Genomic DNA, 112136 nt, shown 5'->3' with positions numbered 1-112136 from the left:
TCGGAGCTGGCCCGGCGTGCACTGCCGACATTGCCCCAGCGGGTGGTGCCGGCGCTTTTGAAGATGTCATACGCCAGGTAATTGCTGCCGGAATTCATCCGTCGTCGCCCGCCAACACTGACTGCCTGCAGACCATCGCCCAGCCCCACGGTGTAAGCGCTGCCCTTGGTGCAGGCGAGGTTGATGGTCTGGCCGGTAACCGGTGCAAAGGCACTGATCACCGGCGCGCTGCCGAAACTGATGTTCGGGGCGGTGATGGTGCAGTCATTGGCGACCGTCATGGTGACGGTCATGCTGGTGGTGCCGCTGCCGATGTCGCGCCCCAGACAAATACTGCCGGCGCCAATGCCGGAGCAATAATTCCAGCTCCAGGCAATGCTCAGGGTCTCGGTATAGATACCCGCCGCCACGTTACTGCCCGTGATTGTCCCCAGATAAATCGGTGCGGTTTTCGGCACCACGCTGCCCAGCAGCCCCAGTGCATCAATGATCCCGTTGCGCGCAAAGTCGAACGCCACGCCACGTTCGATCGGGTAACTGGTGGTGTTGTTGGCATACAACGTGTAACCGATGACGTCTCCGGTCGGCCCGAGCAGTCCGGTTTGAGTCGAGGAAATCGTGGCGTAGAAATGGTCATTGTTCGTCAGCAACGAGACCAATGAGCCGGTGCAACTCAAACCGGCGTTGAGGCTTGAACTGGACTGCACGGCGTTACGCACCGCAATCGAGCTCACCGAACCGAATGCCACCGCAGTGGCAGGGACCACCACCGAACACAACGCCCATGCCGAGCCTGGCAAACAGACCGCCAGCAGCACCAGCCATTTCACGGCATTCATTGGCACACCAACGGCCCGACCAGCGGAATCTGATCCTGATTCATGTCCACCGCGAACTGGACACGGCAGGCTTTCCCGTCGGCCAGCGTCACCTGCAATGTGTTCTGCGCCTGAAGATTTTCCAGGTACACCAGACCGTCCCATCCGACCACCGTTTGCGTGCCGCTCTGCTCATGCACGACACCGCTGCCCAGGGGCAACTCTTGCTGCTGCGCATCCACCAGGACGATGCTCGCGGCGATCACCCGGCTCAATGGAAACGTCAGCAAATAACCGCTGCCACGGCGCACGGCAATCCTCTGTTCGACATTCGGGCTGCGCACGTTGGCCGGCAGGTTCAGTGGATCGATCTCGTACTTGCCGCGGTAATAGGCGCTGCTCCACGGCACCAGCAGGTGGCCATTGCGATCAGTCTGGCCGACCTGCTGGTTTTCGTAGCGCACCGGAATGTCGGCGTAGCCATCGGTGCTGACCACCACAAAGGCATCGTCGATGCGGTTGGCGGCGAACACCTGGCGGTCCATCCACACCAGCGATCCGCTGGCATCGGCCCAACGGGTTTCGGCGTCGCTGTTGCCGTACACACCGGCCTGCAATTGCACCGACTGCAAGCGCCAGGTCAGGTCGGCCTGACGATAGGCCGGGCCGTCGCCGTGGGCATAACCGAGGTTGAACCCCACCCCGCCTTCAGTCGGCACGGCGCGACTGTAATTGACCCGCTGCTGGCTCTGCCCGGTCTTGCTGCGCTCACTGCTGAGCGCGAGGCTGCCGCGCAAGTCGAACGGGATCACCAGTTGCGCCTGCACCGCCCAGTTGCTGTCGCCGATTTCGCGGTTGGCCGACAGGTAGAAACTGCTGTTGTGCCATAGCGGTTTGCTCCAGGTCAGGTTGAGCAAACGGGTGCGTGAATCATCCGCCGCGCGCACGTCGAAATATCCGACGCCGAGGCTGCCCCAGGCATTGAGATTCAGGCTCAGGGTCGCCTGTTCGCTGCGTTTGCTGAGGGTGGTGAAAGGACTGTCGACCACCGTCAGATCGGCGTATTGGTCGCGACGTTGCAGGCGTTGATAAGAGAAGCTGTAGCGCTGGCTGCTGTATTGATAACCCAGGCTCAGTTGTTGACCGCTGTCGCCATCGAACCGGCTCTGGCTGAGTGCGGTATTGAGCACGCCGAAATTGCCCAGGCGCAGGTTGCCGCCGACACCGCCGAGGGTCAGTGAGTCCGACGCTTCGGCGTGGCTTTCCAGGGTGAAGTTGTCGCTCAGGCCGTAGCGCAGACTGCCCGATGAGACACCGGGACCGTAACCGAAATCGCGAATGCCGTAATCGCGGCGCAAGGTACCGGCCGCCACGGAAAAGTCGCTCAGGCCCTTTTGCAGCAAACTGCTGGTGACGTAAAACGGCACGGTGGTCGAGACCTGCCGACCGAGGGCATCGGTGGTGACCACCACGGCTTCGCCGGCGCCATTGATGAACGGGATATTGGTCAGCGTGTAGGGGCCGGGTTGCAGGTCGGCGCTGCTGGATTTGTAGCCGTTGATGAACAGGTCGACCGAGGATGGCACCGCCGCTTCCCCGGCAAACTGCGGCAACGGATAAGTCACCAGGTCCGGGCGCACGCCGAAATCCCGCGACAGCTGCACCCCGCCCAGGCGCACCGAACTGCTCCAGGGCAATGCGCCGCTGACCAGGTCACCGGCCTCGTAGGTCAGCAATCGCTCGTCATCGGAGTAACGCCAGGTGGTGTCGTAACGCAGGTAGCCATTGTTCAGCGTACTGACCGAATCGCCGGACAACGTGCGCCGGTATTGCCCGGTGCTGGACAGCATGCCCCAGCTGTCGAACAGTCGCACTTCGTTCCAGGCCGCGAGGTAAGTGCCGGCATCATCGGTGTCGTTGAGGTACAGGTCGTAGTTGAACAAGGCACCGAAACTGCTCAGGGCCTGAGTGCGCGGGTAGGCGTCGCGATTGCCGACGAATTGCTCCGGCAGCCAACTGGGCGGTACGTCGAGCAGCAGGCGCTGACCGGCGCTGTCGTACTCGCTGTGCAGGCCCGACAGGCTGTCGAGGTCGACTTCGGTGCCGAGGGTGTCCGGCAGTTTCATACCAGTGCCACGCAACGCGTTGGTCGACAGGAAAAGCCGCCCGTTGCGTTGCTCCACCGCCACGACGTGTCCGGTATTCATCTGATTGACCACCAATTCCAGAAACAACTGCGCATCAGCCACGGCCTCCATGCTGCCGGGTGGCGGCGGCAAATCACCGGCCTGGGACGGGTGAGCGAACGCCAGGCAACCCACACAGCTCATGGCGCAGATCAACGGACGCTGGAAACTGCGAGCCCGATGCAGGCTCATTACCGCTTTACGTCCGTCGATGGACCCTGCCTCCCTTTCCCGTCAGTTGCAGATCAGCGCGCGGGCGTAATGCTTTGTACCTGCGGCGAACCATTCACCCGCACCTGCAACGCCGGGTCTTGCGCCATCGGACCGGGCGCCGGCCAGCGCATGATCGCGCCCGGCAGCACATAACCGAGCAGGCCTTCCACCAGAGGTTTTGTCTGGCCTCCCTGCTTCAGCGCAACGTCCGTCAACCGCGCATGCACCGCCCCCTGATTGCGCACCTCCACATAAGGGCGACCGTCCACCGCCACCGTGCGCCAGCTCAAATCCGGCAGCCCCGCGCCTTTGGGATCACGCTTGCGACTGGTGTCTTCCTTGCTCCACAACCCCGCGCCGTAAGCAAACAACGGCACCGAATAACGCATCTGGAACCGAATGGCCGCCGCCGTCTTGCCACTTTCGGCGTTGGGCGGAGTGGCCGAGGGGATTTCATCGATGATGATGCGATAAGCCAGTTCCTGCCCCGGTGGAATCTCCCGGGTGCGGGTCAGGCGCACCAGTTGTTTCTGGCCCGGCTCGATTTTCGCCACCGGCGGGCTGCCGATCACATCGCGCTGGTTCTGATATTGGTCGTTGAAACCGCTTTGGCTCCAGGCGAATACCCGGATCTGCAAATTCGCAGTCTCGTTGCCACGGTTTTCCAGCCACAAGGCACTGGCCTGCTGATCGGCCTCCAGCACAGGATCGATCGGCCAGATCAGCACCGAACTGGCCGCCTGCACCTTGACCGCCCCCAACAGCAGCATCGCCAACACTGCCTGACGCACAACAGAATGCCGCCGCGCGGGTAAATCCATTTGCCTACTCCTTGTGCCTGTCAGGCCCGATCAAAAACGCCGCGTTACCACGACAGCTGCACTTGCAGCACATCGCTGTAGGTCCCCCCAGGCTGATTGCCCGGTAACTGCACCTGACCGTAAATCGGCAGGCGGATGTTGTTTGCGTCCGTGTACGCCACCGCGACGCTCTGACCGATCCCCAGGCTTTGGCTGTAAGCCGCGTCGCGAAACAGCTGGTACGAAACGCGATTGCTGCCGGTGGTCAGCTGCAAGTGTCGCCCGCTGCTGTTGTACTGGCCGCCATCGACGGTCATGTTCATGGTCACGCCCGGCGTGCATTGCAGCTGTACATCCCCCGTCAGGGCCACTTGCACCGTGCCGGTGGCCAGCGCCGATTGGCTGCCGTAATTCAGGCTGCCGTAGTTCGACACCCCGCCGACCACCAGACACCCCGCAGTGACCGTGGCGCTGACCAGGAAACTCTGGCTGGTCACCGCTGCCAGCGGCAACGGCAAACCGGCCGCGCACAACAGCGCCATCGCCGCCCCTCCATGGCGGTTCATCACCCTAGAACGTCAGTTCGACGGAAATCGTGTCGTTGTAAGTACCCGCCGGCAGCCCGGCCTTGCCCTTCGCCTGACCGTAGATGTTCACGGTCTGCGCCACGCCGGTACTGGCGGCAAGGTTGATCACCCCATCGATGGCTAAAAGCTGCAAGTGCCCGGAATCGGTGTACAAGTCGTACGGCACGTAGTTGGCGACACCGTCGTACAACGCCCGTGAACCGCCCACCGACATTCCGTCGTGGGCACCGGCACGCACCTTGACCGTTGGCGTGGTGCCACTGGAGCAGAGGATCGACAGCGCCACGCCACCGCCCATGACTTGTGCATCTTTCGTGATGAACAGACTGTTGTCGGTGCCGAAGTTCAAGGCACCAAAGTTCAGCCCGCTGGAGCCACCCGCACCATTTACCTGACAGCTGCTGATCAGAATCAGGCTGGCAGTGATCTGGCCGGTGACCGTGGTGGCCGCCTGCGTGCCGGACACCAGCGTCAGGCCAAGCAGTGACAAACCTATCCTTGATACGAGCATGCGCATGGTGTCCGTCCTCTACGGGTTTACCAATCGAGCGTCACGGTCAGGGTGTCGGTATAGACCCCGGCCGGTATCGCGCGGGTGTTCGCCACCACCGAGCCAAACACCGGAATCGGTATCTGGGCCCCGCTGGTGACGGCGAAGTTGTGTTGTTGGCCGATGCTGTAGCTCTGGCTTCCAGATGCATCGAGGAACAATTGATAAGGCAGGGTCTGGCTGCCGTTGCTCAGGCGCCGGGTGGTGCCGTCACCATGAGTGCCGCCATCGATGGTGACGGTGAAGCCGGTGACCGAAGGGTTGCAGGCGACGTTCAATCTGCCGCGCCCGTCAGCATCGAAGCGGGCTTTGATCGGCCTGGTCCAGGTCGGGCCTTGCTGGCCGAAATCCAGCGTGCCGAAATCACTGGCCGGGCTGCCGGCGCTGCCGCCATTGGTCACTTCACAACCGGCGATGATGGTCAGTCGCGCATGGATCTGCCCGCTGATCGCCGCTTGCGCGTCTTTGGTCAGCAGCACCCATGCACTCACAGCAATAAACATCCAGAGTTTGCTTGTCATAAGGCCAATCCCAATTCCCTCAGGACTCCAGAACCCAGGCGCTCAACGAGGAACGCCCCCTTCCCTGCGCCACCCGAATCCATCGGCGGCAGTTACACACTTGCGGCTACCAGCTGACGGTCACTTTCAGCAGGTCGGAATAGCGACTGACCCGGGGAATCTCCGCCAGCCTCTCGATACGTGCATACAACGGTAAATCGACTGAACCGGTATCCGGCACACGGCCGCTCACCGGGACGTCCACCGCCAGCGGGATCAACCGCGCGGGGTCCTGATAAAGCCGATAGGGAATGGGTTTGCTGCCGGCGGAACCGGCCATGTAACGCGTGTCACCGACGCCACCATGCAGGCCGCCATCGACGCGTAATTGATAAGGGGTGTCCGGGTTGCATTCGAGACGGGGCAGGCGCTCGTTCATCAGCGCCGCCGCCAAAGGCCCGGCGGGGTCGTCCAGGCGCGCGGTATTGCCGAATTCCAGCACACCCAGTTGCTCGACGCCCGCCGTGCGTTGTTGGCCGACCAACTGACAACCGCGCAGCACGTCGACACGCACTTGCACTTGAAGCTCTGCGGCCAACACTTGCGCACTGAGCATCACGCCCAAGACTGACCATGCAACGATTCCATTCACGGCCGGTTCCTTGTGAGGGGGCTTCTAAAAACTCAGGTTAGCAACGCCCCGAGGATTTTCCAGTGGCCCCAAAAAAATTGGATCCACCGAAGGAGTGAGCTTTTGTGTCGAATTGCTGGCAAAACCTCACTACCCCTATGCCCAACAAGCTGTACACACCGCACAATTCTGTGCAATTACGCCCCACGCCTGTCGACACAACTGGAAGCAAATTTCCTCATTTGGTTACACTAGGCCGCCGCAGCTCGGGGAGCCTGCCTGACGATTACGGGGTGACACAGTGGCCGTTCGACCGCCCAACCGTTCGCGATTCACACCACGCTGGCCCGCGCTGCGCCGCCTCTTCGGCAAGGCATCTACCGTCTCCGCCGCTCATTCAGCGACGGGGCGCGTGATCCACGACTACTTCCGGCACAAGGCCCACGCACAGGGTTACACCCTCAGCCACAGCCAGCAGCGCGTGATCGACTGCATGGCGCAGCACGCCACGACACTGCTCGGCACTTCGGCGAAAACGCTGCCGGGCCTTTATCTGTATGGCGCCGTGGGGCGTGGCAAGAGCTGGTTGCTCGACGGCTTTTTCCAGGCGCTGCCGATCGCGGAAAAACAGCGCCTGCACTTCCACGAGTTTTTCGCTCGACTGCACCAAGGCATGTTCAGTCATCGCGATCACCCGGATGCGCTGGCGGCGACGCTCGACGACTTGCTGAACGATTGCCGGGTGCTGTGTTTCGACGAGTTTCACGTTCACGACATTGGCGACGCGATGCTCATCGCGCGGCTGTTCAAGGCTCTGTTTCGCCGAGGCATTCTGCTGCTGGTGACCTCCAATTACCCGCCTGAGGGCTTGCTGCCAAACCCGCTCTACCACGCGCGCTTCAAACCGGTGATCGACCTGATCAATGCGCGTATGCAAGTCATGGAAGTCGGCGGCCCGCACGACTATCGCAGTCAGGCGAGAACCCACGCCCAGCAGTTGTTTACCCAGGGTCACTACGTCTGGCCGGCTACGCGGGCGCAACGTCAGGCACTGAACCTGCCCGAGCCCGACGCGCCGTCCATTCCGTTGCCCGTCGGCAATCGGCATCTCCCAGCCCGATATTGCGCAGGACGCACCATCGGTTTCACCTTCGGCGATCTGTGCGACCACCCCACGGCGGTCATGGATTACCTGGAGCTGTGCCGACGTTTCGACCACTGGATCATCGACAAACTGCCCAACCTCGCCGACTGCTCGATTGCCGCGCAGCAGCGTTTCATCAATCTGGTGGACGTTCTGTACGACCAGGACAAGCACCTGATCCTGCTCGGCCACCGCTCGTTGCGCGAAAGCCTGAGCGGCGATGCCATTGACCTGGCGCGCACCCGCAGTCGATTGGGACAGTTGATGGAAGTCAGGGAGCTGGCCTGAACCCAGTTCTTGCGGCGCAGCGAACTCCGTCTTCGCGAGCAAGCCCGCTCCCACAATAGACCGAGTTGTCTGGACGAACGCGGTCTATTGTGGGAGCGGGCTTGCTCGCGAAGACGACCTCACAGCCAGCACTTTTACCGCTATCATGTCGCCCTTTATCAGGCCTCGCGCCCTACCTTCGATCAATGGCGAATCTGATCATGGATACCCTTGCCCAACTGCGCGCCGGCCTGCTGGCTGGCGCCACTCGCCTGGACCTGGCTGCCGGCCTGACGGAGTTCCCACGGGAAATCCTCGACCTGGCGGATTCGCTGGAGGTCCTCAACCTCGGTGGCAATGCCTTGCGCAGCCTGCCGGACGACTTTCATCGACTGACCCGTTTGCGCGTGCTGTTCTGCGACCGTAACCAGTTCAGCGAGCTGCCCGCCTGCCTTGGCCAGTGTCCCGCACTGACCATGATCGGTTTCAAGGCCAACCGCATCGAAACAGTACCGGCCGCCGCGCTCCCGCCGTTGTTGCGCTGGTTGATCCTGACCGACAACCGCATCACCGAATTGCCGACCGAGCTGGGTGAACGCCCGCATCTGCAAAAACTGATGCTGGCCGGTAACCGTCTGCGGCGCTTGCCCGAGAGCCTGAGCAATTGCCATCGACTCGAACTGACCCGCATCGCCGCCAACCAGTTGACCGAGTTGCCCTCCTGGTTGCTGACCCTGCCGAGCCTGACCTGGCTGGCCTATGCCGGCAATCCGCTGGAAACCGAAGCCGATGCCGCCGCGCTCGATGCCACGCCGACGATTCCCTGGTCTCAGCTGAGCCTTGAGCAGAAGCTGGGCGAAGGCGCTTCCGGCGTCATTCATCAGGCGTTGTGGAAGCAGGCAACGCCGGTCGCGGTCAAACTCTACAAGGGCGAAATGACCAGCGATGGCTCGCCGCTGCATGAAATGAACGCCTGCATCACCGCCGGCCTTCACCCCAACCTGATCCGGGTCGAAGGACGGATTGTCGAGCATCCGCAAGCCCAGGCCGGGTTGGTCATGGAGTTGATCGACCCGAGCTATCGCAACCTCGCCGGGTTGCCGAGCCTGGAGTCCTGCAGCCGCGATGTCTACACCAGCGATACCCGGTTCAGCGCCGACGTGGCCTTGCGAATCGCCTCTGGCATCGCGTCGGTGGCCGAGCATTTGCACCGCCAGGGCATCACCCACGGCGACCTCTATGGCCACAATATTCTATGGAACGAGCACGGCGATTGCCTGTTGGGGGACTTTGGCGCAGCGTCTTTCCACGCGACCGAGGACAGCCTTGAAACCCGTGCATTGCAGCGGATCGAAGTGCGTGCGTTTGGCGTTCTGTTGGGAGAGTTGCTGGAGCGGATCGACTCGGGGTTGAGTGATGAGGGGCGTGTGAAGCTGGAGGATTTGCGGCAGCGTTGCTGTCAGCCGAATGTGCTGGCGCGGCCGGGGTTCAGCGAGATTGTGCGGGAGTTGAATGATCGGTGACCGCTGCGCGGTCAATCGCTAGCAGGCTAGCTCCCACAATTGACCGGTGTTCACAATCCAGTGTGGGAGCTAGCCTGCTAGCGAAGGCGGTATCACTGAAGCAACAAATTACCCAGCCAGTCCGACAAACATGTCCTGCACATCATCGTGGTTGTCGAGGCCTTCCAGGAACGCTTCGACTTCAGCCATCTGCTCGTCGCTCAGGCCGCTGACCGGGTTTTTCGGCTTGTAGCCCAGCTTCGCCGACAACACGGTGAAACCCTGCTCAGGCAAGGCTTTCTGCACCGAATCCAGATCGCTCGCTTCGGTGATGAACAGGGTAGCGCCGTCATCGGCAGGTTCGAAATCCTGTGCGCCGGCTTCGATAGCGGCCATTTCCGGATCGGCATCCGGGCTGTCCGGGGACGCCTCGATCATGCCCACATGGTCAAAGTCCCAGGCGACGGAACCGGAGGCGCCGAGCTGGCCCTTGCGGAACGCGACGCGGATTTCAGCGACGGTGCGGTTGATGTTGTCGGTCACGCACTCAACGATCAGCGGCACCTGGTGCGGCGCGAACCCTTCGTAGGTCACGCGATGGTATTGCACGGTTTCGCCGAGCTGGCCGGAGCCCTTCTTGATCGCACGTTCCAGGGTTTCGCGGGGCATCGACGCCTTTTTCGCCTGTTCAACCACCAGACGCAGGTGTGCGTTGGTGGCGGTATCGGCACCGTTACGCGCAGCAATGGTGATTTCTTTCACCAGTTTGCCGAAGATCTTGCCCTTGGCGTTAGCTGCCGCTTCTTTGTGTTTAACCTTCCACTGTGCGCCCATTACTCACTCTCTTATCTGTGGCGCCGAGACATCTATTGGCCGACGCTTTGCGCAAGTTTATACGGCCTAAAGTTGGCAATCGACCAAAAAATCCATCCTGTCGAATCGACTTCTTCACCGCTGGTTGTAGGGCGATTCTGAAACATCGATTTGCGGTGACCAGAAAGGGCCACGGTTTCGTACCCTCTGTGCCCGTACTCCCTGGCAGAAGCGCGATCGATGCAAAACGACAAGGAAAGTCCCTTCACCCTGACACTGCTGGACGCCGATTTGAGTTGGCAGGTGGTTCAGTTCAGTGGCCATGAAGCGCTCAACCAGCCCTATCGATTCGATATCGAAGTGATCGGCCTGTCACCGGCGATGAGCCCGGATCGCCTGTTGCAACAACCGGTGTTCCTCAGCCTGACGCAAGGCCTTGGTATTCATGGCGTCGTCCACAGCGCCAGCCACGAACATCGCGGCCCGCACTGGATCGGGTACCGACTGGTGGTGGTGCCCTGGCTGCAAAACCTCGACCGGCAGCGTTGCCGCCGGGTGTTTCATCAACTCAATGTGCCAGCGATCCTGCGCCAGTTACTCGCAGAAAACTCAGTGCCCGAAGACAGCTATCGTTTTGAGCTGCCGAACGGGCGCTATCCCGTCAGGCCGTTTTGCATTCAGTTTGACGAGAGCGACCTGACGTTCCTGCAACGTCTGTGCGAAGAAGAAGGCATCCACTATCACTTCGAGCATCAATGCGATGGCCATGTGCTGGTGCTCGCGGATGACTGCCTGAGTTTCCCCCAGGAACCGCTGCTGACGCCGTTTCATGGCGACACACCCGAGCACACGAACGGGCCGGTAATCAACGAACTGTTCCAGCGGCACACCTCGCCTCCACTCTCCGTGCGCCCCGCCCCGCCACCGCTCGATCGCGAACGGCTCAGCCGCCGAATACTCGAGCGCTTGCGCTGTCTGCATCGGCAGATACAGGGTCAAAGCAATCACAGCGAATTGCGCAGCGGACGCATCGTGCAAGTGGCGGAACATCCGTTGCCGAACTTCAACGATCAATGGCTGCTGACCGAGCTCCGTCATCAGGGACAGCAACCGTCGATACTCGCCCCGGCCACCACCGACATGAGCCGACGTTACAGCAATCAGTTCACCGCCATTCCATGGTCAACGGTGTTCCGCCCCGCACTGACACACGCCAGGCCCGGCATTCCGGGCTTCCAGACCGCGCGGGTGCTCGGCCCGGTCGGCCAGCCTGCGGTGCTGGATGAACAAGGTCGGATACAGGTCAGGTTGTGGCCCACCCCGGAGTCCGATGACGATGAATCCCCTGGCCTTTGGCTGCCCCTGGCTCTCGCAACAGCGGACGGTCGGATCGATCCGTCGAAGCTGCCGGTCGCCGGCACCGAGGCGCTCGTCAGTTTTCTCGACAGCGATCCGGACCGCCCGGTGTTGTGCGCGACGGCAAGCCATCCGCCAGCGCCTCGAACCACCCGACAACCACGCGGCGATGACCGGCTGCTGCTCGATTGGCTGATCAACCGTCAGGCCTGATCAGCCCTTGTCCGCCTTGCCCGCTGCCGCCGCGAATTTTGCCAGGCGCACGTCCAGATGCCGTGGCCGACGCCCGTGATCTTCGGCGCGCTCCTTGCGGCGGATGGCGTTGCGCACCATCAGCGAACCGAGGTAGCGAATCGGCTCCGGCGGAAAGAAGCCCAAGGGACCGTTGACCAGCGGTGAACGGGTCCAGGCATTGTCGAGCCCCTGAACCATCGAAGCGAGAATCTGCCCGCCCATGTGACAGGGCCCGACCCCGCTGCCGGAATAACCGAAACCGTAGAACACATTCCCGTGGGCACTCATCTGGCCGAAGAACGGTAAACCGGTGACCGAGCGATCCGACGGGCCGTTCCACGTCGCTTCGACCCTGACCTCGGCAAACGCCGGAAAAAACTCGCTGAGGCTGTGCTGCAACAGGCCTGCATAGGGCGACGGCTGATCGAACACCGGCAACATCCGCCCACCGTAGGCGAACGTGTTGCCGCCCTTGCCGAGCATGATCCGGCCGTCCGGGGTGTTGTGGTAGTAGTGCACGAAAATCCGTGAATCGAGCACCGTGACACCGCTGGTCAAACCGATCTGGTTAAGCAGGTCCGGCCGTGGTTCGGTGATCAGCATGTCGCTGGAGACAATCGCCACACTGCGCTCAAACTGCGGGAACGCGCGGGCCATCCACGCGTTCATCGCCAATACGACCCGGTCCGCGCGGACAGTGCCGTGCGGGGTCTGAATCCCTGCCGGTTTGCCCTCCTCCAGTCCGGTCATCGCGGTGTTCTCATGAATCCTCACGCCCAACTGCAACGCCACACGGCGCAAACCGCGCACCAGTTTGCCCGGTTGCACGCTGGCGGCGGCCGGTGAGAACCAGCCTTCCAGGTGTTTTCGGGAACCGGCCATGCGCTGCACATCCGCCACCGGCCGTTGCGTGAACGAGTTGATGCCTTGACGTTCGAGCGCTGCGATCACCGCGTCGGTCGAGCCGCATTGGGCACGATTGGTCGCGGTGTAGAGCGTGCCGTCGAGGCGGTAATCGGCGTCCACGCCGTACTGTTCGCAGAAGGTGCCGATCGCATGAATGCTGCGCTCGGACTCCTTGACCAGCCGCACCGCCTCTTCGACGCCGAACAACCTTTCCAGGGTGAAGTACTTGGCCGACCACGACAGCGCACAACCGCCGTTGCGGCCGCTGGCGCCGGCACCGCAGATGTCGGCTTCGATCAGCAATACATCCAGTTCCGGGTTCTGCTCCTTGAGCATGATCGCGGTCCACAAACCGGTGTAGCCACCGCCGACGATGCAGACATCGGCGCGGGTGTCGCCGGGCAAAGGTTCGCACGGCGCGCACGACTCAGCCGCCAGCGCCTGTTCCAGCCAGAAAGGTCTCATCGGTATTTCCTCAGGTACGCAGGGGTTTGACGCTCATCGGCCGGTTTGGCACGAATGCAGTTTCGCCGCGCAGGCCAGCCGGGCGACTGTTCCAGTAGGGGATCAGCACCAGCGCTGAAAACAAGGCGCAGCCGGCGAAGATAATGAACACGGTGACCGAGTCGAAGTAGCCCGGCAGCAAACCGCCGAGAATCGCCCCGACCGAGCCGCAACCGTTGACGAAGCCTGCCGACGTGGCGCCGGCTTTGGCGGTGCCGAAATCGATGGCCGCCGCGCCGCTGATCATCGAGTCCGGTCCGTACAGGGTCAGGCCCATCACGAACAGCAGCGCCACCACCAGCATCACACTGCCGGTGTGCAAGGCGCCCATGAACAACGCCAGCGAAATGGTCAACCCAAGCAAACTGATCACGCAGGCCGGCATGCGTCGGGCGCCGAACAGTTTGTCCGAGGCCAGCCCGAGCAGGATCGGCCCGAGTAACCCGGCCAGTTCGAACGCCGTCGGGATGATCGCCGCACCGACCTTGCCCACGGTCGGCATCTGCTCGAATACGATCACCGGGCCCCACAGCAGAATCGCGTAGCGCGCCGGTTTCAGCAGGAAGTACGCGAGCCCGAGAACCAGCACCGTGCGGTTGCGCAGGATTTCCTTCAGCGGTTCCAGCACGCTGATCTTGCTTTGCGCATGCGCCTCTTCGGCGGTCATCTCAGGTTCCGGTTCGATCGCTGGCAAGCCAACGTCTTGCGGTTTGTTGCGTTGCAAAATAAAAAACAGCACGGCGACCAGCCCAACCACCGCCGCACTGGAAAAGAACGCCGCATGCCAGCTACCGATGAGCGTGTACGCCCACCAACCGGCAAACGGCGACGCCACGAGCCCGCCAAAGGCATAGCAGGAACTCCATAAACCCAGCACTCGCCCGCGCTGTTCGGCGGGAAAGAAACTGCCGATGTTCTTGCACAGCCCCGACCATCCGGTGGACTGGGCCAGCCCTTGAATCAGCATGCAGGTGGCGAAAATCGGTAACGTTGCGAAGCTGCCCATCACCAGCGCAGCCGCAGCGGAAATCAGCAACCCGCCGAGCACCACGACCCGTGGGCCAAAGCGGTCGGCGAGGATACCCCAGGTGAATTGGCCGATGGCGTAGGCCGCGAGGTAGATGGCGTCGAGGTTGGCCATGGCCATTTTGTCGAGCATGAACGTGGGGTCTTCGGCGATCCCCAGTTTGGCCACGGAAAAGGCTTTGCGGGTGAAGTAGAAAGCGGCGTAGGCGAGCCAGGTGATCGCGAAGATCTGCACGCGCCAACGCTTGATGGTGCCGATGTGCTTGTTCATTGTGGTTCTGACCTCAGGGTGTGAGTGTGCCGGCAGAATTGGAAGAAAACGCCTGTGTTTTTATTGTTGAGCACTGCGATATCGCTGCGTCCCTTTGGCGATACCGGTCAGATGAGTCCTGCAATTGCACGCGCAGGCTCATGGTCACGGCGGCTGTTCGACTGACCAGTCACCGCGACTGAGGCCGATAAAAACAATTACTGATTAATAAGTGAAATCGATTTATCGTATTTCCAATATAAGCTCAGCTTGTTACTGGAGATTTCGATGTCGGTTTCCCACGCCCAGCTCAAAGCCTTCCATGCCGTGGCTGTTCACGGAAGCTTCACCAAAGCCGCCGAGCGGCTTTTTCTCACGCAACCGGCGATTTCCGACCAGGTGCGCAAACTCGAAGAGCGCTTCGGGGTGTTGCTGTTCCACCGCAACAAACGTTCGGTGCGCCTGACCGATCTGGGTGAACGCTTGTTGAGCATTACCCAGCGATTGTTCGTCATCGAAGCCGAGGCGCAGGAGTTGCTTCACGACTCCCAGGCGTTGCAGACCGGCAGCCTGATTCTGGCGGTGGACGCGCCGGTGCACGTGCTGCCGCAGATCGCGCGGTTCTGCGAGCGCTACCCCGGCATCAGCGTGAAGATCGAAACCGGTAATACCGATGAATCGCTGTTTCGGCTGTTCAACTATCAGGCTGACCTGGCGTTGCTCGGGCGCGATGTCAGCGATGAACGATTGATCTCGCTGCCGCTGCGCAATGACCCGATGGTGGCGTTTGTTTCGCGCAATCATCCGTGGGCCGACCGAGAGTCGATCTGCCTGGCGGACCTCGACGATACGCCGCTGGTGCTGCGGGAAATCGGCTCGGTGACGCGCCAGACACTGGAGGAGGAAATGGCCGGCGCCGGGTTTCGGATTCGCCCGGCGATTCAGGTCGAAGGCCGGGAAGCGGCGCGGGAGGCGGTGGTCGTGGGGATTGGGGTGGGCGTGGTCTCGGCGGCGGAGTTTGGTGCGGATTCGCGGGTGTGTGCGTTGCCGATCACCGACTGCAAGCGGCGGCTGACGGAAACGCTGGTGTGTTTGCGCGAGCAGAGTTCACGGCGGGTGGTGGCGACGTTTCTGGAGATGGTGCGCGAGAGTCTGGTGTAGGCAGGTCCGGCCCCTTCGCGGGCAAGCCTCGCTCCTACACGACCTTGTAGGAGCGAGGCTCGCCCGCGAAGGCCGCACCTCGGTCTATCGGCCAGGCGCCAACCCGAAAAACGCCTGAATCAAGCGCAAATCCCGCCGCCGCTCCATGCACCCGATCATGTGCCGGTTCACCAACCCCTCGCCAATAATCGGCACCGCCGCCACCCGTGGGTCATGGCTGACCTCCACCGACGACACCACGCCCACCCCCAACTGCGCCGCGACGGCCTCGGTCACCGCCTCGCGACTGTCCAGTTCCAGCAACACCCGAGGGCTCACCTTCGCCTGGGCGCAAGCGTCATCGAACGTGCGCCGGGTAATCGAACTCGGTTCGCGCAACACCATGATGACCTGATCCAGCTCCTTCAGCGGCACCCCTTTCGAACGCTGCGCCCAAGCATGCCCCTCAGGCACCAGCGCACAAATCCGCGACTCGCTCAGCGCCTGCAAATGCAAACCCTTGCGCGGCTCAACCTCGGTCAGCACCGCCACATCGGCATGTTCCGACAACAGCGCCCCCAGGGTTTCCTGCGCATTGCCCAGGCGCAGGTTCACGGTGATCCCCGGATACCGCGCGCGCAGGCTCGCGAGCATCGGCATGACCATGTGCGGCCCGTCCGCCGCCACTTCCAGACGCCCGGTGAGCAATTGCCGATTGGCCTCCAGCATCACTTGCGCTTCTTCGGCCAGACCAAACATCGCCCGGGTGATCGCGGCAAGTTTGGTGCCCTCCTCCGTTAGCTCGACCCGCCGCGCGGTGCGCCGCAGCAAGGTGATCTGGTAGTGCTCCTCCAACGCCTTGATGTGCCCGGTGACCGCCGGTTGACTGATGAACAGCCGTGCGGCGGCCCGGGTAAAGCTGCCCTCGCGGGCCACCGCATCGAAGGCGCGGAGCTGGAACAGGTTCATGAATAACCCTCACTGATGGCTGGCATAACAACAAACAATTTGATTGATAGCACGGCAAATTGCAATTTAAGCCCCGTAGCTTCATCCCATCGATTGCGAGGACACGAGAATGAGTACTGCCGAACCCATCCTGCTCACCCCCGGCCCGTTGACGACGTCGGCCCGCACCCGTCAGGCGATGATGGTCGACTGGGGTTCATGGGATGACCGCTTCAATCAACTGACCGCCAGCCTCTGCGAGCAACTGCTGGCGATCATCAACGGCGGCGACAGTCACCACTGCGTGCCCCTGCAAGGCAGCGGCACCTTCGCCGTCGAAGCGGCAATCGGCACGCTGGTGCCTCGCGACGGCAAAGTCCTGGTGCTGATCAACGGTGCCTACGGCAAACGCCTGGCGAAAATCTGCGAAGTGCTCGGCCGCTCCTTCAGCACCTTTGAAACCGCCGAAGACGAACCGACCACCGCCGCCGACGTTGACCGTCTGCTGCGGGCCGACGCCAGCATCACCCACGTCGCGCTGATCCACTGCGAAACCAGCACCGGCATCCTCAACCCGCTGCCGGAAATCGCCCAGGTCATTGCGCAACACGGCAAACGCCTGATCATCGACGCCATGAGCTCCTTCGGCGCGTTGCCGGTGGATGCGCAGCAGGTGCCGTTCGACGCGCTGATCGCCGCCTCGGGCAAATGCCTGGAAGGCGTGCCGGGGATGGGGTTTGTCTTCGCTCGCAAAGACGCGCTGGCAAATGCCGCCGGCAACTCGCATTCGCTGGCGATGGACCTGTTCGACCAGCACACCTACATGGCCAAGACCGGCCAATGGCGCTTCACCCCGCCAACCCACGTGGTCGCGGCGCTGCACGAAGCCCTGCTGCAATACAACGAAGAAGGCGGTTTGCCGGCGCGGCATGCGCGGTATGCCGCCAACTGCCAGGCACTGATGGAAGAAATGGCAAAGTTGGGATTGCGCAGCTTCCTGCCGGCCGCAATCCAGGCACCGATCATTGCCACCTTCCATGCCCCGAAAGATCCGCGCTACCAGTTCAAGGAGTTCTACGAACGGGTCAAGGCCAAGGGTTACATCCTCTACCCCGGCAAACTGACCCAGGTCGAAACGTTCCGCGTCGGCTGCATCGGCCACGTCACCCCGGCGCAAATGCGCGAAGCGGTGGCGGCGATTGCCAAAGTACTGCGCGAGATGGAAGTGCTCGACATCTGAACCACAGACACCGCCGTCCCTGTAGGAGCGAGGCTTGCCCGCGAACACAGGCGACGCGGTACCGCCGACAAACCTCGTCATCGTTTTTCGCGGGCAAGCCTCGCTCCTACAAGGGACACGTCAATGAACTACGCAAACCCAACCAAACTGCAAGCCGCCATCCTCGACTGGGCCGGCACCGTGGTCGACTTCGGCTCCTTCGCCCCAACGCAGATTTTTGTCGAGGCCTTCGCCGAATTCGACGTCCAGGTGTCCATCGAAGAAGCCCGTGGCCCGATGGGCATGGGCAAGTGGGATCACATCCGCACCTTGTGCGATCAGCCGGCCGTCGCCGAACGTTATCGCAAGGCCTTCGGCCGCACGCCGACCGACGATGACGTCACCGCCATCTACAAACGCTTCATGCCGCTGCAAATCGAAAAAATCGCCGAGCACTCGGCGCTGATCCCCGGTGCGCTGGAGACCATCGCCAACCTGCGTGCGCAAGGGATCAAGATCGGTTCCTGCTCCGGCTACCCGAAACAGGTCATGGACAAAGTGGTCGAACTCGCCGCCACCAACGGCTACGTCGCCGATCACGTGGTCGCCACCGACGAAGTGCCCAACGGCCGCCCATGGCCGGCTCAGGCACTGGCCAACGTGATCGCCCTGGGCATCGACGATGTCGCGGCGTGCGTGAAGATCGACGACACCGTGCCAGGCATTCTTGAAGGTCGTCGCGCCGGCATGTGGACCGTGGCGCTTATCTGCTCGGGCAACGCGCTGGGCCTGGACTACGAAGGTTATCGCGCCCTCGGCAGTGACGAGCTGGACAGCGAACGCAAGCGCATCCACGCACTGTTCGAAGGCTCGCGCCCGCACTACATGATCGACACCATCACCGATTTGCCGGCCGTGATCGCCGACATCAACCAGCGCCTGGCCAACGGCGAGATGCCGCAAACCAACTGATCCCCCGCATTCCCCCGTAGGAGCGAGGCTTGCCCGCGAAGGCGTCCTATCAGCCGACATCCATGTTGAATGTTCAGACGCCTTCGCGGGCAAGCCTCGCTCCTACAAGGGGAATTGTGTTTTTTTGCTCAATCACCTGATTTAGAGCATTGAACCGCCAATGGCTTGAGGCAAACCTTGCGAAACAGGCTTACAGTTAATGCACACCGTCGACCAAGAACGGTGGCCTGACCCGACCTGTGAGGAACGCCGTATGCCCTGGAAGAACTCCGACTCACGCTACAGCACCGTGTCGATCACGCTGCATTGGTTGATGCTGGTGTTGCTCGCGGTGGTTTACGCCAGCATCGAATTTCGCGGAATCTTTCCAAAAGGCAGTGGTGGCCGAACGCTGATCGTTGAAGCGCATTTCATGCTCGGTCTGACGGTGTTTGTGCTGGTGTGGTTGCGGCTGTTCGCACGCAGCCTCGGCCCGGCACCGCAGATCTTCCCCGCTTCGCCGCACTGGCAGACCGTGCTGGCCAGATTGATGCACTGGGCGCTGTACCTGTTCATGATCGCCATGCCGATTCTGGGTTGGCTGGTCACCAGCGCCAAGGGGAATCAGGTGATGTTCTATGGCATTGATCTGCCGCTGCTGGTGTCAGAGGACAAGGAGTTGGCCAAACGGATTCAGGAATGGCATGAACTGGGCGGCACCATCGGTTACTGGCTGATCGGGCTGCACGCCGTGGCGGGGATTTATCACCACTATGTGGTGGGCGACAACACCCTGCTGCGGATGATGCCCAAGCGCGTAAATCGTGATACCTGAAAACAACGCCCTCCCCTGTAGGAGCCGGCTTGCTGGCGATTCAGGCACCGCGGTCCGTCAGTTGGACCGCGCCATCGCTCATCGCCAGCAAGCCGGCTCCTACAGGGGTACGAGGCGCGACGAAAATCCGCGAAGCCCTTGCAAGCCGCCGGTATGGACGAAGATCAGGCGCGTACCTTTTTCGAATCGCCCGGCTTCGACTTGCTGCTTGAGCGCCAGCAACGCTTTGCCGGTGTACAGCGGTTCAAGGGGAATGCCGCTCGCCCGTTCGGTTTGCGCGATGAATTCGAGTAACAGCGGATCGACTTTGGCGAAGCCACCACGGCTGGCGTCGAACAGTTCGTAGACCGGATGAAGCAAGCCGGCCTCCTGCACGATCGATTCGACTTGCTGCGCCACACCATGATCGTCGGGCACAGCCAGCGCGCCATAAACCGGATGATCTCCCGCTTCAGCCAGCGCCAGGCCGGCCAGCGTGGTGCCCGTTCCGCAGGCCAGCCACCAGCCGTCGTAGTCGCTCCAGCCCAGACCGTTCAGCTGCGCGCCGACCATCGACTTCAGTTGCATGCAGCCCTGCGCCCCCGGCAAACCGCCGCCACCTTCCGGCACCGGAAACAGATCAGGGTATTGCGCCTGCCAGGGTTCCCAGAAACCCGCATCGTGCCGCGCGCGATAGCCGCCATAACCGAGCCAGTGCAACTGCATGCCGAAGGTTTGCAAGTCTTTCACTGTGGGCGTTTCCTGCGGATGGCCGCGCAATAAACCAACGGTCGTGAAACCGAAGCGCTTGCCGGCGGCAGCCAGTGCGTGAAGATGATTGGAGTGAGCACCGCCGAGGCTGATGATGCCTTTGGCAGCGGCAAGATCGGCGGCTTTCAGGTGTTCGATGAGCTTGAACCACTTGTTGCCGCTGATCAGCGGGTCGATCTGGTCCAGGCGCAGGATGGCGACTTCGATGCCTGATCGGGTTAGCCAATCAAGATGGAGGAGGTCGAGGGGGGCTCGGGGAAGCCAGTCATTGGGGGGGAGAAACATCGATGCCGGCTCTGGGTAAAGAGCCGGCATATTAGCAGCCGTGAAGACGCCTTCGCGGGCAAGCCTCGCTCCTACAGGTTTTGTGTCGTTTATCAATTTTGTGAACGACACAACACCTGTAGGAGCGAGCGGGCGGCGATCCGACTTGCCCGCGAAGGCCATTGGCACGCTGGACCTGATGTTAAAGCTCAGCAGCCAACCGCGAACCCTGATTGATAGCCCGCTTCGCATCCAGCTCCGCCGCCACATCCGCGCCGCCAATCAGATGCACGTTCTGCCCTGCCGCGACCAATCCGTCCTGCAATTCGCGCAACGGATCCTGCCCGGCGCAGATCACGATGTTGTCCACCGGCAGCACTTGCGGCTCGCCGGTTTCGCCGATGCGGATGTGCAAACCTTCGTCGTCGATCTTCAGGTATTCGACGCTGTTGAGCATCTGCACCTGCTTGTTCTTCAGACCGGTGCGGTGAATCCAGCCGGTGGTCTTGCCCAGGCCGTCGCCGACCTTGGATTTCTTGCGTTGCAGCAGGAACACTTCACGCGCCGGTGCATGCGGCTCAGCCTTGATGCCGGCGACACCGCCACGCGCCTGAAGATGTGTGTCGATGCCCCACTCTTTCCAGAACGCTTCACGGTCCAGGCTGGTGGCAACGCCCTGATGCACCAGGAACTCGGACACGTCGAAACCAATCCCGCCCGCGCCAATCACGGCGACCCGTTTACCCACCGGCTTACGCTCAAGAATCACGTCCAGGTAGCTCAACACCTTGGCGTTCTCGACGCCCGGAATCGCCGGCACACGCGGCGCGATGCCGGTGGCGAGGATGATCTCGTCGTAACCGCCTTCAACCAGTTTCGCCACATCGACCCGAGTGTTCAGGCAGACCTCGACGTTGGTGGTTTGCAACTTGCGGTTGAAGTAGCGCAGGGTTTCAAAGAACTCTTCTTTGCCCGGCACGCGTTTGGCGATGTTGAACTGACCGCCGATTTCGCTGGCCGAATCGAACAGCGTTACCTGATGGCCGCGCTCGGCAGCCACGGTTGCGGCCGACAGACCCGCAGGGCCGGCACCGACCACGGCGATTTTCTTGATCTGCTGCACGGGCAGGTAGTTGAGTTCGGTTTCATGGCAAGCCCGCGGGTTCACCAGGCAAGTGGTCAACTTGCCGCCAAACGTGTGATCGAGGCACGCCTGGTTGCATCCGATGCAGGTGTTGATTTCATCGGCACGGCCCGCGGCGGCCTTGTTGACGAAGTCGGCGTCGGCGAGGAACGGCCGCGCCATGGAGACCATGTCGGCATCGCCTTCGGCGAGAATCTGCTCGGCGATTTCCGGGGTGTTGATGCGGTTGGTGGTGATCAGCGGAATGCTCACCGAGCCGCGCAGCTTGGCGGTGACTTTGCTGAACGCCGCGCGCGGCACCTTGGTGGCGATGGTCGGAATCCGCGCTTCGTGCCAGCCGATGCCGGTGTTGATGATGGTTGCACCGGCCTGTTCGATGGCCTTGGCCAGGGTCACGATTTCTTCCCAGCTGCTGCCGCCTTCCACCAGGTCGAGCATCGACAGGCGGAAGATAATGATGAAGTTCGGGCCTACGGCTTCGCGTACACGGCGGACGATTTCCACCGGCAGGCGCATGCGGTTTTCGTAGCTGCCGCCCCAGCGGTCGGTGCGGTGGTTGGTGTGAGCCGCGAGGAACTGGTTAATGAAATAACCCTCGGAGCCCATGATCTCGACGCCGTCGTACTCGGCTGTTTGCGCCAGGGTCGAGCAGGTGACGAAATCGCTGATCTGCTTCTCGATGCCTTCCTCGTCCAGCTCTTTGGGCTTGAACGGGTTGATCGGCGCCTGAATGGCGCTCGGCGCAACCTGCTTCGGGCTGTAGGCATAACGGCCGGCATGCAGAATCTGCATGCAGATCTTGCCGCCCGCCTCGTGCACCGCACGGGTCACGATCTGATGCTTGAGCGCTTCATCGAGGGTGGTCAGTTTGGCCGCGCCGGAATACACACCGCCTTCGTCGTTCGGGCCGATACCGCCAGTGACCATCAAGCCGACACCGCCACGGGCGCGCTCGGCGAAAAAAGCAGCCATGCGTTCGAAGCCGCCGGGCTTTTCCTCAAGACCGGTGTGCATCGAACCCATCAGGGTGCGGTTGCGCAACGTGGTAAAACCCAGGTCCAACGGAGCCAACAGGTGCGGGTAATGAGCGGCGGTCATCGGTAACTCCACAACGAGCGTTCACGGAAAAAGTGTGGGCGCTCTTTGGCGCCCCTCTGTCATGTGTAACAGACTATGAGCACTCCCTCGGCCGCTCAATGACCGAAACTGACAACTTAATGATCCAAATGCGCAACGGCTCGGGCGTCGGACGTTTGCGCCATCTCCTCTGCAATTAACCCCAGGGGGTCAGGGTGCGGCTGTCGAAAGGCAGCGCAAGTGCACTGAACCCAATGAAAATTCGTATACCATATCTCCAACTCAATCCGAACGACTGCCGCCGTGACCCTACCCAAATTCAACGCTCCAGACTTGGGCAATGCGCCTTCGACATCTGAAATCATCACCCGCCATCTGCGTGACGCCATCGTCGCCGGGCATTTCGCCGAGGACGAGCCGATTCGCCAGGACGACATCGCCCGGCAGTTCAACGTCAGCAAGATCCCGGTGCGTGAGGCCCTCAAGCGCCTGGAAGCCGAAGGCCTGGTGATGTTCCAGCGCAATCGCGGGGCGATGGTCACACGGGTGTCCGATGCCGAGCTGGCGCAGATGTTCGAAGTGCGCATGTTGCTCGAAGACAAGGTGCTTCGCCTGGCCATTCCCAACATGACCGAAGACACCTTCGCCCGCGCAGAACGCATCTGCCAGGAGTTCGTCGGCGAAGATGATGTGGGACGTTGGGCCGAGCTCAATTGGGAACTGCACGCCTGCCTCTATGAACCGGCACAACGTCCGTTTCTGGTGAGCCTGATCCGTTCGGTGAACGACAAACTGGAACGTTACCTGCGCATGCAAATGAGCCTTTCCGCAGGCAAGGAACGCGCCGATCACGAACACCGCGAGATCCTCGAAGCCTGCCGCGCCGGTGACGTCGACCGGGCGGTGAAGCTGCTGGACGAACACATCGCCGGGGTCTGCAAAACCCTGTTCGAGCACCTGCCCCACCACCACTGACAGACCGCGACACTGTGCCGATTTCGTCATCGGCACCGGGTAAAACCATCAAGCCTGCAAGCCCCCGCACGGGCCACTCTTGCGTTCACTCATCTGAACGGACGTGGCCCACTCATGAAACGTATCACCGTGATTGACTCCCACACCGGCGGCGAACCCACCCGCCTGGTGACCTCCGGTTTTCCCGAGCTGGGCACCGGCAGCATGGCCGAACGTCTTCAACGGCTGGCTGAACACCATGACCAATGGCGCACCGCCTGCGTGCTCGAACCGCGAGGCAGTGATGTGCTGGTCGGCGCACTGCTGTGCGAACCGGTTGCCCCTGCGGCGTGTGCCGGGGTGATCTTCTTCAATAACTCGGGTTACCTCGGCATGTGCGGCCACGGCACCATCGGCCTGGTGGCGTCGCTTGCTCACCTTGGCAAGATCGGTCCGGGCGTGCACAGCATCGAAACGCCGGTCGGCACAGTGCAGGCAACCTTGCACGACGACCACTCCGTCAGCGTGCGCAACGTGCCGGCCTACCGTTATCGCAAAGCCGTGGCGTTGCAGGTGCCGGGAATTGGCGAAGTGGTCGGTGATATTGCCTGGGGTGGCAACTGGTTTTTCCTGATCGCCGAGCATGGTCTGCGCGTCGCCAGCGACAACCTTGATGCATTGACCGCCTACACCTTCGCCGTGCAGCAAGCACTGGACGTTCAGGGAATACGTGGCGAAGACGGCGGGTTGATCGACCACGTCGAACTGTTCGCCGAGGATGAGCAGGCCGACAGCCGCAACTTTGTGCTCTGCCCCGGCAAGGCCTACGACCGCTCGCCTTGCGGTACCGGCACCAGTGCAAAACTGGCGTGCCTGGCGGCCGATGACAAATTGCAGCCGGGCCAGATCTGGCGCCAGGCCAGCGTGATCGGCAGCGAGTTCGAAGGCTCCTACGAACAGCACGGCGAGCGCATCGTACCGACAATTCGTGGCCGCGCCTTCATCAGCGCCGAGGCCAACCTGATCATCGAACAGGACGATCCGTTCGCCTGGGGCATTCGCCCATGAACCAAGGCCTGGTGGCCGATGTCATCGTGATCGGTGCCGGCATTATCGGTGCCGCGTGCGCCCAGGCGCTGGCCCGGCGCGGCTTGCGCGTGCTGGTGCTGGACGCTGGCTTGCACAGCGCGACGGCCGCCGGTATGGGCCACTTGCTGGTGCTCGACGACAACCCGGCCGAGCTGGCCCTGAGCCAATACTCGCTGCAACGCTGGCGCGAACTGGCGCCGGACTTGCCGGAAGGCTGCGCTTACCGCAGCAACGGGACGTTGTGGCTGGCAGCCAATGCCGAAGAAATGGCCGTGGCCCACAGCAAATATCTAAACCTTCAGACCCAGGGCGTTGCCTGCGAGTTGATCGCTCGTAACGCCTTGCGCGCCCGTGAGCCTGAACTGCGCGAAGACCTCGAAGGCGGTTTGTTGATCAACGGCGACGGCATTCTCTACGCTCCGGCGACCGCCAACTGGATGCTCGACACCGCCGACATCGAGCAACGCAGGGCGCGGGTCAGCGAGGTCGATGGCAATCGCGTGCGACTCGATGACGGCCAGTGGTTGAGCGCTGAGGCAGTCATTTTGGCCAACGGCATCCAGGCCAACGACCTGTGCCCCGAGTTGCCGATCGAGCCGAAAAAAGGCCACTTGCTGATCACCGACCGCTATCCCGGCAAGGTCACCCACACGCTGGTGGAACTGGGTTATGTCACCAGCGCCCACAACGCCACAGGGCCCTCGACCGCCTGCAACATTCAGCCCCGGCCAACCGGACAACTGTTCATCGGCGCCTCGCGACAATTCGGCACCACCGACCCGCAAGTCGAAGGCTGGATGCTCGCGAAAATGCTCAAGCGCGCCACCGAGTACATGCCGGGCTTGGCTCAGCTCAACGGCATCCGCGCCTGGACCGGTTTTCGCGCCGCCAGCCCCGACGGGTTGCCACTGATTGGTGAACACCCATCACGCAAAGGTTTGTGGCTGGCAGTCGGTCACGAGGGACTGGGGGTCACCACGGCCCCCGGCACCGCCGATATTCTGGTCGCGCAACTGTTCAATGAGACGCCGCCATTGGCGGCGCAAGCCTATTTGCCGCAACGCTTTCTCGGGGAGGCCGTGTATGCCTGATTTGGTCCTGGACGGCCGCACCCTGCGGGTCGCCGAAGGTACAACAGTGGCCGCGGCATTGGCCTTGGCCGACGACGGGTGTACTCGCACCTCGGTCAGCGGTCAGCGGCGCGCACCGCTGTGCGGCATGGGCATCTGCCAGGAATGCCGGGTGACCATCGACGGACGCCGCCGACTGGCCTGCCAGACGCTGTGTCATGACGGCATGCAGGTGCGGACCCGACCATGAACGAATACGCCGACTTGCTGATCATCGGTGCCGGCCCCGCCGGCATGAGCGCCGCCCTCGCCGCCGCGCGCAGTGGCGCACGCATTATCGTGCTCGACGACAACCCGTTGCCGGGAGGCCAGATCTGGCGCGACGGGCCTCAGGCCAGCTTGCCGAATCAAGCACGGCAGATGCGCGAACACCTGCACGCCAACAGCAACATCCGCCACCACAGCGGCACCCGCGTGATCGCCTGTTCCGGCCCCAAACAATTGTTGGTGGAAGACGCCGATCACGGATGGCTGATCGGCTACGACAAACTGATTCTGTGCACCGGCGCCCGTGAGTTGCTGCTGCCCTTCCCCGGCTGGACATTGCCGGGTGTGACGGGGGCCGGAGGACTGCAGACGTTGATCAAGGGCGGCCTGCCGGTGCAGAACGAACGCGTGGTGATCGCCGGCAGCGGGCCGTTGTTACTGGCCAGTGCGGCCACCGCGAAACACAACGGTGCCCATGTGCTGCGCATTGCCGAGCAAGCCTCCTCGGTTGCGGTCGCCGGGTTCGCCCTGCAACTGCCCCGCTGGCCGGGCAAGCTTGTGCAATCCTTCAGCCTGTTTGATCGTCATTACCGCACCGGCTCCCACGTCGTGGCAGCCTTGGGTAATGAACGGCTGGAAGGTGTGCGTCTGCGGCAACAGGGCAAAATCGTCGAACTGGCCTGTGATCGCCTGGCCTGTGGTTTCGGCCTGATTCCCAATACTCAACTCGGTCAGGCGCTGGGTTGCGCACTCGACGGCACGGCGCTCGCGGTCGATGCCTGGCAAGCCACGAGCCTTGCCGATCACTACGCCGCTGGCGAATGCACCGGTTTCGGCGGCAGTGAACTGGCGTTGGTCGAAGGTGCCATTGCCGGGCATGCCGCCGTCGGTAACACCTCAGCGGCACGCCAATTGTGGCCGCGTCGGACGCGTTGGCAGGGTTTCGCCAAGGCATTGAACAGCGCGTTCAGCCTCAACCCGCACCTCAAGTCACTGGCGCAGGCCGACACGCTGGTCTGTCGTTGCGAAGACATACCCTACGCGGCACTGGCCGGGCACGTTGACTGGCGCGCGGCAAAACTGGCCAGTCGTTGTGGCATGGGCGCCTGTCAGGGACGAGTGTGTGGCGGCGCCTTGCAGTACCTGTTCGACTGGCAACCCTCGGCCCCGCGACCGCCGTTCAGCCCGGCGCGTATCGAAACCCTGATGTGCCTGGACGACACCCCACCCGCTTAAACGCTCGCTCTGGGGTTTCGGGGGCACTGCCGAGTCTTTATGATCCCGGTAGTTGCCACCAGGCCCCCAGCGCTATGTTCCCCTTACTCAATCAGTTCAAACCCTGCGATCTGCCGACGCTGCTGAGCAGTCTGCAGCCCATCGCGACGCTGCTCGACACCCTGGCGGACGTGGTGTTCTTCATCAAGGACAGCGAGGCGCGCTATGTCTTCGTCAACCAGACCCTGGCTCGACGGTGTGGTTTCAAGCACAGCGGGCAACTGCTCGGGCTGACGGCGGACCAGGTCTTCCCGGCACGATTTGGCCCGCTGTATACCGAGCAGGATCGGCGCGTGCTGGCCACGGGGCGAGAACTGGCGGATCAACTGGAACTGCACCTGTATTTCGGCAACCAGCCAGTCTGGTGCCTGACCCACAAACTTGCCCTGCATGACGAACAAGGTCGGATCGTCGGCCTCGCCGGCATTTCCCGCGACCTGCAACTGCCCCAGTCCAACCATCCCGCGTTCCAGAAACTGGCAGCGGTGGACGCACACATCCGCCGTCATTTCGCTCGACCGATCAGCCTGGCCGAACTGACGGCCATCGCCGGTTTCTCTGTGGCGCAACTGGAACGCCATTGCAAACGGGTGTTCCAGCTCACGCCACGGCAGATGATCCACAAGTCCCGTCTGGAAGAAGGCTCGCGCCTGTTGCTCGACACCGACCTGCCGATCACCGAAATCGCTCTGCGTTGCGGCTACACCGACCACAGCGCGTTTAGCCGCCAATTCCGCGCCCTCACCAGTCTTTCGCCCAGCCAGTACCGCGATAGCCGTCGTTAAAATGTTCCTTTAAGGGGCGCTGCGCACCCTGCGTGCTCCCTTCCGTAACACCTCCTTGACCGACACCGCCGTAGCGTTGCCCCGCTCGCTTGCGCTGAGCCGCCCTGCTTCAAGGGTTGGCAAAAATTCGGCGGCAAAAGCAAAAACGGCACGGCCATTGCTATTGTTAATATCGTATACGAAATCCCCAATACGATATTCAACAGCACTTCCACAGAACGAGGCCTCTATGAAAAACCCCGCATTTGCCGTAGCCCTCAGCGCTGTTCTCAGTACCTCCTTCATTGCCACCGCGCAGGCTGACAAGCTCGACGACATTATCGGTTCCGGCAAGCTGCGCTGCGCCGTGACCCTGGACTTCCCGCCCATGGGTTTCCGCGATGCCAGCAACGCTCCTGCCGGTTTCGACGTGGACTATTGCAACGACCTGGCGAAGATCCTCGGGGTCGAGGCCGAAGTGGTGGAAACGCCGTTCCCGGACCGCATTCCAGCACTGATCTCCGGACGGGCTGACGTGATTGTCGCCTCGACCTCCGACACCCTCGAACGGGCCAAGACCGTTGGCCTTACCGTGCCGTACTTCGCCTTCCAGATGGTCGTGCTGACCCGCGACAACACCGGCATCAATAGCTTCAACGACATCAAGGGCAAAGCGCTGGGCAACACCAGCGGCACTTTTGAGGCCATCGCGCTGGAGGGCGATGTGAAGAAATGGGGCAGCGGCACCTTCCGCGCCTATCAGTCACAAAACGACACGCTGCTGGCGGTGGCCCAAGGTCACATCGACGCCACGGTGGTGACCAACACTGTGGCCGCCGCGACCATCAAGTCGGGCAAATACAAAAACCTGAAAATCGCCGGCAACGCGCCTTACACCATCGACTACGTGTCCCTGGGTGCCAAGCGCAATGAGTACGGCCTGCTCAACTACCTCAACCTGTTCGTCAACCAGCAGGTGCGCAGCGGTCGCTACAACGAGTTGTTCACCAAATGGGTCGGCACTGAAATCCCGCCGACTGACCTGACCGTGCCAAAGGTCTACTACTAAGGTGTCCGGCATGCCTGGGTCCACTGCTCTCATCGGTCGTAACCTGGTCCCGGGCTCCGCCCAGGGCGCGCTGCTGTTTGCCGATGTCGGGCTGAGCTTCTGGGGCGGCGTCGACCCTTACACGGGTGAAGTCATCGACCGTCACCATCCGCTCAGCGGTGAACATCTGAGCGGTTGTGTGCTGGCCATTCCCAGTGGTCGCGGTTCGTGTACCGGCAGCAGCGTGCTGATGGAGTTGATCAGCAACGGTCATGCACCGGCCGCTTTGGTCCTGGCCGAAGCCGATGAGATTCTGACCTTGGGCGTGCTGGTGGCACAGACCATTTTCGAGCGCTCCCTGCCGGTGCTGTGCATCGGCCGGGAGGCCTTCGCTACCTTGCGCGGCAAAGCCTTCGCCCGAGTCGAAGGCGCCTCGCTGGAGGTGTTCGATCACGTGCCCATCGATGGCTGGCAGCCAACCGAAACACTGATGCACACCGGCGAAACCAACGAGTCGATTGAGCTCACCGGGTTCGACCGTTCGCTGCTCGACGGCGAGCATGGCAAAGCCGCGCAGATGGCCATGCAGATTGTCCTGCGCATGGCCGAACTGCAAGGCGCCCACCAACTGGTGGACATCTCTCAGGCCCACATCGACGGTTGTATTTACACAGGACCGGCGAGCCTGCGCTTCGCCGAACAACTGGTGCAGTGGGGCGCGAAAGTTCGGGTGCCCACCACCCTCAATTCAATTTCCGTAGACCAGCGCCGCTGGCGAGAGTTGGGCATCGACCCGTTGCTCGGCGAACCGGCCAGTGCCTTGGGCGATGCCTACATGGCGATGGGCGCGCAGCTCAGCTTCACCTGTGCCCCCTACTTGCTCGACACCGCACCGAAGGCCGGCGAACAGATCGTCTGGGCCGAATCCAACGCGGTGGTCTACGCCAACAGCGTGCTCGGCGCACGCACATTGAAGTACCCGGATTACCTGGATATCTGCATCGCCCTGACCGGCCGCGCGCCGCTGATCGGTTGTCATCTGGAGGCGCCACGCAAAGCCCGCCTGCGAATTGAATTACCGGAATTGGGCGAACTCGACGATGCGTTTTACCCCTTGCTCGGCTACCACATCGGTGCCCTCGCGGGCAGCCGGATCCCGCTGGTGTTCGGGCTGGAACAGCACCAGCCAGACCTCGACGACCTGAAAGCCTTCGGCGCGGCGTTTGCCACCACGTCGGCCGCGCCGTTGTTTCATATCGCCGGGGTCACGCCCGAAGCACTCGACCCTGCACAAGCGCTGGAAGCCGACGTCCCGGTGCCAGTGGAAACAATCCGCCTGGAGGACCTGCTGGGCAGTTGGCGCGAGCTCAACAGTGCCCGTGACAACCGCGTGGAGGTGGTCTCGCTGGGTAACCCGCACTTCTCGCTCAGCGAGTTCGCCCGACTCGCACGGCTGTGTCGCGGCCGGCACAAACACCCCGATGTGGTACTCGCCATTACGTGCGGTCGTGCAGTGCTGGAACTGGCGCGCGATGCTGGACACATCGGCGTCATTGAAGCCTTCGGCGCCACCCTGGTGACCGACACCTGCTGGTGCATGCTCGGCGAGCCGGTGATCCCGCCGGCCGCCACAACCTTAATGACCAACTCGGGCAAATACGCCCATTACGCACCCGGTCTGGTGGGGCGCAAAGTGCACTTCGCCAGCCTCGCCGAGTGCGTTGATGCCGCTTGCACTGCCAGCGCCAGCGGGCGATTGCCGAGCTGGTTGCAACCTGCCTTGCTGATGGAGAGCCTCGCGCATGTTTGATTACACCTTCCAATGGCGCGCCACCCTGCGCGCCTTGCCGGACATGCTCGCCGGCGCCTGGGTCACGTTCGAGACCGCCGCGCTGTCGATGATTTTCGGCGTACTGATCGCCCTGGCCCTGACAGTCATGCGTGAAACCAGGCACCCGCTGCTGCGCGGTATCGGCAACGGCTGGGTGTCGATTGCCCGTAATACCCCGTCGCTGTTCCAGATCTACATCCTGTACTTCGGCCTCGGTTCAATGGGCCTGCACGTCAGCTCCTGGCTCGCGCTGTTGGCCGGGATCACCTTCAACAATGCCGGCTATCTCGCGGAAAACTTCCGTGGCGGGCTCAAGGCGGTGCCAGGCACGCAAGTGCGGGCCGCGCGTTCGCTGGGCATGAGTGCCTTCCAGACCTACCGCATGATCGTCGTCCCGCAACTGTTGCGGATCGTGTTCTACCCGTTGAGCAACCAGATGGTCTGGGCGGTGTTGATGACGTCGCTGGGGGTGATTGTCGGGCTCAACAACGACCTCACCGGCGTGACCCAGGACTACAACGTCAAGACGTTCCGCACCTTCGAATATTTCACCATCGCCGCGGTGCTGTATTACCTGATTGCCAAGGCGATCGTCGCGACGGCCCGGCTGATGGCCTGGCGGCTGTTCCGTTACTGAGGACGTGACTATGTTTTCCACCGGTTTTTCCTGGAACGACCTGCTGTTCCTGCTTAACGGCGCCTGGATCACGCTGCAACTGACTTGCTGGGCGATCCTGCTCGGCACATTCGCCGGGCTGGTGTTCGGCCTGCTGCGTGCGCTGTTGCCACGGGCCACTCTGCCACTGGCGTGGGTGCTGGACGTGTTTCGCAGCGTGCCTCTGCTGATCCAGTTCGTGCTGTTCAACTCGCTCAAGAGCATCGTCGGCCTGAACATCAGTGCTTTCAGCGTGGGCTGCATCGTGCTCGGGGTTTACGCCGCCGCGTACTTCACCGAGATCGTGCGCGGCGGCGTGCTGTCGGTACCGCTGACCTTGCGCCGGGCCAGCCGTTCACTGGGCCTGAGCTTCTTCCAGGACCTGCGTTGGATCGTCCTGCCGATGGCCTCGCGGGTAGCCTTCCCCGGCTGGCTGAACCTGGTGCTCGGGGTGATGAAAGACACCGCGCTGGTGATGTGGATCGGCATCGTCGAACTGCTCCGCGCCTCGCAAACCATCGTGACCCGCATTCAGGAACCGCTGCTGGTGCTGTGCATCGCGGGCCTTATCTACTACGTCATGAGCCTGGTGGTCGCACGCCTCGGCGCTCGTCTGGAAAGAAGGTGGCAAGAAAATGATTGAGATCGACAACGTACACAAATCCTTCGGCGACCTTGATGTGGTCAAGGGTGTCAGCCTGACAGTGAACAAGGGCGAAGTGGTGTCCATCATCGGCGGCTCCGGCTCGGGAAAATCGACCCTGCTGATGTGCATCAATGGCCTGGAGCCGATCCAGAAAGGCAACATCCGCGTGGATGGCGTCGAGGTGCATCATCGCGCAACCGACCTCAACCATCTGCGGCAGAAAATCGGCATCGTGTTCCAGCAATGGAATGCCTTCCCGCACCTGACCGTGCTGGAAAACGTGATGCTCGCGCCGCGCAAGGTCCTGGGCAAAAGCAAGGCCGAAGCCGAGGCGCTGGCCGTGCAGCAACTGACTCACGTTGGCCTGGGCGACAAGCTCAAGGTGTTCCCCGGCAAGCTCTCGGGCGGCCAGCAACAACGCATGGCCATTGCCCGCGCCCTGGCCATGTCACCGGATTACATGCTGTTCGACGAAGCCACCTCGGCCCTCGATCCACAGTTGGTCGGCGAAGTGCTGGACACCATGCGCATGCTCGCCGAAGACGGCATGACCATGGTGCTGGTGACGCACGAGATCCGCTTCGCCCGGGACGTGTCCGACCGCGTGGCGTTCTTTCGCAACGGCCTGGTGCATGAGATCGGCTCGCCGGATCAAGTGATCGGTAATCCAATACATGCGGAAACCGCTGCGTTCCTCAAATCGGTGAAATAACCATCGGCCCCATCGCGAGCAGGCTCGCTCCCACAGGGAGTACGCAATCACTGTGGGAGCGAGCCTGCTCGCGATGAGGCCCTGACAGACGAAACAAGGAGCAAACTATGCGCTCATCAAAAGTGATTCATGTAGTCAGCTGCCACGCCGAAGGTGAAGTCGGCGACGTGATCGTCGGCGGGGTCGCACCACCGCCCGGTGCCACGGTGTGGGAACAATCACGCTGGATCGCCAGGGATGAAACCCTGCGCAACTTCGTGCTCAACGAGCCGCGTGGCGGGGTGTTCCGACACGTCAACCTGCTGGTGCCGGCCAAGGACCCGCGGGCGCACATGGCCTGGATCATCATGGAACCGGCGGACACGCCGCCGATGTCCGGCTCCAATTCCTTGTGCGTGGCCACCGTGTTGCTCGACACCGGTATTGTGCCAATGACCGAACCGCAAACCCGGCTGGTGCTCGAAGCCCCCGGCGGCCTGATCGAGGCCGTAGCCGATTGCCGTGACGGCAAGGTCGAACGGGTGGAAATCAAAAACGTGCCGTCCTTCGCCGATCGCCTCGACGCGTGGATCGAAGTGGAAGGTGTCGGCTCCCTCAAGGTCGATACCGCCTATGGCGGTGACAGCTTTGTGATCGCCGATGCCAGGGAACTGGGCTTTTCAATCCGCCCCGATGAAGCCGCCGACCTGGTGGCGGTCGGGCTGAAAATCACCCGTGCCGCCAACGAGCAATTGGGCTTTGTGCATCCGTTGAACCCTGAGTGGTCACACATTTCCTTTTGCCAGATCGCCGCGCCCGTCGTCCACGAGAACGGCATCGCCACCGGCGCCAACGCGGTGGTGATTCAACCGGGCAAGATCGACCGCTCGCCGACCGGTACGGGTTGCTCGGCGCGCATGGCGGTGTTGCACGCCAAAGGTTTGATGCGCGTCGGCGAACGCTTCATCGGTCGCTCGATCATCGGCTCCGAATTCCACTGTCGGATTGACTCACTGACCGAAGTGGCCAGACGCCCCGCTATCTACCCCTGCATTTCCGGCCGGGCCTGGATCACCGGCACCCATCAACTGCTGCTTGATCCAAGTGATCCGTGGCCACAAGGCTATCGACTGTCAGACACCTGGCCTGGTGCCTGAGCACACTGAAGCATTGAACACCCCGACCGACGGCTGACAAAAAACCCCACAACCTGAAAAAACCACTAGCCGATTCTTTACATTTTAAATATCGTATACGAAATACAAATAACGAAACCGGAGACAACTATGAGCAAGCGAATTAACTGGAGTGGCGTCTTCCCTGCGGTAACCACTCAATTCAACGATGACTTCTCGATCAACCTGGAAAAAACCCATCAGGTGATTTCCAACGTGATCCGCGACGGCGTGTCGGGCCTGGTGGTTTGCGGCTCGGTAGGCGAGAACACTTCGTTGACCGCTGAAGAAAAAATCGCCGTGACCGAAGTCGCGGTCGATGCCTCGCGCGGCCGTGTGCCAGTGATTTGCGGTGTGGCCGAATTCACCAGTGTGCAAGCGGCCAAGGTCGCCAACGCCGTGCGCAGGGTCGGTGTCGATGGCGTGATGCTGATGCCGGCGCTGGTCTACGGTTCCAAGCCGTTCGAAACCGCCGAGCATTACCGCTACGTGGCAAAAAACGCCGACGTACCGTTGATGGTCTACAACAACCCGCCGATCTACAAAAACGACGTGACCCCGGACATCCTGATTGCCCTGGCCGACTGCGACAACGTGGTGTGCTTCAAGGATTCCTCTGGCGACACCCGCCGCTTCATCGACATCCGTAACGAAGTGGGTGACCGTTTTGTGCTGTTCGCCGGCCTCGACGATGTGGTGCTGGAAAGCCTCGCCGTGGGCGCTGAAGGCTGGGTGTCGGGCATGTCCAACGTGTTCCCGAAAGAAGGTGAAACCATCTTCCGCCTGGCCAAGGCCGGACGTTATGCCGAAGCCATGCCGATCTACGAATGGCTGATGCCGATCCTGCACCTCGACGCCCGTGCCGACCTGGTGCAGTGCATCAAGCTGTGCGAAGCCATCGCCGGTCGCGGCAGTGCGCTGACCCGTCCGCCACGCCTGGCCCTGCCGGAAGAAGATCGGGTCTTCGTCGAGCAGATCATGGCCAAGGCCCTGGCCAACCGTCCGCACTTGCCGGACGTCGGTCTCTGAGTGATTGCCGGGCGGGGCTTTGCGGCCCCGGCCCGGCTACCTGTTTTTGCGCCCCTACAGGAAACGCCAGCATGCCCAACGCTCAACACGCTCACCGCGCAACCACACCCTCGGGACTCAAGCGCGTCGTGGCCGCCGCCATGGCCGGCACAGTCGCCGAATGGTATGAATTCTTCCTTTATGGCACCGCGTCGGCACTGGTCTTCGGCCAGTTGTTCTTCCGCCAGACCGACAGTCCCATCGACGGCATCATCGCCGCTTTCGCCCTGTACGCCGTGGGCTTTCTCGCCCGTCCGTTGGGTGGCCTGGTGTTCGGTCACTACGGCGACAAATACGGCCGCAAGCGCCTGCTGCAACTGAGCCTGGTGGTGGTCGGTATCACCACCTTCTTGATGGGTTGCCTGCCCGGTTTCAACCAGATCGGCTATGCCGCACCGGTGTTGCTGGTGCTGCTGCGGCTGATCCAGGGTTTCGCATTTGGCGGCGAATGGGGCGGTGCGATTCTACTGGTGTCCGAACATTGCCCGGACAATCGTCGAGGTTTCTGGGCCAGTTGGCCGCAAGCCGGTGTGCCGGCCGGCAACCTTGTCGCGACGGTTGCGCTGTTGCTGTTGTCGTCGAATCTGTCGGAGGAACAATTCCTCGCTTGGGGCTGGCGCGTGGCGTTCTGGTTCTCGGCCATCGTGGTACTGATCGGCTACTGGATTCGCACCAGCGTCGATGACGCGCCGATTTTCAAGGAAGCCCAGGCCCGTCAGGCGCAGACCAAGCAACAGCAACTGGGCGTGGTCGAAGTGCTGCGTCACCACTGGCGCTCGGTGCTGGTCGGTATTGGCGCGCGGTTTGCCGAAAACATCCTCTACTACACCGTCGTGACGTTCTCGATTACCTATCTGAAACTGGTGGTGCACAAGGACACGTCCGAAATTCTGCTGCTGATGTTTGGCGCGCACCTGCTGCATTTCTTCATGATTCCGTTGATGGGTTATCTGTCTGACCTGGTCGGGCGCAAACCGGTGTACCTGACCGGCGCAGTCCTCACGGCGTTCTGGGGTTTCATCGGCTTCCCGATGATGGACACCGGCAACAACTGGCTGATCATGGCGGCCATCACCCTGGGCCTGGCCATCGAGTCGATGACCTATGCGCCCTACTCGGCGCTGATGGCGGAAATGTTCCCGACCCACGTGCGCTACACCGCGTTGTCCCTGTGCTACCAGGTGGCGCCGATCTTCGCCGGCTCCCTCGCCCCGCTGATTGCGATCACCTTGCTCAACAAGTACCACAGCTCGACACCGATCGCGTTTTACCTGGTCGGCGCGTCGCTGATCTCCATCATCGCGGTCGGCCTGACCCGTGAGACGCGTGGCAAGTCGTTGCACCTGGTGGACAGCGAATCTGCCGCGCGCATCGCCGCCCTGAACGACGCCGAACCAGTGACCGCACGCCGCAGCGATTCCTTGGCCTGACGCCGCAGACCTGTAGGAGCGAAGCTTGCTCGCGAAGACGATGTGTCAGCTGACATCTCTGTTGAATGTATTACCGCCTTCGCGAGCAAGCTTCGCTCCTACAGATCCAACCCCCTACATTCCGACAGGAGCTTTTCATGCCCCAGATCATCGGCCACAACTACATCGGCGGTGCGCGCAGTGCCGCTGGCAAGATCACCGTGCGCAGCCACGACGCCACTACCGGTGAAGCGCTGCCCTACGCGTTCATGCAGGCCACCAACGAAGAAGTCGACGCCGCCGCCCAGGCCGCCGCAGCCGCCTACCCGAGCTTTCGCACGCTATCGGCTATTCGCCGTGCGGAGTTTCTCGAAGCCATCGCCACGCAACTGGAGGCACTGGACGATGATTTCATCGCTCTGGTGACCCGCGAGACGGCGCTGCCGAACGGACGCATTCTGGGTGAGCGCATGCGCACCAGCAGCCAGATGCGCCTGTTTGCGCAAGTCCTGCGCCGTGGCGATTTTTATGCGGCACGCATCGACCGGGCCCTGCCCGAGCGTCAGCCACTACCACGAGCTGATTTGCGCCAATACCGGATCGGTGTCGGCCCGGTCGCGGTGTTCGGTGCAAGCAATTTCCCGCTGGCATTCTCAACCGCCGGTGGCGATACCGCTGCCGCCCTGGCCGCCGGTTGCCCAGTGGTGTTCAAGGCCCACAGCGGGCATATGGCGACTGCCGAACTCGTGGCCGACGCGATCATCCGTGCCGCCGAGCAGACTGACATGCCCAAGGGTGTGTTCAACATGATCTACGGTTCTGGCGTGGGCGAAACCCTGGTCAAACATCCGGCGATTCAGGCTGTCGGTTTCACGGGGTCACTCAAGGGTGGCCGCGCGCTGTGCGACATGGCCGCGGCACGAGCGCAGCCGATTCCTGTGTTCGCCGAAATGAGCAGCATCAATCCAGTGCTGGTATTGCCCGAAGCACTGCAACTGCGGGGCGAGAAAATTGCCAGCGAACTCGCCGCCTCCGTGGTGCTCGGCTGTGGCCAGTTCTGCACAAACCCGGGACTGGTGATCGGTATTCGCTCGCCCGCGTTCAGCGCCTTCACCCAATCGCTGAGCGCCGTGATGGCCGGGCAACCGGCGCAGACCATGCTCAACTTCGGCACGCTCGACAGCTACGCCAACGGTGTGCAGGCGTTGCACGCGCACCCGAACATCACTCACCTGGCCGGTCGTGATCAACAGGGCACACAGGCGCAGCCACAACTGTTCAAGGCCGACGTCAGTCTGTTGCTCAATGGCGACCCGCTGCTGCAAGAAGAAGTGTTCGGCCCGGCAACAGTGTTGGTGGAAGTGGCCGACAAAGCCGAACTGCAACGGGCACTTCAGCACTTGCACGGGCAACTCACGGCCACGCTGATTGCTGAAGCCGGCGACCTGCAAAATCACCCCGAGCTGTTACCGCTGCTGGAGCAAAAGGTCGGCCGGGTGTTGTTCAACGGTTACCCGACCGGTGTCGAAGTCTGCGATGCGATGGTGCATGGCGGGCCTTACCCGGCCACCTCAGATGCGCGCGGCACCTCAGTCGGCAGCCTCGCCATCGAACGCTTCCTGCGCCCTGTGTGCTATCAGAACTGTCCCGACGCGCTTCTGCCCGACCCGCTGAAAAATGCCAACCCGCTGGGCATCGCTCGTCTGGTCGATGGCAGCAGTCAACGCGCGCCCCTGTAAAAAAAACGCCACCGGTTTACCGGTGGCGCACTTTCTCACCTCATCCCAGCAGCGCTTTCAGATCGTTGTACAACGCCTCGGGAATCTCGACGCCCTCCACCAGGCTACGCGCTCGCGCCTCATAGCGCCGTTGCGAGGGCAACCGCGCACCCTGCCCTTCAATACTCTCAAACAAGACCTCGGCACGGGCCAGATGCTGTTCGGTGGCTTCACCGAGAAAGCGCCGTGGATCAAGGGCAATGATCAACTCGCCATGGTACGGCGACGACTTGCTGCCGGCGTCGTAAGCCAGTGACTCGGCACTGGTCAGGTCGCCGATCAACGGCCCGGCGATCAGCTCCACCATGGCCGCCAGCGCCGAGCCTTTGTGCCCACCGAACGTCAGCATCGCGCCCGCATCGAGCACCACGTTGGCATCGGTGCTTGGTTGGCCCTGCGCGTCCACACCCCAGCCCTCGGGAAGCGCTTTGCCGGCGCGCCGGTGCAACTCGATATCACCACGGGCAATCGCGCTGGTGGCGAAGTCGAACACAAACGGGTCCTTGCCCGAGCGTGGCCAGCCGAACGCAATGGGATTGGTGCCAAACACTGGCTGGCTGCCGCCCGCTGGCGCCACCCAGGCATGACTGGGATTGCAGGCCAATGCCACGAGGCCGGCCGCCGTCAGTTGCTCGATCTCAACCCACAGCGCAGAGAAATGCACGCAGCGATTGATTGCCAGCGCGGCGATACCGTTTGCCCGGGCTTTCTGCGCCAACAACGGCAGCCCAGCCTGGAACGCCAATTGTGAAAAACCACCCGCCGCGTCCACGCGCACGATCGAAGGCGCTTGATCTATGATCTGCGGCTCGGCATCGGCCGCCACTTTGCCTGCCCTGAGTGAGTTGACGCAGCCCAGAATCCGATACAAACCATGGGAGGCGCAGCCATCGCGCTCGCCGGCAATCACTGTGGCTGTCACCGCCTGAGCGTGGGCAAGGTTGAAACCGTTGTGCAGCAAGATCGATTCGGCCAGCTCGCGAGCTTCGGCCAGGGACAGACGGATCATAATCACCTCCTTGAACAGACCGTCCAGCCTGACCCACTCCAGCCGTCACGGCTTGATCGCTTTAGGTCGACGCCATGACGAATTCGGCACATATCGATCATTGCGATGCGTCTTTGCATTGGCTCGGCATCGTCGGCCATCATTCGCTGCAAAACCGCAAAAAAATCAAAAAAACCGCCCCTCAACGCATTGTTTTACCGTAGCCTCGTCCCCCATCCTGAACGCCAATCATGAACCCTGCACACGGCCACTAACTGTTTTCCCATGCGCAAACTTCTGTACCTGACTTTCTCCATGGCATTGATTGCCGCCCTGACGACCTACGCCATGTGGGCCGCGGATCGTCCGGCGGGTCATTACCTGTCGGACTTGCGCATCGATCTCGCCATCGATCAGGGAACGCCTGCCGATCGTGGCAACCTGCTGGGCATCCAGCCCGAACTGTTTCCCACCGACTACCAAAGCGCCGAACGCTTGCACCGCAAACTCGCGGCCTATTTGCAGAAAGCCCAGGAACAGGGGCTGCTGAATGAAAAAACCATCGTCGTGCTGCCTGAACATGTCGGCACCTGGCTGATGGTCAGCGGCGAGAAAGACGAGTTGTATCAGGCCACCACGCTCAAGGAAGCCATGAACTGGCTGGCGGTGAGCAACCCGCTGAAGTTCGTCCGCGCGCTGATCGGCGCCAAGGGTGACAACCGCCTCGACGATGCGCACCTGCGCATGAAAGCCAAGAGCATGGCCAAGGATTACCAGGCGCTGTTTGGTGGGCTGGCAAAGGAATTTCATGTGACGCTTGTGGCGGGTTCCATCGTGCTGCCCGAGCCGAGCATCATCGACGGCACCCTGAAAATCGGCCGTGGTGCGCTGTACAACAGCAGCGTGGTGTTCGGCCGCGACGGGCTGCCGATTGGCCAGCCACAGCGCCAGATGCACCCGATCGTCGATGAAAGCGATGTGATCCAGGCCAATGGCGAACACACGCTAAACGTCGTCGACACCCCGGCCGGACGCCTGGGCGTGTTGATCGGCAGCGACAGCTGGTACCCGGACAACTACCGCCAACTCGACGATCAGGGCGCGCAGCTGGTCGCGGTCCCGGCGTTCGTCATCGGTCGCGGCGCCTGGGACAAGCCATGGCGCGGCTACAAGGGTCTGTCGACGCCCGATTCCGTCAGCCTCAAGGCTGGCGAACTGAGCGAGGGTCAAGCCTGGCATCGCCTGACGCTGACCGCTCAACCGCCCGCCAGCCAGGCTGTCGCCGGCATGAGCGTGTTCCTGCGTGGGCAGTTCTGGGATCAGGGCAGCGCCGGGCAAAGTTTTCTCAGCAGCAACGGACAGCATTTCGCCGGTGGAAACTTCCGTGGCGCGCGCTTGCTGAACCTTTGGTTATAAACCATGAAAACGTTGCCGATGCGTCTGGGCGATCTGTCGGTGGGCTTTGTTCATAGCCTGGCCGACGCGGTGCGCAGTCACGGCATCGATCCTCAGCCCCTGCTCGACCAGTATGGCCTGGACCCCGCCCGGCTTGGCGAAGCCTGCGCCCGGCTGTCGATCCCGCGCTACATGCGCCTGGGCCACGGTGCCATCCAACTGACCGCTGACCCGGCACTGGGTTTACGCATGGGCCAGCTCAGCCGCCTGAGCCAGGCCGGCCTCGCCGGGGTTACCGCCGCGCAGGCACCGACAGTGCGCGAAGCGGCACGTTGCCTGATTCGCTTCGAAGCCTTGTACGGCTCCAACTATCGCGGTCAATCGAGTTTCCACGAAGATGCCCAAGGCGCGTGGCTGCGGTTCTATTCCATCAGCCCTTACAACGCCTATAACCGCTTCGTGGTCGATTCGATCATCGCCGGCTGGTTGCAACAATTGTCCAGCGTCAGCCCTGTCCCCCTGAGCGCTGAGCGCATCGAGATCGAGTTCGACGAACCGGATTACCGGGACGCTTATGCGGTGCTGGGCGATTGTCCGATCCTGTTTGGCGCCGAACAGAACCAACTGCGCCTGAGCCTGGCCAGCCTCGCTCAGCGCAACCCGCTGCACTGCCCGAGTACGTGGCGACACCTGCTGCAATTGTGTGAACGGGAACTGGAACAACTGACACGCACCCGCAGCCTGCGTGAACGCATCACTCAGTTGCTGGGGCCGTTGCTCAATGGTGGCCGGGAACCCGACCTGGAAGAAGTGGCGGCACGCCTGAAGCTGCCTACCTGGACCTTGCGCCGCAAACTCACCGAGGAAGGCACGCAGTTTCGTGCAATTCTCAACGACACTCGTCGCGACCTGGCCATGACCTACATTCGTGACACCGAACTGGCGTTCGGTGAAATCGCCTACCTGCTGGGCTTTGCCTCAGCCGAAGCGTTTCAACGTGCTTTCAAACGCTGGAGCGGTCAGACACCCGGCGAGTTTCGCCGCAGTCACCGCCAGTCAGCCTGACGCTTACAGCTCGGTAGCGTCTTCGGCCGGTTCCAGCGGGTCCAGTTCAAAGGCCTGGAACTCGAGCAGCTCTTCTTGATAATCGTCCATTTTGAATCCCCCATCGCTCATTGAAAAAACGCTTGAATAAATGACCTGCACCTTGAGCATAAAGTGCCCGCGTGAAAGAAAAATGACGCAGGCACGACGCTTCATCGCTACTGAATAAAACGTAGCAGGTGGTCAGGAATTTATCACAGGTTTTTTTCGATACAGGCGACAGGAATGCGGCCTGGGTTGACGCGGATCAAACTTGAACACGATTCCGGGATCGACAGGCGACGAGCCGATCCCGGAACGTCAGTCACCGGTTATTGGCTGGTCACAGGCATGGCAGGAATCGGTTCGCTCGGTGGAGGCAAATTCGACTGCGCCGGTGGCGTGACGTTTTCCGTCGACGGTGCCGCCGATTCAGCGTTCTCGGCCGGTGCAACCGGTGCGGGCTCAGGTGGCGGTGCAACCGGTTCTGCAGCAGGTGCTGGCGCAGGCTCGGCGGCCGGAGCTGGAGCTGATTGGGCGGCAGAGGCCGGCTCAGGCGCCGGTGCAGCTTTGGCTTCAGGCACGCCCAGATCGGTTTTCGGCTTTTCGACGATGTGCGCGGCTTTTTTCGCTTCCGGCGGCAGGAACAATTCCACCAGGGAGAAGAAGCGCTCGTAGAATTTCGCCGAAGAGACGGTTTCACTGGCGACCTTGACCATCGAGTCGTCGGACGAGCCGATCGGCATCGATACCGAACCCAGCACACCGACACCGAGGCTCGCGGAGTTGTTGGTCTTCTTCAGCGCATAGCGGTCCTGCAAGGCGTTGGCGAACATGGTCGCGTGATGGCCTTCGCTGCCATCATCGGCACAGACCACACTGAAGCTGATCTCCATGTGGGTCTCGCCAGTCTGCTGGAAGCTCTTGTGACCACTGATCAGCTTCGGGTCGCTGCTGGTGATGATGTAACCCTGGCTGAGCAACGCGCGACGGGCGGCTTCGCAGGATTGCGCATCGGTGACCGGGTAATTGCGCGAAAAGGTTCCGGAGTCATCGAAGTTCTCATGCTCATAGATCGGGGCTTTTTTCGAAGAGCAACCGGCCGCGACGGCCAGCACCAACGCCAGCCCGACAACCCGCACGGGAAATGATTTAAACATTGAGCATCCTGAGAAAAACAGTCCGGGGCGTATTGTGCAACAGATCGATGCTTAGCGTCGCATCGATTAGTGTCTTGAAACAGTTACAAGTGTAATGACTGCCATTTTCAGGAAAAAGTCGCCCGAAAAAAACTCAGCCGACGGACAGCCCCTGCCCGCTTTTACTGCGCCCACAAAAAACCCCGGCGGTTTGGCCGGGGTCTTTGTGTTGCGGGAAACTCAGTCAGGCATCAGAAACGCTTGATGTCCGCTTCGGCTTCCAGCTGCTTGCGGTACGCAGCAAAGTCTTGCTGACCGATGCGCGAGGCGAGGAAGCGGCGGTATTGAGCCTTCTCTTCGTCGGTCGGCGCAGCGGCTTCGTTGACGCCGTTCAGACGCACGATCACCAGGCTACCATCGGTCAGAGTCACGCTGCTGAAGGTCGGCTTGTCTTTGGCTACCGGCTTCGGCATGCGGAACAACGCTTGCAGCACAGTCGGGTCGATCCCTTCCTGAGCGCGATTCGCCGCAGCGGTGACTTTCCAGTTCTGACCATCAATCGCCTTGTCCAGCGGCGTCTTGCCCTCGCGCAGGCTGGCAATCAGCTCATCAGCCTTGGTCTTGGCGGCAGCACTTGCGTGCTCCTTGGCCAATTGCCCACGGATGGCGGCAGAGACGCTTTCCAGCGGCAGTTGCGCAGGCTTCAGGTGCTCCTTGGCGCGCAACACGATCACGGTTTCCGGATCGAGTTCGATGGCGGTGCTGTTGGCACCCTCATCCAGCACTTCAGGACTGAACGCTGCAGCGATCACCGCACGGTTGGCTGCAACGCCGTCGCCACCTTCCCGGCCGAACGGCTTGGAGGTGTGAACGGTCAGTTTCAGGTCCTGTGCCGGCTGGGCCAGATCGGAAGATTCGAACGACGAGTCTTCCAGTTGCTTGGTCGCCTCGACGAAACGCTGCTCGACCTGCTGGGTTTTCAGCTCGCGAGTCAGCTTGTCTTTCAGGCTGGCGAGGGTCGGAACTTCCGGTGCCTCGACACCCAACAGCTTGATCAGGTGGAAGCCGAAATCAGTACGAACCGGGGCCGAAACCTGGTCCTTGGCCAACGCATACAGCGCGGTTTCGAACGCTGGATCGTAGACGCCAGGGCCTGCGTAACCGAGGTCACCACCGTTGTTCGCCGAACCTGGATCCTGGGAGAACTCCTTGGCCAGGGCCTCGAACTTCTCGCCTTTGGCCAGACGGGCCTGAACCTCTTCGATCTTGGCCTTGGCTTGCGCCTCGGTCACCTTGCCGTTCACTTCGATCAGAATGTGCGCCGCCCGACGTTGCTCGGACAGGTTGGCGATTTCTTTCTGATACGCCGCTTGCAGGTCTTCGTCTTTCACCGCGACCTGATCAAAGAAGGAAGACTTCTTCAACTCGAGGTAATCGATGATCACCTGATCCGGTGTCATGAATTCCTTGGCGTGTTCGTCGTAGTAGGCCTTGACCTCATCGTCGGTCAGCTTCACAGCCGCCGGGTCAGCCTTGACGTTCAGGGTAGCGAAATCGCGGGTCTGTTTTTCCAGACGGGCGAACGCAAGCACCTGTGCGTCGGTGACGAAACCGCTGCCTGCCAAGCCAGCGCGCAGTTGGCCGATCAGCATTTCCTGAGCCAGCATCTGGCGGAATTGCATGCGGCTGTAGCCGAGCTGACGAATAACCTGATCGAAACGCTCGGAGCTGAACTTGCCGTCCACCTGGAACTCAGGGGTTTGCAGGATCACTTGGTCCAAAGCCGCTTCGGAAAAAGCGAATTTCGAGTTTTCTGCGCCTTGCAGCAACAGTTTGCGGTCGATCAAGCCTTTGAGGGCCGATTCGCGCAGCATTTTTTCGTCGAGCAAGGAAGCATCGAAATCCTTGCCCAGCTGTTGCATGAGTTGACGGCGTTGCATATCGACCGCCTGGCTCAGCTCGTTCTGGCTGATTTCTTCGCCGTTGACCTTGGCCGCATCGTTACGATGGGTGGTGGCCTGAAAAATGGCGTCGAAACCGGTCAAAGCCATCAGTGCAACGATGACCCCGATAATGGTCTTGGCAATCCAGCCTTGTGAATTGTCCCTGATATTCTGCAGCATGCGTCCCCCAGAAACGGTTGAACTTCAAAATTAGGCAACCGTGGAGCGTGGGTAGAATCCGGATAGAAGAAAGGCGCATCCGAGGATGCGCCTTCTCGTAACTGGCGGAGCGGACCAAGGGTTCGAACTTGCGACCCTCGGTGTCTCGGACCGGCAACTTGCCGACTGGACTACCGCTCCGCTGCCAGGTCAGGCATGACCCCGACCCGGATAGGCAAAAACCTGAATCGAACTTAGTTGACAGCTTCTTTCAGTGCTTTACCGGCTTTGAAACCTGGTTTTTTGGCTGCTGCGATTTCCAGCGTCTTACCGGTCTGTGGGTTACGACCAATGCGAGCTGGACGATCAGTTACGGAGAAAGTACCGAAACCAACCAGAACAACAGAGTCGCCAGCCTTGAGAGCGCCAGTGACGGATTCGATTACAGCGTCCAGCGCACGGCCAGCAGCAGCTTTCGGGATATCAGCGGATGCAGCGATAGCATCAATCAGTTCCGACTTGTTCACTCTAAGTCCCCTTATATCTATTTGAGTATGATTCTAAGTTTTTTGGTGAAAGCAAAAACGAGTGCTGAATGGCCTACAGACACTTAAGAGCCGCTTTATAACAAGGGCTCTAAAAAGCTGTCAACAAGCCCTCCAGGCAAATGCGTACTAATGCGTGCTAATTCTTTCCTTAGAGTCAGACTCGCGTTTTTCATCCTTTGCAACTATCTCCGGAGCTACATCGGGCAAGGGCTCCGGCGCGTATTGCAGCGCAATTTGCAGGACCTCGTCAATCCATTTAACCGGTTTAATCTGCAGATCTTGCTTGATATTGTCAGGAATTTCCTTCAGATCGCGTACGTTCTCTTCAGGAATGATCACCGTCTTGATCCCGCCACGGTGGGCAGCAAGCAGTTTTTCTTTCAGACCGCCAATCGCCAGCACTTGACCGCGCAAGGTAATTTCACCCGTCATGGCCACGTCAGCGCGCACCGGAATCCCGGTCAACGCCGACACCAGGGCCGTGCACATGCCTACACCGGCGCTAGGGCCGTCCTTCGGGGTCGCCCCTTCCGGCATGTGGATGTGCGTGTCGCGCTTCTCGTGGAAGTCCAGGGGAATGCCCAGGCTCTTCGCACGACTGCGGACAACGGTCAGGGCAGCGGTGATCGATTCGACCATCACGTCACCCAGCGAACCGGTCTTGATCAACTGGCCTTTGCCCGGTACGACAGCGGCTTCGATGGTCAGCAATTCGCCGCCCACCTGAGTCCATGCCAAGCCGGTCACCTGACCGATCTGATCTTGCGATTCAGCCAGGCCGTAGCGGAATTTACGCACGCCCAGGAAGTGCTCCAGCATGTCGGCAGTAACCTTCACCGAGAAGCGTTTTTCCAGTGCGTGCTCTTTGACCGCCTTGCGGCAAACCTTGGCAATCTGGCGCTCCAGCCCCCGTACACCGGCTTCGCGGGTGTAGTAGCGGATGATGTCGCGGATCGCTTCGGCGTCGAATTCCAGCTCGCCTTTCTTCAAACCGTTGGCCGTGATCTGCTTCGGCGAAAGGTATTTGACGGCGATGTTGATTTTCTCGTCTTCGGTGTAACCCGGCAGACGAATCACTTCCATCCGGTCGAGCAGCGCCGGTGGAATATTCATCGAGTTCGAGGTGCACAGGAACATCACATCGGACAGGTCGTAATCGACTTCCAGATAGTGATCGTTGAAGTTGTGGTTCTGCTCCGGATCGAGCACTTCCAGCAACGCCGACGCTGGATCGCCACGCATGTCGCTGCCCATTTTGTCGATTTCATCGAGCAGGAACAGAGGGTTGCGGACGCCCACTTTTGTCATCTTTTGAATCAATCTTCCTGGCATCGAACCGATATAAGTCCGGCGATGACCACGAATTTCCGCTTCATCACGCACACCACCGAGGGCCATGCGCACGAATTTACGGTTGGTGGCGTGAGCAATCGACTCCGCCAGCGAGGTTTTACCCACGCCAGGAGGACCGACCAGGCACAACACCGGGCCACGAATCTTCTTCACGCGCTTTTGCACGGCGAGGTATTCGAGGATGCGTTCTTTGACTTCTTCCAGACCGTAGTGGTCTGCGTCGAGGATGTCTTCGGCACGTGCCAGGTCCAGACGCACTTTGCTCTGAGCCTTCCACGGCACCTGAACCAGCCAGTCGATGTACGAACGCACCACGGTCGCTTCCGCGGACATTGGCGACATTTGTTTCAGCTTGTTCAGTTCGCCCTGGGCTTTGGCCAAGGCGTCTTTCGGCAGGCCGGCGGCATCGATGCGCTTTTTCAGCTCTTCGATTTCGTTATGGCCTTCGTCGCTGTCGCCGAGTTCTTTCTGAATGGCCTTCATCTGCTCATTCAGGTAGTACTCGCGCTGGCTGCGCTCCATTTGTTTTTTGACGCGACCGCGAATGCGTTTTTCGACTTGCAGCAGGTCGATCTCGGCATCCAGCAACGCCAGGACGTGCTCGACCCGGGCCGACAAATCGATGATTTCGAGAATTTCCTGCTTCTGCTCGATCTTCAGGGCCATGTGCGCGGCCATGGTATCGACCAGGCGGCCTGGCTCGTCGATGCTGTTGAGCGACGACAGGACTTCAGCGGGGACTTTCTTGCCCAGCTGCACATATTGTTCGAACTGAGCCAGCAGGCTGCGGACAAACACTTCCGACTCGCGCTCAGGAGCATCGACTTCATCGATCAAGGAGACTTCGGCACGGCAGTGGCCGTCCACTTCGCTGAAGCGCTCCACGGCGCCCCGCTGCTCACCTTCGACCAGAACCTTGACCGTGCCGTCAGGCAACTTGAGCAACTGCAGAACGGTAGCGATCGTACCTACGCGATAAAGTGCTTCTTCACCGGGATCGTCGTCAGCAGGGTTTCTCTGGGCCAGCAGAAGGATCTGCTTGTCGCCCGTCATCGCTGCCTCGAGGGCTTCGATGGATTTCTCGCGCCCCACGAACAGCGGGATAACCATGTGCGGATAAACCACAACATCACGCAATGGCAGGAGAGGCAATTCGATGGTTGTCTTCATGATTTCGCCTCTACGGCGGCCATAAGGCCGTAAACAGATGGAAGTAAGCTTGAAACCAAGATGGGGGCTGCCTTGAAAAAAAACAAGCGCAAAGAGGACGTTAAAAATGGTTTAAAAGAAAAGGGGCCCGAAGGCCCCTTCTTTATTCCAGCTGCGTGACGCTTAAGCGTCTGGCGCGGCCTTGGCAGCCGGCTCACTGTTTTCGTAGATATACAGTGGCTTGGACTTGCCTTCTATAACGCTTTCATCGATCACTACTTTACTCACCTCGGACTGCGAGGGGATTTCATACATAGTGTCGAGCAATACACCTTCGAGAATCGAACGCAGTCCACGGGCACCGGTCTTGCGTTCCAGGGCACGTTTAGCGACCGATTTGAGTGCGTCGGCCCGGAATTCCAGGTCCACGCCTTCCATCTCGAACAGCTTGGCATACTGTTTGGTCAGAGCATTTTTCGGCTCGGTGAGGATCTGCATCAATGCAGCTTCATCAAGCTCGTCCAGCGTGGCGAGGACCGGCAGACGACCGACGAATTCCGGGATCAGACCGAACTTGACCAGATCGTCAGGCTCGACTTCACGCAGGGATTCACCGACTTTCTTGCCTTCTTCCTTGCTGCGCACTTCTGCGTTGAAACCGATGCCGCCCTTGGTGGAACGGTTTTGAATAACCTTTTCCAGACCAGAGAATGCGCCGCCGCAGATGAACAGGATGTTACGGGTGTCAACCTGAAGGAATTCCTGCTGCGGATGCTTGCGACCACCTTGAGGCGGAACGGAAGCGACCGTACCTTCGATCAGCTTGAGCAGGGCCTGCTGCACGCCTTCACCGGAAACGTCCCGGGTGATCGACGGGTTGTCAGACTTGCGCGAGATCTTGTCGATCTCATCGATGTAGACAATACCCATCTGGGCTTTTTCTACGTCGTAATCGCACTTCTGCAACAGCTTCTGAATGATGTTCTCGACATCTTCACCCACGTAACCCGCCTCGGTGAGGGTGGTTGCGTCGGCGATGGTGAACGGAACGTTCAACAAGCGGGCCAGTGTTTCGGCAAGCAGGGTTTTACCCGAGCCTGTCGGGCCGATCAGCAAGATGTTGCTCTTGCCGAGTTCGACGTCGTCATTCTTTTTGTCACGCTGGTTCAGGCGTTTGTAGTGGTTGTACACCGCTACAGCCAGAACCTTTTTTGCACGCTCCTGACCAATCACGTACTGATCAAGGATGCCGCTGATTTCTTTAGGCGAAGGCAATTTATGCGCGCTGCTTTCCGCCTGGGCTTCCTGCACCTCCTCTCGGATGATGTCATTGCACAGGTCGACGCACTCGTCGCAGATAAAGACCGAGGGGCCGGCAATCAATTTGCGCACTTCATGCTGGCTTTTGCCACAGAAGGAGCAATAGAGCAGCTTGCCGTTGTCCTCGCCGTTGCGGGTGTCAGTCATTCGTTCGATCCAAATCCGATAGGCTTGCAACACAAGATGAAGGCTATTGCGGGCTTTTTCAAGCCCGCAGGTGATCGGACCAGCCGACCTGCCTTATTTTGAGCTGCTTATATTAAGCGGGGCGCTGGGTGATCACTTCATCGATCAACCCGTATTCACGCGCGGCTTCTGCACTCATGAAATTGTCGCGGTTGGTATCGCGCTCGATCTCTTCAAGCGTGCGCCCGCTATGCTTGGCCATCAGCGTGTTGAGACGCTCACGAATGAAGAGGATTTCCTTGGCATGGATTTCGATATCCGAAGCCTGCCCCTGGAAACCGCCCAGTGGCTGGTGAATCATCACACGTGAGTTCGGCAGGCAGTAACGCTTGCCAGGGGCACCGGCGGTCAGCAGGAATGCGCCCATGCTGCAGGCCTGACCGATACAGGTGGTCGACACGTTTGGCTTGATGAACTGCATGGTGTCGTAGATCGACATGCCAGCCGTCACCGAACCGCCCGGGGAGTTGATATAGAGATGGATGTCCTTGTCCGGGTTTTCCGCTTCAAGGAACAGCAGCTGCGCACAAATCAGGTTGGCCATGTAGTCCTCTACCGGACCCACCAGAAAGATCACCCGCTCCTTGAGAAGACGCGAGTAAATGTCGTAGGCGCGCTCGCCACGAGCAGATTGCTCGACAACCATCGGGACCAGGCCGCCTGCGGCCTGGATATCAGAGTTCTGCTGAATATACGAATTACGGAACATGCTCTGCAGTCACTCCCAAATAGTTATGTCTTGAATACGCATAAGCCAGCACGAAGGCTGGCTTATGGTGTGTGCTTCTTACCGCAGAAAAGATCAGTCGGCTTGTGGAGCTTCTACCGGCTTGACCGCTTCTTCGTAAGAGACCGATTTGTCGGTCACGCTAGCTTTCTGCAGAACAGTATCCACAACTTGCTCTTCCAGCACAACCGAACGGACTTCGTTCAGTTGCTGGTCGTTCTTGTAGTACCAGGACACAACCTGCTCAGGCTCTTGGTAGGCCGAAGCCATTTCCTGGATCATTTCGCGAACGCGGGCTTCGTCAGGCTTGAGGTCGAATTGCTTGACCACTTCAGCCACGATCAGACCCAGAACAACGCGACGCTTGGCTTGCTCTTCGAACAGCTCGGCCGGCAGTTGGTCAGGCTTGATGTTGCCACCGAACTGCTGAACAGCCTGCACGCGCAGACGGTCAACTTCGTTGGACAGCAGGGCCTTTGGCACTTCGATCGGGTTGGTGGCCAGCAGACCGTCCATTACCTGATTCTTGACCTTGGATTTGATTGCCTGACGCAGCTCACGCTCCATGTTCTTGCGAACTTCGGCGCGGAAGCCTTCCAGACCGGTTTCCTTGATGCCGAATTGAGCGAAGAATTCTTCGTTCAGCTCAGGCAGTTTTGGCTCGGAAACTGTGTTCACAGTCACGGTGAACTCAGCGGTTTTGCCCGCCAGGTCCAGGTTCTGATAGTCCTCTGGGAAGGTCAGGTTCAGAACGCGCTCTTCGCCGGCTTTAGCGCCAACCAGACCGTCTTCGAAGCCCGGGATCATGCGGCCGGAACCCAGAACCAGCTGAGTGCCTTTGGCGGAACCGCCAGCGAACACTTCACCGTCAACCTTGCCGACGAAATCGATGTTCAGTTGGTCGTCGTTCTGAGCGGCGCGATCGGCCACTTCGAAACGGGTGTTCTGCTTGCGCAGCACGTCCAGCATTTTGTCCAGATCGGCGTCAGCCACGTCAGCGCTCAGGCGCTCAACGGTGATGCCTTCGAAACCGGCAACAGTGAACTCTGGGAACACTTCGAAAATCGCGACGTATTCCAGGTCTTTGCCAGCTTCCAGGGATTTCGGCTCGATCGAAGGAGCGCCAGCCGGGTTCAGCTTTTGCTCAACTACTGCTTCGTAGAAAGAGGACTGGATGACGTCGCCAACAGCTTCCTGACGTGCATCAGCACCAAAACGGCGCTTGATTTCGCTCATCGGCACTTTGCCTGGACGGAAACCAGCGATCTTGGCCTTTTGGGCGGTCTGCTGCAGACGCTTGTTGACCTGAGTCTCGATGCGCTCAGCCGGCACGGTGATGCTCATGCGGCGCTCAAGAGCAGAAGTATTTTCAACAGAAACTTGCATGGATATTCCTCGTTGCACAGACGTTGGCCGGCCGTTTCCGACCCCAGAATCAAGGGCATGCATTCTAGTAGGTCAAACTCAAGAAGTCACCCTACTGAAAACGGGTAACAACGCAGCAGGCAATTTATAGGTGCGAATGCATGAATGCATCTCGCCCCGGTGGCAAATACAGCCAATCATGCCAGGGCTCTGCGCCAACCCTTCTATATATAGAAGCGATTGCCAGGCACCCCCCTGACAGCCGATCTCGTGAGCAAGACCGGCGAGCAGCACGGCATCATCGAGAAACAAAAATACGACGAAACGCCCTGCGCCTGCGACCCAGAACCTGCAGTCGCGAAACACTCAAACCCTAAAACAAAAAAGGCGCCAGACTGTTAAATCTGGCGCCTTTCGGAATATGGGGTGGACGATGGGGATCGAACCCACGACAACGGGAGTCACAATCCCGTGCTCTACCAACTGAGCTACGCCCACCATATTGCGTAACAAAGAAGCCAAACAACTTCTTCGTTGAGCCCCAACCAAGCCAACGGCCCGAATGAAGCTTTATTTGGTGCGGATGAAGAGACTCGAACTCTTACGCCTCGCGGCGCTGGAACCTAAATCCAGTGTGTCTACCAATTCCACCACATCCGCATGTAGCCGTTAAAGCAAAGGCGCCAGACTGTTAATCTGGCGCCTTTCGAAATATGGGGTGGACGATGGGGATCGAACCCACGACAACGGGAGTCACAATCCCGTGCTCTACCAACTGAGCTACGCCCACCATATCGCGTTACTTGTGCCAAAGCTGCCTAATGGCGCACCCGGCAGGACTCGAACCTGCGACCATCCGCTTAGAAGGCGGATGCTCTATCCAGCTGAGCTACGGGCGCCTTTTTAATCTGTACCCTTGAAGGACTACAAACTAAGTGCTTTCCAGCCTTGCAGAATCGTAATTCCACTCGACCTTCTTAACCAGTGCTAGGCTGTGCCCGACAAGTGCGACGAATAGTATAGAGCCCCCCGTAGGGCGTCAAATCCTTTTTAAAAAAAATTCATTTAATTAAAGGGGTTAGAGGAATTTGCAGACCAAGCGCCTTTGCCCTCACCTCATGACATGCGAGAATGCGTTCTCTTTTTTTCCCCTCTCGATGGTTAATCACGCGCAATGACTGCACAACTAATCGACGGCAAATCGATCGCCGCCAGCCTGCGCCAGCAGATCGCCAAACGCGTCACCGAGCGTCGCCAGCAAGGCCTGCGCACTCCCGGTCTCGCGGTGATCCTGGTCGGCAGCGATCCTGCCTCTCAGGTTTATGTCTCGCACAAGCGTAAAGACTGTGAAGAGGTCGGCTTCATTTCCCAAGCCTACGACCTGCCTTCCGAAACCACTCAAGAAGCGCTGACCGCCCTGATCGATCGCCTGAACGACGATCCGGCAATCGACGGCGTTCTGCTTCAGCTTCCGCTGCCTGAACACCTGGACGCGTCCAAATTGCTGGAACGCATTCGTCCGGACAAAGACGTCGACGGCTTCCATCCTTATAACGTCGGTCGTCTGGCCCAGCGCATTCCGCTGCTGCGCCCTTGCACGCCCAAAGGGATCATGACCCTGCTGGAAAGCACCGGTGCCGATCTTTACGGGATGGACGCAGTGGTCGTCGGCGCCTCCAACATTGTCGGGCGACCGATGGCGATGGAATTGTTGCTGGCCGGTTGCACCGTGACCGTTACCCACCGCTTCACCAAGGATCTGGCAGGCCACGTCGGTCGTGCCGATCTGGTGGTGGTGGCCGCCGGCAAGCCGGGCCTGGTCAAGGGTGAGTGGATCAAGGAAGGCGCGATCGTGATCGACGTCGGCATCAACCGTCAGGAAGACGGCAAACTGGTCGGCGACGTGATCTACGAGACCGCCCTGCCCCGCGCTGGCTGGATCACTCCAGTACCGGGCGGCGTCGGCCCGATGACCCGCGCCTGCCTGCTGGAAAACACGCTGTACGCAGCGGAAACACTGCACAGCTGAGTTCACGCCTCGATCCAGGCGACGAACAAAAGAACCCCGCCAATGGCGGGGTTTTTTTTGCCCGGGGAATGACGCTACCACTCGCCGGAAACCTGCTGTTTTGTAGGGCTTTTCAAGGACTTTCGCCTGTTGATTGAACAACCATCGACAGTTCTTCAGCCATACTCCTAAAATGCGTCGTTTTTAAAGAAACAGCCCGTTACAAAACGGCTAATCCACACCTTATGAGTCTGCCAGCGTGAAAATCCGTCTTTCCATCCTGAGCCTATTTTTTGCATTTACAGGGACGTTCATCACGCCAACCGTCAGCGCCGCCGACACCACTGCGGCACCACGCGACACCTCACAACTGAAGATCGCTTCCGGCAGCGCATTGCTGATGGATCTGCAGACCAACAAAGTCATCTATGCCAGCAACCCGGACGTGGTGGTACCGATCGCCTCGGTCAGCAAACTGATGACCGCGCTGGTTGTGGTTGAAGCCCGGCAGAACATGGATGAGTACATCTCCATCAACATCAGCGACACGCCAGAAATGAAAGGTGTGTTTTCCCGGGTCAAACTCAATAGCGAAATGCCACGCAGGGAAATGCTGCTGATTGCGCTGATGTCCTCGGAAAACCGTGCCGCCGCGAGCCTGGCTCATCACTATCCGGGCGGTTATGTGGCGTTTATTGCCGCCATGAACGCCAAGGCCAGGGCGCTGGGCATGACCAGCACCCACTACGTCGAGCCGACCGGTCTGTCGCCGCGCAACGTGTCGACGGCACGCGACCTGAGCAAGTTGTTGGTCGCTGCGCACAAGTACCCGATTTTGACCGAGCTGAGCACCACCAAGGAAAAAACCGTCTCGTTCCGCAAGCCCAATTACAGCCTGGGTTTCCGCAACACTGACCATCTGGTCGGCAAGCCGAATTGGGACATCAAGCTGACCAAAACCGGCTTTACCAATGAGGCCGGCCACTGCCTGGTGCTGGTGACCAGCATGGGTAATCGTCCGGTGGCGCTGGTGATTCTCGATGCGTATGGCAAGTACACACACTTCGCCGATGCCAGTCGTATTCGCAACTGGGTCGAGACCGGCAAGGGCACCAACGTTCCGTCTGAGGCCTTGCAGTACAAATCGGAGAAGAACCTCAAGCACCGTCAGAGTGGTGTGGTTGAGGCCTCGAAGTAGTTGGGGGTATATCCGGTTCTTCGGTAACGGCGGCTATTGGTTTCGCCCTTACGGCGAGTCACTTGGAAGAGACCCAAGTAACCAAGGGCTCTTGCCCCTTTCGTTCGGTGCCTCGCTGTGGCTCGGCATGCCCTCGCTCCGGTCCTGCTCCGTGGGCCCGCCGCCATCGGCCATCCATGGCCGGGGGCGGCTAACCCGGCATCCATGCCGGGTTGCCCACTGCGCAGAACCTGCGCTCGGCCTCTCGAGGGGGCGCTCAGATCAAAAGCGGAAGGCGAGCTAACGCTCGGCCTGATGAGTGGTGAGAATCAAAAGCGTACGCCGATCCCTGTAGGAGCCGGCTTGCCGGCGAAAGGCGTCCGGACGACGCGTTCATTCAGACAACCCGCGTTATCGTTGGCGTCCATCGCCAGCAAGCTGGCTCCTACAATTTTGAATCGTGTGAACCCAATCCCGTGTAGGAACCGGCTTGCTGGCGATCGCGTCCGTTCAGTCGACAAACAGGTGACTGACCCACCGCCATCGCCAGCAAGCCGGCTCATACAGGGGGATGTACAAACATCCAAAATTGGCGGGGCCATCACAATGCGGGAGCACGCGCACGACTGAACAGCCAGGTCGGCTTTCAGGCCGCCTCGGCGGCTGTGGCGGTAGTCGCCCCCTCGAGAGGCCGAGCGCAGGTTCTGCGCAGTGGGCAACCCGGCATGGATGCCGGGTTAGCCGCCCCCGGCCATGGATGGCCGATGGCGGCGGGCCCACGGAGCAGGACCGGAGCGAGGGCATGCCGAGCCTAGGCGAGGCACCGAACGAAAGGGGCAAAAGCCCTTGGTTACTTGGGGCTCTTCCAAGTGACTCGCCGTAAGGGCGAAACCGCCAGCAGCCACAACCGAAAAAACGGATATGCCCCTATACGTTTGCCCCCCTCCAAAACCTCAATCATTCGGCAACGGCATCTGATCATCATCCGGAATACCATCCCCCGCACTCGGATCCCTTGGCGTCACCACCGGCCTGGCCAATGGATCACGCATCGGACTGTCCGGATCCATCACCGGATCAATATCATCCTCCACAGTGGTTGGAACACTGTCCGGACGCTTGTCGTCAAAACTCGAATCGGTAGACATACACACCTCCCACAGAACGTCAGGGTTTCAAATTCGCGAGCGGGTCGTAAGGTTTGGCGGGAGCCTTGCCCGCCTCGCCCGGTTTAACATCCCTGGGCGCCCTGGCAGGTCCGATGGGGTCGACCTGAGGGTCGGCAAGGTCCGGTGAATCCGGATCGAAACCCAACTCATTGCCTGAAGAATGCTCGGACGAGTGCGGGCCGGAGGGTGAAGTGGGATGTGTCATGGGCGCCTCCTTGGGACGGACCCGGAAACATCCGGGCCCTTATCCTTTAGAGGCCAATCGCACGTGGCAGTGCCGGGCAGATGACGAACGGGAAGCTTACGGCGAAGTCAGCGCCTTCTTCGCACGGGCAGCGGCCTGCTCCTGGCCGGCCTGAGCCAGGTCGTTCGCCGCTTTCAACCAACGCGACTGATCAACGTTGGCCGGAATCTGCTCCGGTTTCTGGATCAGCACCGCCCAACCACCCGCATCCTTGAACGAAGACTCAAATGAGCTGAAGCTCATCAACTCCCGACGATTCAATCCCGCGCGCAGCAGCACAGTCTGCTTCTGACGGTTGTACCCGGCGAGAATGGCGTAACGCGGTTCAGCCCAGAACGCCGAACCTTCAGTGAAACGCACCATCACCGGGTAACCCGCCGCAACCTGGGTCAGCAGCGCTGGCAAATGGCTGTCGAGTGGGTAAACGACCATGCCGTACTCGCGGGCGAGGTTCTGCATGTTCTGCTGCAATTGCGCTTCGGCGCCCGGCACATGCAAAGGTTTTTCGAGCAATCCCGGGGTAATCACGATGCCCTGCTGCGCCAACAGACTGGCCAGCACCTGGGGCCCGCTTTGAAAGCTTTGCCCACGGTAGAACGTACCGCTGAGCTCCACCCGCTCAGGCAGACGCTTGACCTCCGGCGTCAAACTGCCCGCGCAGCCTGCCAGACCTGCAACACAGCCAACAATCAGGGCTGCCGTTCGAATTCGCGAAAATACCCGCACCATCATCACTCTCTTGTTCAGACGCCAGGTGTCCGTGCTCCCGGCTTGGCCGTTGATCATAGGACGCCGCGCGACAGCGGTATAGCCTTAACCGGCAGTTGATTGCGTTCGATAGAGCGAACTGATTGGTCGGCAACGACCTTTGGTCAATAGCCTGCAACATGGCAGCGACTAGACTGTCACTTGCAAAGCGTGTGTGCCCGAAGCAGGGCGAAGAGGAGGCACTGATGAGCCTGACAATGACCATTGTGATGTTGATTTTCAGTTGGCTGGCTGTTGCCGCCGCCATGTTGTGGGGAGTCCTGCGAATTGCCCGCAGACACCATCACCACCCCGCCCAGCCGGCTCGGGTGACGAAAACCGATAAACCGGGTGCACGTCACGCCACCGCACACTGACGAGCACTTTTTAATACCCCGAATACAAACGGCCGCCTGGACTCTTGCAAGTGCAGGCGGCCGTTTTCGTTTCAGCCCAGGTTACGCTTCAGCGACAATTCGCTTCTGCTTGGCCCGTCGCGACATCATGTTCAAGCCTTCAATCGTTGCCGAGAACGCCATGGCTGCGTAGACGTAGCCTTTCGGTACGTGGGCGCCGAAGCCTTCGGCGATCAGCGTCATGCCGATCATGATCAGGAAGCCCAGCGCCAGCATCACCACCGTCGGGTTGTCGTTGATGAACTTGGCCAACGGGTCAGCCGCAAGCAACATCACCAGCACCGACACCACCACCGCGATGATCATGATCGGCAAATGCTCGGTCATGCCGACAGCGGTAATGATGCTGTCGATGGAGAACACCATGTCCAGCATCAGGATCTGACCGATCGCGGCGGCAAAGCCCAGGGTCACGGTCGAGGTCGCCGACTTCGGATCTTCCGGTGCCGGATCCATGCTGTGATGGATCTCGGTGGTCGCCTTCCACAACAGGAACAGGCCGCCAGCGATCAGGATCATGTCCTTCCAGGAGAACGCGTGGCCGAGGATCTCGATCACCGGCGCCGTCAACTGGACGATGAACGCGATGGTGCTCAGCAGTGCCAGTCGCAAGATCAGCGCCATGCCGATACCGATGCGCCGCGCCTTCTGCCGATGCTGCTCCGGCAGTTTGTTGGTCAGGATCGAGATGAAGATCAGGTTATCGATGCCGAGCACGATTTCCATCACCACCAGCGTGGCCAGGGCGACCCAGGCGGTGGGGCTTGCAGCAAGTTCTAAAAGGTATTCCATGGGTCAGTCCTGACTCGTTTTAAGACGGTTTAGATTTCCTGGGACGACGATTCGGTTTTCTCTTTGTCGTCGCCCGATGATTCTTTCTTGCTGATCAGCCCGCCGGTGGCATCGCTGAGCGCTTGCTCGGCGGCTTTGTGGGTATCGTCAATCGCCTGTTTGGCGGTTTCGGCAGCCTTGCCCATCAGTTGCTGAGCGCTTTTTTCGGCCTGGTCGCAACCGGCCAATACCAGTAAAGACGCGATCAGCAGTGCCGTGGTTTTAAGCTTCATGATGCATTCCTCGATAGAACAGAACGGGCCGAAACGATGGCCCGTTGATAGCGAGGCATTCTAGGGAGGCAAACACTTCAGGAAAATTCGTATTTTCAGCGGTTATACTTCGGTTTTTACGAACTGTAGGTTGCCATGCTCAATTATCGACAGCTGCATTACTTCTGGGTCGTGGCCAAGACCGGCAGCATCGTGCGCGCCTGTGAACAGCTGAACCTTACGCCACAGACCATCAGCGGACAGATTTCTCTGCTCGAACAAACCTACGGCATCGAGCTGTTTCGTCGGGTCGGCCGACAGCTGGAACTCACAGAAGCCGGACGCCAGACCCTGCCCTACGCCGAGCAGATGTTTCAGCTCGGCGGCGAACTGGAATTGATGTTACGGGCGCAGCCCAATGAGCAGCAGATTCTGTTTCGGGTTGGCGTGGCTGACGTGGTGCCCAAATCCATCGTTTATCGCCTGATCGCGCCGACCATGGAGCTGAGCGAACCGCTGCGCATTACCTGTCGCGAAGACAAACTCGAACGCTTGCTCGCCGACCTGGCGATTCAACGCCTGGACCTGGTGATCTCCGACAGCCCGATGCCGTCGCACCTGGACATCAAGGGCTACAGCCAGAAACTCGGTGAATGCGGAATCAGCTTCTTCGCCACCGCCGAACTGGCGGCGCAGTACGGCCAGGATTTCCCGCACAGCCTGCACGGCGCACCGCTGCTGATTCCGGGGCCGGAAACCGTGGTGCGCAGTCGCTTGCAACGCTGGTTTGCCGAGCAGCAGATTCAGCCGCGCATCGTCGGCGAGTTCGACGACAGCGCGTTGATGCAGGCTTTCGGTCAGTCCGGCAGCGGAATTTTCATCGGCCCGAGCGTGATTGCCGATGAAGTGAAGCGCCAGTGCGGCGTGGAATTGATTGGCCAGACCGACGCCGTGACCGAGTCGTTCTACGCCATTTCGGTGGACCGCAAGGTCAAGCACCCCGGCATCGTTGCGATTACCGAAGGTGCCCGACGCGAGCTGTTCACCGCGATGTGAGGGTCAGGCGCAGACTTCGCGGGGTTTGAAGGTCATCAGCGCCATGGCCAACAGGATCGAGATCAGAATAAAACCGGCCGCCGCAAAGCCAAGTCCACCCAGGCCAACACTGTCGATCACCCGGCCACCGACCATCGCGCCCAGACCGATACCGAGGTTGGCGCCGGCAATGTTCAGCGACGCGGCAAACGCCGGTGCCTCAGGCGCGGCTTTCATCAAACGCACATGGCTGACCAGGAACAACGCCGCTTGTGTCACGCCCCAGATGCCCATTGCCGCCGCCAGACCCAGCGGCGAATGGATGTTCGGCACCAGCGTCACCATGCCGGCGATCATGAAGGCGCAGAACGTCACGGAAGCGATCAGCGGATGACGATCCACCGCGCGACCGCCCAACGAGTTGCCGATCAGGCCCACCGCGCCGAAGCCCATCAGGCACCAACCCACCACGGTACCGTTGAAACCGGCCAGCCGCTCAAGAATGTCCGCCAGATAGGTGTAAGCAGTGAACATGCCGCTGAACACCAGAATCGACAGCAACACGTGCCCGATCATCAACGGGCTGCGCAGGATCTTGAACTGCGAACGGAAGCTCACCTGGTGTTGATGCAGACTGGTTTTCGGCAGGTAGATAAACAGCAGCAACGCCTTGGCAAACGCGATCACCGCGAGAATGCCGAAGGCACTGCGCCAGCCGAATGCATCGGAAATCAACGTCCCCACCGGAATACCGAACACGGTCGCGCAAACGATGCCGAAACCGATCTTGGCAATGGCGCGTCCGGCGTAATCCGGCCCGACGATGTCCACCGCCGTCTCACTGGCCAGGGCCCAGAACACCGGCAGCCCGAGCGCGGGGATCAACCGCGCAACGGCCATCACCCAGATGTTCGGCGCAAACGCCGCGAGGGTGTTGGCCAGACCGAACATGATCAACACCGAGATGAACAGCTTGCGCCGTTCGAACCGGGCGAAGTACGCGGTCAGGAACGGCCCGAACGCGGCGACAGTGAAGGCGAACAACGTCACCAGCAAACCGGCCTGGGGGATGGTCACTTCGAGATCCCGGGCGATTGCCGGCAACAGGCCGACGATGATGAATTCCGTGGTCAGCACCGTGAAACCGGCGGCGGACAACAGAAGGATGGGCAACAGCATGCAGAACTCCAGAAAACGACAACACCAGCGATAGCCCGAAGGCCCACTGGCAGACATGAAAATGAGGATGCGCAATCTTAACAGAGTGTTTCCAAAGGCGGTTGCACGAACCTGCACATCGCGTTTAACAGGCGGGTGGCAGATCGTCACAGGTCTGAGGGATGCAGACGACGCTGTGATAAAGTCCGCGCCCTGCGATTCGTACACCCTGTTCATCCGCCCTTTAATGGCCGCGATGTCGCGACACCCCCGCGCCTAATAAAATCAGAGATGCCGTTTTATGACCGCTTCATCCCCTTCGCTATTGCAACGCTTGAAACGCTTGAGCCTGGTTACGCAAATCATCATCGGCCTGCTCGCCGGGATTGCCCTGGCGCTGGTTGCGCCGGACGTGGCGAAGTCCACTGCGTTCATCGGCAAAGTGTTCGTCTCGGCGCTGAAAGCCGTCGCGCCGATTCTGGTGTTCGTGCTGGTCATGGCGTCGATCGCCAACCACAAGCACGGCCAGGAAACCCACATCCGCCCAATTCTGTTTCTGTACTTGCTGGGCACGTTTGCGGCGGCCGTGGTCGCGGTCGTGGCCAGCATGATGTTCCCGTCGAGCCTGGTGCTGTCCACCCACGACGTCGCGGTGACGGCGCCGGGCGGTATCGGCGAAGTGCTGCAAAGTCTGCTGCTGAGCGTGGTGGATAACCCGGTCAGCGCGCTGATGAATGCCAATTTCATCGGCATTCTGGCGTGGGCCATCGGCATGGGCGTCGCCATTCGCCATGCCGGTGACACCACGCGTGAAGTGCTCGGCGACTTGTCCAACGGCGTGACCCTGATCGTGCGCCTGGTGATCCGTTTTGCGCCGCTGGGGATTTTCGGCCTGGTGGCGTCGACCCTCGCCACTTCCGGTTTCGGTGCCTTGATCGGCTACGCGCATCTGCTGGCGGTGTTGCTGGGTTGCATGCTGTTTGTGGCGCTGGTGATGAACCCGGTGATCGTGTTCTGGAAGCTGCGTCGCAACCCGTATCCGCTGGTGATCATGTGCTTGCGTGAAAGTGGCATTACGGCGTTTTTCACCCGCAGCTCGGCGGCGAACATTCCGGTCAATCTGGAGTTGAGCAAGCGCCTGGGTCTGCATGAGGACACTTATTCGGTTTCGATTCCGCTGGGTGCGACGATCAACATGGCGGGGGCGGCGATCACCATTACCGTGCTGACTCTGGCGGCTGTGCATACGCTGGGTATTGCCGTGGATATTCCGACTGCCATCTTGCTGAGTGTCGTTGCGGCGATTTGTGCCTGTGGCGCTTCGGGTGTGGCGGGCGGTTCGTTGTTGTTGATTCCACTGGCGTGCAGTCTGTTCGGCATTCCGAGTGAAATCGCCATGCAGGTGGTGGCGGTTGGTTTCATTATTGGTGTGCTGCAGGACTCGGCGGAGACTGCGCTGAATTCTTCGACTGATGTGCTGTTTACGGCGGCGGCTTGTTTGGGTGAGGACGAGAAGGCTCAGCGTTTGGCGTGACGCGCTGTTTGGTCGTTGTTTGGATTTTGGGCATATCCGTTTCTTCGGTAACGGCTACTTAGGGTTTCGCCCTTACGGCGAGTCACTTGGAAGAGCCCCAAGTAACCAAGGGCTCTTGCCCCTTTCGTTCGGTGCCTCGCCTAGGCTCGGCATGCCCTCGCTCCGGCCCTGCTCCGTGGGCCCGCCGCCATCGGCCATCCATGGCCGGGGGCGGCTAACCCGGCATCCATGCCGGGTTGCCCACTGCGCAGAACCTCCACTCAGCCTCTCGAGGGGGCGCTCAGATCAAAAGCGGAAGGCGAGCTAACGCTCGGCCTGATGAGTGGTGGAAATCAAAAGCAAACGCGATTCCCTGTAGGAGCGAGGCTTGCCCGCGAAAAACGACCGGACAACGCGTTCATTCAGACAGCCCGCGTTATCGTTGACGTCCATCGCCGGCAAGCCAGCTCCTACAATTTTGAATCGTGTGAACCCAATCCATTGTAGGAGCCGGCTTGCTGGCGATGGCGGTGGGTCAGTCGACGTTTGTATTGGCTGGACGGACGCTATCGCCAGCAAGCCGGCTCCTACAGGGGATCGGTGTACGCTTTTGATTTTCACCACTCATCAGGCCGAGCGTTAGCTCGCCTTGCGCTTTTGATCTGGCTTTTGAGGTACACGCCCCCTCGAGAGGCCGAGTGGAGGTTCTGCGCAGTGGGCAACCCGGCATGGATGCCGGGTTAGCCGCCCCCGGCCAGGGATGGCCGATGGCGGCGGGCCCACGGAGCAGGACCGGAGCGAGGGCATGGCGAGCCTTAGCGAGGCACCGAACGAAAGGGGCAAGAGCCCTTGGTTACTTGGGGCTCTTCCAAGTGACTCGCCGTAAGGGCGAAACCAATAGCCGCCGCAACCGAAAAAACGGATATACACCCGGTCAACAAACCGAGCAGACCCACTCCCACAAGAACAACAAAAAGCCCGCCAAGGCGCAAACCTTGGCGGGCTTTTTTAAATCGCGGGAGTTTAGAACGCGCCCATGTAATCGCGCTTGCCCACTTCCACACCGTTATGACGCAGCAATGCGTAAGTGGTGGTGACGTGGAAGAAGAACTGCGGCAGACCGTAGCTCAGCAAGTAAGCCTGGCCGCTGAAGCGCTTCTCTTTCGGCGTGCCCTGACGGGTGATGATCTCGATGCCTTCCTTGCCATTGATCTGCTCGGGCTTGATCTCGCCGATGTAAGCCAGAACCTTGGTCAGCAGCGCTTGCAGCTCAGCGAAGGTGGTTTCAGTGTCGTCGTACTTCGGCACTTCGATCTCGGCCAGACGCGAAGAAACACCCTTGGCGAAATCAACAGCGATCTGCACCTGACGCACCAGCGGGAACATGTCCGGGTACAGACGGGCTTGCAGGAAAGCGTTCGGATCAATGTTCTTGGCGGTGGCGTGGGCTTCGGCCTTGTTCAGAACGTCGCTCAGGGCGTTGAGCATTTGTTTGAAAACCGGAACGGAAGCGTCGTACAGGGAAATGGTCATGGCAGTCTCGTGTGGTGACAGGAGTGAAACGTGGGGTCGATTATAGCGATGCACGGTCCCAGGTGAAGCGATAGATATGGGCCGGCGGACCAGGATGGCAATTGCCGTTGTCGGCGTCGGCACCGACGATCGACCATTGCGCCCGGGAGGTTTCGCCCAACTCGCGGGTAGCCTGCGGATTGAAACACTGACCGAGCTGTTCATCCGGCACCAACGCGTACGCCTGCGGATGCTCACGCAACCACTGCGCCGCCTGCTCGACCGTTGAACCGATCATTCCGAAATGCACGATCGGCTGCTTTGCGAACAACCAATGGCCCTCGCGCCAGTTGACCAACACCAGGTCTGCGCCCCGAGTCATGGTCGCCGCCTGCGCCATCAACGCCTCATGGGGATTGGCGCCGTCCTTGACCGGCTCGATGAACCCTCGGGCGAACCACAGCGTGAACCAGAGCACCGCCACCCCCTGAAAAATCCGCCACCCCAGCTGGCGTTGACGGAACCAGCGCTTGAACAGCCACGGCATCAGCGGCGCGGCGACCAGCACCAATCCCGGCAGCGCCGGATAAATGTACAACTTGCGCTTGCCGCTGCTCAGGCAGAAAAACAGCACCACCAACACCACCCACCCCAGCAACACCAACACGCGACCATCGTGCTTGCGTAATTGCCGGCGCCAGGCGGGGATCAGCCACGGCAGCGCGAGCACCAGCGGCAACCAATATTGCGGAATGACACTGACGAAAAAGTACCAGAACGGCTCCCGGTGATCCCAGGCGGCCGCATAACGCCCCGCCGTCTGGCGCAGCAGGATTTCCCGCACGTAGGCAATTTCCTCAGCACCGCCATTGAGCACAATGGACAGCGCCAAGGGCAGCAACCAGACGGCCACGGCACCGAGCAGCACCACAACACCCAGGCACCATTTGCGCGCTTCGCCCGGCATCGCCACCACGCCGGACCAACCTTTGCGCACCGCATAGGCATACGGGATCAGCATCAACGCCGGCACAAAGCCGACCCCCTTGGTGATCACGCCGATCCCCATCGCCGCGCAGCCGACGTAAAACCAGCGCCAGGCCGGCCCGAGCAACAGGTGTCGGGCCAGACCGTACAAGCCCAGCGAGGTAAACAGAATCAGAAAACTGTCGATCTGGCCGGTCCGCAGAATGCTGTAGGTCTGATAGGTCGCCAGGTACAGCAGCGCGGCCGTCCGACCGGCTCGTTGGTTCCAAAGCCTGCGCCCCAAGTCGTAGAGCATCGCCGTGACCGAGGTGGCCGACAGCAGCCCCGGAAGGTAAAGGGCAATGGCGGGCATCCCGGTGATCCAGGTGAAAAACGCCACGGTCCACATGAATATCGGTGGTTTATCGCCGTAAATCTCGGCAGCGCGATGGGGAATCAACCACGAACCGTTGTGCAGCATCTCCAGCGCCACGCCGAGGAACCGCTCCTCGTCCACATTCTGCGGCTGGCGCAACCCGAGCCCCGCGCCGACCAGCAACAGAGCAAGCAGCATCAGCCCCAGGCATTCAACGCCGGGTGAAAGGGTTCGGCGCATGGGTCAATCCTTCAAGGTTTTGCTGCGGGCAATTAATTGCAGGTTGCGCAAATAGACGATGGAACCGAACGCCTGGCCGATGATGAACACCGGGTCCTGTCGATAGATGGCGTACGCGAACAACAGCGCGCTGCCGATGATACTCAGGTACCAGAAGCTCACCGGTATCACGCTGCGCTTTTTGTATTCGCTGTACAGCCACTGCAGGACAAAGCGCCCGGTGAAGGCGATCTGGCCGCTGAAACCGACCACCAGCCACAGGGTTTCGCGGGACAGATTCATCCTTCGATCTCCTGCGGCCGGGTGTTCAGACGGGTGCGCCGGATCAGCCACCAGACGCCGATCAGGTCGAGAATCCCCACCAGCGCGCGGTCGATGTTGCCGTACTTGGAGACACCGGCCGTGCGCGGTCGATGGTTGACCGGGTGGGTGAGCATGCGTCCGTTGTGGCGCTGGATCAGCGCGGGGATAAAGCGGTGCATATGATCGAAGTACGGCAAACGCAGGAACGCCGCGCGCTGGATCAGTTTCAACCCGCAGCCGGTATCCGGCGTCTGATCCTTGAGCATGCGTCGGCGCAACCCGTTGGCAAACCGCGAAGCCCAGCGCTTGCTGGCGGTATCGCGGCGGTTGACCCGGTGCCCGGCGACCAATTGCAGGTCGGCGGCTGCCGGCTCACGGCGCACCAGCGCCAACATGCCGGGGATGTCCGCAGGGTCGTTTTGCCCGTCACCATCGAGGGTCGCCAGCCATTGGCCACGGGCGGCGAGCGCGGCGTGATAAAGCGACGTGCTCTGCCCCAGCGAACGTTCATGTTGCAGGATGCGCAGCGTGTTCAGCCCGTTATGCCGGGTCTGTCGCAGTGCCTGCAACGTGGTGTCAGTGCTGCCATCGTCGACGACAATGATTTCATACGCTTCATCCGCCAGTGCGACGCGGATTTCTTCCAGCAGCGCGGTGAGATTGCTCGCTTCGTTCTTTGCCGGAATCAGCACGGATACAAATAAGTCCTGGCTCATGAAGGCCCCTGTTTTCCTGAATTTTTTATGATCGAAGACCAACGCATCAGCGCTGATAAAAGTGGCGATACCACTTCACGAATTGCGCAACACCGGCCTCGACCGTCACGTGCGGACGAAAGTCGACCCACTGCGCCAATGCCGACACATCCGCCCAGGTCCTGTGCACATCGCCCGCCTGCATCGGCATCAAGTTGCGCCGGGCAGGCCGGCCCAGCGCCGCCTCCAGGCATTCAACAAAATCCAGCAGCGCCACCGGCGTGCCGCGCCCGATGTTGAAAATCCGGTTGACGCCCTCCCCGGCGTTCTCCGGCAATGGCGGGCGTGGACGCAGGCGGACGATGCTTTCGACGATGTCGTCGATGTAGGTGAAATCCCGCGACATCAAGCCTTGGTTGTAGAGGTCGATGGGGCGATCGTTGAGGATCGCGTCGGTGAACTTGAACAGTGCCATGTCGGGTCGGCCCCAAGGTCCGTACACGGTAAAAAACCGCAGGCCGCTGGCCCGGAGCCCGTAGAGATGGCAGTAGCTGTGGGCCATCAGCTCATTGGCGCGCTTGCTTGCGGCGTACAGCGAAACCGGGTGATCGACGGCGTCTTCGACGCTAAATGGCAACTTGCTGTTGGTGCCGTACACCGAACTGCTCGAGGCATAAATCAGATGGTCCGGGCGATGGTGTCGGCAGGCCTCCAGCACATTCAAAAACCCTGTCAGGTTCGATTGCGCGTACACGTCAGGGTTGTCCAGCGAGTAGCGAACACCCGCCTGGGCCGCCAGATGGATGACATCTGTGAAGCGGTGTTCCTTGAACAACGCCATCAAGGCAGGTTTGTCGACGATATCCAGCGTCTGGAAATGAAAGCCCGACAAGGCGCGCAATTCCTTGAGCCGAGCGTGTTTGAGCGCCACGCTGTAGTAGTCGTTGAGGTTATCAATGCCGACCACTTCAAGGCCTTGCTCACACAGGCGCTTGACCGTGTGAAAACCGATGAAACCCGCGGCGCCGGTGACCAGTACAGTCATGGCAGGTGCGCGCCAATCAGCGCATTATTGCCAGTCGATTCCAACGTCAGCGTCATGCCTTGCTCCAGGTTGCAGTCAGTAAGGCCAGTGACGTCGTCGATACGCTCTGACGCCGCGCCCGTCAGGCGCGACCGTCATCGCGCGGCCATGCATACGGTGCCCGTCGGATTGTAAAAATCGCGTTACGGATTGATGTAGCTTTTATGACCATTGCCGGGGGACGCGACGAATTCAGTTGCCATTGGCGCCCGCCCATCTAAAGTGCATGCCAGCTGAAGAAGAATATGAACCGGGTAAGGACGCAGCATCATGAGCATTGAGCAAGAAACGACCTTCGACGAGCCACGGCTCAACAGCACGGAAATCCGCATTCTGGGTTCGTTGATCGAGAAACAGGCCACCAGCCCGGAAACCTATCCGCTGACCCTCAATGCCCTGGTGATTGCCTGCAACCAGAAAACCAGCCGCGAACCGGTGATGAACCTAACCCAGGGCCAGGTCGGCCAGAGCCTGCGCGCCCTCGAAGGTCGCGGCTTTGCCAAACTGGTGATGGGCAGTCGCGCCGACCGCTGGGAGCACAAGGTCGACAAGGCACTGGAACTGGTGCCGGCGCAGGTGATTCTGACGGGACTGCTGTTTCTGCGTGGTCCGCAGACGGTCAACGAACTGCTGACCCGCAGCGGCCGCATGCATGAGTTCGAAGATGCCGAGCAGGTTGTGCATCAGCTTGAACGGCTGATTGCGCGCGGTCTGGCGCTGCTGATTCCGCGCCAGGCGGGGCAGCGTGAAGACCGCTACATGCATGCGCTGGGTGATCCGGCGGACATCGAAGCGATCCTCGCGGCACGGCAGAATCCGGTGGAGCGAGGTGGCGGCAGCGGCGTGTCGGTAGAACGCATCGAAGAGCTCGAAGCGCGGATTGCAGCGCTGGAAGAGCGCCTGGCACGCCTCGAGTAACCAGTAAAATGTGGGAGCGGGCTTGCTCGCGAATGCGGTGTGTCAGTCGATACAGTGTTAACTGACACACCGCATTCGCGAGCAAGCCCGCTCCCACATTGGGTTTGTGGTGTTAGTGGTTACTCGCCGTCCCAGTAATCCACGCCGTCGGCCTGTCTGGCGATGGCAACGAAGCCCGAGGCATTACCCTCGGCATCGACCTTGAAGTCGTCCATCACCGCGTACTTGCCGGAGTCCGGGTATTCGCAGATTTCCGGCGATTGCTGGGTGCTGACCGCCAAATAGCGCAGTTCAGCCTTGCTGGTGTTGATGATCTGGTGCGCCGCTTCCGGACCGCCCGGCGGGCAGGCGATCACGTCACCGGCGCGGATCGGAAAACGCTCGGCGCCAAGACGAATCTCCCCTTCCCCCGCGACGACGTAGAACATCTCCTCGTTGACCCGATGACTGTGAAACGGACTGCCGCGCATGCCCGGTTCCAGCACGTACAAGCGATAACCGAGCTTTTTCGCACCCAGTTGCTGACCGATGCGAGCCATCCGCTGTTGATAGCGGTCGGCGGTTTCACCGGTGGGCGCGAGGGCTTCGGGCAGCGGTTCGAGATCGACCTGATGCAGGTTGAGGATGGGGGGATGCATGGGAACCCTCGGGCACGGTTTTATGGGGTGGCAAGTCTTGTTTTGCTGGGGGGCAGTATAGGAAATTTGCTGCGACTGACTGGATACCGAGTCGCAGCCATCGCCGACAAGCCGGTCTCGCTCCCACATTCGACCGAGTTCTACCAATAGAAATGCGATCAAATGTAGGAGCGAGCCTGCTCGCGAAGAGGCCGGCACAGCCAACCAATAACTTGAGGAAAGTCAGCTCCGCGCAAACTCCACGGCCTTCTGAAACTGCTCCTGCGTCGGACGCACACCGGTGTACAACACGAACTGTTCCAGCGCCTGGATCGCGATCACTTCCAGTCCGGTGATCACCCGCTTGCCTTCGGCACGTGCGCGCACGATCAGCGGTGTTTCCGAGGGGATCGCCACCACATCGAAGATGGTCTGCGCCGCTGCGATGGTTTGCGCATCGAACGCCAGGTGATCGGCCTCAGGCCCGCCGGTCATGCCGATCGGTGTCACGTTGATCAACATTTGCGGGCGCCGGCTGCCCAGTTCGGCTTGCCACTCATAGCCCAGCGATTCAGCCAGGGCACGTCCGGCGTGCTCGTTGCGGGCCACAATCAGGCCGTTCTGGTAGCCACCATCGCGCAATGCACTGGCCACAGCCTTGGCCATGCCGCCGCTGCCGCGCAGGGCAAAAGTCGACGCCTTGGGCACCTGATGGGTTTCCAGCAACTGAGCGATGGCGATGTAATCGGTGTTGTAAGCCTTGAGGTGGCCGTCCGTATTGACGATGGTGTTGATCGATTGAATCGCGGCAGCCGACGCGTCCAGTTCATCGACCAGCGCAATGCAGGCTTCCTTGAACGGCATCGACACGCCGCAGCCGCGAATCCCCAGGGCACGGATGCCTGCGACGGCACCGGTCAGGTCCTGACTGCGGAACGCCTTGTAGTAGAAATTCAGGCCAAGTTGTTCGTACAGATGATTGTGAAATCGCAGGCCAAAGTTCCCGGGGCGGCCCGACAGGGACATGCACAGTTGGGTGTCTTTGTTGGGGTTCATCTGCATGAAAAATCTCCTTCAATTGCACTTTCAGATGGACGGGATTAGCCATGCCATCGCGTTCTGATCGATCATATCCGCGTACCTGCTCGTGGCAGCGAAGTGGGTAAGGAAGCCGGTACAGACCTTACACAAAATTTACCCAACGGCTGTGCTGATTTTCAGAAATACGCTGTCTTAGAAGTATCCCCGCGACAATCCTTGGGTCTATTGCAGACGCAAGCGCCGGGTCGAAGAACCGAGGAACTATCATGATCCGTAAAATCCCCACAGTTGCCTTGCTGATCGGTGCTCTTGCTATCGCAGGGCAGGCAGAAGCGCATGGCGGTGGCGGGTGGCAAGGTCCAGCGGTATTTGGCGCGATCGTTGGCTCGGCCATCGTCGGTTCGGCCATCATCAATAGCAGCCGGCCGGTCTATGTGCAGCAACCGGTTTACGTACAGCAGCAACCGGTTTACGTGCAGCCACAGCCGGTTTACGTGCAGCAGCCGCCACCGGTTTATTACCAGCCGGCACCGGTTTATGTGCAACAACCGGCTTATTACGGCCCGACGCCGGTCTACTACGGCCCTCCCCGTGGTTATTACGGCCCGCCGCGTGGCTATTACGGGCCTCCCCATGGTTATGGCCGCTGGTAACAGGCTCACGCAGGCTTTGACTGGGTGTATATCCATTATTTGGGTGATGGCTGATATTGGTTTCGCCCTTACGGCGAGTCACTTGGAAAAGCCCCAAGTAACCAAGGGCTCTTGCCCCTTTCGTTCGGTGCCTCGCCTAGGCTCGGCATGCCCTCGCTCCGGTCCTGCTCCGTGGGCCCGCCGCCATCGGCCATCCATGGCCGGGGGCGGCTAACCCGGCATCCATGCCGGGTTGCCCACTGCGCAGAACCTGCGCTCGGCCTCTCGAGGGGGCGTGTACCTCAAGATCAAAAGCTGAAGGCGAGCTAACGCTCGGCCTGATGAGTGGTGAGAATCAAAAGCGTACGTGCCCCCTGTAGGAGCCGGCTTGCCGGCGAAAATCGTCTGGGCAACGCGTTCATTCAGACAGCCCGCGTTATCGTTGACGTCCATCGCTGGCAAGCCAGCTCCTACAATTTTGAATCGTGTGAACCCAATCCCGTGTAGGAGCCGGCTTGCTGGCGATGGCGCCCTTCCAGTCAATAAATGCGTCGACTGACCCACCGCTATCGCCAGCAAGCCGGCTCCTACAGGGGAGCGGTGTCCACATCCGGAATGAGTGAACACATCAAAGAAGGACAACGCGGACAACTGTAGAGCCAGGTCGGCTTTCAGGCCGCCTCGGCGGCTGTGGCGGTAGTCGCCCCCTCGAGAGGCCGAGTGGAGGTTCTGCGTAGTGGGCAACCCGGCATGGATGCCGGGTTAGCCGCGCACGGCCAGGGATGGCCGATCGCGGCGGGCCCACGGAGCAGGACCGGAGCGAGGGCATGCCGAGCCTAGGCGAGGCACCGAACGAAAGGGGCAGAAGCGCTTGGTTACTTGGCGCTTCTCCAAGTGACTCGCTGTAAAAGCGAAACCGCCAGCAGCCGTAACCGCAGAAACGGATATGCCCCCCATCCAATCCCAATCCCAATCCCAAAAACTTCCTGACTGAACAACATCACGCTTGAAAAACGGCGCTTTCTTGTGGCCACCCGTCGGCAAAAGTCTGGATAAATCGCATCAAGGTCGCTATCGGGACAGTGCAGGCGGTTTAAGTTGGCAAGATTGACTCAACCACCCTCCCCCTCGCCTTGGGGAACACGGTCATATTTATGTCATGTCAGGTCCGCAAGCTCAGACCTGTCCGCCAACAACAGGTTGAAAACAACAAGGACGACCACATGCCCACGCAAAACCCGCACCGTAATCTCGGTTTGTGCACCTCCAGCAAGGTCTACAACGCCCTGACCGAACTCAAGCACCTGGAAGGTCATCGCAGCGCCAAGTTTCTTTCGCTGCTGGCCGAAAACCTTGTGCGAAAAGGCCTGCTCAACGAACAGGAAGTGGTCCATATGCTGGACCTGGTAGTCGACTGACCGACAGACGGTCGATTGCACGCGCTGCCGTCAATGTCGACTATCGAAAGCGATGATTGTTCGTTCGCGCGGCAGACCCGTAAGGTAGCTCCATAGATTGATGGAGGTACTTATGTCCCAGGTTCAAATCATGTCCGTTATTGGCAGCGCCGTTCCCGCCTCGCTTAGAGAACTAGGATTGCTCGCCTGTTGGTATCTGGTCCAGGACGGTGAACAAATCAGCGGCCCGCTCCCATCGCTGACCGCCGCCAAGGCACTGTCGCAGAGCTTCGACGCCGGCCGACTCAGCGCTTAAGGCAACTGCACCCGCGGTTTGGTTTCGATAAAAATCGCCCAGCTCGACATGAATAGCGCGGCGATCAACGGTCCGATGACAAAGCCATTGAGCCCGAAAATCGCCAGGCCGCCGAGGGTCGAGATGAGGATCAGATAGTCCGGCATCTTCGTGTCCTTGCCCACCAGGATCGGGCGCAGGACGTTGTCCACCAGGCCGATCACAAACACCCCGAACAACCCCAGCACCACGCCCTGCCAGATCGCACCGCTGAACAGGAAAAACGCCGCCACCGGCGCCCAGACAATCCCTGCGCCGACCGCTGGCAACAGCGACAGAAACGCCATCAACACCGCCCAGAGCAACGAGCTCGGGATGTCCAGAAACCAGAAAATAAAACCGCCCAATGCGCCTTGTGTGATTGCCACCAGCAGGTTGCCCTTCACCGTGGCGCGCACCACGCGGTTGAACTTGAGCTGCAAACGGCGCTTCTGGTGTTCTTCCAGCGGCACGGCGGCGCGCACTTTGCGCGCCAGTTCTGCACCGTCGCGCAAAAAGAAGAACAGCAGGTACAGCATGATGAAAAAACCCACCACGAAATCAAACGTACCCTGACCAAAACTGAAGGCTTTGTTGGCGATGAACTCATTGCCCGTCACCGCGCTCTTGATGATTTTCTCCCGCAGCCCCTCCAGCTCGCCGATCCCGGCGCGATCGAGCAAATGCTGGAAGTACGGGGGCAGGCTGTGCTTGAAATGCGTGACGTACCCCGCGATGTCCAGCTCGCCGCTTTCGATGCTCTTGTAAAGCGCCGCCCCTTCCTGGACCAGCAGAATACTGAGGATGATCACCGGCAGGATCGCAATGACCAGGCAGATGCTCAATGTCAGCAGTGACGTCAGGTTGCGCCCCCAGCCGAACTTCAGTTGCAGTCGCCGCTGCAATGGCGCGAAGAGAATACCGAGGATCACCGCCCAGAACACCGCGCCGTAGAACGGCAGCAAAATCCAGATAAACGCGGCGGTCACCAACCCCAGCAAAATCACCAATGATTTGTTTTGAACCGTCTCTTCGTTCATGTCCGATCCATGTCAGTCCGCAGGGCACAGGCCCTTGTACCAAGAGCCGTCCTTATGCTTAGTCCGCCACGGTTCGCGCGAGTGCCATCCGTTTGTTCATCAAGCATAGATCCAGATCAATGAATGCCACGGGCATGCCGATTATCCTCGCCGGCTTTTGCGATCGACCCGCCCATGACCCTTTTCACACCTGAGCTGCTCGCCCCCGCCGGCACCCTGAAAAACATGCGTTATGCCTTCGCCTATGGCGCCGACGCGGTGTACGCCGGTCAGCCTCGCTACAGCCTGCGGGTGCGCAACAACGAATTCGATCACGCCAACCTCGCGCTCGGCATTCGCGAGGCTCAGGCCCAGGGCAAGCGCTTTTACGTGGTGGTGAACATCGCCCCGCACAACGCCAAACTCAAAACCTTCCTCAAGGATCTGGAGCCGGTGATTGCCATGGCGCCGGACGCGCTGATCATGTCCGACCCAGGCCTGATCATGCTGGTGCGTCGGCACTTCCCGCAGATGCCGATCCACCTGTCGGTGCAAGCCAACACGGTCAACTGGGCGAGTGTCGAGTTCTGGCAACAACAAGGCTTGAGCCGGATCATCCTGTCGCGGGAACTGTCCCTGGAAGAAATCGCCGAAATCCGCCAGCAAGTGCCCGCCATGGAACTGGAAGTGTTCGTCCACGGCGCGTTGTGCATGGCCTATTCCGGCCGCTGCCTGCTGTCGGGCTACATGAACAAACGCGATGCCAATCAGGGCAGCTGCACCAATGCCTGTCGCTGGAAGTACTCGGCGCAAGAAGCCACGGAAAATCTGCTCGGCGACATCGTGCAGACCTACCAGCCCGAACCGACGCTGGGGATCGGCGCGCCCACCGATCAAGTGTTCCTGTTGCAGGAAGCCAACCGCCCTGACGAACTGATGCCGGCCTTCGAAGACGAACACGGCACCTACATCATGAACGCCAAGGACCTGCGCGCCGTGCAGCACGTCGAGCGTCTGACGCAGATGGGCGTTCATTCGCTGAAAATCGAAGGCCGGACCAAATCTCACTTTTACTGCGCGCGCACCACTCAGGTTTACCGCCGGGCGATCGACGATGCGGTGGCCGGTCGCGACTTCGACCGGGGCCTGATGACCGATCTGGAATCCCTCGCCCAGCGCGGTTACACCGAGGGTTTTCTGCGTCGTCACGTGCATGACGAATATCAGAATTATCAGAACGGCAGCTCAGTGTCGGAGCGACAGCAATTTGTCGGTGAATTGACCGGCGAGCGGCGTGACCGGCTGGCGGAAGTCAAAGTGAAGAACCGCTTTGGCCTGGGCGATCACATGGAACTGATGACGCCCAAGGGCAACTTCCACTTCGATTTGCACCAGTTGCAAAACATCAAAGGCCAGCCCATCGATGTGGCGCCGGGGGATGGGCACACCGTGTACCTGCCGATTCCGGATGCGGTGGATTTGCGGTTTGGGTTGTTGATGCGGGATGTGCGCGAGATGTGATCTTCCAACCAATCCGCGAATCGCCGCTATCTCGGAAAACGCCGCGACCTCTGTAGGAGCCGGCTTGCTGGCGATCCAGACGACGCGGTCTATTTGACAGACCGCGTCGCCTGGATCGCCAGCAAGCCGGCTCCTACAGGTTGCGGTGCTCTTACGTGAACTCCTCGCGCAACATCGCCACAAACGCTTCTCGCGCCGGGTGAACCCCGGCGTTTTCATGCCAGTAAAACAGGTTGTCGATGGCGGTCAGTTCAGGGAACTCATACCCCGCACAACCGGCGCCTTTGGCGTACTGATCGAACACCCCTTTGGGCACCAGCGCGACCCCCGCCCCCGCGCTGACGCATCCGACAATCGCGCCGTAACTCGCCAGGCTGACAATCGGCAGCGCCTGCCCCTGGCGCAACAACCAATGTTCCAGCGCCGCACGATAAGGACACCCCTGGGGCCACATGAACACGGTCTTGTCCTGCAAATCGGCGATCTCGCGCACAGGCCCCAGCGACGTCGAGGCAATCAGCAGCAGCTCCTCGCGGTACATCGGCGTGCGCTTGAGTTGTGAGCGCTCGACATCCACCGCGACGATTGCGCCGTCGAGCCGGTGGTTGGCGGTGTCATCGAGCAATTGGCCCCAGGTGCCGGTGGTCAGCTCCAGCGCCACCGCCGGATAACGCTTGTGGAACTTGGCGAGCAAACGCGGCAAGCGACCGGTGGCCGACGATTCGATGGCGCCGATGCGCAACGGGCCGGACGGCTCGGCGGCGGGGTCGACCGCCCGCTTGGCCTCAGCCGTCATGGCGAGAATCTTCGAGGCGTAGGCCAGAAAAGTCTGCCCCGACGGACTGATGCGCAACCCTCTGCCTTCGCGGATAAACAACGCGACGCCCAACTCCGCTTCCAGCGACTTGATCCGTGCCGTGATATTCGACGGCACGCAATGCAACAGCTCGGCCGCTCGGGCGATGCTGCCGACGTCGGCCACAGTCTTGAACATGCGAATCTGTGCCAGCTCCATACATCACCCAAAGTGAACGGTTAGCGCAGTATAAGTCAGTTGTGGCGAACGGTCCGCGTTCTGATACTCGAAGCATCTGCCCACAGGTGCCCGACCATGCAAGCGCTCTCAACCGCCACCCCTCCCCTCAAAATCATCCTGGCCATGGCCTTCGTCGTCGCGTGCTGGGGCTATTCCCCGACCGGTATTCACATCGGCTTGCAAGCCTATGATCCCGGGCACCTGGCATTGCTGCGGTTTCTGCTGGCGTCGGCGTTCATGGCGCTGGTCGCGGTGTTCAAAGGCATCAGCCTGCCGACCCTTCGCGATTTGCCAATGCTGTTCGGCCTCGGCTTTTTTGCGGTGAGCCTGCATCACGTGGCGATCAATTTTGGTCAGCAGGGGGTCAGTGCCGGTGCGTCCAGCGTGTTGGCGCAATCGACGCCCTTGTTCAGCACACTGCTGGCGCGCTTCGTGTTCAAAGACCAGGTGAGCGCGTGGCGCTGGGGCTGTGTTTTTCTGGGATTGATCGGTGTGGTGATTGTGGTGGCGGGCGATCGCGGACTGGGCAGCATCGACGCCCATGGCCTGTTGATTCTGCTGGCGGCGGTGTCCTGGAGTTTCTACTTCGCGTTGCAGAAACATCACTCCGGGCGTTACGACGGGCTGACACTGGTCTGCTACACGGTGTGGTCGGGGACCGCGTTGTTACTGGTTTATCTGCCGGGGTTGGCGGCACAAGTGGTCAACGCGCCGATGCAGGTGCAGCTGGCAGTGCTGGCGCTGGGCATTTTCCCGAGTGCACTCGCCTACCTGGCCTGGGCATTTGTGTTGACTCACGTTGATTTGAGCCGGGCGACGATGACGCTGTATCTGGTGCCGCCGACGGCCATGGCGATTGCCTCGTTTGCGCTGGGGGAACGGCCGACGGTGATGATCGTTGTCGGGGGGACGGTGGTGTTGGTCAGTGTGCTGGCGTTGAATCTGGAGCGGCGGTTTGTGGCGATTCGGGTGGCGGGTGTTTGATGGGTGTTTTGTGGTGATGGGGCTGGCGCCTTCGCCGGCAAGCCGGCTCCTACAGGGGATCGCGGTTCGGCTCTGCGCCAGCCGGGTCCCGCGAAGGCGGTTAATCGCGATCCGCCAGAAACCGGTCCCGGCTGTTGGTCAGGTGCAGCCACATCGCCGCCCGCGCCGCATCCGCATCCTGACGCTTGATCGCGTTGAGAATCGCCTCGTGTTCGAGGTTGGCCAACTGCCCGAGCTTGCTCAAATCCGCCGCGCCACGTTCAGCCGCGTTGACGCGGGTGCGGGGGATCATCGCGCTGCCCAGGTGCTGCATGATTTCCGTGAAGCAGACATTGCCGGTGGCCTCGGCGATCAGCAGATGAAAACGCCTGTCAGCTTCGACACAACTGTCGTTGTTGGCGAGCAGGCTTTGATAATCGTCCAGCGCTTCGCGCATCTGTGCCAATTGCGGGTCCGTGCGCCGAATCGCCGCCAACGCGGCGGCCTGGGTTTCGAGGCCCAGGCGCAACTCAAGGATGCTGCGCACGCCCAGCGCGGTATCGACATTCAGTCGTAGCCCCTGCTCCGGCGCGCGCTCGATAACAAACGTGCCGATGCCGTGCCGGGTTTCCACCAGCCCCGACGCCTGCAACTTCGAGATCGCCTCGCGCACTACGGTGCGGCTGACCCCGTGCTCCTGAACGATGCTGTTCTCCGACGGCAGCTTGTCCCCCGGCAGCATCTGGCCGAGCAGGATGCTCTGGGTCAGTTTCGCGACCAGGTCATGGGCCAGGTTGTGAGTGCGCTTGCGGGCAGGCGCGTCGAGGTCATCTTGCATGGCAATCATCCGAAAGCAGGGCTAAGCGGATCGTAGCACTGCGGTCGAACGGTTTCTCAAGAAAACCGCGCTCAACTTGTATGACAACACTCAACAAATCAAACATCAAAGACAAAAACAAAGCGCACCAACGACCCTAAACAGAATAAAAAACAACCTTAACCTCGCTATTTTGTTGAACAACACCCCTTGCAGGATAAAAAAATGTAGTTGTATGATGTCTAGCAACAACGCTACATCCGCAACACCCCGCATAAAAATAATCAGTGGGAGAAAACCAAGTGAATACATCCGTACCCGGGATGCATGACGGTGCCGATTCGGTGCTGAAGTCCGCCATCTCTAAAGTGAAACGCCACGTTCTGCCGCTGTTCGTCATCATGTTCATCGTCAACTACATCGACCGCGTGAACATCGGCTTCGTCCGCGCCCACATGGAGCATGACCTGGGCATTGGTGCTGCCGCCTACGGCCTCGGTGCCGGCCTGTTCTTCATCGGTTACGCGCTGTTCGAAGTCCCCTCCAACATCCTCCTGCAAAAAGTCGGCGCACGAATCTGGTTGACCCGCATCATGCTGACCTGGGGTCTGGTGGCCGCCTGCATGGCGTTCATCCAGAACGAAACCCACTTCTACATCCTGCGATTCCTGTTGGGCGTGGCTGAAGCCGGGTTCTTCCCCGGGGTGATTTATTACTTCACGCGCTGGTTGCCTGGGGTAGAACGCGGCAAGGCCATCGCGATTTTCCTCAGCGGCTCGGCCATTGCCTCGTTGATCTCCGGCCCGTTGTCCGGTCTGCTCCTGCAAGTCAGCGGGTTCGGCATGCACGGCTGGCAATGGATGTATTTCATTGAAGGCATGTTCTCGGTCGGGCTGTGCGTATTCGTCTGGTTCTGGCTCGACTCCAAACCCCACGACGCCAAATGGCTGAGCCGCGATGAGCAAGACGCGCTGGTCAAAGCCATTGATGACGAACAACTGGCCCGCGAAGCCGCGACCCCAATCAAACCGTCGCTGGGCACGCTGCTCAAGGATCGCCAGATCATCCTGTTCTGCCTGATCTACTTCTTCATTCAGCTGACCATTTATGCCGCGACCTTCTGGCTGCCGAGCATCATCAAGAAGATGGGCGACCTCAGCGACATCCAGGTCGGGCTGTTCAACTCGATCCCGTGGTTGCTGTCGATTGTCGGCATGTACGCCTTCGCGTCGCTCTCGACGAAATGGAAACACCAGCAAGCCTGGGTTGCCGCTGCCCTGCTGATCGCTGCGGCGGGGATGTTCATGTCCACCACCGGCGGGCCGGTCTTCGCTTTCGTGGCGATCTGCTTCGCGGCACTGGGATTCAAATCGGCTTCGTCGCTGTTCTGGCCAATTCCCCAGGCGTACCTCGATGCACGGATTGCCGCCGGCGTGATCGCACTGATCAACTCGGTAGGCAACCTCGGCGGCTTCGTGGCACCGACCACCTTCGGCCTGCTGGAACAAAACACTGGTTCGATTCAGGGCGGCCTGTACGGGTTGGCCGCGACCTCGATCATCGCCGCGATCATTGTCTTCGCTGCACGCAACACACCGAAAACCGCACCGGCCGTTGCGCTGGGCAAACCAACGCCCAACCACGCCTGATCGCTGCTATTCAAGGACCATAAAATGAACCAACAAGACACTGCAAAAGCCCCGATCATCACCAGCATGCAAGTGGTTCCGGTGGCCGGTCACGATGGCATGCTGCTCAACCTGAGCGGCGCCCATGGCCCGTTTTTCACCCGCAACATCGTGATCCTCAAGGACAACGCCGGGCACACCGGCGTCGGCGAAGTGCCGGGGGGCGAGCGCATTCGCCAGACTCTGGAAGATGCGCGCAGCCTGGTGGTCGGCAGCCCGATCGGCACCTATCAGAAGATTCTCAACCAGGTGCGCCAGACCTTCGCCGACCGCGATGCCGGTGGTCGCGGCTTGCAGACGTTCGACCTGCGCATCACCATTCACGCGGTGACTGGCCTGGAAGCGGCGCTGCTCGATTTGCTCGGCCAGCACCTGGACGTGCCCGTCGCGGCGCTGCTCGGCGAAGGCCAGCAACGCGACGAAGTGAAGATGCTCGGTTACCTGTTTTATGTCGGTGATCGCAACGCCACCGATCTGGCTTACCGCAGCGAACCGGACGCCGACAACGACTGGTTCCGCGTACGTCACGAGAAAGCCATGACTGCCGATTCCGTGGTGCGCCTGGCGGAAGCCGCCCACGCCCGTTACGGGTTCAAGGACTTCAAGCTCAAGGGTGGCGTGCTCAGTGGCGACGAAGAGATCGAAGCAGTCACCGCGCTGGCCGAACGCTTTCCAGACGCGCGCATCACCCTTGATCCGAATGGCGCCTGGTCGCTGAAAGAAGCGATCCGCTTGTGCCGCGATCAGCATCACGTCCTCGCTTATGCCGAAGACCCGTGCGGTGCGGAAAACGGTTACTCAGGCCGGGAAGTCATGGCCGAATTCCGCCGCGCCACCGGCCTGAAAACCGCGACCAACATGATCGCCACCGACTGGCGGGAAATGGGCCACGCCATCCAGTTGCAATCGGTGGACATCCCGCTGGCCGACCCGCACTTCTGGACGATGCAGGGTTCGGTTCGCGTGGCGCAGATGTGCCACGAATGGGGCCTGACCTGGGGCTCGCACTCCAACAACCACTTCGATATTTCCCTGGCAATGTTCACCCACGTCGCAGCCGCTGCACCGGGTGAAATCACCGCCATCGACACCCACTGGATCTGGCAGGACGGCCAGCGCCTGACCAAAGCGCCGCTGCAAATCGTCGACGGTTGCGTGCAAGTGCCGAAGAAACCGGGGCTCGGGGTTGAGCTGGACATGGATCAACTGGCCAAGGCCAATGAGCTGTACAAAGGCATGGGGCTGGGCGCGCGGGATGACAGCGTGGCGATGCAGTTTCTGATTCCGGGGTGGAAATTCGATAACAAGCGGCCGTGCCTGGTGCGCTAACACGGCACACCGAGATCCTGTAGGAGCCGGCTCGCCGGCGATAGCGGTGGGTCAATCGACACATTTATCGCCCGAACGGACGCCATCGCCGGCAAGCCGGCTCCTACAGGGATGTGTGATGTTCATTCATTGGGCGGTTTGCAAAAGCCACCCCTTGAACGCCGCCATCGCCGACGTTTCGGGCCGTGACTGCAAGCGGGTCAGCCAGTAGCTGCCGGTGGTGATGCCGATGGCGAACGGTTGCTCGATGACACCCGCCGCCAGTTGCCGGGCGAACATCAACGGCGGCGCCAAGGCCACACCCGCACCTTGCAACGCCGCCTCCATCATCGCCAGCGAGGAATCAAAGACGATGCTGCGAGGCGGTGCGGCATGGGCAGGCAGGCCGGTGGCCTGAAACCATTCGGGCCACTCATCCGTGCGATAGGAACGCAACAGCGTTTGCTGCAACAGATCGTCCGGCGTGCGCAGTTGCCGGGCAATCTCGGGCACGCACAACACCGACAACGGCGCTTCGATCAACCTGACCGCTTCAATCCCGTGCCACGCTCCCGCACCAAAGCGAATCGCGTAATCCAGTCCTTCCGCCGCCACGTCCACTCGATTGTTGTGGGTCGACAGGCGCAAATCTATGAACGGATGTTTCGCCTGAAAGTCCGCCAGTCGCGGCAATAGCCAACCGACCGCAAACGTCCCCACTGCGCCCACCGTCAACACATCACGAAAATGCCCGCCTTCGAAACGCTCCAGGGTTTCGGCGATTCGATCGAAGGACTCGCGCAGCACCGGCAACAAGGTCTCCCCTTCACTGGTCAGCATCAGCCCGCGAGGCAGGCGTTTGAACAGGGTGACGTTGAGTTGGGCTTCCAGGCTTTTGACCTGGTGACTCACCGCGGCTTGCGTGACGCACAACTCCACCGCCGCCCGTGTAAAACTCAGATGACGCGCCGAGGCCTCGAAGGCGCGCAGTGCGTTGAGCGGTAATTGCGGGCGGATCATGCCAACTCCCAAATTTTTCTAATGGCTCAGCCGAGATATTGTCGTTTGTCGAAGCACGGCATACTGAATAGATTTGGCACGCCCAGCGGCGGCCCGATTCATAAACCGCTCGGAGTGTAGCGGGTTTAATCATCAAATCTCATGGACAGTGGCTCAATCATGCACAACTCAACATTCGGCAAGGTCCTATCCTGCAGCGCTTTCGGACTGCTCCTCAGTGCAGGTTACTGCGTTGCCGGGAATCAGACTGACGCGCAGATCGAAGCCGCGGTGAATGCCGCGGTTGCCCCGGTCATGCAGCAACAGAACATTCCCGGCATGGCTGTCGCGATCACCGTGGATGGCAAGCAGCATTACTTTAACTACGGCGTGGCCTCGAAGAAAACCGGCACGCCTGTCACCGAAAGCACCCTGTTCGAGATCGGCTCGGTAAGCAAAACCTTCACCGCCACCCTCGCCGCCTACGCCCAGGCCAGCGGCAAACTGTCCCTGTCGGACAAGGCCAGCCATGTCCTGCCGGCATTGCGCGGCAGCGCGTTCGATCACGTCAGCGTGCTGCAACTGGGCACCTACACCGCCGGCGGCCTGCCACTGCAATTCCCCGACAATGCCGATGCAGCCGACAAGATGCTCGGCTATTTCAAACAGTGGAAACCGGCTTACACCGCCGGCAGCCATCGGCTGTATTCGAACCCAAGCCTGGGGTTGTTCGGGTATCTCGCGGCCAACAGCATGGGCCAGCCGTTTGATGAGTTGATGGAAAAGACCGTGCTGCCCAAGCTCGGCTTGCAGCACACCTACCTCAAGGTGCCGCAGGATCAGATGGCGCTTTACGCTCAGGGCTACAACAAGGAAGACAAACCGGTGCGGGTCGAGCCGGGCGCGCTGGACTCAGAAGCGTATGGCGTAAAAACCAGCGCCTCGGACCTGCTTCGCTACGTCGAGGCGAACATCAAACCATCCAGCCTTGAAGCGCCGATGCAGCAAGCCATCGCCACGACGCATGCCGGTTACTACACGGTCGGCGACATGACCCAGGGGCTGGGCTGGGAGTTTTACCACTACCCGATCACCCTCGATAAATTGCTCGCCGGCAACTCGTCGCCGATGGCGATGGAGGCGCACAAAGTCCAGTGGCTGAACCCGCCGCAAGCTCAACCGGACAACGTGCTGATCAACAAGACCGGCTCCACCGGTGGCTTTGGAGCGTATGTGGCATACGTGCCCTCGAAAGACATCGGCATCGTGATCCTGGCCAACAAAAACTACCCGAACCCGGAGCGAGTCAAAATCGCCCATGCGGTGTTGAGTGCATTGACCGAGTAACCCGGAATCAATCATTTGTGGCGAGCAACTTTCCTGTGGGAGCGAGCCTGCTCGCGAAAGCGGTGTGTCAGCCCCTGACAATTTGAATGTGCCGTCTTCGCGAGCAGGCTCGCTCCCACAGGGGCAGGCGGCGCAAAAAAATGGGCGACCTGTTGAGGTCGCCCATTTTTGTTAGCGCGTGATCATCTAAGCCTTCAATCGTCAGGCATTTCCGGCGGCTTGGCAGGCTTCGCCGGTTTGCCCGGTTTCGTCCCCTTGGTGCCGTTAGGCGGTGCGGCTTCTGTGACGGGCGGCGGGGTTGGCACCGTGGCTTCTTTCTCGGTTGGCGGCAACTGGTCGACCGTACTGAAAATCGCCTTCAGATCAACCGCGTCCGATTGCTCGAGTTTCTTTTCGCCGTCCTTGCCGACCAGAATCACCTTGGTCTTGGCCCCCGCCCCCAACTTGAGCGAACGGATCAAGGCTGCCGTGTCTTGTGGCCCGAGGTCTTTGCCTTCGCGCTGGCCCATCAGGTTGAGCACGGTGTACAGGACCATGTTCCGGTCGGTGAATTCCTTGCGATTGGCCGGCTCATCCAGTGACTTTTTCAGGCTGACCCACGCCGGGTCGACCGTGCTCGGCGCAATGACAATCAGCGGCCGGGACCTGCCCTTGTCCATGTCCAGCGGTGAGTCGCCATCGGCGGCGAGCAAGGGGCCGGCGAAAGCCAGCAGGGTTGTCAGGGTCAATGACCTGATGAGCATGCGCATCTCCTTTTGATATCCACGCTCTAATGATTGCGCATCGCGGCGTTCGTTCCGGGGTCGCACCGCAATTGTGTCTCGCCTTGACCCAAGCTTAGGTCAGGGCGGTCATTGCGCAACAGGCTGAGCTAATCTCAAGACTCGATATACACCTGAACCGCCGTGAGGATCCCACCATGAGCGCTCAGCTGAATCACACCATCGTCTGGTGCCGAAACAAACAGATATCCGCGTCGTTCCTGGTCGAGATTCTCGGCTTGCCCGCCCCCGAACCCTTCGGGCCGATGTTGATCGTGAAACTCGAAAACGGCGTGTCGCTGGACTATTACGACAATGACCCGCCGATTGCCTCTCAGCATTATGCGTTTCTGGTCAGCGACGACGATTTCGATGCGGCGTTCGCGCGCCTGCAAGCCAGGCAGCAAGCGTGGTGGGCTGATCCCTGCAAACAGCGGCCGCAACAGATCAACGATTATGGTGATGGCAGGCGTGTGTATTTCGATGACCCGGACGGGCATCTGCTGGAGATTTTCACCCGGGAATGAATGCGGCCAGCGGCAGAAATCAGCAACACAAACAATGCTGCCGGGCATCTTAAGGATCTTCTTGCACCACAAAGGACGTTAGCCGCCTTATCAGCGGTGTCGCAAGTAACACGAATGGCACAATGGTCATCCAGGCAACCAGCCAGGCTTTTAATCCATACGAAAATAACTGGCTAGCCGAAAGGCTTGAAGGACTGGCTATGGCCGTAGCGATAGCGCAGGTGATTGCGGACTGGATCACCGCAGAAGTTCGCTGGCGAAATCGCCGATGGAGCTTGGGCATTTCCGGCACTCCCAGACGGCTGCGTCGCAAGTCGCGAGCAGCCGGCTTGTATGGACCTTACTTGGCTTGGAGCAACTCAACAGTCTGCGCAGTCGTCAACAGAGCGTTGGCGATGTAACGGAAGTTGATCAGCGCGGCCAGGTAACCGTCCCCTTCCGGGGTGGTCGGGCCAGCGGTAGCGTCACGCACCACGGCCACCTCGAAACCTTGCTCCAGTAATTCACGCAGGTGCGACTCGACGCAAAGGTTGGCCGCCATACCCGCCAGAATAATTTGCGATACACCGTGCTTGCGCAGTTGCAGCGCCAAGTCATTGGTTTCCGGGCCGTAGACCTTGTGTGGCGAAGCGATGATGGTTTTGCCGTCGAGAATGTACGGCTTGAACTCGGGCATGAAGTCCGCACCGGAGTTCTCGAAACCGTCGAGGGTCAGCGGGCCCTTGCGATCGAACATGCAGAGGGTGTGCATGACCTTTTCCAGCGGCCCGCCGAATTTCCACTCGTGGTCGCACGGATAGTAGTAGTGCGGGGAGACAGCGACCGTGATGCCCGCACCTTTGGCGGCTGCGAACAACTGGCCGAGGTGATTGACCACATCGTGCTCGACGATGCTCTTGCCAAACACATCCCAACTCACACCCTCAGGACTGAGGAAGTCGATTTGGGGGTCGATGACGACCAGCGCAGTGCGGGAAAGGTCAATTTTCATACCTGGATCTGGCAGCGCAGGGCTGGCTGGATCTGCGTAATGTGCGAGGCGTGTTGGGTCGTTGCTCATGCCAATAGACTCCGATCGTGGGTAACAAAGTTGCTCTATGCCATGGCGCCCCTGCGGGCCGTTGCTTACCATCGGCGAGAACTTCATCCTATCCCCACCTTCTGATCCGACTTTGTCAGCACGTACAGAGTCTTTATCTGGTCGTCGCTATCATGGATATCCTGTCCGAATTCTTCGAACGCACGAACCTTCAGGGCAGGCTTTTCTTCTCTGGTCGGGTCGATGGCACTCTTGTCCTCGATAAGCCGCCAGGTATGGCGTTCATCCATGTCATCAGTCAGGGCGGTATCGACATGGTTCAGCCTGGGTTACCAAAGATTTCCATTGCCGAGCCCAGCGTGCTGTTCTGTCCAAGCAGTTGTCGGTATCAACTGCGCTCCAATACGATCGAGGGGGCAGAACTGATTTGCGCCTCATTTCAATTTGGGCGAAACACACAATCCCCCTTCCCTCTCGGGCTCAAAGAAACCCTGATCTTCCCATTCAGAGAGCTGGAGAATCTCGGCCCGGTCATTGGCGCGTTACTCGCCGAGTATCGGGATCAGGAGGCTGGAAGGAGCAAAGCGCTGAATCTGCTGCTGGAATACATATTTGTCCTGATCGTGCGACGCGCCGTTGCAGACGGACTGATATCCAGTGGATTGCTCTATGCCCTGCAGGATGGGCGCCTCGGCGCGGTGTTCAACAGCATCCATTCAGTGCCGGATGAGCTTTGGACCGTCGAGAAACTGGCGAGCCTGGCGAACATGTCCAGGTCGAAATTTTCTGCCTGCTTCACTCAGATAATGGGGCAGTCGCCTATGGGGTACGTCACCGCATGGAGGATGAAGGTGGCTCAGGACATGCTTCGTGATGGTGTTCAGATCAAGGTGATCGCTGAGTCGGTCGGTTACAGCTCGCAGGCGTCTTTTTCGAAAAGTTTTCTGAACGTCATTGGTTGTCCTCCAGCCGAGTGGCTGAAACGCGATGCCAGTGCAGAAGCACCGTTGGTGACCGCACACGTACAGCCTGCACAAGATCACGCAGAAGCTATCACCGACGATATTTAGCCACAGGTTCATGGCAATTGACCTGGATGATAATCATCGCAATGAATATTGATCGATCTAACGATAGCTTTCAGCCGCGAGAGTCGCTTTACCTGAGGTAATGCAAAAAGCGCCAACTTCATCGCCGGCTGTCAGGCAAGTATTGATAAGCATCTAACACGTAAGCACTTTTATTTACTTTCCTGACCATTCGGCCAACAAAGACAGCAAAAATTATCCCCGTCGTCACGTTTTAACCATTTCAATTCAACACCACTTTCTTATAAAATTCCGCGCCTTAATGGCCTCTGGCCAGCAATCTCGGAAAAACGGCTCTCTCTCCCTTGAAAAGAAAAGCCCGGCGACACCTTGTTGCGACTTTTCCTGACATCATCCGGTACAGCTCCGAACACTGAACTCCTTTCGTACAAACATGAACTGCCAGCCAGGCATTTTCTGCCTGGATGCTCCCTTTACTATCACTTCCCTATCTGTCCGAGACAGAGGAGGATTATTTGCTTCGCAAGCTTGCACTGCCTCATGGTTTGAGGACGATCCTGACGACTGCGCTGGTATTCCAGTGTGCAACTTTAGTCCTCAGCTTATGGTTAGTGAGCAGCAACCAATCGAGCATTGGAACCCTATCAAGTGTCGCTGTCGATCAAGTCGACGCAGTGGCAGAAACAGTTCAACACTTGATGGAGGCACGCCTCTCCCTGTCGCGAGCCAACACCCGCATCGTCCTGTTTAATACAATTCCGCATGAAATGGTGCAGCACGCCCGCACGGAATTGACACTGGCGAATGAATCGTTTGACCGTTTTCTCACACACACAAGGGTTGATGAAGAAAACCACATCCGAGTCCAGGCTATAAAAGACGTGTATTCACGTTATGTGGAGGTGCTCAATCAATTGGTCAAGTACACGGGCGCTGGCGACGTACAATGGGCACTCGCTCAGCCGGTACAAGACATTCAAGAGCAACTCCTTCAGGAACAAAAAAACTTCATCAAATACGGAAACAGCATCAGCCAGACTTCACTTCAGTCCATGGGCGACCGATTTAAAATATACATCGCCGCTGCTGCAATGATACTTCTAATGGTATTAGCAACCACATTCTTCCTGCTGTACATCATAAAAAAAATAGAGAAGAGTCGACTTCTAAAAATTGCCGTCAATCGAACTGACAGTGCAATTATCGTCACCAATCCGGACAGCATAATTACTTATGTAAACGAGGGTTTTGTGCGCATGCTGGGTTATGAAATATCAGACCTGGTGGGAAAAAAACCGGACGAGGTATTTTATGGCCGCCATACGGATCAGGACGCCGTCCTTTCTTTCAGAAAGAGTATCCAGAACGGAGAAAGCCACACCACTGAATTACTGGTCTACAACAAATCAAAGAATCCATTATGGGTACGCGTGGTCGCCAATCCGGTGCTCGATCCACAGGGTGTTCAGCAGGACGTCGTGGCTATTGTGACTGACATCACCGAGGCCAAGATGAATGACGAGTTGCAGTTCAAGGTCCTCAGTGCCATGGCCCGCGAAGAGCCACTTCCCGACGTCATGAAGTTGATTTGTCTGGAGATAGGTCGTATCGCTCCAGAAATCGGCGTTTCAATAAGACAATTTGATGAGCAGGGCTGCCTTCCACTGGTGGCGGAATTCAACCTGCCGGCCGGGTTGATTCAGTCACTGGAAAGCCTTGCCGAAAGGTCCATCCTGAAAAAAATGGACGTGAAAGAAAGCATGATGCTGAATTTCACTGACCCTGCATCGGACAACGGCGATTGCATCGATCACGAGCTCTCGCAATCGTTCGGTTTCACGGCCGGCTGGGTTAACACCATTCGCTCCAACAACGGACGTTGTTTAGGCACATTTACCCTTTACTATCGTGAAAATCACCTGCCTGCGGTCCAACATCACCGGCTGCTTGAAACCAGCCTGAAGCTGTGCGCTCTCGCCCTCGAGAGGGACAGTTTTATCAACGATATTGAACGACTGGCCTATTATGACAGCCTGACGATGTTGCCCAATCGGCGACTGTTGATGATGAAAGCAAACTCAATGATTGCCAATGCTCAGCGTTCGCAATCATCAATGGCCGTGTTGTTCATCGACATTAATAAGTTCAAGCAAATCAATGACTCACTCGGGCATGCCGCCGGGGATTTGCTTCTGTCTGAAATAGCCAGGAGGCTTCAGGGTTCTGTGAGGGGCAACGACTTTGTCAGCCGGCTTTCAGGAGATGAATTCGTCATTATTCTGTCTCCCTCCAGCGCTGAACAGGCGGTTGCCTTTTCAGAAAGAATGATCAGCAAACTATCGGAACCCATGATGTTGGCCGATGTAAAAATTGCGCCCTCCGCCAGCATTGGTATTGGTATTTATCCAGACCACGGTAACGACATTCACTCATTGCTTTTGCATGCCGATCAGGCGATGTACAAAGCCAAGTCCGCAGGCCGCCAGGCAATTGAAGTGTTCGACCAGGTGATCAACGATTCAACCACTGACGAACTGACACTGAGCCTGGCCCTCAAAAATGCCCTGGAGTCCAATCAGCTGACGCTGCATTACCAGCCCCAGATTGCGCTCGACGACAACCAACTTTTTGGTGTCGAGGCACTTGCCCGCTGGCGTCATCCAGAGCTTGGAAATATCCCTCCAAATCGATTCATCCCCTTGGTGCGCGAAGCAGGATTGATGCCCAAGCTCAATCAATGGGTACTCACCGAAGCCTGCCGGCAGATGGCTCAATGGCGCGACTCAGGACTTGTCGTGCCTCGTATGTCGGTAAACATCTTCCCCGTCGCCTTTCGCGACAGAGCCATTATTGAACTCATCCAATCTCTGCTGACAAAGCATGGGCTCCTACCCTCCTGCTTGACGCTGGAGGTTACGGAAGACTTCATACTGGACGCCACCGACAATGTCATATCGGTCATTACCGAGGTCCGTCAGTTAGGCGTCAGCTTATCCATTGACGATTTTGGCACCGGTTACTCCAGCCTGAGCTACCTGCTGCGACTGCCCGTCGATACCATCAAGCTGGACAAGAGTTTTATCGACGATATCGAAAAAAGTGAAAGCGCCCGGACGCTGGCGCAGTCGATTGCCGGGATCTGCAAGAGCTTGCAATTGAACATTGTCGCCGAGGGTGTTGAAACCGATGCGCAGCTTGAAATCCTTCGAGGCCAGGGATACCAGATAGCGCAAGGTTATTGTTTCTCGCGCCCTTTGGCCCCTCAGGATTTGGCTCAATGGATCCGCGAGAGATTCCTTTCCAGCGATGATAGCGAACGCTACCGAGTCTCGGCTCCCAAGAGCCTGCTGTGAGATTTCAAGGGATTTCGTACAGAACCTAGAACGCCAGTTTGTAGCCGATCAGCACCAGCATCGTCGCCAGGCACGGTCGCAACACCTCATCCGAGATGCGGCCGGTCAGATGGCTGCCCAGGTAAATCCCCGGCAGCGAACCGACCAGCAAGTAGCCCAGCACATGCCAATCCATGTTGCCCATGCTCGCATGGCCGAGACCGGCGACCAGGGTCAGCGGTACGGCGTGGGCGATTTCCGTGCCGACGAGGCGGCGGGTAGGCAACAGCGGATACAGGATGAACAGCGCCACGGTGCCCAGGGCGCCCGCACCGATGGAGGTCAGGGCGACCATGGTGCCGAGGATCAGGCCGGTGATCACCGTCAGCCCATTCAAGCGTTTGCCGCTTGGGTTGTAGGTGCCACCGGCGCGTTTGTGGGCGAAGTCGAGCAGGCGTTTCTTGAAGAAAATCGCCAGTGCCGTGGCAAACAGGACAAAGCCCAGCGCCTGTTTGATGATGGCGTTCATCGCGTCGGGGGACGTTTGCAAACTGCTCAGGAACCACAACGTCAGCGCCACGGCCGGCACACTGCCGAGCGTCAGCCAACCGGTAATGGCCCAGTCGATGTTCTTGTTCTTGCGATGTACCAGCACACCACTGGATTTGGTAATCGCGGCGTACAGCAGGTCCGTACCCACCGCAGTCGCCGGATTGATGCCGAACCAAAGCAGGATCGGCGTCATCAGCGAGCCGCCGCCCACGCCGGTCATACCGACAATGAACCCCACCACCAAACCTGCCACAACCAAACCGAAGTTAACGAAATCCATTAACACGCCCACAAAAACGCATGAAAAAACTGGCCCGCAGCATAGCGATTTTTCTTATAACCACTTATATCAATGCGGTCTATCGTTATTCCTGCACGCGCATTCCTTGTAGGAGCCGGCTTGCCGGCGATAGCGGCATATCTGCAACATTGATTTGACTGACACACCGCAATCGCCGGCAAGCCGGCTCCTACAGGGTCGGGTTTCATTGCACGGGGAGGAAATTGAGGAACAACAGGCTCTGTGCGTAATTCAGGCCGATCCGCCGGTAGCGCTCGTCCAGCATCTGGGTCAGCAGGTCCAGGCGCGCGACGATTTTGCCGAACTCCACGGCAAAACTCAGGTTGCTGCCCTCCTCCGAGATCTCGTTGGAAAACAGTAGGGGTTCGCCGTTTTTGTTTTGCCGCTGGCTGAGGATCCAGGTGGCTTTCTCGATGTTGCGCGCGGCGTTGCTGATGAAGACAGGGTTGATCGCATCGGTCATGTAAAACTCCAGCCGATTGCCGTGAGCGGTGACCAGCATGCTGCCGATGGCGTAGATGAAAGCGCCGACCCGGTCGCCGAGGAACTCCGGGCTCATGGCGTAACTCAGCGCCGCCAGATCCTTCTTGCCCCCCAGCGTCGGCAGCGGTTGTTGCTGCTCGATGGCCAGGCGCACTTGTTTGCTGGCGGTGCGGGCGTCGAGGAATCCGGACTTCTTCAGCTCCTGCGGGTTGCGCAGGTAGAGCTTGCCCATCAGCAGGTAGAGGCTGTCGAGGTTGTCGCGCATCGCCAGGGTGGCCATGCGGTCGACGCTGGTCTGTAGGAATTCCTGGGGCCTGCCTTCACGAAACTGGCTGACGATGTCCCGGCCCTGCTGCTGGCTGCAACCGGTCGTGATGAGCATCGACAGCACGGCGAGCAGCAGGCAATGGCGGCGGATGTGCACAGCGGTGAGGGGTAAAACTCGGGCCATGGGTGCTTGAACTTGGGCATGGGCCGGCAGAGGGGATCGCCGCAGGCTGCCAAGGGTAGAGCCGTGGATTGCGAAAAAGTGCAATGCCGACAGTCATCAGTGCGGGCGGTGGGACTTAACCTATGGGCTATCCTGCTGTCCACGGGAGTATCAATCGATTAACAGAAAGGAGGTTTGCATGCGGACTCTCGAACTGGCCGGCATCAACGTACCGGTCATCGGCCAAGGCACCTGGCGCATGGGTGAAGATCGCGCTCGACACCGTGAGGAAGTCGCCGCGTTGCGCCTGGGCATCGAGTTGGGCATGACCTTGATCGACACCGCGGAAATGTACGGCGAAGGGGGCGCCGAGAAAGTGGTGGGAGAAGCCATTGCCGGCCTGCGCGACAAGGTGTTTCTGGTCAGCAAGGTGTATCCGCACAACGCCAGCCGCAAGGGCATCCCCGAGGCCTGCTCACGCAGTCTGCGGCGGTTGAACACCGATTACATCGATGTGTACTTGCTGCACTGGCGCGGTCAGTATCCCCTTGAAGAAACCGTTGAGGCATTCGAACGCCTGCGCGAGGCCGGCAAGATCGGCCGTTGGGGCGTGTCCAATTTCGACGTGGATGACCTGCAAGAACTGGCCTCCCCGTCCTGCGCCACCAATCAAGTGCTCTACAACCTTGAGGAGCGTGGAATAGAATTTGATTTACTGCCGTGGAGCCAACAGCATCGTCAGCCATTGATGGCGTACTGTCCCATCGGCCAGGGCGGGAGTTTGCTGGCTCACCCGACACTCAAGCAGGTGGCCGCCCGTCACGCGGCGACACCGGCCCAGGTAGCCTTGGCATGGATTCTGCGGCAGGATGGAGTCATTGCCATCCCCAAGGCGGTCCGACCTGAGCATGTGCAACTGAATGCACATGCCGCGCAATTAAAGCTTGTAGCCGGGGATCTGGAGGCGCTGGACCACGCGTTTCACGCGCCACACCGCAAACAGCGACTGGCCATGGTCTGAGCCATCGCGGTTCTGTCAGAGGGCTTCTCATGAGAAGCACCGATCAGCTCGACGTCTTTGATCTGCAACGCTTTCTACGGGCGCAGGACCCGGTATTCGATCGGGTGAAAAACGAACTCGCTACGGGCCGCAAGCGCAGTCACTGGATGTGGTTCATCTTTCCGCAATTCATCGGCCTGGGCGGCAGCGAAATGTCGCAACGATATGCCATTCACTCGGGAGAGGAGGCTTCGGCGTACCTCAAGCATGCGCAGCTGGGCCCACGGCTGCGCGCCTGCACGCAGTTGGTGCTGGATATTCCGGAACGCTCCATCATCGAAATTTTCGGCCATCCGGACAATCTGAAATTCCGTTCGTCGATGACCCTGTTCGCGCAGTTTGCCCCGGATGACAGCCTGTTCCAGCAAGCGCTGATGCGGCACTTCCATGGGATTCCGGATGACTGGACGTTATCGCTGCTGGACTCAAAACAGGCCCAACTGCCCCCCAATCAGGGTTGAGAAATCGTCATCCACGAATGGGAGAATCGCATCCGCCACCGGTTGCAGTTGCCGGGTGACGTAGTGGTCGTAATCGATCGGCGCGCTGCGGATCTCCAGCGGCTCGGGCCCGGCGACGCTGATCACGTAGCTGATCCAGCCGCCGTTCTGGTATTGCCGCGGACGGCCCTGTCGATCGTTATAGTCGTCGGCGATCCGCGCCGCGCGGACATGCGGCGGCACGTTGCGTTCATAGTCATCCAGGGTCCGACGCAAGCGCTTGCGGTAGATCAGGCGATCATCGAACTCGCCCGCCAGAGTCTTGCGCACGTACTCGCGGACATAGTCCTGATAGGGCTGGCGATGGAAGATCCGTGTGTACAGCTCTTGCTGGAATTGCCGGGCCAGCAGCGACCAGTCGGTGCGCACGGTTTCCAGCCCCTTGTAGACCATCTCGTCAGTGCCGTCGTCACGCGTGACCAGCCCGGCATAACGCTTCTTGCTGCCCTCCTCCGCACCGCGAATGGTCGGCATCAGAAAGCGCTTGTAGTGGGTTTCGAACTGTAATTCCAATGCGCTTTGCAGCCCGTACTCCTCTTGCACATGCACGCGCCACCACTGATTAACGTGATCCACCAGCGCGAGGCCGATCTGCGCCGCTTCCTGCTGACCGTGGGCGCGGCGCAGCCAGACAAACGTCGAGTCGGTATCGCCATAGATCACCGTGTGCCCCTGGGCTTCGATCAGTTGGCGGGTACGCAGCATGATTTCGTGCCCGCGCAACGTGATCGACGAGGCCAGACGCGTATCGAAAAAACGGCAACCGCTGGAACCGAGCACGCCGTAGAAGGCGTTCATGATGATCTTCAGCGCCTGGGACAACGGTGCGTTGTGTTCGCGCTTGGCGGTTTCGCGGCCCTCGGCGACGCGGGCGACAATGGCCGGGAGGCAATGCCGGGTTCTGGAAAAACGCGCCCCGCGAAAACCGGGCACCGACTCGCTGTCCTCGGGATGCTTGAGCCCTTCGATCAGGCCCACCGGGTCGATGAGGAAGGTGCGGATGATCGATGGATAGAGGCTTTTGTAGTCGAGCACCAGCACAGATTCGTACAGGCCCGGTTGCGAGTCCATGACAAATCCGCCGGGGCTGGCCTGCGCCGGCTTGCTGCCGAGGTTGGGCGCAACGAAACCCTGGCGGTGCATCAGCGGCATGTACAGGTGCGTGAAGGCCGCCACCGAACCGCCACTGCGATCCGCCGGCAAACCGGTCACGCTGGCCCGCTCCAGCAGGAAAGTGAGCAATTGGGTCTTGGCGAAAATCCGCGTGACCAGTTCGCAGTCCTTGAGGTTGTAAGTGGCGAGGGCCGGTTTGTCCTCGGCGAACATGCGGTTGATTTCGTCCATGCGCTGGTACGGCGTGCTGATCGCCTTGCCTTCGCCGAGCAGGGTTTGCGCGACGTTTTCCAGGCTGAACGATGGAAAACTCCAGGTCGCCGAACGCAGGGATTCGATGCCGTCGATGATCAATCGCCCGGCGGCCGAGGCGAAGTAATGGTTGCGGCTGCCGTGCTCGCGCCACTGCATTTCCTCGCCGCCGCGCCCCAGTTTCAGCGGCACCGCCAAGCGTCGGGCGTGTTCGTGCAGCACGCGCAAATCGAACTGCACGACGTTCCAGCCAATGATCGCGTCAGGGTCGTGCAGGGCGAACCATTCGTTGAGCTTTTTCAGCAGCAGGGTTCGCGACTCGCAATACTCGAGCTGGAAGTCGACCTTGCCGTCATCGCCGTTGGGCGGGCCGAGCATGTACACCTGACGCTCGCCGCAGCCTTCCAGCGCGATGGAATACAAATCGCCCTGAGCGGTGGTTTCGATGTCCAGGGACACCAGCCTGAGCGTCGGTCGATAGTCGGGATCGGGTTTCATCTGCGCGTCGAGCAGCAGGCCTTCGGCATCGGGTGTGCCACCGAAGATCACCGGCGCGGTGATGAAGCGCTCCATCATGTAGCGTTCCGGTGGGCGTACGTCGGCCTCGAACATCTCGACGCCGGCCTTGCGCAGCGCGGTTTCCAGGCGCATCAGCTGACCGTGTTGCTGGCAATACAGGCCGAGCACCGGGCGATGCTCGAAATCCAGCAGGGCCAGGGGTTTGAGCTCGACGTTTTTTTCGCCGTGCAGCACCTGCTCAGCCTGCTCGCGTTGCTCGGCGGGGATGAACGCCACCGACGGTTGATGCGGCAGGCGAATACGCTGGGGACCGGTGTCGGTCGCCAGCCAGAACTCGACTTCCGTACCGGCCGGGGTATCGCGCCAATGCCGGGTCAGGACGAAGCCCCGCTGTAAATCCACCACTGCAACCTCACATCCGATTCAGAGCGCAATTCTACGCGGCATTGCGGGGGATAACAGCGAACGCCTGGATTGGAATGATCCCTTGTAGGAGCCGGCTTGCTGGCGATAGCGGTGGGCCAGACGATATTTTTATCGTTTGAACGGGCGCCATCGCCAGCAAGCCGGCTCCTACAAGGTCGGTGGTGTGTTCGAAAATGTGAGGTTTATCGAAGAAAAACAGCTGAATGACGTTTTTTGCGCGTTATCTGCCGTTTTCTGCCTTGCCCTCGGCGCTCGGGTCTACGATTCTTCAAGAACAACGACAACACCCGAGAAGCCACCATGAAAACCGTCGCCCAACTGCTCAAGTTGAAAGATCAGAAAAATCAGGAAGTGCACCAGATCAAACCCGATCACATGGTGCTCGAAGCACTGATGAAGATGGCCGAGAAGAACGTCGGTGCTTTGCTGGTGGTAGAGAATGACGAAGTGCTGGGCATCATCAGTGAACGTGATTACGCGCGCAAACTGGTGCTGCATGGCCGCTCTTCCGTGGGCACGCCGGTGCGCGACATCATGGTGTCGCCCGTCATCACCGTGGACACCCATCAAACCGTCGATACGTGCCTGGGCATCATGTCTGACAGGCGCCTGCGTCACCTGCCGGTGGTGGAAAACGGCAAGTTGATCGGCTTGCTGTCGATCGGCGACCTGGTCAAGGAAGCGATTGCGGAGCAGGCAGAACTGATTCGCCAGCTGGAGCAGTACATTCGCGGCGAGTAATGCGAGCCCTGTAGGAGCCGGCTTGCTGGCGATAGCGGTGGGTCAGTCGACACATTTATCGTCTGATAGGACGCTATCGCCAGCAAGCCGGCTCCTACAGGGGTCATCGCTGTTCAGGACGGCCAATGCCGCGCAAAGACCGGTGCCAGTGTCGGGTGCCGGTCGATTCGCTCAAGCCAGGCGAAAAAACCGGGCCGGGCACTGCGCAAATGCTCCCGGGTGCCCGCCCACCGCGAGATCACCGCCGCCAATACATCCAGCGCGCCGGGCGTCTCATCGCCCAGGTACAACTCGCCCGAGAACTGATCGGCAAACACCTCCCAACTCCAGTGCAACCGCTCGCGAGCGCCGGCCATGAGGTTGTCCCGCGAGGGTTTGTCCGCCACGAGCAACCAGCGCTCGGGGTAATCGATGATGCCGATCGCCGCATAACAATTGGTGACGATGTACACCAGCCCCCGGATCGCCTGATCGCGCTCGGCGGCGTCTTTCGGCAGCAGTTTCGACTTGGGAAACGTCAACCCGAGATGAATCAAGATCGCTGCACTTTCAGTGAGAATGCTGCCATCAGGCAGTTGCAGGGTCGGAATCTGCTTCAGCGGGTTGATCTTCTCCAGCGCGTGGGCCGCCTCGGTGGATAACTCGACGTCGATGAAGCGGTAAGGAATCTCGCACAGCTCCAACGCGGCTTCGATGGCGGCGGCGCCGGAGTTCTGGTGTCCGTATAGCTGATACATATCGCGCTCCTGGCGAGACGAACAGGTAGTCGGTAGACGAGCGGGCAAAGGTCACGTTCCCTGCCATTTGGCGGATCGATGCAGGTAAGATGCGCGATCCCGGGGCACTCTTTAAATACCCCCGCAGCACACTTCAAGGAAAGAACATGCGCCAACAGGATGGCCAACGCGCCGCACTTTTTCGTACCGTCGGTTTCATTCTGGCCTGCCTGGCGCTAAGTGCCTGCTCGCCAAGCGACCACTCGTCATCGGCCAGTCTAGCCGGTGAACAAGGGCGTGGCGGGGCCATGCTCGCCTATGAACACGAATTGCAGCTGTTGCTGCCCCAGGCGGAAATCGCCCCGCGCTTGCAGGCCACGCGTGAGGCGTGCGAAACCGCTCGCTTCGGCGCCTGCAACGTCTTGCGCATCGAGCAAGGCGCCGGTCGCGCCGACATCACCTTGCGCATTGCCCCTGCCGGCGTCGAGCCGTTGGTGGCTATGGCCGCCGAGGGTGGCGAACTGGGTCAGCGGATCACCAGCGCCGAAGACCTCGCCGATGCCGTGGACGACACCCGTCGACGCCAGGAACGACTCAAGGCTCAGCAGCAACGCCTGGATGAGCTGGCGACCCGCAAAGACATCAGCGTCACCGATCTGATCACCCTGAGCAAAGAGCAGGCCGGGATCGAAAACGATCTGCAAGCCCTGGCGCAGATTGCCGCCGGGCACCAGCGGCGTCTGGACACCAATCGGGTCACCTTATCGTTCCTGCCGACCGGCGCCAGCAGTCGCTCGTCGCACTTGAGCCAGGCGTTCAGCAACTTGCTCGACAACCTGGCCGACGGCGCCGCCGATGCACTGGAAAAAACCAGTTACGCCCTGCCCTTCCTGATCCTCGCGTTCCCGCTGTTCATGCTGTGGGTCTGGTTGTGGCGCAAGTTTGTTCGGCGTCGGACCTGAGCCCGCCGTGCACCACAGGCATTCAATTATTTTTTTTGGCCACTGCATCCAAATCGCTTTCCGCCGGGTAGTCCCTGTAGCAGCCCCTGTTGCTGCGCAGCGGATGACTCATTAACGGAGAGAATGTCATGAACGCCAGACAACTGATTTGCCTTGCCGCCTTGTTCGCCGCCGTGCCTGCGGCCTTTGCCCAGACCGGTCTGCCTGACAGCATCAAGGTTCCGGACGGGCACAAGGTCGCCATGGAAACCACCGGCGTCGGCGAGATCACCTACGAATGCCGGGACAAGGCCAACGCGGCCGGCCAGACCGAATGGGTGTTTGTCGGGCCCAAAGCCGTGCTCAATGATCGCGCTGGCAAGCAAGTCGGCACCTACTTCGGCCCGCCGGCAACCTGGCAAGCGAAGGATGGCTCGAAAGTCACCGGCACCCAACTGGCCGTGGCACCGTCGAGCCCGGGCAATCTGCCCTATCAACTGGTCAAGGCCAATCCGGCCGAGGGCAAAGGTGCGATGAGTGGCGTCAGTTACATCCAGCGCGTGGCCCTCAAGGGTGGCGTCGCCCCAAGCGCCGAATGCACGGCGGCCAACAAGGGCAAGCAGGAAGTGGTGAAGTATCAGGCGGACTATATTTTCTGGGCGGCCAGCTAACCCCCAAGCCCAACGCAACCCCTGTAGGAGCGAGGCTTGCCCGCGAAGAGGCCGTGTCAGGCGATATCAATTTCGACTGACCGATAGCCTTCGCGGGCAAGCCTCGCTCCTACAGGAATGGGGATTGTTTGCTAGATTGCATTCGGACTGCCCCACATAACGGCTGAGCACAGTGTCCTTGCCCGAATCCATTTTCGACTATGAAGCTCACCTCGCTGCCTGTGGCCGGGGCGAGCGTCAGGCCCTGCGGGATTTGTACGTGCAGGAGAGTCCGCGGCTGCTCGGCGTTGCCCGACGTCTGGTGCGCGACACCGCGCTGGCCGAAGACATTGTCCACGATGCGTTCCTCAAGATCTGGACCGGCGCCGCAGGTTTCGACCCGGCGCGGGGGTCAGCACGAGGCTGGATGTTCAGCGTCACCCGGCACCTGGCGCTCAACTTCATCCGTGACAACAGCCACGAAATCCAGGGCGATATCGACGTGCAGAACGACGCTGAAACCTTCGATGCCCAGGTGCATTCCTCACGCATTCATCTGTGCCTTGAGCAACTGGACCCTGCGCGGCGCAGCTGCATTCTGCACGCGTACGTCGACGGTTATTCCCACGCACAGATTTCACACAAACTCGGCACCCCGCTGGGCACCGTCAAAGCCTGGATCAAACGGAGCCTGACGGCATTGCGGGAGTGCATGGGATGACGATCAGGCCTGCGGACGAGACCCCGGAACAACTCGACGAATTGGCCAGCGAGTATGTGCTGGGCACGCTCTCGGCCGAACAGCGCAGCGCGGTTCAGCAACGCCTGCCCGACGATGCCGAACTGCGCACGGCAGTCGATACCTGGGAGCGTCGCTTGTTGGGCCTGACGGACTTTGCCCAGGCCGAAACGCCGTCGCTGCCGCTGTGGCAACGCATCGAACGCAGCGTCAACGCCCTGAGCCGACAGCCAGCGGTCGAAGCTTCCTGGTGGAATCGCTTGGCGCTGTGGCGCGGGCTCGCCGGTGCGGGGCTGGCGGCCACGTTGCTGCTCGGCGCGTTGCTGCTGACGCAAACCACGGTCAAGCCGACCTATCTGGTGGTGCTGGTTGCGCCGCAAGACAAAGCGCCGGGCTGGGTGATTTCGGCCAGCAACCCGAGGGAAATCCAGTTGATTCCGCTAGGCGTCGCGCAGGTTCCGGAAGACAAGGCACTGGAGTTCTGGACCAAGGCCGAAGGCTGGCAAGGGCCGGTGTCGCTGGGCTTGGTCAAACCGGGGCAAACGCTGTCGGTGCCTGTGGATAAACTGCCGCCGCTGCAACCCGACCAACTGTTCGAACTGACCCTGGAAAACCGCACCGGCTCGCCGATCGGCAAGCCAACCGGGCCGATTCAGTTCATCGGGCGAGCGGTGAAAGTGATCTGAAAGCCTCGCGCCCGCCCCCCGTGTAAAACCACCCCCGACCTGCCGACGGCCGAACCATCACGCCCACGCACGGGGAGTCAGCCGTTCCATCATTGCCGTCAATGTTCACCATCACGTCAATGAAGTTCTCATAAAAACTGTGCGGCGTACCATCAGCTCCATACCAAACAACTACACCCCGGAGCACACCACCATGAAACGCCAACTCTTCCTCAGCATCGCTTTCTCGGTTTTTGCAGTTAACGCTTTTGCCGCTTCGTCCGCTCACCCGGTTGTCGCTGAAGGCGGCTCGGATCGGTTGATTGAAAGCCGTGTGGCTGAGGGTGGTTCGGATCGTTTGATCGAAAATCGTGTGGCCGAAGGTGGTTCCGACCGCCTGATCGAAAACCGCGTCGCCGAAGGTGGTTCTGACCGTCTGATCGAAAACCGCGTTGCCGAAGGTGGTTCGGATCGTCTGATCGAAAACCGCGTTGCCGAAGGTGGTTCCGACCGTCTGATCGAAAACCGCGTTGCCGAAGGTGGTTCGGATCGTCTGATCGAAAAACGCGTTGCCGAAGGTGGTTCCGATCGTCTGATCGAGAATCGTGTGGCCGAAGGTGGTTCCGACCGTCTGATCGAAAGCCGCGCTGTATGAATGAATGGTTTTGCAGCAACACTCGACAAAAAACCCGGCCTTACCCGCCGGGTTTTTTTATGCATTTTTTGAGACCGGTCACTTCCCTGCCAGCGCCATGCAGCGCTGATAACGCTCGTCGACCCGCTTGGCAAACCACGCCGTGGTGAGTTTTCGGGTAATTTTCGGGCTCTGCAACGCAATCCCCGGCAATACCGCTCGCGGCAATGAACGGCCTTCGGCCTTCTCGGCCAATTCGAAAACCCGCTGATACAACGTGCTGTCCTCGAACTCGAGGCTTTTGCCCTTCTCCAGTTGATCCCGAATCGTCGGGTTACGCATGCCCAGTTGCTTGCCGAGGGTGCGCACGGCCAGTTCCGTGGTGCCGGGCATGATCGAGTCGTAGCGCACCAGATCACCGTCCAGCGCCAGAGGAATCCCCGAAGCACGGCTCACCGCGTTCTGAAATGCGGCGTTTCGACTGGCGTACCAACCGGCGTTGAAATCGGCGAAGCGGTACAGCGGCTGCTTGTAGCTCACCGGATAACCGAGCAAGTGGGCGATGCCGAAATACATACCGCCGCGACGGCTGAACACTTCATGCCGAATCGTGCCGTCCACCGGGTACGGATAACCCCGCGCCTGCTGCTCGGCGAAGTCGATGCTGACCTGCATCGGCCCACCGGTGTGCACCGGATTGAAACCACCGAACAGCGTGCGGCCCATGGGTACCCTGCCGATGAAATCATCGAAGATCGCGCTCAATTCCTTTTCACTGCGCGCAGCATTCAATCGGTCGCTGTAGCTTTTGCCGGTGCTGGAACGTATTTGCAGCGCACCGCTCACCAGCAGGCCGGGGATGTGGGCTTTGGCGGCACGGCGGTCGATTTCCTCTCGGGCGATCTTGCCCAGGCCCGGCACCGGCGGGTCCGCCTGAAAGGTCGACTCCTGCTCGGTGACCGCCAGTACGGAACACAGATTTTGCGTAGAGGGATAAATGTTCTGCGCAGCAAACGCCGCGTAGATGTCCGTGGCCCAGCCTTGGCGATCAACGGTTTTCGCCGGCAGCAGGCGCACGATCTCGGCCTTGACCTCTTTGGGTGTGCGGGCCGGGGCTTCCTGGGTGCGCTGAGTCCCGCAACCGGCCAGCACCAACAGCGCCGCGACGCTCGTGATCAATCGATTGGCTTGCATGGCGCTCCATCAGATCCGTTGAACCGGGTTAACCATACGATCAATCGCATGGCGCAGGCTATGACTGTGCCGGCGACACACTGTTCCCGGCACAGACACATTGAACGGTGGGAGCCGGCTTGCTGGCGATGGGAGCAACGAAGTGCATCAGGATGACCGCGTTATCGTTCATCGCCAGCAAGCCGGCTCCTACAGGGGCTTTCCGTTGGGCGGGGTGTCTGGCGGCCCTCTTCGGCTGGACCATACTTGAGCCGAACGCCAAAGAGGACAGACGTATGAACCGCAGTGACGTACTGATCATCGGCGCCGGCCCCACCGGGCTGGTGCTCGCGCTGTGGCTGAGCAAACTGGGGATCCGTGTGCGGATTATCGACAAGACTTCGGCCCCCGGCACCACTTCAAGGGCGCTGGCGGTGCAGGCGCGGACGTTGGAGCTGTATCGCCAGCTCGACCTCAGCGACGCCGTGATTCAGGGCGGTCATCGCGTGGCGGCCGCCAATTTCTGGGTCAAGGGCGAAGCCGTGGCGCGCTTGCCGTTGAGCCGGATTGGCGAGGGTCTGACGCCGTACGCGTTCCTGGAAATATTTCCTCAGGACGAGCATGAGCAATTGCTGATTGAACGCCTGGAAGCCTTTGGCATCCGGGTCGAGCGCAACACCGAGCTGGAGAGTTTCGAGGAAACCGGTGACGGCATCACCGCGCGGCTGCGCCTGCCCGATGGTCAAGAGGAAACCTGTCAGGCCTGTTACCTCGCCGGCTGCGACGGTGCCCGCTCGCGGGTGCGCAAAACCCTCGACACCGGATTTCCCGGCGGCACCTACCAGCAAATTTTCTACGTGGCCGACGTGCAGGCCAGCGGGCCGGCGCTCAATGGCGAGCTGCACCTGGACCTCGATGAAGCGGACTTTCTCGCGGTGTTTCCCCTCGCCGGCGAAGGTCGCGCGCGGTTGATCGGCACCGTTCGCGACGAACGCGCCGAGCACGTGGAAACCCTGCGATTCGAAGACGTCAGCACCCGCGCCATCGAACACTTGAAGGTGCAGATCGAGCAGGTGAACTGGTTTTCGACCTACCGTGTGCATCATCGGGTGGCCGATCACTTTCGCAGCGGTCGCGCGTTTCTATTGGGCGACGCGGCCCATGTCCACAGCCCGGCGGGCGGCCAGGGCATGAACACCGGCATCGGCGATGCCATCAACCTCGCCTGGAAATTCGCGGCCGTGTTGAGCGGCGGTGCTGCCCCACATCTGCTCGACACGTATGAAACCGAGCGCATCGCCTTTGCCCGCAAACTGGTCGCCACCACCGACCGGGTGTTCAGTTTTGTCACCGCCGAAGGACGCATGGCGGATTTGCTGCGTACTCGTCTGGCGCCGTTCCTGTTGCCGAAAATGGCTTCGTTCGAGGCCTCCCGGGAATTCCTGTTTCGCACGGTGTCGCAGATCACCCTCAATTATCGTGGAATGCCATTGAGCACCGGCGTCGCCGGGCACGTTCACGGTGGCGACCGCTTGCCGTGGGCGCATGACGGCGAAGGGGATAATTTCGGGCCGCTGAAGTGCCCGAACTGGCAGGTGCATGTGTACGGCGACACCAGCGACGAAATGATTGCCTGGTGCAATGAACATCACTTGCCGTTGCATGTGTTTGACTGGCGGCCGGCGTTTGAAACATCCGGCCTTGGGCGCAACGGGTTTTATTTGTTGCGGCCGGATACCTACGTGGCGGTGGCCGAGACGTGCTCGGATCCGAAGGTGATCGAACGGTACTTCCGGGATCGCGGGATACGGCCGTATTTCGGGGCCTGAGCGCGCCGCAAATCCTGTAGGAGCAAGCTTGCTCGCGATGAGGCCGGACCCTCCAGCGTCTCGGGTGACTGGCCCACCGCTTCGCCAGCAAGCTGGCTCCTACAGATTTTGTGTGTTTTTTAAATTCCGGCCAGGGCCAGGTCCATCGCGAAGTAGGTAAAGATCAAATCCGCCCCCGCCCGTTTGATCGCGCCGAGACTCTCGCGCACCACGCGGTCCTCATCGATGGCGCCGGCCTGTGCGCCGAACTTGATCATCGCGTACTCGCCGCTGACCTGGTACGCCGACAGCGGCAGGCGCGAAACCTCGCGAATGTCGCGGATGATGTCCAGGTACGCGCCGGCCGGCTTGACCATCAGCGCGTCGGCGCCTTCCTGCTCGTCCATCAGCGATTCACGCACCGCTTCGCGGCGGTTCATCGGGTTCATTTGATAGCTTTTGCGGTCGCCCTTGAGTGCGCTGCCGCCGGCTTCGCGGAACGGGCCGTAGAGCGCCGAGGCGAATTTGGTCGAATAGGCCATGATCGCGGTCTGGGTGAAACCGGCGGCGTCCAGCGCCCGGCGAATCGCCTGGACCTGCCCGTCCATGGCCGCCGACGGCGCGATCACATCGGCACCGGCACGGGCTGCCGCGACGGCTTGTTTGCCGAGGTTGATCAAGGTCTGGTCATTGTCGACTTCGTGGTTGTGCAACACGCCGCAGTGACCGTGGTCGGTGTATTCGCAGAAGCAGGTGTCGGACATCACGATCATCTCCGGCACCGCGTCCTTGGCGATGCGCGCCATGCGCGAGACCAGGCCATTGTCGCTCCAGGTGTCGCTGCCGCTGCTGTCCAGATGATGGGACACGCCGAAGGTCATCACCGACTTGATCCCCGCACGGGCATAGCGCTCGATCTCGCCGGCCAGTTTCGACTCCGGAATCCGCATCACACCGGGCATGCTTTTGATCGGCACGAAGTCGTCGATTTCTTCCTCGACGAAAATCGGCAGCACCAGATCGTTCAAGCTGAATTCGGTTTCCTGGAACAGGCTGCGCAGGCTCGCATTGCGGCGCAGACGGCGTGGACGTGCTTCGGGGAACTGGCTGGACATGGGTTTTCCTGAAAAAACGGGGGACGAGACGAAAGTCGTAGGGGGCGAAAGCTTATGCCCAGTTCGCCGCCGGGCACAAACCTCAGCGGAGTAAAAACCGTTACCGCCACAGCAACAATCACCACAAGCCCGCTCCCACAAGTTTAGATTTTCAGCGTGCCGGTAATGCACGTAACTACAGAACCACCAATCCAGATCTCATCGCCAATCCGCTCGACCGCAATTCGCCCGGCCCGCCCCATGGTCAGGCCCTGACTCACCACGTAAGACGCCGGTGCCAGCCCTTCGCTGAGCAGCCATTGGGCGATGCCGGCATTCAGACTGCCAGTGGCAGGGTCTTCCGGCATGCCGTCACCGGAAATGAACGCCCGCACTTCGAACTGTGCGTCATCGCCGTCACGCTCGGGATGCCACGGCGCAATCACGCCGACCGCGAGGCCGAGCATCTGCGCATGGTCCGGCTGCAGGTCCAGCACCTGCTGGCGATCTTCGACCATCACCGCCAGCCAACCCGCGCCGTTATCGACCCACTGCGCCCGCACGATGGCGCCCGGTTCCAGCCGGAGCCCGCGTCGCACGCGCTCCACCAGCTCCGCCTGCACCGGCCCGGTTTTGAGCAGTGGCGGGGCGAGAAAGGCCAGTTCCGCGCCTTGTCGGCGCACCCGCACCAGGCCCACGCCGCATTCCTGAATGATCTCCTCGCCCTTGGGCACGCCACCGGCTTCGAGCCAGGCATGGCAGGTGCCGAGGGTCGGGTGACCGGCGAACGGCAATTCGTTCAGGGTGGTGAAAATCCGCACCCGGTAATCGGCCCGAGGGTCCTGCGGGGCGAGGATGAACGTGGTTTCACTGAGATTGGTCCAGGTGGCGAACGCCGCCATGCGCTCATCGCTGAGCTCATCGGCACCGAACACCACGGCCAACGGATTGCCCTTGAGCGCAACGCGGCTGAAGACATCTACTTGCTTGAAATCGAATGCGTGCATGGCCTGCCTTGGTCTTGGTGGATTCGAAAGGTCTTACTTGGGAATTTCCAGCCCGCGCATCACCGCCGGCCGCGCCAGGAAGCGCTCCAGCACCCGCGTCACGTTCGGGAAATCCTTGATGCCCACCAGATCGCCCGCCTCATAGAAGCCGATCAGGTTGCGCACCCACGGGAATGTCGCGATATCGGCGATGGTGTAGCGCTCGCCCATGATCCAGTCGCGCCCCTGCAGACGTCCATCAAGCACTTTTAACAAACGTTTACTTTCCTCGACATAGCGATCCCGAGGGCGTTTGTCTTCGTAGTCCTTGCCGGCGAATTTGTTGAAAAAACCGAGCTGGCCAAACATCGGCCCGATACCACCCATCTGAAACATCAACCACTGGATCGTCTCGTAACGCGCAGCCGATTCCTGGGCCAGCAACTGCCCGCTCTTGTCGGCGAGGTAAATCAGAATCGCCCCGGATTCGAACAACGGCAGCGGCAGGTCGTCCGGACCGTGGGGGTCGAGGATCGCCGGGATTTTGTTGTTGGGGTTCAGCGACAGAAACTCGGGCGACAGCTGGTCGTTGGTGTCGAAGCCCACGCGATGCGGCTCGTAGGGCAGGCCGATCTCTTCGAGCATGATCGACACCTTGACGCCGTTGGGGGTCGGCAACGAGTAGAGCTGAATCCACTCAGGGTACTGGGCTGGCCATTTTTGAGTGATAGGGAAAGCAGACAGATCGGTCATCGCATGGATCCACGAAGAGATTGAGAGGCACGATCATAGTGTGAGTGGCCGCAGGCTGCGACGTACGGCGTATCGATATTGATGATTACCAAGATCAATGGATTGCAGTCATCTCCAGCGACCACCCCGTGTACTGTGTCCATAATTCCGCAACATCCTGTCGATAACCTCTGCTCCAACCCGTTCAAGGTTATCGGTACATTGCTGCGCATGCCGCCGGAATCGAACCAAACGGGCCTCAGTGGACTCTGAGTGCTGCCCTTTCGGAAACGGACCGGATCATCGACATGGAAAACACCCGACGCAGGGAGCGAGTGGTGTAAAGGTTTGTCAGCCTTAACCGAATGCGCTGAAGAACCCTTATTCCATGATGAACCTTATGAAATTGGTCCGACGCTTCAAACATCGCGCTTACATCGTGCTGCCCTCCCTGTTGGCAATCAGTGCGCTGTTCCTGTCGTTTGAAGTCAGTGAAAGCCGCGCCCAGCCGGTTGACGGCACCCAGACGCTGGTCTTCCTGCGCCACGCGGAAAAACCCGCCGGCGGCCTCGGCCAACTCAATTGCCAGGGCCTGAACCGCGCCATCGACCTGGCCACCCTGCTCCCGGAAAAATTCGGCAAGGCCAACTACGTGTTTGCAGCCAACCCGACGCGCAATGTCGAGGAAGGCGAGCTGGATAATTCCTACAGCTACATTCGCCCCCTGATGACCATCAGCCCCAGCGCCATCAAGCTCGGTTTGCCGGTGAACATCAACTTCTCGGCCAACGACACCAGTGACCTGGCCGACGAACTGCTGCATGACAAGTACCACAACTCGGTGATCTACACCGCGTGGTCCCACGGCTACCTGCCCGAGCTGATCAACAAGGTCGCCGGCGAAGCGGTCGGCAAGAAACAGAACATCACCGATGACTGGGAATCCAGCGACTACGACTCGCTGTATGTACTCACCCTGACCTGGCACAACGGCAAGGCCAGTCTGCAGAGCCACAGCTACAAGCAAGGCCTGGATAACGGCCGGGAAACCTGCCCGACATAACACGATTTGTGTAGGAGCCGGCTTGCTGGCGATATAGGCGCCGCAGTGTTTCAGGAACGCCGCGTTATCGTTCATCGCCAGCAAGCTGGCTCCTACAAGGTTGGGGGTTATGGGAGCAGGATAACTTTGTCGCCACTGCCCTGATTCACTTCGGCATAACGTTCCAGCCCTTCGGCCAATGGCGATTCGAACAACCCTTGCGGCAACGGCAACAGGTCCTGGTCGAAGAACCGGCCGAACTGATCGAGCATCGCCGCGCACGCTTGCACGCCGTACAGCAACGAGTTGATCCCCACCACCGAACCGCCCTTGCGATACAGCGCCAGCGCCGGCAATTGCACCTGGCCATCCACCGGCGCGGCGATGATCGCGATGCGACCGAACGCGGCCAGTGCAGGGACGGAGGCCGGTAGCCAGAACCCGGTGGTGTCAAAAATCACGTCGGCGCCGCCGGTGTAGACCGCATTCACCTGCGCCCCCAAGTCCTCGGGTTTATCCAGCTGCAACGTCTGATACCCCTGAGCCTGCAAGTCCTTGACCTGCTCCGGCCGCCGCGCCGCCGCCAGCACCTGGGCGCCACGCACCTTGGCCAGCGCCAGCGCAGCACTGCCGACCGCCCCGCCACCGATCACCAATAACCGCGTTTGAGCGTTCACCAGGCTGCGCTCCAGCGCATCCCACGCCGTGGTGTAAGGCACGCCGAGGCTGGCGGCCTGGGCAAAACTCAGGTGCGTCGGTTTGCGCGCCACGCCGTTGGCCGGCAGCTTGACGAATTGCGCATGGGAGCCGTCGGCGAAAAAGCCCAGTTCACGACCGGTGCCCCACACTTCCTGACCGATCAACGCCTGCGGGCCTTCGACGACTACACCCGCAAAATCACGCCCGGGAATGCGCGGCAACGTGGTGTAGGGAAAACGCCCCAGCACATTCTTCACATCGCTGGGATTGAGGCCGGCGGCCTTGATTTGCACCAGCACTTCATCGGCGCCGGGCACGGGGGTCGGAACCTCGACATAGCGCAGGGCCGAGAGGTCGCCGGTTTTGTCGAACTGCAATGCTTTCATGAGAGTGTCCATCCAACAGGGGAAAGGGAATTCAGGAGATCCAGCCTGTGACCAGTTGCCGCCCCATGGGCCACAACTTTTCACCGGCAAGCATGCCCAGCAGGCCCACCAGCGCGATGGCCGGTGGGGCGGGGGAACGAAAATCCAGCGCGCCGTAAAGCAAACCGACGCCCAGACCGATGACCAGCGAGATGAGGTAGCTCATGGCAGACTCCGTGGGCAATTGAGGGATGCCCAAAGTCTAAAGGCCGGCATCAGCAAGCATCGGCCAAGTGCTTCTGAATTTCGGCCAAACCACCCGCAACAACCTGTAGGAGCCAGCTTGCTGGCGATAGCTGACGTGAGGGCGATGCAAAATTTGAGGATGCTATCGCCAGCAAGCTGGCTCCTACAGGTTCGTGCAGAACTGCGAGGGCGCGACACCCAGTTCCCGACGGAACATGTCACTGAAGCTGCTCGGCGAATAGCCCAGCTCCCGGGCAATCGCACTGACCGGTGCCCCCTGGATCAGCTCCGCGACCGCCGTCGCCAGTTGCACCTGTCGCCGCCACTCGGCGAAGCCCATGCCCAGACCGTCCTTGAACAGCCGCGCCAGGGTGCGCACGCTGGCCCCGGCGTTTTGCGCGTGTTGTTCGAAGGAAACGTCCAGCGATGGCGCGGCCATGACGGCCTGACACAGGTTCATCAGACGCCGGTCGGAATCATCCGGCAACGGGATTTTCAACAGCGAACGCCTGGCTCGCCGCAGTTCCAGCAGTGCCAGCCCGACCAGCGCCTCGTAATACTCCGGCGCGCCGTCGTCGCCCTGCTCCACCAGCCCGACGATGAGTTCACGCAGCAACCCGCCCACTTCGATCACCTGGACCGTGTCGTCCAGCGTTGCCGCCAATGCCGGACGCAGGTAGATGTTGCGCATCTGCAGGTCCGAGACCACGCGTATGCCGTGAGGCACGCCCGGCGGCAACCACACCGCCCGTTGCGGCGGCACCACCAGCGCCTCATGCGGTGTTTCGACCCACATCACCCCGCTCATCGCATACAGCAACTGGCCCCAGACATGCTCGTGGGGCTCGATGAACAGCCCGCGCGGATAGGTGCGCGCCAACGGTTGCACGGGCACATCGGTGTCACTCAGGTCGGGGGGCGCGGCAAGGGCCATGGTCAGCATTCATCGGGTTTTTCAGAAAATCCATGGTAACCAGCCGCAGGCCTTGTCGCCACTGGCTGCAGCCGTCTGACAATCCGAATGAATTTTCCGTACGCCCGACGATCCTTCTATTAACACAGGGAGGAATACGGGCTTTATGAATAACGCAAAACTTTTCGTCATTGAATACACCCTTCATGGCGTCCCCAAGTCTTTCATCATTCGCCTGGACAAAATGGACAATGCGGATGCTTGGCACTGGGCGAGTTGCGACGCCGGTGTGGGCCGGATCCCGCGCTTTGGAAGGGAGAAAGTGCAAAAGACCAGCAAGCCGATGGCGGAAAAATTCGGCGTGGAAAACGTCACATGGCGACCCGCGAGCTAACGACGGTTTTCTGTAGGAGCAAGCTCGCCCGCGATGAACGATAACGCGGTCAGCCTGTAGAACCTCGACGCCCGCATCGCCAGCAAGCTTGCTCCTACACAGTCAGTGTTGGGCGCACTTGCAGTCTTTGTGCACGCATTCTTCACCGTGTTCATGGTGTTTGGCGCAGGCTTCGCAGCAGTAGTGCTTGCCGTGACGTGCGATCGGATGCTGGCCCAGTTTGCAGTTGCATTTCTTGCAGTCGCATTTACTTTCGCTATCGATCATGAGTCTGACTCCTGAGGTGGTGGTCGTCGGGGCTACAACCCGTCTCACCAGTGTAGAAGTTGCCACAGACGACGCAGCCCAAACCTGTAGGAGCGAGGCTTGCCCGCGAAGAACGATAACGCGATGTAACTGTTTAGATCGCGGCATCTGCTTCGCGGGCAAGCCTCGCTCCTACAGGAAAGCGAAAGCGGTCAGGCCTGGCGGGTATTGCTGCGATACATGAACACCAGCGCCAACCCGAGCAACACCATCGCCAGTATCCGGCTGCCGGACAGCTCGATCTGCGGGTTGCCCAGCCAGCCGAAGTTATCGATCAGCATCCCCATGCCCAACTGCCCGACGATCACCGCGACCGTCGCCACTGCCGTACCCACCCGTGGCACCGCCCCCACCATCACCATCATGTACACCACGCCGAACAGCGCGCCGCTGAGCTGCCATTTCGGCACGTCCAGCAGGCTCATGGCCTGGGCCGGCTCGAAAAACAGGATCAACAACCCGGTGCTCACTGCACCCACCACGAACGTCAACAAACTGCTGCGCAGCACACCGACCGTTTCGCCCAGTCGCCCATTGATGGCGGCCTGAACACTCAACACCGCACCGGCAGCCACGACCACCGCCAACAAAATAATCAGATTCATCATTAACCCCGCGCAATCAGAACAAGTGCCGCCACAATCAGCAGCAAGGCCAGCCAACGTTCACCGTTGACCTTTTTACGAGTGGCGCCGAACCAGCCGAAGTGGTCGATCAGCACGCTTTTACCGACCTGCCCGGACAGGATCGCGATCATCGTCATCGCAATGCCGATGTGCGGCGTAGCCAGGGTCAGCACCACCACGTAGATCGGCCCGAGAAAACCGCCGATCAACTGCCAGCGCGGCAAGTCGCTGAAGGCCGGTCCCTTTTGCGGGCCGCTGAGCAACAGCAGGAAAAACAGGATCGCCGAGCCGACGCCGAAGATGCTCAACGTCGCCCACAAGTGACCGACCTGAACCCCCAGCGGCCCGAGCAGACCGGCCTCCACGGACAGGCCCATACCGGCCAGGATCACCAAAGGCAGCAGCAAAAGCCGCAACCCCGGTTGGGTTGCTGGTGTGACAGCGATATCGATTGAAGAAGATTGCATAACAGAGACCTACCCATTTTCAAATGAACTACACGGTCGCCTGTAGGAGCGAAGCTTGCTCGCGAAGGCGGCGTGTCAGTCGACGAAGATGAAAACTGACACGCCGCCTTCGCGAGCAAGCTTCGCTCCTACAAGGTCTGCGTGCAGGAAGTGAGCGCATTATCGGCTGGCGCTGCTGTGCGATAAATGGGAGCATCCTGACAACACTTTTGCGCAACTCGCACAGCAGGATTCTTCATGCACGGCCTCAACGAATTGGGTTTCAAGGCACTTCGGCTGTTTGTCGCGGTACTCGACCACGGCAGCTTCTCTGAAGTCGCCCGCCGCGAGGGCCTGGCGCCGTCGTCGATTTCCCGGCAGATCCAGTTGATGGAACAGGCGCTGAGCCAGCAATTGCTTTACCGCCACACCCGTGCGGTCACGCCGACAGAAGCCGGACGCTTGCTCGGCGAGCATGCGCGGTTGGTGCTGGTGCAGTTGGAGGAAGCCGAACAGGCGTTGCAGGAACAACAAAGCGAGCCGAGCGGACTGGTGCGGATCAACGCGCCGGTGGTGTTTGGCCAACGGCATCTGACGCCCTGGCTGGGGCAACTGTGTGAGCGTTACCCGAAATTGCAGCTGGATATCCAGCAGACCGACAGTTACGTCGCACCGTTACAGGAAGGTGCCGACCTGCTGTTTCGCATCGGCCCGCTGCACGATTCGAGTATGCAGGCGCGGATTCTGGCGCCACAACGCTTTCAGGTGGCGGCGAGCCCGACGTACTTGAGACGCCATGGCACACCGTTGCATCCCGAAGATCTCGCGGCGCATCAATGCCTGGCCTACAAAGGCGTGGCCGG

The 112136-nt window shown here is 60.2% G+C and carries 108 protein-coding genes and 5 tRNA genes (2 of these 113 running past the window's edge); 53 read left to right on the top strand and 60 right to left on the bottom strand.

Annotated elements, in window-relative coordinates; all coding sequences use genetic code 11:
* The 7 genes from ACYZUC_RS30155 to ACYZUC_RS30125 all read right to left on the bottom strand — a co-directional run.
* Positions 1–839, bottom strand: the 5' portion of a protein-coding gene (locus ACYZUC_RS30155) for a Csu type fimbrial protein (RefSeq protein ID WP_461992325.1). The gene continues 136 nt to the left of window position 1, outside the view; only the first 839 of its 975 coding nucleotides appear in the window; it begins with the start codon at positions 837–839; its stop codon lies beyond the left edge, outside the window.
* Positions 836–3196 (bottom strand): fimbria/pilus outer membrane usher protein, encoded by a 2361-nt coding sequence (locus tag ACYZUC_RS30150; protein ID WP_461992324.1) that lies wholly within the window; start codon positions 3194–3196, stop codon positions 836–838. The genes ACYZUC_RS30155 and ACYZUC_RS30150 overlap by 4 nt, the downstream gene beginning before the upstream one ends.
* Positions 3197–3249: 53 nt before the next feature.
* Complete coding sequence (locus tag ACYZUC_RS30145) at positions 3250–4038, bottom strand: fimbrial biogenesis chaperone (protein WP_461992322.1); 789 nt, start codon at positions 4036–4038, stop codon at positions 3250–3252.
* A gap of 44 nt (positions 4039–4082) precedes the next feature.
* Positions 4083–4583: a Csu type fimbrial protein gene (locus ACYZUC_RS30140; RefSeq protein ID WP_461992320.1), complete on the bottom strand. Its 501-nt coding sequence runs from the start codon at positions 4581–4583 to the stop codon at positions 4083–4085.
* A gap of 4 nt (positions 4584–4587) precedes the next feature.
* Positions 4588–5121: a Csu type fimbrial protein gene (locus ACYZUC_RS30135; RefSeq protein ID WP_461992318.1), complete on the bottom strand. Its 534-nt coding sequence runs from the start codon at positions 5119–5121 to the stop codon at positions 4588–4590.
* 20 nt (positions 5122–5141) lie between these two features.
* Complete coding sequence (locus tag ACYZUC_RS30130) at positions 5142–5675, bottom strand: Csu type fimbrial protein (RefSeq protein WP_461992316.1); 534 nt, start codon at positions 5673–5675, stop codon at positions 5142–5144.
* 106 nt (positions 5676–5781) lie between these two features.
* On the bottom strand, positions 5782–6270 hold the full coding sequence (locus ACYZUC_RS30125) for a Csu type fimbrial protein (protein WP_461996787.1): 489 nt from the start codon (positions 6268–6270) through the stop codon (positions 5782–5784).
* Between the two features lie 316 nt (positions 6271–6586).
* Here ACYZUC_RS30125 and zapE point away from each other — a divergent pair, with 316 nt between their 5' ends.
* Both zapE and ACYZUC_RS30115 read left to right on the top strand, forming a co-directional pair.
* Positions 6587–7717 carry a cell division protein ZapE gene (zapE, locus tag ACYZUC_RS30120; protein WP_461992314.1) on the top strand — a complete coding sequence of 377 codons (1131 nt, stop codon included), beginning with the start codon at positions 6587–6589 and terminating at the stop codon, positions 7715–7717.
* Between the two features lie 200 nt (positions 7718–7917).
* Complete coding sequence (locus tag ACYZUC_RS30115) at positions 7918–9219, top strand: protein kinase (RefSeq protein ID WP_461992313.1); 1302 nt, start codon at positions 7918–7920, stop codon at positions 9217–9219.
* A gap of 108 nt (positions 9220–9327) precedes the next feature.
* Here ACYZUC_RS30115 and ACYZUC_RS30110 read toward each other — a convergent pair whose 3' ends face one another.
* Positions 9328–10032 (bottom strand): YebC/PmpR family DNA-binding transcriptional regulator, encoded by a 705-nt coding sequence (locus ACYZUC_RS30110; protein WP_461992311.1) that lies wholly within the window; start codon positions 10030–10032, stop codon positions 9328–9330.
* Positions 10033–10251: 219 nt separating this feature from the next.
* On the opposite strand from ACYZUC_RS30110, the gene ACYZUC_RS30105 reads away from it, so the two are divergent.
* The gene (locus ACYZUC_RS30105; RefSeq protein WP_461992309.1) at positions 10252–11580 is read left to right on the top strand and encodes a type VI secretion system Vgr family protein; all 1329 of its coding nucleotides are present in this window, start codon (positions 10252–10254) and stop codon (positions 11578–11580) included.
* Here ACYZUC_RS30105 and ACYZUC_RS30100 read toward each other — a convergent pair whose 3' ends face one another.
* Complete coding sequence (locus ACYZUC_RS30100) at positions 11581–12978, bottom strand: FAD-dependent oxidoreductase (protein WP_461996786.1); 1398 nt, start codon at positions 12976–12978, stop codon at positions 11581–11583. It lies immediately after the preceding gene.
* 4 nt (positions 12979–12982) lie between these two features.
* A complete protein-coding gene (locus ACYZUC_RS30095) occupies positions 12983–14308 on the bottom strand; it encodes an MFS transporter (RefSeq protein ID WP_461992307.1) in 1326 nt (441 codons plus the stop codon).
* 267 nt (positions 14309–14575) lie between these two features.
* On the opposite strand from ACYZUC_RS30095, the gene ACYZUC_RS30090 reads away from it, so the two are divergent.
* Positions 14576–15448 (top strand): LysR family transcriptional regulator, encoded by an 873-nt coding sequence (locus ACYZUC_RS30090; protein WP_008040483.1) that lies wholly within the window; start codon positions 14576–14578, stop codon positions 15446–15448.
* A gap of 84 nt (positions 15449–15532) precedes the next feature.
* On the opposite strand, the gene ACYZUC_RS30085 is transcribed toward ACYZUC_RS30090, so the two are convergent.
* Positions 15533–16396, bottom strand: coding sequence for a LysR substrate-binding domain-containing protein (locus ACYZUC_RS30085; protein ID WP_461992305.1), 864 nt, complete (start codon positions 16394–16396; stop codon positions 15533–15535).
* Between the two features lie 109 nt (positions 16397–16505).
* Here ACYZUC_RS30085 and ACYZUC_RS30080 point away from each other — a divergent pair, with 109 nt between their 5' ends.
* The 3 genes from ACYZUC_RS30080 to ACYZUC_RS30070 all read left to right on the top strand — a co-directional run bounded on the left by ACYZUC_RS30080 (position 16506) and on the right by ACYZUC_RS30070 (position 19380).
* Positions 16506–17615: a 2-aminoethylphosphonate--pyruvate transaminase gene (locus ACYZUC_RS30080; RefSeq protein ID WP_461992303.1), complete on the top strand. Its 1110-nt coding sequence runs from the start codon at positions 16506–16508 to the stop codon at positions 17613–17615.
* A gap of 123 nt (positions 17616–17738) precedes the next feature.
* The gene (gene phnX / locus ACYZUC_RS30075; RefSeq protein WP_461992301.1) at positions 17739–18566 is read left to right on the top strand and encodes a phosphonoacetaldehyde hydrolase; all 828 of its coding nucleotides are present in this window, start codon (positions 17739–17741) and stop codon (positions 18564–18566) included.
* A 253-nt stretch (positions 18567–18819) separates the two neighbouring features.
* The gene (locus tag ACYZUC_RS30070; RefSeq protein WP_461992299.1) at positions 18820–19380 is read left to right on the top strand and encodes a cytochrome b; all 561 of its coding nucleotides are present in this window, start codon (positions 18820–18822) and stop codon (positions 19378–19380) included.
* A 99-nt stretch (positions 19381–19479) separates the two neighbouring features.
* Here the strand turns inward: ACYZUC_RS30070 and ACYZUC_RS30065 are convergent, their stop codons facing one another.
* Both ACYZUC_RS30065 and ACYZUC_RS30060 read right to left on the bottom strand, forming a co-directional pair.
* The gene (locus ACYZUC_RS30065) at positions 19480–20415 is read right to left on the bottom strand and encodes a 1-aminocyclopropane-1-carboxylate deaminase/D-cysteine desulfhydrase (RefSeq protein WP_461996785.1); all 936 of its coding nucleotides are present in this window, start codon (positions 20413–20415) and stop codon (positions 19480–19482) included.
* A 181-nt stretch (positions 20416–20596) separates the two neighbouring features.
* On the bottom strand, positions 20597–22636 hold the full coding sequence (locus ACYZUC_RS30060) for an oxidoreductase (protein ID WP_461992297.1): 2040 nt from the start codon (positions 22634–22636) through the stop codon (positions 20597–20599).
* 282 nt (positions 22637–22918) lie between these two features.
* On the opposite strand from ACYZUC_RS30060, the gene ACYZUC_RS30055 reads away from it, so the two are divergent.
* From ACYZUC_RS30055 to ACYZUC_RS29985, 15 genes are all read left to right on the top strand, one after another.
* On the top strand, positions 22919–23590 hold the full coding sequence (locus ACYZUC_RS30055) for a GntR family transcriptional regulator (RefSeq protein WP_008029632.1): 672 nt from the start codon (positions 22919–22921) through the stop codon (positions 23588–23590).
* A gap of 114 nt (positions 23591–23704) precedes the next feature.
* Positions 23705–24637 carry a 4-hydroxyproline epimerase gene (locus ACYZUC_RS30050; protein WP_461992295.1) on the top strand — a complete coding sequence of 311 codons (933 nt, stop codon included), beginning with the start codon at positions 23705–23707 and terminating at the stop codon, positions 24635–24637.
* Entirely contained in the window at positions 24634–25749 is a 1116-nt protein-coding gene (locus ACYZUC_RS30045; RefSeq protein ID WP_461992293.1) for an NAD(P)/FAD-dependent oxidoreductase, read from the top strand. Before ACYZUC_RS30050 ends, ACYZUC_RS30045 begins: the two co-directional genes overlap by 4 nt.
* A complete protein-coding gene (locus ACYZUC_RS30040; protein ID WP_008042619.1) occupies positions 25742–25978 on the top strand; it encodes a 2Fe-2S iron-sulfur cluster-binding protein in 237 nt (78 codons plus the stop codon). Before ACYZUC_RS30045 ends, ACYZUC_RS30040 begins: the two co-directional genes overlap by 8 nt.
* Positions 25975–27231 carry an FAD-dependent oxidoreductase gene (locus ACYZUC_RS30035; RefSeq protein ID WP_461992291.1) on the top strand — a complete coding sequence of 419 codons (1257 nt, stop codon included), beginning with the start codon at positions 25975–25977 and terminating at the stop codon, positions 27229–27231. The genes ACYZUC_RS30040 and ACYZUC_RS30035 overlap by 4 nt, the downstream gene beginning before the upstream one ends.
* Before the next feature lie 74 nt (positions 27232–27305).
* On the top strand, positions 27306–28055 hold the full coding sequence (locus ACYZUC_RS30030; protein WP_461992289.1) for a helix-turn-helix domain-containing protein: 750 nt from the start codon (positions 27306–27308) through the stop codon (positions 28053–28055).
* Positions 28056–28284: 229 nt separating this feature from the next.
* A complete protein-coding gene (locus tag ACYZUC_RS30025) occupies positions 28285–29103 on the top strand; it encodes an ABC transporter substrate-binding protein (RefSeq protein WP_008024648.1) in 819 nt (272 codons plus the stop codon).
* A gap of 10 nt (positions 29104–29113) precedes the next feature.
* Complete coding sequence (gene lhpI, locus ACYZUC_RS30020) at positions 29114–30892, top strand: cis-3-hydroxy-L-proline dehydratase (RefSeq protein WP_461992286.1); 1779 nt, start codon at positions 29114–29116, stop codon at positions 30890–30892.
* Complete coding sequence (locus ACYZUC_RS30015; RefSeq protein WP_461992284.1) at positions 30885–31550, top strand: amino acid ABC transporter permease; 666 nt, start codon at positions 30885–30887, stop codon at positions 31548–31550. The genes lhpI and ACYZUC_RS30015 overlap by 8 nt, the downstream gene beginning before the upstream one ends.
* Positions 31551–31560: 10 nt before the next feature.
* Entirely contained in the window at positions 31561–32211 is a 651-nt protein-coding gene (locus ACYZUC_RS30010) for an amino acid ABC transporter permease (RefSeq protein ID WP_192419918.1), read from the top strand.
* Complete coding sequence (locus tag ACYZUC_RS30005; protein WP_461992282.1) at positions 32204–32926, top strand: amino acid ABC transporter ATP-binding protein; 723 nt, start codon at positions 32204–32206, stop codon at positions 32924–32926. Before ACYZUC_RS30010 ends, ACYZUC_RS30005 begins: the two co-directional genes overlap by 8 nt.
* Positions 32927–33033: 107 nt before the next feature.
* Positions 33034–34062 carry a trans-3-hydroxy-L-proline dehydratase gene (locus ACYZUC_RS30000; protein WP_461992280.1) on the top strand — a complete coding sequence of 343 codons (1029 nt, stop codon included), beginning with the start codon at positions 33034–33036 and terminating at the stop codon, positions 34060–34062.
* A 129-nt stretch (positions 34063–34191) separates the two neighbouring features.
* Positions 34192–35109, top strand: coding sequence for a dihydrodipicolinate synthase family protein (locus ACYZUC_RS29995; protein WP_461992278.1), 918 nt, complete (start codon positions 34192–34194; stop codon positions 35107–35109).
* Between the two features lie 71 nt (positions 35110–35180).
* Positions 35181–36578 (top strand): fosfomycin efflux MFS transporter AbaF, encoded by a 1398-nt coding sequence (abaF, locus tag ACYZUC_RS29990; protein WP_461992276.1) that lies wholly within the window; start codon positions 35181–35183, stop codon positions 36576–36578.
* A 137-nt stretch (positions 36579–36715) separates the two neighbouring features.
* Complete coding sequence (locus ACYZUC_RS29985) at positions 36716–38296, top strand: aldehyde dehydrogenase (NADP(+)) (protein WP_461992274.1); 1581 nt, start codon at positions 36716–36718, stop codon at positions 38294–38296.
* A gap of 40 nt (positions 38297–38336) precedes the next feature.
* Here the strand turns inward: ACYZUC_RS29985 and ACYZUC_RS29980 are convergent, their stop codons facing one another.
* Positions 38337–39344 (bottom strand): Ldh family oxidoreductase, encoded by a 1008-nt coding sequence (locus tag ACYZUC_RS29980; RefSeq protein WP_461992273.1) that lies wholly within the window; start codon positions 39342–39344, stop codon positions 38337–38339.
* Between the two features lie 264 nt (positions 39345–39608).
* On the opposite strand from ACYZUC_RS29980, the gene ACYZUC_RS29975 reads away from it, so the two are divergent.
* Both ACYZUC_RS29975 and ACYZUC_RS29970 read left to right on the top strand, forming a co-directional pair.
* On the top strand, positions 39609–40739 hold the full coding sequence (locus ACYZUC_RS29975; RefSeq protein ID WP_461992272.1) for a carbon-nitrogen hydrolase family protein: 1131 nt from the start codon (positions 39609–39611) through the stop codon (positions 40737–40739).
* A gap of 3 nt (positions 40740–40742) precedes the next feature.
* Positions 40743–41783: an AraC family transcriptional regulator gene (locus ACYZUC_RS29970; protein ID WP_461992270.1), complete on the top strand. Its 1041-nt coding sequence runs from the start codon at positions 40743–40745 to the stop codon at positions 41781–41783.
* Positions 41784–42133: 350 nt separating this feature from the next.
* Here the strand turns inward: ACYZUC_RS29970 and ACYZUC_RS29965 are convergent, their stop codons facing one another.
* From ACYZUC_RS29965 to ACYZUC_RS29910, 12 genes are all read right to left on the bottom strand, one after another.
* Positions 42134–42961, bottom strand: coding sequence for a DUF2242 domain-containing protein (locus ACYZUC_RS29965; RefSeq protein ID WP_461992268.1), 828 nt, complete (start codon positions 42959–42961; stop codon positions 42134–42136).
* Between the two features lie 230 nt (positions 42962–43191).
* A complete protein-coding gene (locus ACYZUC_RS29960; RefSeq protein ID WP_461992266.1) occupies positions 43192–45063 on the bottom strand; it encodes a SurA N-terminal domain-containing protein in 1872 nt (623 codons plus the stop codon).
* Positions 45064–45165: 102 nt separating this feature from the next.
* Positions 45166–45243: transfer RNA gene (locus ACYZUC_RS29955), tRNA-Leu, on the bottom strand.
* Positions 45244–45296: 53 nt separating this feature from the next.
* Positions 45297–45569: an HU family DNA-binding protein gene (locus ACYZUC_RS29950; protein ID WP_002552737.1), complete on the bottom strand. Its 273-nt coding sequence runs from the start codon at positions 45567–45569 to the stop codon at positions 45297–45299.
* A 147-nt stretch (positions 45570–45716) separates the two neighbouring features.
* The gene (gene lon, locus ACYZUC_RS29945) at positions 45717–48113 is read right to left on the bottom strand and encodes an endopeptidase La (protein WP_192419905.1); all 2397 of its coding nucleotides are present in this window, start codon (positions 48111–48113) and stop codon (positions 45717–45719) included.
* Between the two features lie 162 nt (positions 48114–48275).
* Positions 48276–49559 carry an ATP-dependent Clp protease ATP-binding subunit ClpX gene (gene clpX / locus ACYZUC_RS29940; protein ID WP_007946893.1) on the bottom strand — a complete coding sequence of 428 codons (1284 nt, stop codon included), beginning with the start codon at positions 49557–49559 and terminating at the stop codon, positions 48276–48278.
* Positions 49560–49671: 112 nt separating this feature from the next.
* The gene (gene clpP, locus ACYZUC_RS29935) at positions 49672–50307 is read right to left on the bottom strand and encodes an ATP-dependent Clp endopeptidase proteolytic subunit ClpP (RefSeq protein WP_008034105.1); all 636 of its coding nucleotides are present in this window, start codon (positions 50305–50307) and stop codon (positions 49672–49674) included.
* A 93-nt stretch (positions 50308–50400) separates the two neighbouring features.
* On the bottom strand, positions 50401–51711 hold the full coding sequence (gene tig / locus ACYZUC_RS29930; RefSeq protein ID WP_214377369.1) for a trigger factor: 1311 nt from the start codon (positions 51709–51711) through the stop codon (positions 50401–50403).
* 401 nt (positions 51712–52112) lie between these two features.
* Positions 52113–52188: transfer RNA gene (locus ACYZUC_RS29925), tRNA-His, on the bottom strand.
* A gap of 77 nt (positions 52189–52265) precedes the next feature.
* A tRNA-Leu gene (locus ACYZUC_RS29920) sits at positions 52266–52350 on the bottom strand.
* A gap of 54 nt (positions 52351–52404) precedes the next feature.
* Positions 52405–52480: transfer RNA gene (locus ACYZUC_RS29915), tRNA-His, on the bottom strand.
* A gap of 32 nt (positions 52481–52512) precedes the next feature.
* Positions 52513–52589: transfer RNA gene (locus tag ACYZUC_RS29910), tRNA-Arg, on the bottom strand.
* A 275-nt stretch (positions 52590–52864) separates the two neighbouring features.
* Between ACYZUC_RS29910 and folD the strand changes: the two genes are divergently transcribed.
* Together folD and pbpG are read left to right on the top strand one after the other, a co-directional pair.
* Positions 52865–53719, top strand: a complete 855-nt coding sequence (gene folD / locus ACYZUC_RS29905; protein ID WP_008034109.1) for a bifunctional methylenetetrahydrofolate dehydrogenase/methenyltetrahydrofolate cyclohydrolase FolD — start codon at positions 52865–52867, stop codon at positions 53717–53719.
* 238 nt (positions 53720–53957) lie between these two features.
* Complete coding sequence (gene pbpG, locus ACYZUC_RS29900; protein WP_461992263.1) at positions 53958–54896, top strand: D-alanyl-D-alanine endopeptidase; 939 nt, start codon at positions 53958–53960, stop codon at positions 54894–54896.
* 932 nt (positions 54897–55828) lie between these two features.
* On the opposite strand, the gene ACYZUC_RS29895 is transcribed toward pbpG, so the two are convergent.
* The 3 genes from ACYZUC_RS29895 to ACYZUC_RS29885 form a co-directional block, all read right to left on the bottom strand.
* Positions 55829–56023 carry a hypothetical protein gene (locus ACYZUC_RS29895; RefSeq protein WP_461992261.1) on the bottom strand — a complete coding sequence of 65 codons (195 nt, stop codon included), beginning with the start codon at positions 56021–56023 and terminating at the stop codon, positions 55829–55831.
* A gap of 19 nt (positions 56024–56042) precedes the next feature.
* Positions 56043–56249: a DUF6021 family protein gene (locus tag ACYZUC_RS29890; protein WP_008033692.1), complete on the bottom strand. Its 207-nt coding sequence runs from the start codon at positions 56247–56249 to the stop codon at positions 56043–56045.
* A gap of 96 nt (positions 56250–56345) precedes the next feature.
* Positions 56346–57074 carry a cysteine peptidase family C39 domain-containing protein gene (locus tag ACYZUC_RS29885; protein WP_461992259.1) on the bottom strand — a complete coding sequence of 243 codons (729 nt, stop codon included), beginning with the start codon at positions 57072–57074 and terminating at the stop codon, positions 56346–56348.
* Between the two features lie 167 nt (positions 57075–57241).
* Here ACYZUC_RS29885 and ACYZUC_RS29880 point away from each other — a divergent pair, with 167 nt between their 5' ends.
* Entirely contained in the window at positions 57242–57412 is a 171-nt protein-coding gene (locus ACYZUC_RS29880) for a hypothetical protein (protein ID WP_223452702.1), read from the top strand.
* Between the two features lie 81 nt (positions 57413–57493).
* Here ACYZUC_RS29880 and ACYZUC_RS29875 read toward each other — a convergent pair whose 3' ends face one another.
* Positions 57494–58243, bottom strand: coding sequence for a TerC family protein (locus ACYZUC_RS29875; protein WP_461992257.1), 750 nt, complete (start codon positions 58241–58243; stop codon positions 57494–57496).
* 29 nt (positions 58244–58272) lie between these two features.
* A complete protein-coding gene (locus ACYZUC_RS29870) occupies positions 58273–58515 on the bottom strand; it encodes a hypothetical protein (RefSeq protein ID WP_461992255.1) in 243 nt (80 codons plus the stop codon).
* 135 nt (positions 58516–58650) lie between these two features.
* On the opposite strand from ACYZUC_RS29870, the gene nhaR reads away from it, so the two are divergent.
* Positions 58651–59550, top strand: coding sequence for a transcriptional activator NhaR (nhaR, locus tag ACYZUC_RS29865; protein ID WP_461992253.1), 900 nt, complete (start codon positions 58651–58653; stop codon positions 59548–59550).
* Positions 59551–59553: 3 nt separating this feature from the next.
* Here nhaR and ACYZUC_RS29860 read toward each other — a convergent pair whose 3' ends face one another.
* Entirely contained in the window at positions 59554–60708 is a 1155-nt protein-coding gene (locus ACYZUC_RS29860) for an MFS transporter (RefSeq protein WP_008033699.1), read from the bottom strand.
* A gap of 280 nt (positions 60709–60988) precedes the next feature.
* Here ACYZUC_RS29860 and sstT point away from each other — a divergent pair, with 280 nt between their 5' ends.
* Positions 60989–62221, top strand: a complete 1233-nt coding sequence (sstT, locus tag ACYZUC_RS29855) for a serine/threonine transporter SstT (RefSeq protein WP_008033700.1) — start codon at positions 60989–60991, stop codon at positions 62219–62221.
* A gap of 1002 nt (positions 62222–63223) precedes the next feature.
* Here sstT and ACYZUC_RS29850 read toward each other — a convergent pair.
* Genes ACYZUC_RS29850 through ACYZUC_RS29830 form a run of 5 tightly spaced genes read right to left on the bottom strand, consistent with a single transcriptional unit; the run spans position 63224 to position 67337 of the window.
* Positions 63224–63733, bottom strand: a complete 510-nt coding sequence (locus ACYZUC_RS29850) for a DUF1993 domain-containing protein (protein WP_461992251.1) — start codon at positions 63731–63733, stop codon at positions 63224–63226.
* A gap of 40 nt (positions 63734–63773) precedes the next feature.
* Complete coding sequence (locus ACYZUC_RS29845; protein ID WP_461992249.1) at positions 63774–65294, bottom strand: ArnT family glycosyltransferase; 1521 nt, start codon at positions 65292–65294, stop codon at positions 63774–63776.
* A gap of 3 nt (positions 65295–65297) precedes the next feature.
* Positions 65298–65576 carry a lipid-A-disaccharide synthase N-terminal domain-containing protein gene (locus tag ACYZUC_RS29840; protein ID WP_008030764.1) on the bottom strand — a complete coding sequence of 93 codons (279 nt, stop codon included), beginning with the start codon at positions 65574–65576 and terminating at the stop codon, positions 65298–65300.
* Positions 65573–66313, bottom strand: a complete 741-nt coding sequence (locus tag ACYZUC_RS29835) for a glycosyltransferase family 2 protein (RefSeq protein WP_461992246.1) — start codon at positions 66311–66313, stop codon at positions 65573–65575. The genes ACYZUC_RS29840 and ACYZUC_RS29835 overlap by 4 nt, the downstream gene beginning before the upstream one ends.
* 46 nt (positions 66314–66359) lie before the next feature.
* A complete protein-coding gene (locus ACYZUC_RS29830; protein ID WP_461992244.1) occupies positions 66360–67337 on the bottom strand; it encodes an NAD-dependent epimerase in 978 nt (325 codons plus the stop codon).
* Between the two features lie 309 nt (positions 67338–67646).
* Here ACYZUC_RS29830 and ACYZUC_RS29825 point away from each other — a divergent pair, with 309 nt between their 5' ends.
* Positions 67647–68294 carry a YceH family protein gene (locus tag ACYZUC_RS29825; RefSeq protein WP_008030770.1) on the top strand — a complete coding sequence of 216 codons (648 nt, stop codon included), beginning with the start codon at positions 67647–67649 and terminating at the stop codon, positions 68292–68294.
* 119 nt (positions 68295–68413) lie between these two features.
* On the opposite strand, the gene ACYZUC_RS29820 is transcribed toward ACYZUC_RS29825, so the two are convergent.
* Together ACYZUC_RS29820 and ACYZUC_RS29815 are read right to left on the bottom strand one after the other, a co-directional pair.
* Positions 68414–68932 carry a cupin domain-containing protein gene (locus ACYZUC_RS29820; protein WP_461992242.1) on the bottom strand — a complete coding sequence of 173 codons (519 nt, stop codon included), beginning with the start codon at positions 68930–68932 and terminating at the stop codon, positions 68414–68416.
* Between the two features lie 222 nt (positions 68933–69154).
* The gene (locus ACYZUC_RS29815) at positions 69155–69973 is read right to left on the bottom strand and encodes a shikimate 5-dehydrogenase (RefSeq protein WP_461992240.1); all 819 of its coding nucleotides are present in this window, start codon (positions 69971–69973) and stop codon (positions 69155–69157) included.
* A 245-nt stretch (positions 69974–70218) separates the two neighbouring features.
* Here ACYZUC_RS29815 and ACYZUC_RS29810 point away from each other — a divergent pair, with 245 nt between their 5' ends.
* The 3 genes from ACYZUC_RS29810 to ACYZUC_RS29800 all read left to right on the top strand — a co-directional run bounded on the left by ACYZUC_RS29810 (position 70219) and on the right by ACYZUC_RS29800 (position 72297).
* Positions 70219–70605 carry a hypothetical protein gene (locus ACYZUC_RS29810; RefSeq protein WP_461992238.1) on the top strand — a complete coding sequence of 129 codons (387 nt, stop codon included), beginning with the start codon at positions 70219–70221 and terminating at the stop codon, positions 70603–70605.
* A gap of 1202 nt (positions 70606–71807) precedes the next feature.
* A complete protein-coding gene (locus ACYZUC_RS29805) occupies positions 71808–72002 on the top strand; it encodes a hypothetical protein (RefSeq protein ID WP_008033677.1) in 195 nt (64 codons plus the stop codon).
* A 112-nt stretch (positions 72003–72114) separates the two neighbouring features.
* Positions 72115–72297: a hypothetical protein gene (locus ACYZUC_RS29800; protein WP_008033676.1), complete on the top strand. Its 183-nt coding sequence runs from the start codon at positions 72115–72117 to the stop codon at positions 72295–72297.
* On the opposite strand, the gene ACYZUC_RS29795 is transcribed toward ACYZUC_RS29800, so the two are convergent.
* Positions 72294–73355: an AI-2E family transporter gene (locus ACYZUC_RS29795; RefSeq protein ID WP_461992235.1), complete on the bottom strand. Its 1062-nt coding sequence runs from the start codon at positions 73353–73355 to the stop codon at positions 72294–72296. The genes ACYZUC_RS29800 and ACYZUC_RS29795 overlap by 4 nt on opposite strands.
* Positions 73356–73529: 174 nt before the next feature.
* Between ACYZUC_RS29795 and trhP the strand changes: the two genes are divergently transcribed.
* Positions 73530–74855 carry a prephenate-dependent tRNA uridine(34) hydroxylase TrhP gene (gene trhP, locus ACYZUC_RS29790; RefSeq protein ID WP_461992233.1) on the top strand — a complete coding sequence of 442 codons (1326 nt, stop codon included), beginning with the start codon at positions 73530–73532 and terminating at the stop codon, positions 74853–74855.
* A gap of 151 nt (positions 74856–75006) precedes the next feature.
* Here the strand turns inward: trhP and ACYZUC_RS29785 are convergent, their stop codons facing one another.
* Positions 75007–75870 carry a LysR substrate-binding domain-containing protein gene (locus ACYZUC_RS29785; RefSeq protein ID WP_008033671.1) on the bottom strand — a complete coding sequence of 288 codons (864 nt, stop codon included), beginning with the start codon at positions 75868–75870 and terminating at the stop codon, positions 75007–75009.
* A 96-nt stretch (positions 75871–75966) separates the two neighbouring features.
* Between ACYZUC_RS29785 and ACYZUC_RS29780 the strand changes: the two genes are divergently transcribed.
* Entirely contained in the window at positions 75967–76875 is a 909-nt protein-coding gene (locus ACYZUC_RS29780; RefSeq protein WP_461992231.1) for a DMT family transporter, read from the top strand.
* 100 nt (positions 76876–76975) lie between these two features.
* Here ACYZUC_RS29780 and ACYZUC_RS29775 read toward each other — a convergent pair whose 3' ends face one another.
* Positions 76976–77692 carry a FadR/GntR family transcriptional regulator gene (locus ACYZUC_RS29775; protein ID WP_008033665.1) on the bottom strand — a complete coding sequence of 239 codons (717 nt, stop codon included), beginning with the start codon at positions 77690–77692 and terminating at the stop codon, positions 76976–76978.
* A 281-nt stretch (positions 77693–77973) separates the two neighbouring features.
* Here ACYZUC_RS29775 and ACYZUC_RS29770 point away from each other — a divergent pair, with 281 nt between their 5' ends.
* Positions 77974–79320, top strand: a complete 1347-nt coding sequence (locus tag ACYZUC_RS29770; RefSeq protein ID WP_461992228.1) for an MFS transporter — start codon at positions 77974–77976, stop codon at positions 79318–79320.
* A gap of 24 nt (positions 79321–79344) precedes the next feature.
* Positions 79345–80688, top strand: a complete 1344-nt coding sequence (gene gudD, locus ACYZUC_RS29765) for a glucarate dehydratase (RefSeq protein ID WP_461992226.1) — start codon at positions 79345–79347, stop codon at positions 80686–80688.
* Positions 80689–80814: 126 nt separating this feature from the next.
* Here the strand turns inward: gudD and ACYZUC_RS29760 are convergent, their stop codons facing one another.
* Positions 80815–81687, bottom strand: coding sequence for a LysR family transcriptional regulator (locus tag ACYZUC_RS29760; protein WP_461992224.1), 873 nt, complete (start codon positions 81685–81687; stop codon positions 80815–80817).
* A 159-nt stretch (positions 81688–81846) separates the two neighbouring features.
* Here ACYZUC_RS29760 and ampC point away from each other — a divergent pair, with 159 nt between their 5' ends.
* Complete coding sequence (ampC, locus tag ACYZUC_RS29755; RefSeq protein ID WP_461992223.1) at positions 81847–83013, top strand: class C beta-lactamase; 1167 nt, start codon at positions 81847–81849, stop codon at positions 83011–83013.
* 194 nt (positions 83014–83207) lie between these two features.
* Here the strand turns inward: ampC and ACYZUC_RS29750 are convergent, their stop codons facing one another.
* A complete protein-coding gene (locus ACYZUC_RS29750) occupies positions 83208–83756 on the bottom strand; it encodes a DUF4174 domain-containing protein (RefSeq protein WP_461992221.1) in 549 nt (182 codons plus the stop codon).
* Between the two features lie 176 nt (positions 83757–83932).
* On the opposite strand from ACYZUC_RS29750, the gene ACYZUC_RS29745 reads away from it, so the two are divergent.
* A complete protein-coding gene (locus ACYZUC_RS29745; RefSeq protein ID WP_461992219.1) occupies positions 83933–84301 on the top strand; it encodes a VOC family protein in 369 nt (122 codons plus the stop codon).
* A 49-nt stretch (positions 84302–84350) separates the two neighbouring features.
* Here the strand turns inward: ACYZUC_RS29745 and ACYZUC_RS29740 are convergent, their stop codons facing one another.
* Both ACYZUC_RS29740 and ACYZUC_RS29735 read right to left on the bottom strand, forming a co-directional pair.
* On the bottom strand, positions 84351–84584 hold the full coding sequence (locus ACYZUC_RS29740) for a DUF2798 domain-containing protein (RefSeq protein WP_461992217.1): 234 nt from the start codon (positions 84582–84584) through the stop codon (positions 84351–84353).
* 57 nt (positions 84585–84641) lie between these two features.
* A complete protein-coding gene (locus tag ACYZUC_RS29735; protein WP_461992215.1) occupies positions 84642–85361 on the bottom strand; it encodes a cysteine hydrolase family protein in 720 nt (239 codons plus the stop codon).
* Between the two features lie 152 nt (positions 85362–85513).
* Here ACYZUC_RS29735 and ACYZUC_RS29730 point away from each other — a divergent pair, with 152 nt between their 5' ends.
* On the top strand, positions 85514–86410 hold the full coding sequence (locus ACYZUC_RS29730) for a helix-turn-helix transcriptional regulator (protein WP_461992214.1): 897 nt from the start codon (positions 85514–85516) through the stop codon (positions 86408–86410).
* 494 nt (positions 86411–86904) lie between these two features.
* A complete protein-coding gene (locus tag ACYZUC_RS29725) occupies positions 86905–89742 on the top strand; it encodes an EAL domain-containing protein (RefSeq protein ID WP_461992212.1) in 2838 nt (945 codons plus the stop codon).
* A gap of 25 nt (positions 89743–89767) precedes the next feature.
* Here the strand turns inward: ACYZUC_RS29725 and ACYZUC_RS29720 are convergent, their stop codons facing one another.
* Together ACYZUC_RS29720 and ACYZUC_RS29715 are read right to left on the bottom strand one after the other, a co-directional pair.
* Entirely contained in the window at positions 89768–90553 is a 786-nt protein-coding gene (locus tag ACYZUC_RS29720) for a sulfite exporter TauE/SafE family protein (RefSeq protein ID WP_008033636.1), read from the bottom strand.
* A gap of 205 nt (positions 90554–90758) precedes the next feature.
* Complete coding sequence (locus ACYZUC_RS29715; protein ID WP_461992210.1) at positions 90759–91508, bottom strand: hypothetical protein; 750 nt, start codon at positions 91506–91508, stop codon at positions 90759–90761.
* A gap of 178 nt (positions 91509–91686) precedes the next feature.
* Between ACYZUC_RS29715 and ACYZUC_RS29710 the strand changes: the two genes are divergently transcribed.
* Positions 91687–92508, top strand: a complete 822-nt coding sequence (locus tag ACYZUC_RS29710) for an aldo/keto reductase (RefSeq protein ID WP_461992208.1) — start codon at positions 91687–91689, stop codon at positions 92506–92508.
* A 29-nt stretch (positions 92509–92537) separates the two neighbouring features.
* Positions 92538–93008, top strand: coding sequence for a DUF1810 domain-containing protein (locus tag ACYZUC_RS29705; protein WP_461992206.1), 471 nt, complete (start codon positions 92538–92540; stop codon positions 93006–93008).
* Here the strand turns inward: ACYZUC_RS29705 and ACYZUC_RS29700 are convergent.
* Positions 92973–95333: a DNA polymerase II gene (locus ACYZUC_RS29700; protein WP_461992205.1), complete on the bottom strand. Its 2361-nt coding sequence runs from the start codon at positions 95331–95333 to the stop codon at positions 92973–92975. The two genes, ACYZUC_RS29705 and ACYZUC_RS29700, sit on opposite strands and share 36 nt — an antisense overlap.
* Before the next feature lie 324 nt (positions 95334–95657).
* Between ACYZUC_RS29700 and ACYZUC_RS29695 the strand changes: the two genes are divergently transcribed.
* Positions 95658–96098, top strand: a complete 441-nt coding sequence (locus ACYZUC_RS29695; RefSeq protein WP_007944798.1) for a CBS domain-containing protein — start codon at positions 95658–95660, stop codon at positions 96096–96098.
* Between the two features lie 113 nt (positions 96099–96211).
* Here ACYZUC_RS29695 and ACYZUC_RS29690 read toward each other — a convergent pair whose 3' ends face one another.
* On the bottom strand, positions 96212–96835 hold the full coding sequence (locus ACYZUC_RS29690; protein ID WP_461992204.1) for a glutathione S-transferase: 624 nt from the start codon (positions 96833–96835) through the stop codon (positions 96212–96214).
* A gap of 146 nt (positions 96836–96981) precedes the next feature.
* Here ACYZUC_RS29690 and ACYZUC_RS29685 point away from each other — a divergent pair, with 146 nt between their 5' ends.
* The 5 genes from ACYZUC_RS29685 to ACYZUC_RS29665 all read left to right on the top strand — a co-directional run bounded on the left by ACYZUC_RS29685 (position 96982) and on the right by ACYZUC_RS29665 (position 100464).
* Positions 96982–97776 (top strand): DUF4349 domain-containing protein, encoded by a 795-nt coding sequence (locus tag ACYZUC_RS29685; RefSeq protein WP_461992203.1) that lies wholly within the window; start codon positions 96982–96984, stop codon positions 97774–97776.
* A gap of 128 nt (positions 97777–97904) precedes the next feature.
* The gene (locus ACYZUC_RS29680; protein ID WP_461992202.1) at positions 97905–98426 is read left to right on the top strand and encodes a DUF3455 domain-containing protein; all 522 of its coding nucleotides are present in this window, start codon (positions 97905–97907) and stop codon (positions 98424–98426) included.
* A gap of 172 nt (positions 98427–98598) precedes the next feature.
* Positions 98599–99126 (top strand): sigma-70 family RNA polymerase sigma factor, encoded by a 528-nt coding sequence (locus ACYZUC_RS29675; RefSeq protein WP_461992200.1) that lies wholly within the window; start codon positions 98599–98601, stop codon positions 99124–99126.
* On the top strand, positions 99123–99830 hold the full coding sequence (locus ACYZUC_RS29670) for an anti-sigma factor (protein ID WP_461992199.1): 708 nt from the start codon (positions 99123–99125) through the stop codon (positions 99828–99830). Before ACYZUC_RS29675 ends, ACYZUC_RS29670 begins: the two co-directional genes overlap by 4 nt.
* 193 nt (positions 99831–100023) lie before the next feature.
* The gene (locus tag ACYZUC_RS29665; protein ID WP_461992197.1) at positions 100024–100464 is read left to right on the top strand and encodes a phage infection protein; all 441 of its coding nucleotides are present in this window, start codon (positions 100024–100026) and stop codon (positions 100462–100464) included.
* Between the two features lie 78 nt (positions 100465–100542).
* Here ACYZUC_RS29665 and ACYZUC_RS29660 read toward each other — a convergent pair whose 3' ends face one another.
* Entirely contained in the window at positions 100543–101637 is a 1095-nt protein-coding gene (locus tag ACYZUC_RS29660) for a DUF1615 domain-containing protein (protein WP_461992195.1), read from the bottom strand.
* A 275-nt stretch (positions 101638–101912) separates the two neighbouring features.
* On the opposite strand from ACYZUC_RS29660, the gene ACYZUC_RS29655 reads away from it, so the two are divergent.
* The gene (locus ACYZUC_RS29655; protein ID WP_461992193.1) at positions 101913–103445 is read left to right on the top strand and encodes an FAD-dependent oxidoreductase; all 1533 of its coding nucleotides are present in this window, start codon (positions 101913–101915) and stop codon (positions 103443–103445) included.
* A 119-nt stretch (positions 103446–103564) separates the two neighbouring features.
* On the opposite strand, the gene hemB is transcribed toward ACYZUC_RS29655, so the two are convergent.
* The 3 genes from hemB to ACYZUC_RS29640 all read right to left on the bottom strand — a co-directional run bounded on the left by hemB (position 103565) and on the right by ACYZUC_RS29640 (position 106257).
* Positions 103565–104539 (bottom strand): porphobilinogen synthase, encoded by a 975-nt coding sequence (hemB, locus tag ACYZUC_RS29650; RefSeq protein WP_008045200.1) that lies wholly within the window; start codon positions 104537–104539, stop codon positions 103565–103567.
* Positions 104540–104682: 143 nt separating this feature from the next.
* Positions 104683–105525, bottom strand: coding sequence for a PhzF family phenazine biosynthesis protein (locus ACYZUC_RS29645; protein ID WP_461992191.1), 843 nt, complete (start codon positions 105523–105525; stop codon positions 104683–104685).
* A 33-nt stretch (positions 105526–105558) separates the two neighbouring features.
* On the bottom strand, positions 105559–106257 hold the full coding sequence (locus ACYZUC_RS29640; RefSeq protein WP_008035182.1) for a glutathione binding-like protein: 699 nt from the start codon (positions 106255–106257) through the stop codon (positions 105559–105561).
* 367 nt (positions 106258–106624) lie between these two features.
* On the opposite strand from ACYZUC_RS29640, the gene ACYZUC_RS29635 reads away from it, so the two are divergent.
* On the top strand, positions 106625–107299 hold the full coding sequence (locus ACYZUC_RS29635) for a histidine phosphatase family protein (RefSeq protein ID WP_461992189.1): 675 nt from the start codon (positions 106625–106627) through the stop codon (positions 107297–107299).
* Between the two features lie 107 nt (positions 107300–107406).
* On the opposite strand, the gene ACYZUC_RS29630 is transcribed toward ACYZUC_RS29635, so the two are convergent.
* From ACYZUC_RS29630 to ACYZUC_RS29620, 3 genes are all read right to left on the bottom strand, one after another.
* A complete protein-coding gene (locus ACYZUC_RS29630; RefSeq protein ID WP_008045193.1) occupies positions 107407–108363 on the bottom strand; it encodes a quinone oxidoreductase family protein in 957 nt (318 codons plus the stop codon).
* A gap of 31 nt (positions 108364–108394) precedes the next feature.
* A complete protein-coding gene (locus ACYZUC_RS29625; RefSeq protein WP_008035179.1) occupies positions 108395–108568 on the bottom strand; it encodes a DUF1427 family protein in 174 nt (57 codons plus the stop codon).
* 183 nt (positions 108569–108751) lie between these two features.
* Positions 108752–109522, bottom strand: coding sequence for an AraC family transcriptional regulator (locus ACYZUC_RS29620; RefSeq protein ID WP_032832904.1), 771 nt, complete (start codon positions 109520–109522; stop codon positions 108752–108754).
* Between the two features lie 145 nt (positions 109523–109667).
* Between ACYZUC_RS29620 and ACYZUC_RS29615 the strand changes: the two genes are divergently transcribed.
* On the top strand, positions 109668–109895 hold the full coding sequence (locus ACYZUC_RS29615) for a DUF6555 family protein (RefSeq protein WP_461992186.1): 228 nt from the start codon (positions 109668–109670) through the stop codon (positions 109893–109895).
* Between the two features lie 102 nt (positions 109896–109997).
* On the opposite strand, the gene ACYZUC_RS29610 is transcribed toward ACYZUC_RS29615, so the two are convergent.
* The 3 genes from ACYZUC_RS29610 to ACYZUC_RS29600 form a co-directional block, all read right to left on the bottom strand.
* On the bottom strand, positions 109998–110162 hold the full coding sequence (locus ACYZUC_RS29610; protein WP_192228929.1) for a metallothionein: 165 nt from the start codon (positions 110160–110162) through the stop codon (positions 109998–110000).
* Positions 110163–110353: 191 nt separating this feature from the next.
* Complete coding sequence (locus tag ACYZUC_RS29605) at positions 110354–110809, bottom strand: DMT family transporter (RefSeq protein ID WP_008035175.1); 456 nt, start codon at positions 110807–110809, stop codon at positions 110354–110356.
* A complete protein-coding gene (locus ACYZUC_RS29600) occupies positions 110809–111294 on the bottom strand; it encodes a DMT family transporter (protein ID WP_223452709.1) in 486 nt (161 codons plus the stop codon). Before ACYZUC_RS29600 ends, ACYZUC_RS29605 begins: the two co-directional genes overlap by 1 nt.
* A 237-nt stretch (positions 111295–111531) precedes the next feature.
* On the opposite strand from ACYZUC_RS29600, the gene ACYZUC_RS29595 reads away from it, so the two are divergent.
* Positions 111532–112136 carry the 5' portion of a LysR family transcriptional regulator gene (locus ACYZUC_RS29595; RefSeq protein WP_461992183.1) on the top strand. Its footprint extends 331 nt past the window's final position, so the window shows 605 of its 936 coding nt (coding positions 1–605); its start codon is at positions 111532–111534; its stop codon lies off the right edge, out of view.

This window comes from Pseudomonas sp. GT1P32 (assembly GCF_054897805.1).
Note: the sequence above shows the minus strand (reverse complement) of the source record. Positions and strands in the feature narration are given on the sequence as shown.

What these genes read in the sequence shown, in the direction of transcription:
- ACYZUC_RS29740 (WP_461992217.1), bottom strand. Translation starts at nt 84,584, where the DNA reads ATGCCCAAGCTCCATCGGCGATTTCGCCAGCGAACTTCTGCGGTGATC.
- ACYZUC_RS29720 (WP_008033636.1), bottom strand. Translation starts at nt 90,553, where the DNA reads ATGGATTTCGTTAACTTCGGTTTGGTTGTGGCAGGTTTGGTGGTGGGG.
- ACYZUC_RS29805 (WP_008033677.1), top strand. Translation starts at nt 71,808, where the DNA reads ATGCCCACGCAAAACCCGCACCGTAATCTCGGTTTGTGCACCTCCAGC.
- ACYZUC_RS30005 (WP_461992282.1), top strand. Translation starts at nt 32,204, where the DNA reads ATGATTGAGATCGACAACGTACACAAATCCTTCGGCGACCTTGATGTG.
- ACYZUC_RS29850 (WP_461992251.1), bottom strand. Translation starts at nt 63,733, where the DNA reads ATGACCATTTCCCTGTACGACGCTTCCGTTCCGGTTTTCAAACAAATG.
- ACYZUC_RS29730 (WP_461992214.1), top strand. Translation starts at nt 85,514, where the DNA reads ATGGATATCCTGTCCGAATTCTTCGAACGCACGAACCTTCAGGGCAGG.
- ACYZUC_RS29655 (WP_461992193.1), top strand. Translation starts at nt 101,913, where the DNA reads ATGAACCGCAGTGACGTACTGATCATCGGCGCCGGCCCCACCGGGCTG.
- ACYZUC_RS30140 (WP_461992320.1), bottom strand. Translation starts at nt 4,583, where the DNA reads ATGAACCGCCATGGAGGGGCGGCGATGGCGCTGTTGTGCGCGGCCGGT.
- ACYZUC_RS29715 (WP_461992210.1), bottom strand. Translation starts at nt 91,508, where the DNA reads ATGGCCCGAGTTTTACCCCTCACCGCTGTGCACATCCGCCGCCATTGC.
- ACYZUC_RS30010 (WP_192419918.1), top strand. Translation starts at nt 31,561, where the DNA reads ATGTTTTCCACCGGTTTTTCCTGGAACGACCTGCTGTTCCTGCTTAAC.
- ACYZUC_RS30065 (WP_461996785.1), bottom strand. Translation starts at nt 20,415, where the DNA reads ATGTTTCTCCCCCCCAATGACTGGCTTCCCCGAGCCCCCCTCGACCTC.
- gudD (WP_461992226.1), top strand. Translation starts at nt 79,345, where the DNA reads ATGAACCAACAAGACACTGCAAAAGCCCCGATCATCACCAGCATGCAA.
- ACYZUC_RS29610 (WP_192228929.1), bottom strand. Translation starts at nt 110,162, where the DNA reads ATGATCGATAGCGAAAGTAAATGCGACTGCAAGAAATGCAACTGCAAA.
- ACYZUC_RS29640 (WP_008035182.1), bottom strand. Translation starts at nt 106,257, where the DNA reads ATGACCGATCTGTCTGCTTTCCCTATCACTCAAAAATGGCCAGCCCAG.
- ACYZUC_RS30115 (WP_461992313.1), top strand. Translation starts at nt 7,918, where the DNA reads ATGGATACCCTTGCCCAACTGCGCGCCGGCCTGCTGGCTGGCGCCACT.
- ampC (WP_461992223.1), top strand. Translation starts at nt 81,847, where the DNA reads ATGCACAACTCAACATTCGGCAAGGTCCTATCCTGCAGCGCTTTCGGA.
- ACYZUC_RS30135 (WP_461992318.1), bottom strand. Translation starts at nt 5,121, where the DNA reads ATGCGCATGCTCGTATCAAGGATAGGTTTGTCACTGCTTGGCCTGACG.
- ACYZUC_RS30040 (WP_008042619.1), top strand. Translation starts at nt 25,742, where the DNA reads ATGCCTGATTTGGTCCTGGACGGCCGCACCCTGCGGGTCGCCGAAGGT.
- ACYZUC_RS30025 (WP_008024648.1), top strand. Translation starts at nt 28,285, where the DNA reads ATGAAAAACCCCGCATTTGCCGTAGCCCTCAGCGCTGTTCTCAGTACC.
- clpP (WP_008034105.1), bottom strand. Translation starts at nt 50,307, where the DNA reads ATGTTCCGTAATTCGTATATTCAGCAGAACTCTGATATCCAGGCCGCA.
- ACYZUC_RS29875 (WP_461992257.1), bottom strand. Translation starts at nt 58,243, where the DNA reads ATGGAATACCTTTTAGAACTTGCTGCAAGCCCCACCGCCTGGGTCGCC.
- lhpI (WP_461992286.1), top strand. Translation starts at nt 29,114, where the DNA reads ATGCCTGGGTCCACTGCTCTCATCGGTCGTAACCTGGTCCCGGGCTCC.
- ACYZUC_RS29690 (WP_461992204.1), bottom strand. Translation starts at nt 96,835, where the DNA reads ATGTATCAGCTATACGGACACCAGAACTCCGGCGCCGCCGCCATCGAA.
- ACYZUC_RS29870 (WP_461992255.1), bottom strand. Translation starts at nt 58,515, where the DNA reads ATGAAGCTTAAAACCACGGCACTGCTGATCGCGTCTTTACTGGTATTG.
- ACYZUC_RS29885 (WP_461992259.1), bottom strand. Translation starts at nt 57,074, where the DNA reads ATGATCAACGGCCAAGCCGGGAGCACGGACACCTGGCGTCTGAACAAG.
- ACYZUC_RS29890 (WP_008033692.1), bottom strand. Translation starts at nt 56,249, where the DNA reads ATGACACATCCCACTTCACCCTCCGGCCCGCACTCGTCCGAGCATTCT.
- phnX (WP_461992301.1), top strand. Translation starts at nt 17,739, where the DNA reads ATGAACTACGCAAACCCAACCAAACTGCAAGCCGCCATCCTCGACTGG.
- ACYZUC_RS30090 (WP_008040483.1), top strand. Translation starts at nt 14,576, where the DNA reads ATGTCGGTTTCCCACGCCCAGCTCAAAGCCTTCCATGCCGTGGCTGTT.
- ACYZUC_RS30105 (WP_461992309.1), top strand. Translation starts at nt 10,252, where the DNA reads ATGCAAAACGACAAGGAAAGTCCCTTCACCCTGACACTGCTGGACGCC.
- ACYZUC_RS29705 (WP_461992206.1), top strand. Translation starts at nt 92,538, where the DNA reads ATGAGAAGCACCGATCAGCTCGACGTCTTTGATCTGCAACGCTTTCTA.
- ACYZUC_RS29625 (WP_008035179.1), bottom strand. Translation starts at nt 108,568, where the DNA reads ATGAGCTACCTCATCTCGCTGGTCATCGGTCTGGGCGTCGGTTTGCTT.
- ACYZUC_RS30000 (WP_461992280.1), top strand. Translation starts at nt 33,034, where the DNA reads ATGCGCTCATCAAAAGTGATTCATGTAGTCAGCTGCCACGCCGAAGGT.
- ACYZUC_RS29860 (WP_008033699.1), bottom strand. Translation starts at nt 60,708, where the DNA reads ATGCTGTTGCCCATCCTTCTGTTGTCCGCCGCCGGTTTCACGGTGCTG.
- ACYZUC_RS29825 (WP_008030770.1), top strand. Translation starts at nt 67,647, where the DNA reads ATGAGCATTGAGCAAGAAACGACCTTCGACGAGCCACGGCTCAACAGC.
- ACYZUC_RS29750 (WP_461992221.1), bottom strand. Translation starts at nt 83,756, where the DNA reads ATGCTCATCAGGTCATTGACCCTGACAACCCTGCTGGCTTTCGCCGGC.
- clpX (WP_007946893.1), bottom strand. Translation starts at nt 49,559, where the DNA reads ATGACTGACACCCGCAACGGCGAGGACAACGGCAAGCTGCTCTATTGC.
- ACYZUC_RS29880 (WP_223452702.1), top strand. Translation starts at nt 57,242, where the DNA reads ATGAGCCTGACAATGACCATTGTGATGTTGATTTTCAGTTGGCTGGCT.
- trhP (WP_461992233.1), top strand. Translation starts at nt 73,530, where the DNA reads ATGACCCTTTTCACACCTGAGCTGCTCGCCCCCGCCGGCACCCTGAAA.
- ACYZUC_RS30150 (WP_461992324.1), bottom strand. Translation starts at nt 3,196, where the DNA reads ATGAGCCTGCATCGGGCTCGCAGTTTCCAGCGTCCGTTGATCTGCGCC.
- ACYZUC_RS29985 (WP_461992274.1), top strand. Translation starts at nt 36,716, where the DNA reads ATGCCCCAGATCATCGGCCACAACTACATCGGCGGTGCGCGCAGTGCC.
- ACYZUC_RS30110 (WP_461992311.1), bottom strand. Translation starts at nt 10,032, where the DNA reads ATGGGCGCACAGTGGAAGGTTAAACACAAAGAAGCGGCAGCTAACGCC.
- ACYZUC_RS29830 (WP_461992244.1), bottom strand. Translation starts at nt 67,337, where the DNA reads ATGACTGTACTGGTCACCGGCGCCGCGGGTTTCATCGGTTTTCACACG.
- ACYZUC_RS29615 (WP_461992186.1), top strand. Translation starts at nt 109,668, where the DNA reads ATGAATAACGCAAAACTTTTCGTCATTGAATACACCCTTCATGGCGTC.
- ACYZUC_RS29745 (WP_461992219.1), top strand. Translation starts at nt 83,933, where the DNA reads ATGAGCGCTCAGCTGAATCACACCATCGTCTGGTGCCGAAACAAACAG.
- ACYZUC_RS29815 (WP_461992240.1), bottom strand. Translation starts at nt 69,973, where the DNA reads ATGCAGATGAACCCCAACAAAGACACCCAACTGTGCATGTCCCTGTCG.
- nhaR (WP_461992253.1), top strand. Translation starts at nt 58,651, where the DNA reads ATGCTCAATTATCGACAGCTGCATTACTTCTGGGTCGTGGCCAAGACC.
- hemB (WP_008045200.1), bottom strand. Translation starts at nt 104,539, where the DNA reads ATGTCCAGCCAGTTCCCCGAAGCACGTCCACGCCGTCTGCGCCGCAAT.
- ACYZUC_RS30015 (WP_461992284.1), top strand. Translation starts at nt 30,885, where the DNA reads ATGTTTGATTACACCTTCCAATGGCGCGCCACCCTGCGCGCCTTGCCG.
- ACYZUC_RS30070 (WP_461992299.1), top strand. Translation starts at nt 18,820, where the DNA reads ATGCCCTGGAAGAACTCCGACTCACGCTACAGCACCGTGTCGATCACG.
- abaF (WP_461992276.1), top strand. Translation starts at nt 35,181, where the DNA reads ATGCCCAACGCTCAACACGCTCACCGCGCAACCACACCCTCGGGACTC.
- ACYZUC_RS30085 (WP_461992305.1), bottom strand. Translation starts at nt 16,396, where the DNA reads ATGAACCTGTTCCAGCTCCGCGCCTTCGATGCGGTGGCCCGCGAGGGC.
- ACYZUC_RS30050 (WP_461992295.1), top strand. Translation starts at nt 23,705, where the DNA reads ATGAAACGTATCACCGTGATTGACTCCCACACCGGCGGCGAACCCACC.
- ACYZUC_RS29795 (WP_461992235.1), bottom strand. Translation starts at nt 73,355, where the DNA reads ATGAACGAAGAGACGGTTCAAAACAAATCATTGGTGATTTTGCTGGGG.
- ACYZUC_RS29965 (WP_461992268.1), bottom strand. Translation starts at nt 42,961, where the DNA reads ATGTTTAAATCATTTCCCGTGCGGGTTGTCGGGCTGGCGTTGGTGCTG.
- ACYZUC_RS30095 (WP_461992307.1), bottom strand. Translation starts at nt 14,308, where the DNA reads ATGAACAAGCACATCGGCACCATCAAGCGTTGGCGCGTGCAGATCTTC.
- ACYZUC_RS29835 (WP_461992246.1), bottom strand. Translation starts at nt 66,313, where the DNA reads ATGAGCCAGGACTTATTTGTATCCGTGCTGATTCCGGCAAAGAACGAA.
- ACYZUC_RS29670 (WP_461992199.1), top strand. Translation starts at nt 99,123, where the DNA reads ATGACGATCAGGCCTGCGGACGAGACCCCGGAACAACTCGACGAATTG.
- ACYZUC_RS29635 (WP_461992189.1), top strand. Translation starts at nt 106,625, where the DNA reads ATGATGAACCTTATGAAATTGGTCCGACGCTTCAAACATCGCGCTTAC.
- ACYZUC_RS29605 (WP_008035175.1), bottom strand. Translation starts at nt 110,809, where the DNA reads ATGATGAATCTGATTATTTTGTTGGCGGTGGTCGTGGCTGCCGGTGCG.
- ACYZUC_RS29695 (WP_007944798.1), top strand. Translation starts at nt 95,658, where the DNA reads ATGAAAACCGTCGCCCAACTGCTCAAGTTGAAAGATCAGAAAAATCAG.
- ACYZUC_RS29680 (WP_461992202.1), top strand. Translation starts at nt 97,905, where the DNA reads ATGAACGCCAGACAACTGATTTGCCTTGCCGCCTTGTTCGCCGCCGTG.
- ACYZUC_RS30045 (WP_461992293.1), top strand. Translation starts at nt 24,634, where the DNA reads ATGAACCAAGGCCTGGTGGCCGATGTCATCGTGATCGGTGCCGGCATT.
- ACYZUC_RS30145 (WP_461992322.1), bottom strand. Translation starts at nt 4,038, where the DNA reads ATGGATTTACCCGCGCGGCGGCATTCTGTTGTGCGTCAGGCAGTGTTG.
- ACYZUC_RS29620 (WP_032832904.1), bottom strand. Translation starts at nt 109,522, where the DNA reads ATGGCCCTTGCCGCGCCCCCCGACCTGAGTGACACCGATGTGCCCGTG.
- ACYZUC_RS29710 (WP_461992208.1), top strand. Translation starts at nt 91,687, where the DNA reads ATGCGGACTCTCGAACTGGCCGGCATCAACGTACCGGTCATCGGCCAA.
- ACYZUC_RS29970 (WP_461992270.1), top strand. Translation starts at nt 40,743, where the DNA reads ATGAAAACGTTGCCGATGCGTCTGGGCGATCTGTCGGTGGGCTTTGTT.
- ACYZUC_RS29775 (WP_008033665.1), bottom strand. Translation starts at nt 77,692, where the DNA reads ATGCAAGATGACCTCGACGCGCCTGCCCGCAAGCGCACTCACAACCTG.
- ACYZUC_RS30060 (WP_461992297.1), bottom strand. Translation starts at nt 22,636, where the DNA reads ATGACCGCCGCTCATTACCCGCACCTGTTGGCTCCGTTGGACCTGGGT.
- ACYZUC_RS29780 (WP_461992231.1), top strand. Translation starts at nt 75,967, where the DNA reads ATGCAAGCGCTCTCAACCGCCACCCCTCCCCTCAAAATCATCCTGGCC.
- ACYZUC_RS29630 (WP_008045193.1), bottom strand. Translation starts at nt 108,363, where the DNA reads ATGAAAGCATTGCAGTTCGACAAAACCGGCGACCTCTCGGCCCTGCGC.
- ACYZUC_RS29975 (WP_461992272.1), top strand. Translation starts at nt 39,609, where the DNA reads ATGCGCAAACTTCTGTACCTGACTTTCTCCATGGCATTGATTGCCGCC.
- ACYZUC_RS29600 (WP_223452709.1), bottom strand. Translation starts at nt 111,294, where the DNA reads ATGCAATCTTCTTCAATCGATATCGCTGTCACACCAGCAACCCAACCG.
- ACYZUC_RS30125 (WP_461996787.1), bottom strand. Translation starts at nt 6,270, where the DNA reads ATGCTCAGTGCGCAAGTGTTGGCCGCAGAGCTTCAAGTGCAAGTGCGT.
- tig (WP_214377369.1), bottom strand. Translation starts at nt 51,711, where the DNA reads ATGCAAGTTTCTGTTGAAAATACTTCTGCTCTTGAGCGCCGCATGAGC.
- ACYZUC_RS29685 (WP_461992203.1), top strand. Translation starts at nt 96,982, where the DNA reads ATGCGCCAACAGGATGGCCAACGCGCCGCACTTTTTCGTACCGTCGGT.
- ACYZUC_RS29785 (WP_008033671.1), bottom strand. Translation starts at nt 75,870, where the DNA reads ATGGAGCTGGCACAGATTCGCATGTTCAAGACTGTGGCCGACGTCGGC.
- ACYZUC_RS30080 (WP_461992303.1), top strand. Translation starts at nt 16,506, where the DNA reads ATGAGTACTGCCGAACCCATCCTGCTCACCCCCGGCCCGTTGACGACG.
- sstT (WP_008033700.1), top strand. Translation starts at nt 60,989, where the DNA reads ATGACCGCTTCATCCCCTTCGCTATTGCAACGCTTGAAACGCTTGAGC.
- ACYZUC_RS30035 (WP_461992291.1), top strand. Translation starts at nt 25,975, where the DNA reads ATGAACGAATACGCCGACTTGCTGATCATCGGTGCCGGCCCCGCCGGC.
- ACYZUC_RS29960 (WP_461992266.1), bottom strand. Translation starts at nt 45,063, where the DNA reads ATGCTGCAGAATATCAGGGACAATTCACAAGGCTGGATTGCCAAGACC.
- ACYZUC_RS29665 (WP_461992197.1), top strand. Translation starts at nt 100,024, where the DNA reads ATGAAACGCCAACTCTTCCTCAGCATCGCTTTCTCGGTTTTTGCAGTT.
- ACYZUC_RS29845 (WP_461992249.1), bottom strand. Translation starts at nt 65,294, where the DNA reads ATGCGCCGAACCCTTTCACCCGGCGTTGAATGCCTGGGGCTGATGCTG.
- ACYZUC_RS29660 (WP_461992195.1), bottom strand. Translation starts at nt 101,637, where the DNA reads ATGCAAGCCAATCGATTGATCACGAGCGTCGCGGCGCTGTTGGTGCTG.
- ACYZUC_RS29810 (WP_461992238.1), top strand. Translation starts at nt 70,219, where the DNA reads ATGATCCGTAAAATCCCCACAGTTGCCTTGCTGATCGGTGCTCTTGCT.
- ACYZUC_RS29980 (WP_461992273.1), bottom strand. Translation starts at nt 39,344, where the DNA reads ATGATCCGTCTGTCCCTGGCCGAAGCTCGCGAGCTGGCCGAATCGATC.
- ACYZUC_RS29895 (WP_461992261.1), bottom strand. Translation starts at nt 56,023, where the DNA reads ATGTCTACCGATTCGAGTTTTGACGACAAGCGTCCGGACAGTGTTCCA.
- ACYZUC_RS29735 (WP_461992215.1), bottom strand. Translation starts at nt 85,361, where the DNA reads ATGAGCAACGACCCAACACGCCTCGCACATTACGCAGATCCAGCCAGC.
- ACYZUC_RS29800 (WP_008033676.1), top strand. Translation starts at nt 72,115, where the DNA reads ATGTCCCAGGTTCAAATCATGTCCGTTATTGGCAGCGCCGTTCCCGCC.
- ACYZUC_RS29760 (WP_461992224.1), bottom strand. Translation starts at nt 81,687, where the DNA reads ATGATCCGCCCGCAATTACCGCTCAACGCACTGCGCGCCTTCGAGGCC.
- ACYZUC_RS29645 (WP_461992191.1), bottom strand. Translation starts at nt 105,525, where the DNA reads ATGCACGCATTCGATTTCAAGCAAGTAGATGTCTTCAGCCGCGTTGCG.
- ACYZUC_RS29995 (WP_461992278.1), top strand. Translation starts at nt 34,192, where the DNA reads ATGAGCAAGCGAATTAACTGGAGTGGCGTCTTCCCTGCGGTAACCACT.
- ACYZUC_RS30130 (WP_461992316.1), bottom strand. Translation starts at nt 5,675, where the DNA reads ATGACAAGCAAACTCTGGATGTTTATTGCTGTGAGTGCATGGGTGCTG.
- ACYZUC_RS29820 (WP_461992242.1), bottom strand. Translation starts at nt 68,932, where the DNA reads ATGCATCCCCCCATCCTCAACCTGCATCAGGTCGATCTCGAACCGCTG.
- lon (WP_192419905.1), bottom strand. Translation starts at nt 48,113, where the DNA reads ATGAAGACAACCATCGAATTGCCTCTCCTGCCATTGCGTGATGTTGTG.
- ACYZUC_RS30030 (WP_461992289.1), top strand. Translation starts at nt 27,306, where the DNA reads ATGTTCCCCTTACTCAATCAGTTCAAACCCTGCGATCTGCCGACGCTG.
- ACYZUC_RS29840 (WP_008030764.1), bottom strand. Translation starts at nt 65,576, where the DNA reads ATGAATCTGTCCCGCGAAACCCTGTGGCTGGTGGTCGGTTTCAGCGGC.
- folD (WP_008034109.1), top strand. Translation starts at nt 52,865, where the DNA reads ATGACTGCACAACTAATCGACGGCAAATCGATCGCCGCCAGCCTGCGC.